Genomic DNA, 115,343 nt, shown 5'->3' with positions numbered 1-115,343 from the left:
GGCAGGAACGATTATCGTGTACCCGAATCTGGAAGCGGCGGTGCAAAATGCGATTGACGACGAGCGGAGAGCCGGCGTTTTTTCGATTTTGACGGTGATCATTTTGATCTTTGTATCGCCGGCCGGCATTGTCGGGGGCTGGACCTATTCGATCGATCCGAGATTGCCTTTTGCGCTGATCATTGCGGCTTTCATCTTAAGCGCGCTGCTGATGATCGTTTACATTCGGCAAAGTAAGGCGCTGCCGAAAGCGGACTAGGTAATGGAGGCAGGACAGCGGCAAGCACAAGGGTCTGGCGGCGAGGACGGTACAAGTTATTAAGGCAATTTGACGTGTTTAAGTCAGTGTTGGTCGGCTTCAAAAAGCTGGGTCGAAACGGCGAATTGGCTTTCCGTTGGGTGTCATTTTGAAATATAAAAGGAGTCGTTGTCCAGCTTGGTAGTTAAGCCTAGCTCTTCAACGGCATATTGCCAGGTCAGCGGGAAATAAGTAATATCATTTAAGACGAGTATGGGATACTCTTCTTGAGAATTGTCTACCCAAGCATCGTTTATAAACACATTGAAATCAGGTAATTTGGCATATAGCTGTGAAGCGGGGATTCCCGGGTCTGCATTAAGTTTGGCCGCTTTGTTGTCTGTTTTTCTTATAATGAGGCCGATCTCCGGATCCCATTTATTTTCGATGCCCAGAGCCTGCGTGTAGTTCCATGTCATAGGAATGTAAGTAATGTCTTTGTACTCAAAGATAGGGTATTTGGAAGACGCATTGAGGACCTGCTGCTTGTTTATAAATATTTTATAAGAAGGCAATTTTACTTTTACAGTCCCTTCGGGAATCTTTTCCTTAGGCGACAAATCTGTTTGAATCGATGAAGGCGAAGCTTTTGAGCCGCTTCCCGAAGTACTGCCGCTTGTTGAACCTCCGTTATGATAATGGTATTCGCCATATTTTAATCCCCATTTCTCGCAATTGGTGCGGCAGGTATGTCCCCCGTTGGCGTCGGTTCTCCCAGGATGCGCGTCGGCGATGGAACTTAGCGGAAGGCAGAGAAGCCCTACGACAAGTACAGCTTTTTTTAACATGAGTCAAAATCCTCCTATGAATCTATAATATATAGTAAATAATACCATATATAATTTCTGAGGAGGCAAATATTTTACACGGGAATACATACAACATCGGTAGACAATGAGCAAAAGCCACCGCCTAGGAAATTCGGGCGATGGTTTTTTGCCGTTAAAGAAGCCTAATCCGCGATCGGCCGCAGGTTGAGAGCTGAGTATTCCCGTGTCAGGAAAAATTTATATTTATCTCCGCGGTAATAGGCATTTTTATATTCAATTGGCAGAGCGTTGTCGTAAACGATGGAAGTCACCAGCAAAATCGGCGAACCGACGGCGATTTTCAGTATGCCGGACAACGTTTCGTCGGAGACGATCGATTCGAACGTTTGCTCGACATGCGTTGGCGTGACTTCCGTATCGACGTATAAATCAAGCGTTGAGAACGGCACTTTGTTCTCAGCCGCCTTCTGTGCGGAAGATAAAATGCTTTCCCCGATGTCCATACTGAAATAGCTGTCGTAATACACGACCGGCTCATTGTTGCCATAGCCAACCAGCTGGATATTCGTAATCTGTTCGAGCATGCTGACGTTCAGCAGACGTGAGTAAAACAAATTATTCGGGACCGTAGCTGTCTTATATAGCTCGGTAGAGGCCATAAAACCCTGCTTCACCAAGGTTTGCTGGAAATTGTTGATATTGCTGAGCTTCTGCTCGATCTTGGCGCCGGCCACATATGTGCCTTTACCTTGCGTGCGGTATAACAACCCTTCGTTTGCCGCGGCGGCAATCGCCTGACGCACCGTGATGCGGCTGACGCCGTATGCCTCGCACAGCTCGCGTTCGGAAGGAATTTGCTGGTCCGGTTCAAGCTTTCCTTCGTTGATTTGCTGTGCGATTGCGTTTTTGAGCTGCTCGTAGAGCGGAATCTGTGTATTGCGATCCAACAATTGGGTTCATCTCCTTGTACCGTTATGACAGGTTATATCAATGTCATCTAGTTATATATTAAGAAAAATAAGACCAGTTTGCAAATAAATTTGTATGTTGAGCAAAATTTATCGTTGGTCGACTATTATAATGTCAATTATTATAACATGTAATAATAAAACTTAAATTTGTAAGCGATGACAAAAATATTGAAATCGCTATCTTTCCTTGTTAAAAATTGGTTATTGGCATCTTTGGGATATAACATAACACAAAACGATTGACATTACATGATATTACCACTAATATAGTCACTAGCAGCATAATTCAAATTATCGATTAGGGGGATTTGGGTGAAAAAATTTACGCTTCTGCTCACTTCTACGATGCTCGCGTTGGGCATGGCTGTCGGATGTTCGAATACGACCGGCTCCAAAAGCGCGGAAAAGCCAAATGGCAGTTCAAGCTCCGCTTCAACAAATGCCAAAGACAATGCTTCGGTGCTGGTTGGCATTAAAGGGCCGCTGCTCAGTTTGGATCCGGCAAACTACCGCGACCGGTTGACAGAATCGGTATTGCGTAACGTATTTGACGGTCTGGTCACAACCGATGAAAAAGGAGTCATTAAGCCGGCCATCGCGGAATCATGGGAAAATACGACTCCAACCGAATGGGTGTTCAAGCTCAGAAAAGATGTGAAATTTCACGATGAAACGGCACTTAAGGCAGAAGATGTTAAATATACGTTCGACCGGATTCTTAAAGAAAACGGCATCGACGGCAAAACCTCACCCCGCAAGGGCTTGCTTGAAGGCGTTAAAGAAGTGCAGATCGTGGACGATTATACAATTAAATTCGTGTTAAACAATCCGTGGCCGATTCTGCTCACGATGCTGCCACTGCAGCAGATCATTCCGAAAGCGTATGCCGAGAAGGTAGGCGATAAGGGGCTTTCTGAGAAGCCGATTGGGGCCGGGCCGTTTAAACTGGTCAAAGCCAAGCTGGATGAAAGAGTCGAGATGGTACGATTTGATGATTATTATGGCGGCGCTCCGAAAATTAAAAATCTTGCCTTCGACGTCATTCCGGAATCCTCCTCCAGAATCGGCGCACTGAAAGCGGGCGAGGTTCAGCGAATCCACGATTTGTCGGCATCGCTTTCCAAGACGCTGATGAACGACCCTTCGCTCGACGTCAAAACGGTAGAAGGAACCCGCGTATACATGCTTCAAATGAACGTTCAGAAGCCGCCGTTCGACAATGTCAAGGTACGCCAAGCCATGAACCATGCCATTAATATGGACTCCATTATTGATAAAATATTAAACAACTACGCTACGCGCTTGGCTGGTCCGATGCTGAGCAACGCTTTTGCATTGGATACTTCGCTTAAGCCATACGAGTACAATCCCGCCAAAGCGAAGGAATTGCTTGCCGAAGCCGGATATCCGAAAGGATTCCAACTCGTGATCGATTCCGACGCCAACAACAAAGAGGTTGCCGAAGCGGCGGCGGCGCAGCTTCGCGACATCGGCGTTGAGGCCAGCACCCGCATATGGGATATCGGCGTACTGAAGCCGATGCTGCTCAAGGGCGAGCGGCAGATGTTCATGGGCGATTGGGGCAACTCGACGCTCGATCCGTTTGACTTCCTGAATCCGAATTTTATTTCGAAAGATAGAGCCAATTACAGTCAATACAGCAACGCCAGAGTGGATGAGCTGTTGAAGCTCGGGTCGACGGAAATCGATACGGAGAAACGCAAGACTATTTATAAGGAAGCGCAGCAAATTATTTATAAGGAAGCGCCTTGGGTATTCGGGTTCTCCAAGAAGGAGATCGAAGCCGGCGCCAAAACATTGCAGGGCTGGGCTCCTATGCCGGACGGCAGCTTGTATATGTCCAAAGCGAGCGTGACTAAATAACGGAAGGGGGGCTTTCCCCTTCCTCGCAGAAAGGAGTGGCACGGCAACTATGCGCTCTGTGAAAATACTGGAACGTATATTGGGCACGATCCCCATCATGATTGGCGTAGCATTGGTCGTGTTTATATTCATGCGGTTTACGCCGGGCGACCCGATCGATTTGATGATGGGCAACTCGGGCAACGTGAGCCAGCAGGAGGTCGATACGCTGCGCGCGCAGTTTAATCTCGATCAGCCGATTTATGTCCAGCTTACAGATTATTTATCCAATCTAGTGCACGGCGACTTGGGCGAATCGTTTAAGAAACGCCGGCCGGTGGCGGAATTGATTGGAGAAACGCTGCCCGCGACCATTGAGCTGGCTTTGGCGGCGTGTTTGTTTTCGATGATTGTCGGCATTCCGATTGGCATCTATTCAGCCTTGAAGCAGAATAGCTTCATCGACCGGGCCAGTATGGGCACAGCCTTTCTTGGTATTTCCATGCCGCCGTTTTGGCTCGGCATCGTGCTGATGTTTATTTTCTCGGTAACGCTCGGTTGGACTCCGGTTAAGGGCAGATTGGACTTTGGGGTGGAAATCGACCGGATTACCGGCTTGCATATGGTAGACAGCTTGCTCACGGGCAATATGGAAGGTTTCAAAAACGCCCTGATGCATCTGCTACTGCCGGCCATTACGCTTGGCGCGGCGATGTCCTCGATCATTTCGCGGATTACGCGTTCAAGCATGCTGGAGGTGCTGCAGATGGACTATGTGACGCTGGCGCGGGCCAAGGGCTTAAAGGAATCGAAGGTCATACTAAAGCATGCGCTGCGCAACGGGCTTATTCCCACGGTAACGGTCATCGGACTGGAAATCGGAGCGCTGCTCGGCGGCAATATGATTGTAGAGACGGTGTTTGGCTGGCCGGGTCTCGGCAGATTGGCGGTTGAAAGCATTTTTAACAGAGATTATCCGCTGGTGCAAGGTGTCGTCATGTTTTATGCCTTTACCTTCGTGTTCGCCAACTTGATTGTGGACGTCGTTTACACTTATTTGAATCCGAAGCTGCGTATGTAGCGATTACCAACGGAGGAGGTCAACCAATTTGAGCACTACCAGGTATGCCGAGACAAACGATGCGGGATTAAGCCTGACAGCCGGCAAATGGGCCAACGGTTTTGATAAAACCAAGGCGTTTATCAAAAAATTATCCAAGCATCCTTCGGCCATGGGCGGCGGCATCGTGATTGCGATCTATGTGCTGGTCGCGATCTTTGCTCCGCTGATTGCTCCGCACAGCCCGTATGTCGGCAATTTGGCTGACAGGCTGAAGCCCCCCGCCTGGATCGAAGGCGGCGAGTGGAGTTATTTATTCGGGGCCGACGAGCAAGGAATGGACCTGCTGTCCCGCATCATATACGGCGCCAGGCTTTCCATTCTGATCGGCTTGCTGTCCACGCTGATTTCGATTGCCGTAGGCACGGTGCTTGGGCTGATCAGCGGATATTACCGCGGTCCGTTCGACACGATTATTTCGCGGTTTGCGGACCTGCTGCTGGCGTTTCCGTTTCTTATTTTTGCCATTGGCATGATGGCGTTTCTAGGGCCGGGCTTTAACAATTTGATTTTGGCGTTGACGTTTAAAGGCTGGGTAGAGTTTTTCCGGATTATTCGTGGCGAGGTTATGGTCGAGAAAACAAAGGAATATGTCGAAGCCGCACACGCGCTGGGCAGATCGGGCTTCTCCATTATGGTTAAAGAAATTCTGCCGAATATAATTCATTCGGTAGTCGTGCTGGGAACGCTTCGTTTCGGTTACATGATGATAATGGAAGCCTCGCTGAGCTTTCTGGGCCTCGGCATTCAGCCGCCGACCCCGGCATGGGGCTCGATGATTGCGACCGGGCGTGAATATATGCTCAACGGCTGGTGGGTGTCGACGATACCGGGTATTTTTCTGGTCATTCTTGTGCTCAGCATCAACTTGTTCGGTGAAGGCTTGCGGGATATTACGGATCACCGGCTGAAAGCGAAATAATCGCGGGAAAGGGGACGCAGCATGCTGGAAATCAAAAACTTGACGATTGGCTACGCCACCTCCGCCGGGGTCGTCAAAGCGGTAAAGGAAGTCAATTTTACCGTCAAGCCGGGGCAAATCGTCGGCCTGGTGGGCGAGTCGGGGTGCGGTAAAAGCACCGCGTTGTTTTCGATCATGGGCCTTGTGAAAAGCCCGGGAAAAATTGTGGACGGCGAAATTAATTATAATGGCCAAAACCTCGCGGAAAATACGCCCGAAGAGTGGAGACGCATTCGCGGCAAGGAAATTGCGATGATTTTTCAAGACCCGATGACGACCTTGAATCCGGCGTATAAGGTGGGCAATCAAATCCGCGAGGTGCTAAAGACACACCAGGTGATCGAGCCGGGCAAAAAAGGCTGGCTGCAGCGGCTGCGGCTCAAGCGGCAGGAGAAAGAGCGTGTGCTCACGCTTATGCGCGAGGTGGGCATTTCCGCCCCCGAGCAGCGCTACGAGTCATATCCGCATGAATTCAGCGGGGGGATGCAGCAAAGAATTCTGATTGCCATGGGACTGGCCTGCAATCCGAGTCTGCTGCTGGCAGACGAGCCGACGACGGCGCTGGATGTGACGATTCAGGCGCAAATCCTCGATTTGCTCAAACGGATTAACTCGGAGCATGGCACAAGCATGATTATCGTGACTCACGATCTGGGCATGGCGGCGGAATTTTGCCATGAGATCGCCGTTATGTATGCCGGGCAAATTGTCGAGCGCGGACCGACCGATCTGATCGTCGAGCATCCGAAACATCCATATACGCAAGGGCTGTTGAAATCGATCCCGCATATATCCGATACGCGGCAAAAGATCGAGCCGATCCCCGGCACGGTAGTTGATTTGACGAAGCTGGGCAACGAATGCGCTTTTATGGAGCGCTGTCCGCATGCAAGCGCCAGCTGCCGCAAAGATATTCCGATGCTGGAATTAAGCCGTGAGCATCAGGTTCGCTGTGTATTGTACGAGAGAGGAAGTGGAGCCGGTGACAGCCAGCAAGCAGCCGTTAACCTCTGAAACGGGAAGCAAGGGTAAACAGGAACCGCTGATCCGTGTGCAAAACGTAAAAAAATATTACAAGCAGAAAGCTTCCTTTCTCGAGAAGACGCTGGCTCGCAGCAAGGACAAGATCGTATACGCCGTCGACGATGTCAGCTTTGACATTTATCCGGGGGAAACGCTGGGGCTGGTAGGAGAAAGCGGCTGCGGGAAATCGACGCTCGGACGTACCGTCATTCAGCTTCACGAAGCGACGGAAGGCAAGATTTTGTACCGTAACCAGGATATAACCAAGCTGGGCAAGGAAAATATGCGGCAGTACCGGCAAAAAAATCAGATCATTTTTCAAAATCCGTACGCTTCCCTGAATCCGAGGAAAACGGTGAGGGACATTCTTCAGGTTGCGCTGGTGAATAGAGGCATAACGCGGCGTTCCGAGCAGGAAGATGAGCTGCTGCGGCTGATCGGGCAAGTGGGCTTGTCGCGCCGTCATCTGGACAATTACCCGCACCAGTTCAGTGGAGGGCAGCGGCAGCGTATCGGGATCGCGCGAGCTTTGGCGATGAAGCCGGATTTTATCGTTGCCGATGAGCCGGTGTCGGCGTTGGACGTTTCCGTTCAGGCACAAATCGTCAATTTGCTGGAGGAGCTTCAGCAGGAGTACGATTTAACCTTTTTGTTCGTAGCGCATGATCTGAGCGTCGTTCATTATGTCAGCGACAGGGTAGCGGTGATGTATTTGGGCCAATTGATTGAGCTCGCGGAAACGACGGAGCTGTTCAACAATCCCCAGCATCCGTATACGCAGGCGCTGCTGTCTTCGATTCCCGTGGTGGACAAAAAAGAAAGAAGAGAGCGGATTATCCTGCAGGGCAGTGTGTCGACGCCGTTGGAGAAACCTCGAGGTTGTCTATTCCAGAACCGCTGTATGCACAGAATCGGTGAAATATGCAGCCAGGAGCGGCCGCAGTGGGTCGAACACAATGGTCATGGTGTAGCTTGCCATCTCATCCGCTGATTGCGGCGGATGAGAAATGATAAAAGCGAAATCATAGGTTGACAGCCAAGAAAGATTGAGCTAGGATAAATATAGATTAACTGGTCATAACATGTAATTACAACATGGTGAGGTGGATATTACGATGAATACGAAAAAACAATTGCGCATCATTAGTCCGAACGGTCATCTTGGTTTTGCTCCGACCAAAGAGGAAAGCTTTAAGCTGGGGGCTGCAACCAAGCCGGATTACTATTGCTGCGATTCGGGCAGCGACGATATCGGTCCCGCTCCACTGGGTGCAGATAAATCAGTTGGGATGTACGACTGGCAGGTGCACGATCTGGAGCTGATGCTGCTGGCTGCAAGAGAGCAAGGCGTGCCGATGATTATCGGTTCTTCAGGAGATACGGGCACCAACAGCCGGGTTGACATGTATGTGCAGATCATTAAGGATTTGGCTCAAAAGCACCAACTTCCGAACTTTAAGCTGGCTTACTTTTACTCGGAGGTAGACAAAGAACTTATTCGCGGCAAGCTGCAGTCCGGCGTGGAGGTAGAAGGTTTGGACGGAAGAAGCAGCTTGACCTTGGCAGAGCTTGATAAAACAGACAGAATCGTCGCTGTTGCAGGCATTCATCCTTTCATCAAAGCGCTTGACATGGGAGCCGACGTCATTATCGGCGGACGCTCAAGCGATGCGGCGATCTTTGCCGCACCCGCGATCCGCGAGGGCTTCCCCGAGCATCTATCCTATTACTTGGGGAAGGTACTGGAATGCGCGTCGTTTTGCGCCGAGCCTTATGCGGCTAAGGAATCCGTTATCGGCACGATTACGCACAACGAGGTGCTGGTCACGGCGATGCATCCGGATCAGCGCTGTACGGTAGCCTCGGTAGCCGGACATGCGATGTACGAAAGATCGAATCCGTTTTTTGAATATTTTGCCGGCGGCATGCTGGATATGACCAACTGCAATTATGAGCAATACGACGAAAAAACATGCCGTATTACCGGGCCGGTCTTTGCTCCGATCGAAGGCAAAGTTAAGGTTAAGCTGGAAGGCGCAGGCAAGGTCGGGGAGAAATACATCGGCATTGCGGGAATCCGCGATCCATATACGATCAAACATATCGATAAGGTAATTGAATGGTCGAAGAACCAGGTGGCTGAGATGGCTGCGGGCAAAGAATACTTTGTCGATTATAAAATTTTTGGCAAAAACGGCGTTATGGGCGAGCTGGAACCGATTAAGGATATTGGGTCGCATGAGTTGTGCGTTGTGGTGGAAGGCGTTGCGGAGACCAAGGAACTTGCCGAGCAGGTTACGCTGATGGCCACGCGGCAAATCTTCTACGCCAGACTGCCCGAAGTGAAGGGTACGGCCGGTACGGCCTCGTTTGTGGTCGATGAGATGCTGAGGTGCACGCCTGCATTCGAGTGGACGATGAACCATGTTATCCCGGTTGACGATCCGCTGGAACTGTTCGATGTGCACATGATCGAGGTTGCTCAATCTTAACAAACAACACGGGGAGGAAACGCCATGCAAACGAAAAAGCTGATCGATCTGGCAAAAACGATTCGCAGCAAAAATGCCGGCACAGATAAAATCACTTTTGACATTATATTCAGAGAACGGGAAAATTACGAGCTGGTCAAGTCCAGCGGATGCATTACGAAAGCAACGATGGCCGCGCTGTTTAATTTGGCCGAAGACCGGATTTGCGATTTCGTGGAGTATGATCCCGCTTATGCCATCAAATTTACGATCTACCGCCGACTGCCAAGCGGCAGCCCTGGAGAAAGAGACATTTTTGGCTGTCAGCAATATCCGCCGCTGCTTGATATTGAAATTCCTTGTTAATGTGCGGTTTCATATAGCGACAAAGACCTGTTTCCGCGGAGCTGAGAATGACGGTTATTCGATCGAGCCTTTGCAGCGCCGCGGAATTAGGGTAATTCCGGATTTCCGAATCTCCAAGTTTTCGAAGTTCATATCCGCTCACCGACTTTTAAATTTTTCAAACGTTTATCTTCAGTTATTCCGTAGGGATTGGTACGGATATCATTCTACCCAAACAATATGGAGGGATTGTTCATGTCATTTATTCAAAAACAGGCAGGTTATCAGGTCGTTGCGCATCCGGGACACAAACGCATGTACCACATTGAGCTTGACAATGACATCATTCGCACATTTTTCCGGGAATACGACAGCACGAGTGTCCAGCATCTTGTGTATACTCCGTATTTCCGCTACATTATGGCCGGCAAGCTGCGCGAGCTGCTCGGCGACAGCTTCCTCGAGACCGTGCGCGGCATTCTGAACGACCGTGAGAGCGGAGGTTTTACGGTCGGCGTTCAAGGGCAAACGACCAATTTGGACGACTATGTGAAATTCGGCAGTGCGGTGTCCCATCTTGCTGGACCGGCCAATTTTGATGCGATGTCGGGCACGTATTATGCAAGATTTACCGTTAAGGATACGGACAACAGCGATTCTTATTTGCGTCAAGCGTACCGCTTGTTTACGCTGCACACGGACGGCACCTTCGTCGACGAGCCCACTGACTGGCTGCTGATGATGAAGATGGAGGAACGCAATGCGGTTGGCGGCGAGTCGCGGCTGCTCCATCTCGACGATTGGGAAGAGCTTGACAAATATGCAAACCATCCGCTGGCAAGCTACAAGTTCACCTACAAGTCGCCGTCAAGCAAAAACGTGTCGCAAACGGTACATCGAGAAACTTTCTTTAAACTGAACAACAAGCCATGCATCTGCTTTATCGATCAATTTGTGTATCCGGAGAACATCGAGCAGTCCGAATATTTGATGAGCATGTCCGAGTCGCTTGAAGCAAGTCCTGCCACTAAAGCGCTTACGCTGCCGGAAGGCGATCTGGTGATGCTGAATAACTTGTTCTGGATGCACGGACGCGCCGCTTTCGAGAAAAATACCGAGTTGTACAGAGAATTGATGCGGATTCGCGGAGAGTTTGCCCGTTCGTAACATTAACGCATATTGGAGCTGATGGGCAATGTACGATTACATTATTGTCGGCGGGGGGATTGTCGGCCTATCGACCGGCGTGGCTTTAATGGAAAAAAATCCAGGCTTGAAGCTGTTGCTGCTAGAGAAAGACGATTCCTGGGCGAAGCAGCAGACCGGGCACAACAGCGGCGTGATCCATTCGGGCATTTACTACAAGCCGGGCAGCTTTAAAGCCAAATTCGCCCGCGAAGGAAATTTGTCGATGGTGGAATTTTGCAGGGAGCGGGGCATTGAACACGATATATGCGGCAAGGTGATTGTCGCTACCCGCGAAGAGGAGCTGCCGCTGCTGGACAATTTGTACAAACGCGGGCTCGACAACGGCCTGGCCATTACAAGAATCGGCGGCGAAGCGCTGAAGGAAATCGAGCCGCATGTCCGCGGGTTGGCGGCAATTCGCGTGCCTGCGGCGGGTATCGTCAATTACAAGCAGGTGGCTGAAGCGTTTGCCTTGATCATTGCCGAGCGGGGCGGCGAGCTGCTGCTGAATGCCGAGGCGCTGCGCATCGACGAAAGCGGCGGACAAGTCCGGGTGGAAACAAACCGGGGAGCCTTTACGGCAAAAAAGCTGATCAACTGTGCGGGTCTGCACAGCGACAGGATTGTCCGGAAGTCGGGCATGAGACCCGACATGAAAATCGTTCCGTTTCGCGGCGAGTACTACGAGCTCGTCCCAGAAAAGCGTTATTTGGTCAAGCACCTGATATATCCTGTACCGAATCCGTCATTTCCATTTCTTGGCGTCCATTACACACGGATGATCGGAGGGCATGTGGAAGCAGGTCCGAATGCAGTGCTGAGCTTTAAGCGGGAAGGCTATAGGAAGTCCGATTTTTCCTTGCAGGACATCGCCGAAACGATAGGATATCCGGGGTTCTGGATGCTGGCCGGCAAGTATTGGAAGGAGGGGGCCGCGGAGATGGTCCGTTCCTTCAGCAAAGCGGCTTTTGTGCGCAGCTTGCAGCAGCTGATTCCCGAGATCGAAGGAAAAGATTTGATACCGGCTCCGGCCGGAGTGAGAGCGCAGGCACTGAAACCCGATGGCGGGCTAGTCGACGATTTTCATATTGTATACGGCAAAAACAGCGTCCATGTGTGCAACGCCCCTTCGCCGGCGGCGACGGCTTCCATTCAGATCGGTAGATATATTGTCGATAAGCTGTACGGGTAAACGTGACTGCGGTTTTATGCAGGCTTACATGGGGGAATAACATAAAAGAAAGAAGGAGAAGCTTGAAAGTCAGGCTTCTCTTTCTTTTTTCCTAGTTTTACTCGGAAGTAATGAAAGCTATTAAGACGTTTTTAAGTTCCTTATTTCATCTTCAGTAAGACCCGATGCTTTGGCAATAGCGGCAATATCAATTCCTAGCGACAGCAGCTCGCGGGCCATTTCGATTTTTGCAGCGACTTTGCCTTCGATAAGCCCCTCGGCTCTGCCTTCAATTTTGCCTTCTTTAAGTCCCTCGGCTCTGCCTTCGATAAGTCCCCGATTCCTGCCTTCCGTCATAGCCCCGTCAATAAGCGAAGCCTCATCGTGCAAATATTTTTGCCTTGCTTCGTATAATCTGCGCGTTTCCGCATCTTGACTCAAAAATTCAAGCGTATTCATCGCTTTTTTCAAGACCGGTTCATTCATGGTAAGCACCTCCCAATGGGATTTATCGACACCTTTTAAAAACAGCAGCCAATTCACCAGTCCTCCGCCTTCAATGGGAACAGCCTGATCGCCCAGCTTGGGCAGCTCCAGAAAGTGAAGCTCCAGGTCGTCAATCAGCGGTATACCGGTCCGGTCCTCGCGGAGATGGAACACGTTATGATATTGCTCATTCGGTAAAATCGAGTAATTCAAAATGTTGATGGTTACGCATTTTTTTAGCGCTTTGTACGGCTGGCTCTCCTGAAGTTGTCCGCTGTACAGCTTGCTCCAATAAAACATCGTCCGTTTCTCGGTTTCGTATTTATTGAACAGCTGCATCTCCACATTAATCAGCTCGCCGTCTGCGGTTTTGCCACGAATATCCAGAATGGACTGTTTGTCGTGGGGAGCGTCTTTATCGGTATACGTATTCAGCAGAATGATTTCTGTCAGCGGTTGTGCACCCGTTTCCACAAATGTGGTGTTCAGAAATGCAAGCAGGACATCCTTGTTTTCTTCGCTGCCAAAAATGCGTTTGAATAAAAAATCATTGCGCGGATCAAGCAGCTCGCTCACTTGGAATCAACTCCGTTTATTGGCGGTTCCGTTTAATAACAGTATACCATGCCGCCGTTTACGAAGACAGATGAAACAAAGCCGATTACAGTGCCCGAACAGCTGTGTTCGGGTTTTTATGTTGTTGGCGGACCGCGTCTATCAGACTAGGACATTCTTCATTGGTATAAAAGAGCATTCATCATCATGTTGCCCAGCGGATAATGGATGTATGCGTCCCGCCGCGGCTGGGCTGGTCTGGTTTCCTCAGCAAACGTTAAGTTGATGCTCAGAGCCAATTCAGATCGTTTCTGTAGGATAAACACGAAACGAAAATTACTCGATTAAGAGTTCATATAGAGGGAAGTGAGTTATCGTGCAACATGTGCTAAAACGACAACCCGATTGGATGCTTATAATCATTGCGCTGCTTGCGCTTCTTCTGAACGGTTTCGGCATTTGGAAAGACCAGAACGCCAATGCGTATTATACCGCTGCGGTAACGAGCATGCTGCAAAGCTTCTCCAACTTTTTCTTCGCTTCGTTTGATCCGGGAGGTTACGTCACGGTGGATAAGCCGCCGGTGACATTTTGGATTCAATCGCTGAGCGCTTCGATATTCGGAGTTCACGGCTGGAGCGTGATTTTGCCCCAAGCGTTGGCCGGAGTCGGTTCAGTCTTGCTTATGTATTCGCTCGTGAAACCGGCCTTCGGACGTCCGGCGGGCCTGCTTGCCAGTTTAGTCATGGCTTGTACGCCGATTGCTGTTGCGGTGAGCCGCACGAACAACGTCGACAGCCTGCTGGTGTTTACTTTGCTTGTTGCCGTATGGATGCTGGTTCAAGCAGTGCGCGGCGGCAAGTGGGGATGGGTAATCGGCTCGTTTGCCGTTATCGGCGTCGCTTTTAATATAAAAATGCTGCAGGCCTACATGATCGTACCTGCTTTATATGTATTATATTTGCTGGCCTTTCGGGCGAATTTGAAAAAGAAGCTGGCCGTGCTGGCGGCTGCTTCGGCCATCATGCTCAGCGTATCCGTTTCGTGGGCTGTCGTGGCCGACAACATCGTCTCTAAGGAGGATCGGCCTTATATCGGTAGCAGCCAAACAAACTCCGTGCTGGAGCTTGCTTTCGGCTATAACGGGATCAACCGGCTGACCGGTAAGGGGATCATGGGCGGAGGAAACCGCGCCAAAGACGGCGGAGGGATGGATCAACGCGCGGATGAAGGAGGGTACGGTCAAACGGGTGACGGCCACATGGCCCGGGCGACCGACGGCAATGGCGAATCGGTGACCGTACCGGTTGTCGGACAAAACGCCGCAGCCGGCATTGCGCTAAGCGGGAAAGCCGATGCCAGCGGTGCAGGCGCAGCTGGCCCGGACGGCCCGCCGCAGGGCTTCGCTCCGGGCCGCGGCGGCGCTTTTGGCACCGGGCAAGCGGGTCCGCTGCGCTTGTTCCAATCGGAGCTGTCGGGCCAAATCAGCTGGCTGCTGCCATTTGCAGCATTCGCCAGTGTGGCCCTGCTCGCCGGGATTCGCCGCAGAAAACCGCTGACGACCAGGCAGCAGATGACGTTGTTTTGGCTGGCTTGGCTGCTTCCAGGGATGGCCTTCTTTAGCGTAGCGGGATTTTTCCACCAATATTATTTGATTATGCTGGCTCCTCCGATTGCTGCGCTTGTCGGTGCCGGATGGACTGTAATGTGGCACGATTACCGCAATAAAGCAGGCTGGATAGCCTGGCTGCTGCCAGCTTCGGTGCTTGCGACGACGGCATTTGAAATGTATGTGCTGCTGCCATATTCCGCTCAAATCGGTACAGGCTGGTACCTGGGCGTAGGTGCGGCGGGAGCGGTCTGTTCTTTCCTGCTGCTGCTCCCAAGACTGAGAGAGAAGCTGGTTCACGCGGTTTCAATCGCCGCGATGCTGGCCTTGCTGGCCGCCCCGCTGTATTGGGCGTCAACTCCGCTGCTGTACGGCGGAAACAGCGTACTGCCGGAAGCGGGACCGAATTTGCAGCAGACCTCGGGCCGCGGCGGCCAGGGAATGGGCAGCGGCACCGTCAATGCGAAGCTTCTTGAATATGTCACGAGCCATAATACCGGGGAAAAATATTTGTTTGGCGTATCCAACGCCACTTCGGCGGCGCCTTATATTATCCAAACCGGTAAAGCCGTGATGGCAATGGGCGGTTTTAGCGGCTCCGACCCGATCATGACCGTCGACAAGCTGAAGCAGCTTGTCGCCAATAAAGAAATCAAATACGTTCAAATCGGTGGCGGCGCTCCCGGCGGCGGCAGCTCAGAGCTGACGGAGTGGATTCGCAGCAACGCCGTAGAGGTGCCTAAAGATCAGTGGCAGGACAGCAGCGGCGCAGTCGCTTCCCCTTCGGGCAGAGCGCCGATAAATATGGACGGAGGGCAAACGCTGTACGAAATTCAATCGTAAACGGGAGGTTATGAGTATGAATACGCGAGTGAAATATTCAATCATTGTCCCGGTATATAACGAAGAACTGGTTATCCGAGAAACGTACCGGAGGCTGAAGGAAGTGATGGGCCGCACCGGAGAAAGCTATGAGCTGCTGTTCGTCAACGACGGCAGCACCGATCTTACGGCGGATATTATACAGCGCATTTGCGATTGGGATGAAACGGTAAAGCTGATTAATTTCTCGCGAAACTTCGGCCACCAGATCGCCATTACGGCGGGTATGGATTATTCCGTAGGAGATGCGGTTGTTGTCATCGACGCCGATCTTCAGGACCCTCCGGAGCTGATATTGGATATGATTCAGAAATGGAAAGACGGCTATGACGTTGTTTACGCCCGGCGGATCGAGCGGAAGGGAGAAACTTGGTTCAAAAAACAGATGGCACGTATATTTTACCGGGTGCTTCAATTGTTTACGGAAATCGACATTCCTTTGGATACCGGAGACTTCCGGCTGTTGGACCGTAAAGTGTGCAATGAAATGAAACGGTTGACGGAAAAGAACCGTTTTGTCCGCGGCATGGTCAGCTGGGTTGGCTTCCGCCAGACGGCGGTCGAATACGTCCGTGAGGAACGGGCGGCCGGAGAAACAAAATACCCGCTTAAAAAAATGATCAAGCTGAGCTTGGACGGCCTTACTTCTTTTTCGCTTAAGCCGCTCAAGCTTGCCGCTTATGGAGGAGGAATTCTGGCGGCTGCGGGCGCGATTGATTTGCTGGTCATTGCGCTGACCAATTTGGTAGTAGCCGGACCCGTTTCTGGCTGGCACATCATGGTGTCCACCCAGCTCTTGATCGGGGGATCGATCTTGGCGGCGCTGGGTATTATCGGCGAGTATATCGGACGTATTTACGACGAAACACGGGACCGCCCGCTATATATCGTCAAAGATTGTTACGGTACACGCAAAAAAGCTTCCGGACGGAAGGGCGTTGTCTAATATGAAAAACAACTGGCTTTCCTTTTTCAAATATTGCTCGATCGGAGCCATGAATACTTGCATTGATTTGGGTGTATTTACTTTACTGACCTACGCGGGCTGGTCGTATGTTGCGGCCCAATGCGTTTCATATATATTTGGCGTACTGAACAGCTACTTTATGAACCGCAGCTGGACGTTCAGGCACCGCGGCAAAATCGACCGTCAGCAGTTTCTCAAGTTTCTGCTGCTGAACGGCTTGACCTTCTGCATCACCACGGGGCTTCTCAGCTTGCTGGTGCAAGCCGGCTGGGGTACGATCATCAGTAAATTGTGCGGCATGTCCGCAGGGTTCATGTTTAACTATATGGGCAGCAAGCTTTGGGTTTTCGAACCTTCCAACCAAACGAGAAGGAGTGAATCTTTATGAAAATAAAAAAAGCCGTCATTCCCGCCGCAGGTCTTGGCACCAGACTTCTCCCGGCTACCAAAGCGCAGCCGAAAGAAATGCTGCCGATTACTCAAGCCGTCCATTTTTAGCGCTCTTGAAAAGATAGAAAAAGGTGCTGGCGACGAATACCAACTGACAGACGCGCTGCGCTGCATCTCCGCCAGCGAAGGGCTGTTTGCCCTGGATCTGAGAGGGAAACGGTATGACATCGCAGATAAAACGGGTTATGCCAAGGTGATTATTGAGATGAGTTTGCAGCGGGAGGATATGTGAGCTGTGCTTGCCCATATGCAAAGCTTGATGAAGCAAGTTCACCGCGGTGCGGAGCAGAGAAAAATTGTGCAGCAGCACGCGCGGTACATGCGATCCCCGCGCCTTTAATGTGGGAGGATTTTGTTAATTGCACATCATTCATATTTATTTTATAATGTGCTTATAACAGTTGCAATAAAACTGTTTTTTTAGGAGTGGTTGAAATGAGCACAGCAAACCGTGGCGTTAATATAGGTCCTCCTCGTTTTAAAATCGCTGTTCACTCCATTGTTTGGTTAGCTAAAAGCGGGAAAATGTTATCGAGTGCAATGATAGCGGATCAGGTGGATTCCCACGCAACATTTATGCGCAGGGTGATGCAGCAGTTAGCGGCGGCAGCTATCGTCGAATCAAAAGGCGGCCGAGAAGGAGGCTACTTATTGCGAGTACCTGCCGATCAAATTACGTTAGGGGACATCTACTCTGCTGTCAGCAATATGCCGTCTGAGGTCGAATTTAACGTTGACTGCGGCGAAGCTGGAGAGCAGTTGGATATTGAATTGGAAAAAATACTTCATGAAGTCGAGCTCCGTACCATTGACTACTTGCGGGAGTACACAATTGCGGACGTAATGAACCGTGTGGACTTCTTTGTTATTTAATTTTTTTCAACAAGAAGCTGGACAAATAAGTGCAGTCGGATTATTATGTGCTTATAAAAGTTGCAATTTAATGCTGCTTTTTTTTGATTTTAATGTGCTTTTATTAAGCACATTTTATTGTATAAGGAAAGGAGTGAAAAATAAAAATGAACCTTACATTATTTGGTGCGAGTGGAGCAATCGGACAGATTGTGATGGAGCATGCTCTCAAGAATGGGGACAATGTCACTGCATATGTTCGGAAATCGGGCTCTTTAAACCACTCGCACCCGAAGTTGCATATCGTTGTTGGCGAGTTGGATAATCAACCTTTAATCGAGAAAGCCATTGCAAATGCAGATATTGTAATCAGTACGCTTGGTCCTGCTCTGGATACTTCACGAAAATTAAACGGAACGCCGATAGCAAATGGTCATGAGGTTATCATGAGAACGATGGAGAAGCTGCAAAAACAACGTTTTATTACATTGGCTACACCCACAGTTCGTTCTGTAGAGGACAATAAAAATTTCAGTACGATAGTCCCAGGCATCATGGCTAAGCTCCTTTTCCCTAACGGTTATCGGGAAATGAAAAAAATCGAGCAGCTTTTCAAACAATCTGCCTTGGATTGGACGATTGTTCGGATCATTAATCCCAATGTCAAACATAACGGCATCGGATATCGTATTTCACTTGGCGATGAACCGGCCAAAATGGCGGTTTCACGAGAAAACGTCGGTGAATTTATGTATCGTACCGCAAGTGAACATTTATATATTAGAAAAATGCCCATTATTTATAACAAATAATCAAACCAATAACCTAACAAGGGAGCTAACTAACATGGCAAATGTACTGTTCGTAAAAGCAAATAATCGGCCTGCCGAGCAAGCGGTGAGCGTCAAGATGTATGAAACGTTTCTTCAGACTTATAAACAAGCTCATCCTTCCGATTTGATTACAGAACTTGATCTTTTCAAGGAAGAACTTCCTTATTATGGACAAGATGCCATAGTGGGAACATTTAAACTGAACCAAGGTTATGATCTATCGGCGGAAGAGAATAGCGCCGCAGCGATCGCTAACCGGTATTTGGATCAGTTTCTTGCTGCTGATAAAATCGTTATTGCGTTCCCGCTCTGGAACTTCACTTCCCCTGCTCCCTTAATCACTTATATTTCATATATCACTCAAGTAGGCAAGACGTTTAGATATACAGAAGAAGGTCCTGTAGGCCTTGCAGGGGATAAGAAAGTAATCCTGCTTAATGCTCGCGGAGGTATTTATTCCGTAGAACCTATGGCGTCCATTGAATCAGCGTTGAGACCATTAAAGGCCACTCTTGGTTTATTCGGCATACAGCCGTTGGAAGTCATCATTGAAGGACATAATCAATTCAAGGATCGTTCGGAGCAGATTATTTCCGAAGGATTGAAACAGACCGCAGAAGCAGCCAAAAGCTTCTGATCTTTCAACTGTTATCGCCATAAGAGTTATGAAAAAAATGATAAAATCCTTTGCAAGCGGCATTAGTGCCGTTGTTGCAAAGGATTTTTGCCGTTTATCTTGCTTCGAGGGCTTTTATTTTATTTCCGGTCTCTCGTTTTTGCGGTACGTGAGCAGCTCGGAGACAGTGATAAACCGGAACCCCTCTTCCTTCAGCTTGGGCAAAATAATTTTCAGCGCATCAAGCGTCTGCGTTTGTCTTTCGGCGTAATCATGAAACAGCACGATTTCTCCATTTTGCGTATTGCTCAGCACCTTACTGACGATTTTCGATACTCCCGGCAAACGCCAGTCTTTGCTGTCTTTGCTCCAAGACCACATAACGACCAAGTATCCGTGTTCCTTCGCAATGGAGATCAGGTTTTCATTATAGAAACCGCCCGGCGGGCGGAATAAGCGGCATCTTTGTCCAGTCGCTTTATATATCGCATCTTCGGCTTTCAGAATGTCGTTTTTCATTTTTGAAGCGGCCACTCGGTTGGAGAAATACATATGGCTGTATGTATGGTTCGCGAGTTCGTGTCCTTCATCGAGCTCCCGCTTCGTAATCTCCGGGCTGCGGTCGACTTTATTGCCGACGACAAAAAATGTGGCTTTCGCATCATATTGCTTAAGCAAATCAAGTATGGCCGGGGTATGGTCCGGGTCCGGTCCATCGTCGAAAGTAAGCGCGATGACCTTCTCCCGTGTAGGAACTTCCCATACGACCTCCCCTTGCGCTTCGTAATCGCTGCGGTTTTTTTTCGGCTTTGCCAAGGCACTGGAACAAGTCAAGGCCAAGCAAACCGCCATGATCAGCAACGTCTTAAAAGATAAGTTGCGAATGGCAATATTCCTCCTTTTCTGCAGCTTCCAAGGCAAAGTACCCGCCGGCGTTGCCCGCCGCGATGCTGCAAGAAGTTTTCTCCGTGACTTGGATTAGGTTAACCAGTTCGATGAAAACTATTTTTAAAAAGGACAAATTCCAATAAATGACCACTTTGAGCCGTCCGGTCAAGGACAAAGTCTCACATTCGCGCATATGATAATGATATATAATATTAAGGGAGGGAACGCCCTTGATCTGGCTGGATAAATTTTACGAGTGGCTGCTGCGGGCCATTTTGGCGGAATTTTTCGGCGGTTTTATTTGCTTTATTATCGATCCGCCCGCAGTCGTAGAAACGGTGCATAAGTTCAGAATCATGCTGATGTTTTTGTAAACGCTTTAACGATTGCCTCGATACGGGATGTCTGTTATATTGGATCATGGCGGAATAGGCCGGTCAGCGACCGGTTTATTGCCGTGGGCGGGAGAGGGTCAATAATAAAGAAGGTTTTATAGATGAATGCCAAAAAACGGCTGCAAGCCAGTCTGCTGGTGCTGATCGGCGCGGCGTCCTACGGGATGTTGTCCACGTTCGTCAAACTTGCTTATGCGCAAGGGTTTACGGCTTCGGAGGTAACGGCCAGCCAAGTGTTTTTTGGGGCTGTCGTGATGTGGCTGATCTGCTTGCCTTTCTGGAAACAGATCAGACGGATTCCGTTTCGTATTGCGCTTAAGCTGATGGGCAGCGGATTTTTCACCGGGATTTGCGGGGTGTTTTATTATTACTCCTTGCAGACGCTGGACGCTTCATTTGCCGTGTTGCTATTGTTTCAATTCACCTGGATGGGGCTGCTTGTCGATATGCTGCTGGGGGGAAAAATGCCCGGCAAATTTCAGCTGCTCTCCGTTCTGATCGTGCTTGCGGGCACGCTGCTTGCTTCAGGGGTGCTCCAGGGCGGCATCAGCCGCATCAGCCCTTCGGGAATCGGACTCGGGCTGCTTGCCGCCGCGAGTTATACGATGTTTATTTTTTTCAGCGGCAAGGTGGCGACGGAAGTGCCTGCCGTGATCCGCAGCGCATGGATGCTGACAGGCGCGCTTGCCATCGTGCTGGCGATGAATACGCCGCAGTTTTTGTGGAACGGCTCGCTGCCCGGAGGACTGTGGTTCTGGGCGATACTGCTCAGCCTGTTCGGCATGATTATTCCTCCGTATATGTTCGCCAAAGGCGCGCCGTATCTGGACACCGGCGTGTCGGCGTTAATCGGGGCGGTGGAGCTGCCGGTCGTCATTTTATGCTCCAATCTACTGCTAGGCGAACATACGGGGATCGTCAAATGGCTTGGAGTCGCCTTGATCTTCTGCGGTGTCGGCATCTCCGGGCTCAAAAGCAAAAGCAAGCCGGAACCTGCAAGTTAACTGCAAACGCATGTACAAAGCAAGTTATAGCAAATGGCCTGGCGGGAGCTTTTCCGCTAGGTTCTTTTTGTTTCCGTCTCTTGGGGATTGAGGGGGCAACCCGATCCTGCTAGAATAAAGCCTGAAGCGCATGCTTGCGTAATGAGCTTTTATTGTAAAGCTTTGAGGGAGGAAGCGCATGTCCGTATTCAGCAAATTTTTTATTAAAAAAAGCAGCGTGCAGCAAAAAATGCTGATCTCGTTTTTATGCCTGGCGGTTTTGCCGCTTGGCTTATTCGGTTATATTTCGCTGACGATTACGAAACGGACGATCGAACAGCAGGCCGGCGAAGCCAAGCTTACCTCGCTTGGACAAATATCGCAAAAGCTGGAGATTATGGCCTCCGACCTGACAGCGATTTCAAACATTTATTTTTCCAATGAGGATTTGCGTTCTTTGCTGCTCAGTCCCGTCGGCAATCAGGCGTATCAGGAACGGGCCAAAAGCCAATTTCTGACCAAGCTGATCGTCACTTACCGGTATGCGTATACGTGGCTGGAATATTACACGTCGATTTTTGGATTCAACGGATTTGAATTGCATACCTTTTATAACGCCAGCAAAATTGGCGTCGATGCGATCAAAAGCGAGCCGTGGTATCCAGAAGCGCTGCAGAAAAACGGGAGCATCCTCTGGGCATCGGATCCTTCCGCCAAGCTGCTGCCGACGATCAATGAAGATCATTATGTTTCGGTGATGCGGCTTTTGAAGGACTTCGAGAACGATAAGGCGTTGGGACTGCTGATGATCAACGTTGGCGAAAGTTTTTTGTACAAGCAATACGCCAGCGCGACACAGCAGGATGAACGCATGCTGCTGCTTGATGACAAGGGCATTATTATTTCGGCGGCGGACAAAAGTCAGCTTGGCATGAGCATGGAGGACCAGCCTTATTTTAAAGAGCTGGTCGGCGAGAACGCGGCGGGGCATTTCAGCGTGAAGGAAAACGGCAGGCCGATGCTGGTCACTTACCACAAGGTGGAAAGCACCGGCTGGACGATCGTTTGTTATACACCGCTGGATACGCTGCTCAAAAACATCGATCGTGCCGAGTGGTACACGCTGGCGGTTTTTGCTTTTCTGCTGCTGCTGTCGGTGGCCGTTTCCTATGTTATCGCCCGCCGGCTTTCCATTCCGATCCGCAAGCTGTTTAACAGCATGAAACGGGTGGAGATGGGTGATCTCACCGTGCGTTCGATGGTGAAAGGCAACGACGAAATCGGGGAGCTTGCGCAAAATTTCAACCGGATGGTCGGCCGGATCGAAGCGCTGCGGGACCAGGTCATCGAGGAACAGGAGTTGAAACGGAGAACGGAGCTGCAAAACTTGCAATCGCAGATCAACACGCATTTTCTGTACAATACGCTTGCTTCCATCCGCTCGATGCTGATCACCGAGCCTTGGGAGAAGGTCGATTCCGTTATCGTTTCTTTGGTCAAGCTGTTGAAAAAAACGCTGTCCGCGGAAAGCGAATATATCGCCATTGCCGAAGAAGTGGAAAATTTGCGCAATTACGTGCATATTCAAGAGGCCCGGCAATATGAGAAGCTGCATGTCGAATTCGATATCGACGAGCAGATTTATCCGTACAGCACGTTAAAGCTGCTGCTGCAGCCGCTTGTGGAAAATGCGATTTTTCACGGTATTGAACCTAAGCAGGGTCCGGGAACGATCGTGATCAAAGGCTGGATGCAGGAAGGCCGCATCCATTTTCTCATCGCGGACGATGGCATCGGCTTCCCGGCCGTTCCGCCTTCAGCACCGGAAGGCGGGCTGCAGCTGGCGGAATCGCCCGCAACCGCAGGGACGTTGTCACCGGCGGATGCTGCGCAGGGGCCGAAGGCTCCCGGCGTGCCGGTAACGGAGCAGTTCGTGCCGGAGGGGCACGATGCGATCTTGAAGGCGCAGTTGGAAGCACCCGCCGGGGGAATGGGTCTGCGCAATGTGCTGAACCGGATGCGGCTGCATTTTGGCGAAGCGGCGGCATTGGAACTTCGGCGCAGACCGGGCGGGGGCACGGAAGCCCACTTGGTCTGGCCCGTATTTATTCGAGCGGAGGAGCTGAAACACACATGAATGTGCTCATTGTCGATGATGAAACGCAAATCCGGCGCTGGCTTGATGTGCTGCTCCGCAAAACGGATTTGCCGCTCGATATTGTCGCTTCTTGCGGCAATGGCCGGGAAGCGCTTGAAATATGCCGGCAGCAGCCGGTGGATATTGTCATTACGGACATTAAAATGCCTTTAATGGATGGCATCGATTTGATCCGCGCGTTAAAAGACGAGGCCCCGCACATCCGGACGGTTATCTTGAGTTCATACAGCGAGTTTCATTACGCTTCGGAAGCGCTAAAGGCCGGGGCGAGAGATTATTTGCTGAAAGCGGAAATTACCGTGGACGGATTAAAAAACGTGATCGGGAAAGTAGCGGCCGAGCTGGAGCAGGAGCAGACGCGGGTGCAGGAAGTGCACGAGCTGAAAAGCACGCTGAATTCGCACCAATACGCGCTTCGTTCGCTGTATTTTAACGAGCTGCTGCGCGGCAAAACGTTGGATGAGCAGGAGTTTGGACAGAAGATGGAGACGTTTCGCTTGCGTCTGAAGCCCAAACATATCGTGCTGATGCTGATTAGGCTGGATTCCGCCTTGGAAGAAGAGACAAACGCCAAAATCCGCGATATCGGACTGCTGGATTCCGCGGTACTTAACATTGTCGATGAAACGCTGCAAAGCGAAGTCGGCTGCGGGGGCTGTTTTGTTTGCGAAAGCGGGTTTTATGCGGCGCTGTTCAACACGCGGCCGACCGGCGAGCGTTCGCTGCGGGAATCCGTTCAGCTCTACGCACATAGGATCGTATCGCATTTGCAGACGTATCTGGGCATTTCCGTTTCCGTTGGCATCAGCCTTCCGGCGATGGATGCGGCTTCGCTGCCTCGGCAGTTTGAGGAAGCCGGCGAAGCGCTGAACCGCAAGCAATTTTACGGGAACAAGGCGATTGCGTTGTACCAGGATGAGCAGGGCGCGGCCCGGACCGAGACGGTGCAGTGGCGGGATACGCTTGGCGAGCTGTCGCTGCTGCTCGACCGGGGGCAGTTTATTCCGGCGATGCAATGCGTGGATGCTTTTCTTCAAGAAGCGGAACGGAAGAAGTGGCTTTCCGGCAAAGAGATGCGGGCGTTTGCGCTGGAAGCCGTCTTTCTTGTGCAGAGAGCGCGCAGAACGCTGAAGGGGGCGTCCGATTCTCCTTCCGTTCAAGAGCGGGATACGCCGCATGACGAAATCGCCGAACAAACGTCTTTCCGGCAGATCAAGGAATGGCTGCTGGCCAAGGTGAAGGCGGGGTTAACCGAAGCGGAAGCGGCAAGGCACCCATACAGCGAGGCCATCCGCAAAGTATGCAGCTACGTGCAAAGCGAATATGCCAGCGACATCTCATTGCAAAATGCCGCCGATTCGGTACATCTGAACAAGACGTATTTAAGCGAATTGTTTAAAAAAGAAACGGGAGTCAGCTTCAACGATTATGTGACGCAAGTCCGTATCGACCGCGCACAAGCAATGATCCGCTCGGGCGAGACCAAGATGGGAATGCTGGCGGAGCAGGTCGGCTACCCGGACGGAAGTTATTTTACGAAAGTGTTCAAAAAAATGACCGGCATGACGCCGCTTGAGTATAAGCAAAGTCACGGTGTCAAAAACTAAGCTTATCTGACGGAAAATCCCTGTTCAATGACCGATTGAGCAGGGAATTTGTTTTTCATACGAAGATAAGACCAAATGACCCGAACATTTGACCAAAAAAAATGCGGCGGTCTTTTTATAATGAAATCAACGGCGGCAATTGGCCGACACAGTTTATAAAGCGGGGGGTAACACCATGAACAATTTGAAAAAAGTGACAATGGGCGCGGTAGCAGTCAGCTTGGCAGCTTCGATGGCCGCATGCGGCGACGCCGGCACCGGCGGGTCCGGAGGCAAAGAAGCGGCAGCGCCGGGAAATGCCGGGGCGGATGCGGCCAAAAGCGGCAAACAGGTAGAAATTACGTTTGCGAACTGGATTTCCGTTGAGGACGGCACCAAAGAAGCATACAACCAATTGATTGCCGACTTTGAGAAGAAAAATCCGAATATCAAGGTGAAATCGATCGGCATTCCGTTTGCTCAGTTTAAGGATCAGGTGCTGGTCAGCTCCGCCGGCGGCAACCCGCCCGATGTTTCGATGTCCAATCAGAATTTTACGCCGGCATTTGCCGGGGCAAAGGTTGCCGAACCGCTGGAAAGCCTGCTTGGTCAGGATATGATCGGCGATATCGTTGACGGCAGCAAAGCTGGTGTCACAATCAACGGCAAGGTGATGGCGATGCCGTGGGCTCCGCACCCCAGCGCGTTGTTCTGGAACAAAAATTTGTTCAAGAAAGCCGGTCTTGATCCGGAGCAGCCGCCTAAGACGTGGGACGACATGGTCGCCGCCGCGAAAAAAATCGCCGCTCTCGGCAAAGACGAGAAAGGCAACCCGATTTACGGCATCGGCGAAAACGGAGCCTCCGATTCGTATACGGGCAACATGCTGCTGAGGCTTGCTTACACCTACGGCGGCAAGTTTGTCGATGACAAAGGCGCGATCGTGTACGACCAAGGCACGGGGCTGAAAGATTCGCTCAACTATTTGAAAGATGCGATTAACAACAAAATTTCTCCAAAAGGCGCGATGATGAAGGATTTGCGCCCGATGTTCGCCAACAATGCGCTTGGCATGCTGATTGACGGGGATTTCGGCAGAACGAATTTCCGCTCGATGAGCGGCAAAGGCGAAGCTTTCGATAAGGAATGGGGCGTCACGATTGTGCCGGCAGGCAAATCGGGCCGCAGCGAAACGGTATTTACCGAACATCAGCTTGTGGTGACAAGCGGCAGCAAACATAAAGCAGAAGCCGCCGAGTTCGTTAAATACTTGGTGTCCAAAGATGCAATGGCCATCTACCATAAGCTGAACGGGGTTATGTCCTCCCGCAAATCGATTGCCGCTCTGCCGGAAATGAATGAAGACGCTTATGCCAAAGTGTTCAACGAACAGATGAAAACCGCTTCCCCGATGCCGTCGGCGAATCCGAAATTCGATAACGCCATGCAGGTGTCCACGGATATGATCGTAATGGTGACGGAAGGCGGCAAAAGTCCGGACGAAGCGATCTCCACCGTCATTCCGAAAATTAAAGAACTGTATAAATAGGCGCGTTGGGCGGGACCGCCGTTTTGTTCAAACATCTTTGTTGTTCTGAGGTGAAACTATGCATTTAAGATTATCACGTCAACATAAAAACGTGCTGTTTGCGGCGGTTCTCATGCTGCCGGCCGTGCTGCTTCTCGCCTTGACGATTATAAGCCCGCTTATCAAATCGGTCATGATGAGTTTTACCAATTATTCGCTGCTTAATCAGGACACCAGCTGGAACTCCTTCGCCAACTATACGGCGCTGCTGAAATCAGCGGATTTCTACCATTCGTTAAAAGTGACCGGGGTGTACGTGGTTATCACGGTTATTGCGGATTTGTTTATCGGCATGATTTTGGCGCTGCTGCTCAATCAGAATATCCGCTTTCGGGCTTTTTTTAGAAGTGTGGTTATGATTCCGTGGGCGATTCCGACGATTGTCACGGCACTTATCTTTTTGTGGATTTATCAAGCCGACTACGGCGTGCTTAACTATACGCTGCTGCATACGGGCATCATTTCCGGCAACATCAACTGGCTGCAAAGCGTTAACTTTGCTTTGCCGTCGATAATCGTCGTTGCCGTTTTCCGGCAGTGCCCGCTCGTAGCGGTTATGCTGCTGGCCGGTCTGCAAAATATTTCGGCAAGCTTGTACGAAGCCGCCAAAATCGACGGAGCAAGCGGCTGGAAGCTGTTTACGGGCGTTACCCTGCCGCTGGTCAAACCGGTTATCTCCAGTGTTACCTTAATTATGATTGTAAATAATTTCCAGATGTTTACATTATTCTTCACGCTGACGAACGGCGGGCCGGCCGGTTCAACGACTTCGCTGGCCATATTAACTTATCTAACCGCATTTTCCAAATATGAGATGGGCAAAGGCTCGGCGATCGGGGTTATCTGGCTTGTGCTGCTGTTCGCATTTTCCGTCATATTTACCCGGATTATGAACCGGGAAGACCATTAAGGGGGGGAGTCGCTTGAATACGGTAAATACGGCGCTGCCTGTCAAATCCCGATTGTCCGAGGCCAAAGCGCGCCGCAAAAAGGGCTGGGTTCCTTATCTGCTATTGGGCATCATTTTGTTTTTCCTGCTGTTCCCGGTCTACTGGATATTAGTCACCTCGCTGCACAACAACAGCGAGCTGATGCAGCTGCCGCCGAAATGGTTCCCGCTGCATGCGACCTTGGCCAGTTATGCGGATATTTTAAAATCGCCGGTATTTTTGACCTTTTATAAAAATACGCTGCTGGTCGCGGCGGGAGCGACGTTCTTATGCATCTTCGTTTCGATATTCGCCGGTTATGCGTTATCGCGTTTCCGCTTCAAAGGAAGCAACCTGCTGACGCTGCTGTTTTTGTCGGCGCAAATGTTTCCGACCGTGACTTTGGTTATCGGGTTGTACTCGCAATATCAAACGCTGCACTTGTTGAACACATTATACGTGCTGATATTGGCATCCACTTCGGCTTCGCTGCCGTTTAGCATTATGCTGATGCGCACATTTTTCAACGGGATTTCCCGGGAGCTGGAGGAAGCTGCGGAAATTGACGGCGCATCCCGCTTTAAGACGTTGTTTATGATTATCGTTCCATTGTCGAAGCCGGGTATTATGGCGATTGGCATCTATACGTTCCTGATTGCTTGGGACGACTTCTTATTTGGGATGACGCTGGTCAGCGACATCGGCAAACGGACATTAAGCCCCGGTTTATCGCTGACTTATCTGGGCGAATATTCCGCCAACTGGTCGGGTGCCACGGCTGCTGCGGCTGCCGCTACGATACCGCTGCTGATCGCCTTTATGTTCTTGCAGCGTTATATGGTGGAAGGACTGACGGCAGGCGGCGTGAAAGAATAATTTTTGCTATCGGAGGTTCCAATGAATACAACAGAAAATCGGCAGCCGAACGTTATCGTATTTTTTACCGATCAGCAGAGATGGGATACTTCCGGTCTGCACGGCAACCCGCTTGGCTTAATGCCAAACTTTGATCGCACGGCCTTGCGTGGCACGCACCTGACCCGTTCGTTCACCTGCCAGCCGGTATGCGGACCCGCCCGCTCTTGCTTGCAGACCGGCAAATACGCCACAACGACGGGCTGTTTTGTCAACGGCATTCCGCTGCCCGAAGGAACAAAGACGCTGGCCCATCATTTTAAGGAAGCGGGTTACCGCACGGGGTATATCGGCAAGTGGCACCTAGCTAAAGAGGAGCCGGTGTCGGAGCCGAAGCGCGGAGGTTATGAGCACTGGCTGGCGGCGGATGTGCTGGAGTTCAGTTCCGATTCTTACGATACGGTCGTCTATAACAATGATAATCAGGCAGTCAAGCTGCCGGGATACCGCGTTGATGCGATGACCGATGCGGCGATCCGTTACATTGACGAACATCAGCAAGATCCGTTTTATTTGTTCATATCGTTTCTGGAGCCGCATCATCAAAACCACCTTGACGATTATCCGGCGCCGGACGGCTATCGCGAGCGGTATACGGGAGGCTGGATTCCCCCGGATCTCGCAGCGCTCGGCGGTTCGACTTATCAGCATATCGCCGGTTATTACGGAATGGTCAAACGTTTGGACGAAGCGTTCGGACGTATGCTGGATGCGCTGAAGTCGCTGCATCTGGACGAAAATACGATTATTTTGTTCACATCCGATCACGGCTGCCATTTTAAAACAAGAAACGCCGAATACAAACGTTCCGCTCACGATGCTTCCATACGTGTCCCTACTTTACTGGCCGGCCCTGGATTTCAGGGAGGCCGCCAAGTGCAGGAGCTTGTCAGCCTGATTGATCTCCCTCCAACCTTGCTGGATGCGGCGGGAATTTCCGTACCCGAGGACATGCAAGGACGGTCGCTGATGCCTTTGCTGAGAGGGGAAGAGAAGCACTGGCCGGAGGAGACGTTCGTGCAGATCAGCGAATCCGATGTGTCGCGTGCGGTCCGCACCCAACGCTGGAAATACGTGGTGACCGCACCGGACAAGGATAGCTTTACAGATGCGGGATCATCACATTATGTGGAGTCCCACTTGTATGATCTGCAATCCGATCCGTATGAGCTGAACAATCTGATCGGTATTGAATCCCATCATGAAGTAGCGCAAGTGATGAGGGAAAGATTGCTGAGACGGATGGGTGAGGCCGGCGAAAGTCTGCCCGTCATCGAGCCGGCTGCCTCGCTGCCTGCGGGCCAGCGCAAAGTATCACGCGCTGAGGCGTTGAGCTGAGCCGCCTTTTGACAACAACCTGACGGATTTATTTCCGTCAGGTTTGTTTTTTCCCAGATTTAATTCCGGCCTATATGATACAAAACATGGCGAGACAGCGGACTGTCTTTCTCCACTCGCGGATGGTCGAACGTTTTCACAAAACTCATGCCGACTTTCATCATGACGCGCTCCGAAGGCCGGTTGACAACCGCCGTAAAGCTGTAAACCTCGTCAAACCCCAACGTATCCAATCCGTACCGCAAGCAAGCGGCCGCTCCTTCGGTTGCATATCCTTGACCCCAGGCTTCTTTTCTCAGACGCCAGCCTATTTCGGTACACGGTGTGAAGTCCGATTCAAAGGTGGCTCTATGAAAACCTATAAATCCTATGAATTGCTGTGTTTCCTTCACTTCCGCGGCATACAACCCAAAGCCGCATTCGTCAAACTCAGACAAAATCGAGCGATAAAACGTTTCGGTTTCTTCGGCGGTTAATCGTTTAGGGAAATATCTCATCACGTCTTCATCCTGGTTGAGCCGTATGAATGGCTCGACATCCGTTTCCATCCAATCGCGCAGCCGCAATCTCGGCGTTTCTACATAGATCATGATATACCTCCCCATATATTGTGCTGACCGGATGGTTCATCCTGTACCCATTCTTTTATTCGAGACCACGGGTTCGCTTTCCTTGTTTATTAGCATCTTCCGATAGCTTATCCCCATTCTACAGCTAATATCGCACAAAAACGGTTGTCCGTGCGGCCACCTTGTATGTCCAAAGTGAGCGTTATATTATGGGAGCCGCCATTGAGGTACAAACGCCTATAAAATGGGCGTTTGCATTAGTAACAAAAGCGGAGGTACGCCCATAAATTGAAATCATGCAGATAACCCAAATCACGGAGGTTAACCCAATGACAAATGATTTCAAAAATGAGCTTCAACAGCTTAATGTTTCAGATTTGCAAACAAGCCAACTGGCGGCTTGGAATCAAGCTGGCCAGTACGTAGCGGATCCGTATCAAGCGGCACAATATCCGTTTGATCCGACTCGGCAATGTGTCGGTTTTTGCGTAATCGGCCTTTGTATCGGTCCCTGCGTGGGCCCTTGTGTTGGCCCTTGCGCCGGTTTTTGCGGCGGCCCATGTGCCGGTCCTTGCGCCGGACGCTGCGGCGGCCCCTGCGCAGGTCCATGTGCAGGACGTTGCGCGGGTCCATGCGCAGGCCCTTGTGCGGGACGTTGTGCCGGTCCGTGCGCAGGCCACCGCTGCCGTTAAGCCGAAACGCTTCGGCGGGCTGAAGGCAACTTGTTTCACCCCTGTTCAGCAATGGGCTGACAGGGGTTTTTGCCATTCGAGCGGGTATGACATGAAGGACAAATCGTTGTACATATGATGATGATAGCGGCTTTGCAGCAAATGAATCATTTCAGGTAAGGAGGAGAGAGATGGCACCGCTCAGTTCGACTGCACGTCCTAAAATAAAGGGAGACACGTTTTATTTGCCGCTTCCGGGCGACGGCGTATATTTTCGCAATAATACGGGCACTTTCCGCATGGAAGGGGAGATGGTCAACCGCTGGATTGAAAAACTCATCCCCATGTTTAACGGGGAATATACGCTGGCCGATTTGACCGACGGGTTGCCTGATTTGTATCGGGATCGGGTGTATGAAATTGCGGAACAACTCCATCAAAAAGGGGTTGTCCGGGATGCCAGCCAAGATAGCACTCATCGGCTGCCGGAGGAAATTGTCCGGAAGTATGGGGGACAAATCGCCTTTTTGGACAGTTTTGGCGGCTCCGGTGCGTACCGGTTTCAGTCTTACCGGCAAATGAACGTATTGGCCGTCGGTTCGGGTTCTATATTCACGGCGCTTGTATCTGCGCTGCTGGAGTCCGGTTTGCCTCGAATCCGTACGCGGATTACGGACTCGGTGCCGACCAACCGGCGGCGGCTCGCCGAATTGGCGGAACAAGCGCGTGAGTCCGATCCCGAGGTCGCTCTCGAAGAGATTGCGGCCTCACAAGCAAGCGGCGATGATTGGCGCACGATGGTACAGCCGGTTCAAGCGGTTTTGTACGTCAGCGAAAATGGGGATTTGCAGGAACTTCGGCAGCTGCATGCCATTTGCAGACAGGAGAACAAGCTGCTTATCCCTGCCATATGTGTTCATCAGACAGGGCTGATCGGCCCCATACTGCAAGCGGAAACGGAAACCGATTGGGAGTCGGCTTGGCGGCGCATCCATCGTTCTGCGGTTGAAAAAGATCCCAAGAGCCACGTTTACTCGTCTACGGCGGGAGCCATGCTTGCCAACGTAGCTGTATTCGAGTTGTTTAAGACGGTGACGGATACCCGTGAACCGGCGCTGAACAACGCGGTTTTCTTGCTTGATTTGGAAACGTTGGAAGGAACGTGGCACTCCGTTCTTGCACATCCGCAGCTTGACCGTCGGGAGAGCGCAGCAGCGAAGACGGAGTGGACCGCCGATGTGGATTCGATCCTGGAGAGGGACTCGGCAATAGGAACCGCCAACGGGTTGTTTCCTTACTTTGGACGGATGACTTCACCGCTGACGGGGGTTTTTCATCTTTGGGAGGAGGGGAGCCTGCTGCAGCTTCCGCTCTCGCAGTGCCGCGTTCAAGCCGCAGACCCGTTATCGGGCGGGCCCGCAGAACTGCTGCCGGACATCGTTTGCAGCGGACTGACGCATGAGGAAGCGCGCCGGGAAGCGGGACTGGCCGGACTTGAAGCATATGTGTCGCGATGGGCTGATGTGGTCTTGAAGCTGGACCAACTGCAAGCCCGGGGTCATCCTATCGGTATCGGCGCGGGAGAAACGGCTGCGGAAGGAATTGCCAGAGCACTTCAGTCATGTCTTTATAAAAAGTTTGTTGAACGGCAAACCGTTCGCCGGCCGCTGATCGTCAGGGTTCAGCTCGGGCAAACGGATGATGAACGATGCCGCTATTATATGCAGGCGTTAACCGTGATGCGTGGCGCACCGGTTATCGGTCTCGGAGAGGACGTGTGCGGATTCCCGGTCATATGGGTTGGCGTGGGCGACCGCTGGTATGGAAGTGTCGGCCTGAACAGGACATTGGCGCTGCGCCGCTCGCTGCAAGGGGCATTGCTGAGGGCGCAAAACGCCGCCGATTGCCAAGGGACGAATGCGCTGGAGGTTTCGTCCATTTTGTTGGAGAAAACAGCCCCGTTGGGGCTTACCATTCCTTCAGTGGATGTGACGGATCAAAAAACGCTCGTAACGGCTTCGCGGGAAATTTTGCAAAGGAACGGCATGCAGGTTTACGCAGCGGATTTGGCGGTAGAGCCATTTTTGCAAGAGACGGTTAAAGGCGTGTTCGGTGTCCAACTGCGAGAGGGGGGATCCCGGTGAACGCGGCCGTAGCTGTGATTGGGGAAAGCGATCTTGCAGACCGGGTGTGCGCAGAACTGTCCGGTTTATGCCGGATCATCCGTTGCGCCGATTTCAAACAAGACATGCCGGAAGCGACGGATTTGGCTCTTGTGTTACACGATGCGTGGCATCCTTCCGTTCATCGCGAAGCAGAAGATGTGCTGCAATCGGCGGGTATTCCCTGGCTGCGCGGGTTCGTGGCGTTCGGCGAAGGGGTGCTTGGGCCGTTGGTTCGCCCCGGTATGCCGGGATGCTCCCGATGTGCCGACATGCGGCATTTGATCGCCGGGCGTGACCGCAGAGAGATATGGGGGCTGCAGCAGCAGCTCGCCGAAACCGGCGGAATCCGGCGTGACGTATGGGCTTCGCGCTCGGGGCTGGCGTATATGGCCCTTTTGCTGGCGGCAGAATCTCAGAAGCTGCTGCAGGGAGAACGTTCGCGCCTGGAAGAAAACATGATATTCATCGATATGAAGACATTAAGCGGCGCAAGCCACTGTTTCCTGCCCGATCCGCAATGTCCGGTTTGCGGCCGATTGCCGGCGGATTCTGCGGAAGGAGCCCGGATTGTTCTGCAGCCGAGCCCGAAGCTGGGCGGAGGCAGCTACCGCAGCCGTTCGCTGAAGGACTTGAGGGACCCTTTGCTCAAAGACTACTTGGACTACAAGACTGGTTTTTTGAACAGTAAAATGTTCGATCTTGTTTCGCCTTTTGCCGACGTCAACGTTAATCTTCCGATGTTTGCGCTGGACGAGGCGGCGGCCGGGCGCACGCATTCCTATGCGGAAAGCGAACTGACGGCGATGATGGAAGGGCTTGAAAGATACTGCGGCATGGCGCCCCGGGGCAAAAGGACGGTCGTCATGGACAGTTATCGCAATCTGCTGAACCGCAGCATAAATCCGGCCGACCGAAGTATGGACACCTTCGTTCTGAATCCAGCCTCCGTAGGGTTATATACAAAAGAGCAGTATGAGCGGCCCGGCTTCCCATATCCGCCGTTTGATCCGGACCTGCCCATGGAATGGGTCTGGGGTTATTCGTTTATGCGGGAAGCGCCCGTGTTGGTTCCGCAAATACTTGCCTACTACAACGCGGGCAGCACAAACGGATTTGTGTATGAGACGTCCAATGGATGCGCTTTGGGAGGCAGTTTGGAGGAAGCTATTTTTTACGGCATGATGGAGGTTGTGGAGCGGGATTCCTTCTTGCTTACTTGGTATGCGAAGCTTCCGCTCCCGCGTCTGGATTTGGCTTCCTCGGGTGATACGGAGCTTGAACTGATGGTAAACCGGCTGCAGACGGTGGCGGGATACGACACGTATGTCTACAACGCCACGATGGAAAACGGGATTCCTAGCGTATGGGTGATCGCGAAAAACAAAAAGCCAAGCGATCGTCTTCATCTCATTTGTGCCGCAGGAGCGCACCCCGACCCGGTTAAGGCGGTCAAAGGCGCGCTTCACGAATTATCCGGTATGATGCTGACGCTGGACGAGAAATTCGCTGCGGGACGTGAGCTTTACGAAAGAATGGTTCATGAGCCGTCGCTGGTGCGGGAGATGGAAGATCACTCCATGCTGTACGGTTTGCCGCAGATGGAGGAACGGCTGCAGTTTTTATTGGATGAAAACCGGCCTCTGCGGACGTTTGCCGAGCAATTTAAGCCTGCGCCGGGACATTCCGATTTGACCGACGATTTAAAAGAGATGCTGAAGACGTTTCGGCGGCTTCAACTTGACGTCATTGTGGTGGATCAAACAACGCCGGAGCTCAGACGAAACGGGCTGAGCTGCGTTAAGGTGCTGATTCCCGGGATGCTGCCGATGAGTTTTGGGTATGATCTCACTCGTTTGACCGGACTGAATCGAGTGCTTACGGTGCCGGCGCAGCTCGGATATGCCGAAAGGCCGCTGCGCAAGGAGCAGTTGAATCCGCATCCGCATCCATTTCCATAACCCAAGCCGGGAGGCGAATCGAACCGATGAATCCGCAAGATTTTATACGAAGTCTGCATTCGGATGCCTCCGAGTCGCGGGGTCCCCTAGAAGAAATCGACTGGGAAGATGCGCCGCTCAAATATAAGCTGTATCGAAACTTGCCTGTGATTCCGCTATCGCCGGAAGTGCCGCTGACGCTTAAAGATCGGAAACCGCCGAGCAAACCGAACTTGGCTGAAATCGGACATTTTCTCTGGTACGTATATGGGCTGGGCCGGGTAAGCCACTCGGTTCCTGGTGCCGGCTATCCCGGCGCGTTGAGTCCTATGCAAATGTATAGGAGGTTTGTTCCGTCCGGCGGCGGATTATATCCTAGTGAACTGTACATTTATTTGAAGCTGGACGAAGCTCCGTCCGGCGTATATCATTACGATGCGGCGCATCACCGTCTGATATTGCTGCGGGAAGGCAACTTTGATGATTATGTGGCCCGCGCGTTAGGTGACCGTTGTGACGTTTCGAGGTGCTACGGTGCGGTATTTGTAACGACAATGTTCTGGAAAAATTTTTTCAAATACAAAAACTTCGCTTACCGGCTGCAAGGGCTGGATGCCGGCGTGTTGATCGGCCAGCTGCTTGAAACGGCGAACCGGTTCGGATCGAGTCCGGGGGTATATTATCAATTTCTCGATCAAGCGATGAACCGGCTGTTGGGGGTATCCGAACACGAGGAGAGCGTTTATGCGGTGATTCCGCTGGCGGATAAACCGGATATCGAGTGGTTTGGCGGCAGTCGGGCCGAAACGCGGATGTTCTCCGCCGACCAGCTGTGCCGGGAGCTGCCGGATATACGGCATGAGCATTATATGAAGTCGCGAAAAGTCAAGGAATACCCGATGCTGCTCCGAATGAACGAAGCGTCCGCGCTGGAATCGCCGTCATCGTTCCGAACGTCCGTCGAAGCCGTGAATTGCCGCGACAGCGGTTTGCGGGCGGTTTATTTGCCTGCGGTGGGCCGATTGCCGTACGATCTGGCGGAGGTTTGCCGGCAGCGGTATTCGCCGGAAACGGAATACGTGCTGGGGCGTGTAACCGCAGAGCAATTGGCTGCACTGCTGCAGGAGGTTGCGGCTTCTTTTGCTTACCGCAACGATCTGGATGGAAGGGACGTACGCCCCGAACCACGCGTATCGATTCACGTTTGTTTGTACCATGTGGAGGGAATACCGGATGGCGCTTACCGCTATGACTTCACAACCCATGCTTTACGGCCTGAGCGTCCCGGCGATCACCGGCTGCAGCTGCAGCAAGCGATGCTGCTGCACAACGTTAATTTGTTCCAAGTGCCGATCAGCCTGCATATCGCCTGCGACAATCGCTATCTTACATCTGTTCTGGGTCCTCGGGGGTACCGCATCCAACAGATGGAAGCGGGGATCCTCGTACAGCGGATTTTGCTGGCGGCGTCCGCTTCCGGAATGGGGGGCCGGCCGCTGCTTGGCTTTCAAACGAGCCGCTGCGATGAAATTTACGGCCTGGGCGAGCTGGGCCAAACCGCGCTCATCCAAATTCCGATAGGCCCGCATGGGAAACGGACCTGCCTCGAAGGAGGACTTCACAGCTAAAGCATCTAGGAGTTTGTAGTAGGTAACCATACTTACACTTATTGCGGGAAAGGATCAGCTCCTTTCCCTTCATACACCTCATGTATCGGACAACCCCTTGAGTAACGGTAGTACCGGTAGCAAGGTATAAAAGAAACCCGCTCGGAGCGATAACGCTCCGGCAGTCTTTCAATGCATCTTCATCTTCAGGCGGGGGTGTTCCCGCTTTGTTTTGTTGTGTCGATTGTTTGTTTACTCTGTTTGTTTTGTTCTATTTTGAATGTTTTATTCCTTTACTCCGTAGCTACGCTGAGGGATGGGTACGGGGTGAAGAAGCGAAGCGTCCGCTTTTAATTTCTTGTCCCAGCCACTCTTTTTTATTTAAAGGGACAAGAAATTAATTGGCGGTCGGAATCCCGAACCCATCCCGCCCCCCAAGAAATTAATTGGCGGTCGGAATCCCGAACCCATCCCGCCCCCCAAGAAATTAATTGGCGGTCGGAATCCCGAACCCATCCCACCCCCTCATCCCGCCCCCTCATTCCGTCCCATAGTGCAACCCGTCAAAAAAGTGCAATCCCCCTTAATTACAGCGGTCGGACCGCTGAAAAAAAGTGTTATTGCCGGGAAATCATCGCCTCGATAAGATGGAGTCAATCTTACTCGAAAGGAACGACAAACGGATGAATCAAATACGAGCAAGCGGCGCCGACGGTACACCCGCAATCGGCAGCGGATCAGTCAGGAACGGGGCAACCGGAAAAGGGACTGCGCGGGGAAAATCGCAAACCGGCAGATGGGCCCGAACGATCAAACGCAACAAATATTTGTATCTGCTCGCGCTTCCCGGCATTTTGTTTTTTCTTATTTTTAAATACGTGCCGATGTGGGGCATCATCATTTCTTTTCAAAATTACTCGCCTTATCAAGGCATACTGCACAGCCCTTGGGTCGGCTTCGAGCATTTTGAACGGTTTTTCACGAATCCTGATTTTTTCATATTGTTTCGCAATACGCTGGGCATCAATGTGATGAGCCTTGTCTTATTTTTCCCGCTGCCGATCGTGCTTTCCATTCTGCTTAACGAGCTCCGCCACCAGTTGTTCAAAAAGATGGTGCAGACCATCGTGTATCTGCCGCACTTTTTTTCATGGGTCATTATTGTCGGCATCACGTTCCTGCTGTTGTCCCATTCCGAAGGCGTGATCAATAAAATGCTGCAGGCGTTTGGTTTTGCGCAGATCGACTTTTTAACGACGCCAAACTATTTCTGGCTGCTGCTGACGCTGCAAACGATATGGAAAGATGCGGGCTGGGGCACGATTATTTTCCTCGCGGCGATCGCCGGCATCGATCCGCAGCTGTACGAGGCGGCAAAAATGGATGGGGCCGGGCGGTTCCGTCAAATATGGCACATTACGCTTCCTTCGATCCGCAATGTGATCGTCATCCTGCTTATTCTGCGCATCGGGCATATGATGGACGTCGGTTTCGAGCAGGTGTTTCTGATGATGAACGGAGCCGTTTCCGATGTGGCCGACGTGTTCGACACCTACGTATACCGGGTGGGCATCAAGCAAGGGCAGTTCAGCTACAGCACGGCGATCGGGCTGTTTAAATCGGTGGTTGGGCTCATCCTGGTCATCGGAGCGAACAAATTTGCCAAACGGATGGGCGAGGAAGGGGTGTACTAACATGAAGCAGCATATGGCGGACCGTCTGTTTACAGCAGTGAACGTATCGATTTTGTCAATTATTGCGGCAGTCAGCTTGTTTCCGTTATATTATGTGTTTATCGTTTCATTTACGCATCCCGACGAGTACTTCAGCAAAGGGTTTGTGTTGTTTCCGGAGACGTGGAGTTTGCTTTCCTACCGGTACATCCTCTCGACGAAATCATTTATCAACGCCATCGGAGTCAGCGGCTTTCTGGCCACGGTCGGTACGGTGATTTCGCTGATCGTCACCTCCGCTTTTTCTTACACCCTGTCGCGAAAACGGCTGGAAGGACGAAAAGTGCTGATGCTGATGGTGCTGCTGACCACTTTGTTTCAGCCGGGCATCATTCCGAATTACCTGCTCGTCCGTGAACTCGGTTTGATCAACAGCATCTGGTCGCTGATTGTGCCCGTCCTGACCAGCGGCTGGTATGTGCTGCTGATGAAAGGTTTTTACGACAGCATCCCCGACAGTCTGGAGGAAGCCGCCACAATGGACGGCTGCAACGAGATCAGCGCTTGGCTGCGCGTTATTTTACCGCTGTCGCTGCCTGCGATGGCCGCATTTGGCCTGTTTTACGCGGTTGCTTACTGGAACACGTTTTTTAACGCCATTTTATATATCAATAACCACGAGAAATGGCCGCTGCAAGTATTGCTGCAAAATATCCTGATCGACGCTTCTACCGCATCCGGCGGTTCGGCGGCGATGGAGCTGATCAGCGAGCAGCAAATTCCGTCGGAGACGCTGAAGATGGCCGCCGTTGTTGTCGCGACGATTCCAATTTTGCTCGTTTACCCGTTCTTACAAAAACATTTCGCCAAAGGCGCGATGGTTGGCTCGGTCAAGGAATGATCGCGACCGTTAAATAAAAGGAGGTCAAATAAACATGAGCAAGCTGAAAACAAAACGTTTTGCGCTATCGGCGGTGGCCGGAGCTGCCTTGATATCCACGCTGCTGGCGGGCTGCGCGAAAAGCGGACCTCAAGGTCAAGGCGCGCCGGGCGCGGACAAGGGGCCGACAACCATTCAAATGATGACGGTCTTTTTTACGCCGGAACCGCCTGGAGACGATGACGTCACCAAAAAGGAAATCGAGAAACGGACCAATACGAAGCTGAACATATCATGGGTGTCCTCCAACAATTACGATGACAAGACAAATGTGACCTTGGCTTCGGGCGACATTCCCGAGCTGATGCTTGTGCTGGACCCGTTCCATCCGCAAGTGAAGACAATGGCGGCCCAGGGTGCTTTTTGGGACCTGACACCATACATTAAAGACTACAAAAATTTAAGCGCTTTCCCCGCTCTTTCGTGGCAAAACAGCGCGATCGGCGGCAAAAACTACGGTATCCCCCGCGTCAGGCCGCTGGAAGGGTCGGGCAATTTCCCGCTTGTCCGCAAAGACTGGTTGGATAAGCTTGGCTTAAAACCGCCGACGACCATGGACCAAATGTACGAAGTCATGAAAGCTTTTACGGAAGGCGACCCGGACGGCAACGGCAAAAAAGATACGATCGGTTTCACCGGTCTGGTCAATCCGGACGGCATGGGATCTTTCGCTTGGGTGGAAAATACGTTGAACGGCGCCAACGGGCGGTGGAAGGAAAAAGACGGCAAGCTTGTCGACACGATCTTTGAGCCCGGGACACGTGATACCCTCGTGTGGCTGAACAAAGCGTACAAAGACGGCATTATCGCTCCCGACTTCCCGACGCTGAAAAATTCGCAGGTGCGCGACATGATTACGACAAACAAAGCGGGTATTTTCGCCGATGCGATCAAACCATCCTGGCTGCTGACCGGGCAGATGCGGAAGACGAATCCGCAGGCCGACCTGCTGCCGCTCACGTATCTCGAAGGCCCGCAAGGCAAATATGTGCCTAAAGATTCAGGCGTATACGGCATGTACGTGATTCCGAAGACGGTGCCCGAGGCCAAAATGAAAAAACTGCTGGAGTTTATGGACTACGGGGCGACTGAGGACGGATGGATGCTGGCCAGCTTTGGCCTCAAGGACGTGCATTATACGGTCAAAGACGGCGTGATCGCCCCAACCGAGCAGGCGACCAAAGATAATGTAGGCGTGTTTCTCCATTTGTTCGCCAACCTGGACAAATACGAAAGAGCGTACCAAACCGGTATCCCTGCCGATTTCCTGAACCGCAACAAGCAAATTATCGACGAGCGGGCCAAATACAGCATCGCCGACCCGGCTTTTGGGCTGAACTCCGACACGTACACCAAGGTCGGCAAAGATTACGACAAAAAAGCGATGGACCTGAAGGTGAAAATCATTTTGGGCCGGGAACCGATCACCGCATGGGACGACTATGTCGGCAAGCTGAAAAGCGACGCCCAATACCAGAAAATCGCCGCCGAAATCAACGACGAATACAAGAAAAAGAAAGCGAAGTAAGCGAAAGGAGGCAGCGCACATGAACCACAAGCCGAACATACTGTTCCTGATGAGCGACGAACACCGGGCTGATGTAACCGGTTATGAAGGAAACAACGTGATACGCACGCCGAATCTCGACCGGCTGGCCGCTACCGGAACCGTGTTCCGCAACGCTTATACGCCTTCTCCGATCTGCATTCCGGGCAGGCAAAGCATGATGGCCGGACAGTTTCCGCGAACGACCGGCTGCGAAAGGTACGGGCAGGATTTGCCGCCGGGCCACATGACCTTTTCCCGAAGACTGGCGCAGTTTGGATATCAGACTGTTGTCAGCGGAAAACTTCACCATATGGGGAACGACCAGATGATGGGCTGGACCCGGCGTATCGGCGGGGATATGCATGTCGAACCGTCTTTTATTGAAAACAAGCAGGAGGATGAATATACTAAGTATAAAATAGCGCCGCAGAAATGGACGCAGGAGAAGGAAGTATGCCGTGCCGGCGTCGGACGGGGCCCATGCATAAGCCATGACGAATATGCGGTGCAAGGGGCTTTGCAATTTATCGAAGATTATTTCAACTCTTCTTATTATGACCGTGAGCAAATACAGCCTTTGCTGTTGAAAGTAAGCGTGCTGCAGCCGCATTACCCCTATTTGACAAGCGAAGACAAATTTACGTATTATTTAAACCGCGTCACGCCGTATTTGAACGAACCGCTGTTCGATCATCCATTTCTGTCGCGGTTTCCGGTTCAAGCCGGACAACAGGCGTCCGCACGGGAGATCCGCCGGGCGACGGCCGCTTATTACGGCATGGTGGAGACGATCGACGGTTATTTTGAGCAAATCATGGCAGCGCTTCAGCATGCCGGGCAAAATCTCGACGAATGGATCATCATCTATACGTCGGACCATGGCGAAATGTTGGGCCAGCATGGCGTGTGGGAGAAGCAGAAGTTTTTTGAAGCGAGCGCCAGGGTACCGCTGCTGATTCGTTATCCGCAGCGGTTTGCGGGAGGGCGTGTCGTTCGTGAGAACGTCAATTTATGCGATTTGTTCGCCACGTTATGTGACATATGCGATGTTCCGGCACCTGAAGGACTGGACAGCCGGAGCTTGGTACCGCTGCTTGAGGGGCGGGCGCCGGATTGGAACAATGAGACGATTTCCCAATTCGGCGGCACCAATCTGATGATCAAGCGGGATGATTTAAAATATCAATATTACAGCTCCGACGGTTCGGAGGTGTTGTTTGACCTGCAGCGGAATTCGGAAGAAACGCTCAACTTTATCGCTGACCCGGAATACACGGATCATGTGCAGCGTTTTCGGCGGCGGGCTCAAGAATTACAGTTTTAATTAAATGTTACTTTAAGCGAAAGGCGGCCTGCACTCATGCGAGGATGGAAGTCGTTAGCCAGGACACCGGTAATTTCATGGATGCAGCGCCGTTTTTATCGCAAAAGTTTGCTCATCGTGCTGTTGGTTACTTGCGTGCCGACCTTGCTGGTCGGCATCGGCGTGAACTGGATTGGCATCAGCCAATTGGAGAAAAACGTGTCAGCCGCCAGGGAAGCTCAGGTGAAGGTATCGATCGAACGAACCGACGAATTGTTCACCCATCTGGAGAAAAACGCCACACAATGGGCGTTTAATCCGGTATTGGGTCCCAAACTGCTGAACCTGGCGACGTATTACGATTATGAGCATATCCGGGAAATCATTAAGACGCTAATATTGCTGAAAGGCTCCAGCCCATTAGTGGAGGAGGCGTATTTGTATTTGGATACGCCGGGCAGCATTTTTTCTGAAGAAGGCGGTGTCACGCCGGTCGGCGATCCGCAGGAAAAGCGGCGGTTTCATGCCTTGCTTGAGGAACCGCAGACGACGTATTGGCTTTCGTCGTTTGGACTGATGCAGCCTGGAACGGGCGATGCTCCGCCTGCGCTGATTTACCGGCTGCCTGCCGGAAGCGTGCAATCGTCCGCTGCGCTTATCGTTTATTTAAACAAAAGCAAAATGGCGCAGATGCTCGGCGAACCTCCGTCCGGCGTCAAAAGCAGCTCATTTCTGATCACCTCCGAAGGCTCCTGGATCGTAACGGCGGAGGACCATAAGCCAACCGTCTGGGAAGAAGATTTACGCCAAGCCGTACTTGCAAAAGGCAAACGCGAAGGAACGTTTATTTACTCATGGAAAGGGCGGGGAGAGCAATATTCCGTGTCCTACAGCACGTCTAAACGGCTAGGCCAAAGCTGGACCTATGTATCGTACGTATCGTTGTCGGAGATGGCGGCTCCGGTTCTGCTCGTTTCCCGCTTTATTTATGCCATCAGTTTAGGGGGGCTGTTGACGGGGATCGTCATTTCCGTCCTTGCATCGCGCAAGTTGTATGAGCCCATCCGGTACTTAACCGGCTTATTTCGCATGAATCGAAGAATGAACGCGCTCGAAGACGTGGATAATGAAGTTGAATTTATCGAACGGGAATGGAAGCAGTTGACCGAAAAAAGCCGAAGCCTGCAGGAGCGTGTGCAGGAGCAGCTTCCGCGGCTGCGTGAAGGGTTTCTGATGCAGCTATTGCAGGGGCATTTTTATTCGTGGACGGAAGATGAAGTCAGGCAGCGGATGCGGCAGCTGGAATGGGTGCTGGAGGACGACCGGTTTGCCGTCGTCATCGTTCAGCTTCACGGCTTCTCCAAGTTAACCGGCAGGTTTTTGCAAAGCGATACGCAGCTTGTTTCTTACGCTACCGCCAACATTATCGAGGAGTCGGCCAAATCGAGATTCGCTAAAACGGAAGTTATTAATTTTCAGGATATGTCTGCGGGGCTGCTCATCTTGTTTCCCGAGGACCGGCCAACCGAACAGATCAAGCTGGAGCTTTACGAATACGCGGAACATCTGACTACGGTGCTGAATGACATTATTAAGATGGGTGTTACGGTATGTTTGGGCAGGCTTACTTCTTATGCAACTCAAATACCGGTAGCGCTGGAGGAGGCAAGACGTACGGTGAAAAACCGCAAGCTCGCCGAGTCGAATCAAATACTGGATGCTGACGATTATGCGGGCCAATACCAAGCGCCGGTTCAATATCCGTACGCGGCCGAATCGGATATGATTCAAGCCATCCGGACCGGGCAACTGGAAGATGCGCTTGCCGCGCTGCGTCAATTTTTCCGTGAGCTGAACGACCATATGGGCATCCAGCTGCTGTTTACGCAGGGCATGTTTCAACTGCTGGGCAACGTGCAGTTCGGGTTTCTGAAAGCCGGATACGATCCGTACAAATACAATGCGGCCGCTGATCTGCACGCCGAGCTGGCCCGTTTAAGCGAGCCGGAGGAAGCGGTCTCCTGGTTTGAACGCAAAGTCGTCCGTCCTTACGTAGAGGAAGTTCAGCAGATCATCGATTCGCAGGATCAGAAGTACAAAATCATCGTCGACAAAATGATCGCCACGCTACATGAGGACTATCACACCGACATTTCACTTGAAGCGTGCGCAAGCGAACACGGCGTTAATCCGTTTTCATTAAGCCGCATATTCAAACAGCTGACCGGCGTCAATTTTATCGAATATTTGACCCAGGTTCGTTTGGATCATTCCAAACGGCTGCTGGCGGAAACGGACGCCAAAATCAACGAAATCGCCGAACGTGTCGGTTACCAGCCGACGTACTTCAACCGTATTTTTAAAAAATACGAAGGTGTCACGCCGAGCCGCTACCGTGAGCTGCACATAAAGTGACAGCATTCGGAACTATTCGTTTCAACGCACCGAGCAGAAGAAGATGTGCCCTTTGAGCCTGCCATAGGCTGAGCGGGGCACATCTTTTTTGGCATAGACCAGTCCGAGTGCAATGCCCGGAAGCGCATCGTGACAAGGCGCTCAGGCTGGCTTAGCTACGGCTGACAACAGGCAGCTGCAACGGCTCAGGAGATCATCGTAATGGAGCCGATCTTCCACGGTGTCGAGGCCGACTCGCGCACCATATGAAACGTATACGTACAGCGCTGTTCACGCCGGCCTTCCCGGGTAATGCTTAAATCGACAGGAATGTCGACGGTGAGCATGTCTTTTGTTATTTTTGCCGGCCTGGGCAGCTTTTTATTTATGCCGGTAATTGCATCCTCTTTCAGAAAGTATTCAAGTTGGGTTTCATTTGCCTGTGAAAAACTCATCCGCATCAGCTGCTGCTCTCTCATCTTCAGCGCGATTAAGAACGTATCCGCCACTTCGTTGGGCGAAGCCTGGTTCAAAAATTCGCCGGCCTTCCCGGCTGCTTTGCGCAGCATCAGTTGATGATCGGGATCGAGATTCCCTTTGCCGTGCGTTGTGCTGCCGAGAAAGTGAATGCAAAAATGGCCGGAGAAATCGTTGTCCGGTATGCCGTCCCCGCCATGCGGCATGCCGTGCATCGAAGCGGCCAACTGCCGGTCTCCGGTCTGCACGAGAATCGCTTTCCTCTTCCAGCTCCATTTGCCGTTATAGATTTTCTTCATGATAGCGGTATCCTGCTTAGTCAGCGGCTGTACATCGGCATGGCTGCTGCCGGCTCTGCGCTGCACGTGAAAGGACAGCCCCGTTTCCATATCGGTTACTTTAAACTTCGCTTTTTTCGGAATCAGCTGTTTGGCGTCGTTCCAAGGGATCAGTTCGCCGTAATGGGCTGAACGGGCATATGCCGCGTAGTCCAACAGCTTTTTTCCGTCCTTCTTTTTTAGTTCGAATTTCTCCTTAGTTTCACTGTTATATAAATTGCCTTCTTGATCGACCCAATACGAAATGCCTCCTTCTTCGCTGCCGATTGTAACATAGGTATCCGTGACCGGAAGAAAAGGGACCGGACCGCGATGTGCGGCATGCGCCAAAGGATCGAATTTGCGGCTGCTGCGGAAGTGCAGCTTCGTTTCCGCTTCCGAAGCCGGGGACGTTTTGATCGATATCCATACATCTGGAACGGGGGCTGCTTGAACGGGCATAGCCGGCTGAGCGGGCTGTATAAGCAGACAACTCGCAACGGCGATCATAATGAACCATTTGCGGTAGCAAAGCAAGATGTTTTCCTCCATCGATCTGATTGCTATTAGTTTCATCCAGCTATTACAAAAAAATGCATCCCGTTTTAGAATAAAGGTTGGCCGATTGCTGCAGGTGTATAAATATTGAGTAAATCTGGAAATATAAGAAAAACTTAATCGAAGAACAATCAACGATGAGCGACCGCGAATAGCGGAAGTTTTTCTTGCGTGCAGAAAGTTTCGTATGCGCTGTCGCGCAAAAGATTCAGAAACTTTCTGACACTAAAAGAAAAACTTAATCGAAGAACAATCAACGATGAGCGACCGCGAATAGCGGAAGTTTTTCTTGCGTGCAGAAAGTTTCGTATGCGCTGTCGCACAAACAATTTGAAACTTTCTGACACTAGAAGAAAAACTTAATCGAAGAACAATCAACGATGAGCGACCGCGAATAGCGGAAGTTTTTCTTGCGTGCAGAAAGTTTTACTAAAACTAAAAATACCTGATGGGGTGTATGTATGCTCTTCCTCAGATGGCTGAAGGGACGCCGGACCCGCATAGAAGGAAAGCTGCCCTTGCCGGCGGCTCCGCAAAATCCGGAGCGCGATTTGACCGATTTAACCTCGCGGCTCGAATGGTTCCAGTCTCAGCTGTCTCAATGCTTTGACGCCAAATTTGAAGAGCTGCTTGTAGACGGCAATATCCGCTGCGCGCTGATATACATATCCGGCCTAATCAATGAAAACCAGCTGCAAGAGCACATTCTCATCCCGCTTCAAACGGAAGCTTCCGGTTTATCCGCAGCCGGATTGCTGAATGAAATTTCCGAGACGAAGCTCATCCCCGTTTCGCGGATCGAAACGACAGGCAATTGGCAGCAGGCGCTGCAATCCTTATTTGACGGCACGATTGTTATTCTGATCGGTAATGAACCGGAAGCTGTCATGATTCCGTTGAAATCGACGGACAAGAGATCAATCGAAGCGGCGCAAGATGAAAACGTCATCCGCGGCCCCAAGGAAGCTTTTATTGAAGATTTGGCGACGAATATTACGATGGTGCGAAGAAGGATCAAACACCCTGCATTAAAGTTGGAGCAGCAGCATATCGGCATGTATTCGAACACTTCCGTCGTTATTTGTTACATAGAAGGCATATGCGAGCAAAAGCTGGTCGACGAAGTGAAGACCCGGATGTCGCGAATTGACATCGACGCGATATTCGACGGCGGTTTTATCGAAGAATTCATTGAGGACCAGCCCTTTTCGCCGTTTCCTCAAGTGCAATATACGGAGCGGCCGGATACGTTCAGCGCTGCGCTGCTGGAGGGGCGGGTCGGCATTATGGTGGACGGTTCACCGATGCCGATTATCGTTCCCGTCACGTTGTTTATGCTACTGCAGTCGGCGGAGGATTATTACCAGCGGTTTATCGCGGCAACGTGGATCCGCTGGATCCGTTATCTATTTTTGCTGATCTCGTTTCTGATGCCTTCCGTCTATATCGCCGTAACGACCTTTCATCCGGAGATGCTGCCCCCCAATCTGCTGCTGACCGTGGCGGCTGCCCGGGAGGACGTTCCGTTTCCCGCAATCGTGGAAGCGGCGCTGATGGAAATCACTTTTGAGGCGTTAAGAGAAGCGGGACTTCGCATTCCGAAACCGATCGGCCAGACCGTTTCGATCATCGGAGCGCTTGTTATAGGGCAAGCGGCCGTACAGGCCGGGATCGTATCGGCCCCGATGGTTATCGTCGTATCGGTTACTGGGGTAGCATCTTTTATTATTCCGCATTTCGATTTGGGACTTGCTTTCCGGTTATTGCGGTTTCCGGTGATGATTCTTGCCGCAAGTTTCGGACTGTACGGCGTCATCGTCAGCGTGATTCTGATCTATATTCATCTGGCCGGGTTGCGCTCATTCGGAACGCCGTATTTGCTGCCCGTTGCGCCGATCAATTACAAAGGCTGGAAAGATACGCTGATCCGCGCGCCTCTTTGGATAATGAAACAAAGACCGCTGCTGTACGGAACAAGCAATGCCAACCGGATGATATACAGAAAACGGCCGCAAATTCCCGATGATGAAGGTGATTAAACATGATACTTTTGCTGAGGAGCGGTATGCTGCTGCTGTCTGCGGTTTGTTTGCTGCCGCTCATCGGCTGCTGGTCAAGAATCGAGGTGAATGATCGCGCATTTGTGACCGGCATATTTATCGACCGGACGGATAACGGCGAATACGAAGTGTCGTTGAAATTTCCTTTGACCACACGGATGAGCCAGAGCGGGTCGGTATCCTCCGGGGGGCATACCGGCAATGGCAACCCCTACACCATTGTTACGAAAAATGCAGAAAGCATTCCGATCGCCGTCCGGAAAATACGTTCCGATCTGTCCCGCGAATTGTCTTGGGGGCACTGCCGTGTCATTGTGTTCGGAAGAAAGGCGGCCGAAGCGGGTGTCGACCAGATGCTGGAGTTTGCCACCCGTCAGCCGGACCTGCATACCAAAACTTATGTTATGGTGTCCGCAACATCAGCAAAAGATATTTCCTATATGACCCCGGTTTTCGAACGGTTTCCTTCTGAGGTGCTGAGGGAATTTGCCAATAGACATGTGACATTGGATACAAGCGTTAGAGATTTTTTGGAAGCCAAAGAAACGGGCGGAGACTTGGTCGCTCCTCTGTTGGTCAGCGCGCAGGCGAACATGCTGAGCGAAAAAGGCATGCCCGGCGTTTGGGTCGGTACAGACGGAGCGGCCATTATGAAGGCCGGCAAAATGGTCGGAACCTTGGATGTCAAAGGGATGAGAGCGTCATTATGGATCAAGGGCAAGATGAAAGATTCGATGATATCCGTTAGTTCCCCGACAGACGGGAAAATCATTTCTTTTCATATCTTGTCCTCGAATTCGTCGGTAAAACCGGTGATCAACAACGGACAAATCGAATTTCATCTGGAGATTCACGCGATTGACGATGTGACTGCCTCCGATTCCAATATCAATTTGGCGGACCCCGATCAAATTAAAAATTTGCAGGTTAAGCTTTCAGAGCAATTGTATGGCAGAATCATGAAATCGATCGAAAAAACGCAAAGGCTTGGTGTCGATGCATTTGGTTTAGGGCAATATCTGGAGTGGCGTTACCCCAAAGTATGGCGGCAGCATCGCGATAATTGGCGTGAAACTTATAAAAATTGCAAAGTCCGCTTAACTGTCGACGTGTACATCAGACGGATCGGCGAAGAGAAAAATCCGATAAGCAGCCAAATTTCAACGTAGCAGGAGATGGAACATGGTCATCGCTACATTCGTATATCTGCTCATCGCCCTTTATGAATGGCGCTTTCTAGCCAGTCACCGGCGCAAAAAAAGAACCTATTGGATTACGGCATGTTTTATCGTATTTGCTTACATATATACTTTGGCCGTGATATTGGCCAAGCATTTTCCTGGTCCGAACAGGCTGTTGGAACTGGTGTTCGGTACATAAGCCCGAAAAGAATCGCGCAAAGGAGACGGATAGTTGATGCAGCGGATTAATCAGCTTCAAGTGATCATCTTTTTTGTGATGTTTCACTTCTCGACTTTCGCGGGATTTATGATATCGCCTCTGACCAAATCAAGCTCATATCAAGGCTGGCTTGTCATGATACTCGCTATGGCCGGAGGTTTGATCGTTACGTATATTTCTTATTCCTTGGCCAAGCTGAGGCCGGGTGAATTTTTGGCACATTACGGCAAGAAACTTGTGGGAAAATGGCCCCACTACGCGATCATGGTGTTGTATTGTTTTTTCTTTCTTCATTTATCAAGCATCATCGTAAGGCAAATATCCGACTTTCTGGTGCAAACCTTTTTGCCGACGACACCATTGTGGGTTGTTGCAGGCATGTTTTCATTTCTTGTGGCCATCGCGGTAAGATCGGGTTTTGAGGTGATCTTCCGCTGCGCGTCGGGTTTTTTTATCGTCATCATCAGCTCGGCCGCTCTAGTGCCTTTTATGGTTGGAAAAGAGCTGAACTACAATCGGGCCATTGCCTTTATCACCCATTTGGATGCCGGCTCTTTATGGAATCCGGTGATCACGTTTATTCCCTGGTTTGGGGAAATGTTTTTGATCCTTTTCATCTTTCCGTTTCTGGCCGAACCTGAGAAAACATACCGTTCTGTCATGTGGTCCATGCTCATAAGCTTAATATTTATCGAGATTGATTTTATATTATGCCTCCTGATGTTCGGAGCGGATGTAACGGGACATTTCTCATACCCCATGCTGGAGATGGTGCGTTTTATCCGGATCGGCGACTTTCTCGAAAATCTCGATCCGCTGCTGGTTACCATCTGGATCTCCAGCGTTTTTATTAAAGTAAGTTTGCTGCTTTATATGGTATTGCTGATCACCTCACAGCTGTTGGGCCTTAAGGATTCGAGGCCGCTGTCGTTTTCGTTCAGCGCCATCATGCTGGTGATGGCGATTCATAACACGCCCAATTCAACGATGCTTGAACATTTTATTATGAAAACTTGGCCTGTATTTGCTATGCTAGTAGAGTGCTCACCGCTGATTTATTGGGCTGTTCAACTATTTAAAAAAAGCCGAATGACTCGGCAGCAAGATTAACTTGTCTCATGAAAGGGTGAATGGAATGAACAGCGAAGAGGATAGAAAGGAAATTTTAATGGGCATTCTCCGTAAGCTGGATTACATGCATGCCAATTATGACGGAAAAGATCCTGACGTCGAAGCGCGGATGCGGGAATATGAGGAGCATCTGGATTCGGTCATTCAGGAGCTGCCTGAAAAAAATCCGATCCGGGACGTGTGGAAGTGTTACGCGGAATCGCACGGCAAGCTGAAAGAAATATTAGGTTTTACGAAAACGGATCAAGGGGACAAGTAACACGCAGCTTGTCCTCTCATTTTTTATCCGAAGCGAGAGAAAAAAAGAAAATGGCCAAAAAAATGAAAGAAAAGACAACCATCATTTCATGAACCGCCGGCTGGCTGAAATGGGTATGCTTATAGATGATCATATAGAGTTGAAACAGCAAAATATGAAGGGAATCGCGCCCAAATGACTTTAAAGTATTTTTATCCATATGCAGTGTCTCTCATATTCTTGTATTTTTGACGGCCTAATCTATGTATACGCGTAAGATTAGTTTTTATTCATAATGGCAACCGATAGATGACACAATGAAAGGAACATATTATAATAGAGTAGATACACTGAAGGGTGGAAGAAATATTGAAGTTCAGACCATGCATCGATATTCATAACGGCAAAGTCAAACAGATCGTCGGCGATACGCTGAATTCGGATAAACAGGACGTAGTGGAAAATTTCGTGTCAGAGTATGACTCTGCTTATTATGCGGAGATGTTTCAGAGAGATCGTCTGACCGGCGGGCATGTCATTATGCTCGGCGGCGGCAACGAGGAGGCTGCTGTGCAAGCGCTGCGCCAATATCCGGGCGGCTTGCAGCTCGGCGGCGGAATCACGGCAGAGAACGCCGCAGGGTACCTCGAACAAGGGGCCTCGCATGTGATTGTCACCTCGTACATATTTCATGATGGGGAACTCGACATGCAGAGACTGCGGAGGATCGTCTCCGAGATCGGCAAAGAGCGGCTGGTGATCGATCTGAGCTGTAAGGAGAAAGACGGCAGCTGGTACGTAGTGACGAATAAATGGAGGAACTTTACGAGTTTCGAAGTCAGCCGCGGCAACATCCGCGAGCTGGAGCAATATTGCGATGAATATCTGATCCATGCGGTTGACGTGGAGGGCAAACGAACGGGAATCAACGAACCTCTTGCGCGGCACATCGCCGAATCGGTAACCATTCCCGTCACTTATGCGGGCGGCGCGCGGTCGCTTTCCGATTTGCAGTTGTTTCATGAAGCGACTGGAGGCAAACTCGATATTACGGTCGGAAGCGCCTTGGACATTTTCGGCGGAGATTTATCGTATAAGGAAGTAGTGGGATTTTGCAAACGTACCGTCAGCTAGACCATACAGATAAAAACCTTGAACTCAAGGTTTTTTTTCATACACCCCAAAAAAACGGAGCCCATGCGAATACTATGTTTTTGAATACCTTAGAATTTATTATCGGCAGGAGGGAGCAGTCATGGAACCTGTGTTTGATAAGCGGTATGAGCTGTTAAAGCAATCCATACAGTTACCCGACGGCAGTGCGATGTGGAAGGGAAAAGATAACGCCCTTCATCGCGACGCCATTTTTATCATATCGGAAATAACAGACCGCAGCCGGGATTTGAATCCGATCGGACTTGCCGGGCAATTGCCGGACGGCGGTTTTTTGCATATATTGGACGCGGAAATACAACCCGGTTACCGTAAGATCGTTTTGAAAAACTTGGACGGCGGACCGCTGCTAAACCAGATTGAAAAACATTCCTTTTCATTTGATCAAGTCATCGCCATGGTGCTGAATCTGGGCGAGCATATGCGTGCGGCTGCGGCGGAGCATATTTCCGGTTATGCCGTGTCTGCAGGCAACTTATGGCTGAACGGCTTCGGCGAGCTGATGGTCATTAATTTCTGGACGGAAGGAGCCCTCGAAGAGCGGGAGGCTGCAGGCCTTTGCTCGCTGTTGTATCAGCTTGCTGCCCGCAGCCGGGAACTACCCGCGCTAGATGAAGCTGCGGATATGCAGCCAGCCGGCTTGCCTGCCGGATGGAGCGACCGACAGTGTCAGGCGTTGTTTGCTATGCTCCGTGAGGCCGTGAGGGGGCAAATCTCATTGGCATCGCTGCTTATGCAGCTGCAGGTGCTGAAACTCAGCTATTCCGAACCAACTGACATGACGGAAACGGTCATCATGCCCCCTGTTGTGGAAACGCCTAGATTAGCTCAGGAGAAACCAAAACAACAGAAACCGCAGCCGCGGAAAACGGTAAAACGGGAAGAACCCGACAGGGATGAGGCGCTGGAACGAAAAGGGGTTATTGTCATCCCGAAAAGTTGGGTGCTGCTTGGCATCCCGATTGCCGGCATTGTCGGCGTTGTTGTTGTCATTGTATTGTTATCCAACATGCCGATGCAATCGTTCCGCGATAAGGAAACGCAGCCCTCAGCTACCGCGGCGCCGGTGGAAAAACCAAAACCTGCTAGCGAGACGGCCATGAAGCCGCAGACGGAGCGGCCCAAAAAGGAAATCTCCGCGGTTGCTGCGGAGAAACCGGCTGATGCGGAACCGGCCGATGTGCCGCCGATCACCGGCTTGGCGCGCGAGGAAGCGGAGAAAGCGCTGCTGGCCGCGGGATTTCGCTACAACTACAAGATTGAATCAAACGCTCAGCTCGCCAACGGCACGGTATTCAAGCAAGAGCCGGAGGCGCATACCGCTTCGACGAAGGGCAGCAGCGTCACTTTTTGGGTAAGCAAACAAAATTAATTGGATTCGTCTTACGGCGGCATTCGCTGCATGGACGACTCGTATTTCGCTCGCGCTAATTGTCCCTGAAAATTGCTAGGGTTTACCTGGGTGTGGCGGGTGAAATTCGGGGGCAGAGGCGGTCTTTGGCGTTTCTTCAGCAACGATTTCGCTAACTCGCTAGGTTGTTTTTTTAGAGGCCCTCCTTAGTGCATGGATGTTTTTCATGCGCTCTCTTTGTTTTTTTATAAATGTAAACGTTATCAGGGGAGTTGGGCGTTAATGCAGCGCTATCACAGCTGACTTGGTGTATAAAACAAAAATAAACAAACATATAGAAAAATAAACGGAAATAAAATATACTGTGAAAGGGGAGTAAACCAAAATAAGCGAGGGGCTTAAGACAATGCCAAAATTACAAATCGACGAGCAAGCCATATTGGAAGCAATTGACCGCGTTGTGACACGCACGTTTCGTATGGACTTTACATGGGATTGGGCGGCCGGAGTCGCTTTTTACGGCGTATCGAGAGCGCACGAAGCAACCGGGAATCCGGCTTATCTGGAGGCGCTGGTCCGTTGGGTGGACGAGCAGTTGGAAGAAGGCGTTCCGGAGTTGACCGTTAACGCGGTTTCAATCGGCCATACGCTGATCCATTTATATAAAGTGACGCAGGACGAGAAATATGTGCAGGCAGCGGTTCATATGGCGGAATATTTGCGCACCGAAGCCCCCCGTTTTGCCGACGGCATCTTTCAGCATACGGTTTCGCAAAATTACAATTTTCCCGAGCAAGCTTGGGTCGACACGATGTTTATGGCCGGCTATTTTCTAGTGCGTCTAGGTACGCTGCTGGGCCATGCCGATTATTTGGAGGACGGCTTGCTGCAATATCACGGGCATGAGCGGTTCCTTCAGGATGAGAACACAAACCTGTATTATCACGGCTGGGATCATCTGGCGCAAAACAATATGTCATCCGTTTTCTGGGCGAGAGGCAACAGTTGGGCGGCTTATACGATGTCGATGGCATTAAAGGAAGTGGAGGTCACCCATCCTTCTTACATGAAAATCTACGATTCGCTGCGCGATCAAGCGAGCTCGCTTGTCAGACTTCAGGCGGAAGACGGCTTATGGCATACGGTGCTGACGGACAATTCGTCTTATACGGAAACGTCCGGATCGGCCGGTATTGCCGCCGGTCTGCTGAGGTTTAACGAAGCGATCGGCAGCCCGCTGTACAACAAATATATTCAAAAATCGCTGGACGGCGTATTCGGTCGTATAGCCGATAACGGGACTGTTACGCATGTCTCTGCAGGAACTGCGGTGATGAACGATAAGGAAGGGTACAAAGGCGTAGCCGATAAGCGGATTCAAGGCTGGGGGCAAGGCCTTGCCCTTGTGTTCTTATCCTCGTTGACAGGTTATCAGTGGAAATAAAAGCGGGGAACGACGCTGCACGGCGCCGCAACAACGGCTCGAAATTGGCAAGTTATTACTGTCGGGTTTCGAGCCATTGTTATCGGCTGGAGGAACCTGGAGAGCGGCACCCTTTTTCCCGGAATGGGTTCACAAGAAAGCCGCTTTTATCGAGACCGCAGTTTGGCGTAATAATCGGCCACAGCATGGAACGATGCTTTAGGTTCCCACGGCATGCCGTTGTAGGCGGTGCCGGTTTGGTCCGTGTACGTCTTGACCACGCTGTAGCTGGCCTTATCCAGATCGTACGATGTCTGTTCGTTGTAAGGATATGTCACACTAACAAAAGTAAACAAAAACGCCCCGTTGATCTTCTCGGCTTCAAATATATCAAGCAGCTCCGAAATTTGCCGCGCCTGCATGGCTTCATCCCTGACGAAATTCCCCTTCAGCTGCGGTGGCACTGCGCTTCTATCCACGATGTTCCAGCCGTAACCACCCTTATCTTCCGCCCCTTGATAGGTGCAGCATCCGAACTCCAGAACAATAACCGGCTTGCCGTGTTTGAAATAATCTCTCAGCTTGACCGCATAATTCGCTTTGTTATGCGCATCGCGGTAATAATCAATGCCGACGTAATCAAACGGAGTCCAGTCGACATTCTCCCATGTGCCCGACGCATATGTAACACTTCCGTGAAAATGCTCTCTGACCACAGCGGCGGCTTTGGACAAAAAACGGTTCAGCCGTTTTTGAAACGAACCTCGGACGATTGTGCTTTTCAACAGCTTCCAAGGTTTCATAAACGTGGCGATCCGGTCAAAGGAAGTAGCGCCGTCGACCAGCCCTTTCATAAAAAACGTCAATTCGCAGCCCGTGACAAAGACGAGATGATCGGATTGCTTGCGAAGCGATTCCGCCGCTTTGGCGCATTCGGCAAAATAATCGAGCGTTTCTTGTTCGTTTGCATCGATTTTGGCCGGTGAAAACCACACCTCAAGTCCTTGCGCGAGCGCATATTCGGCAGCGGCAACCAGTCTTGGCAGCGGCTCCCCGGATATTCTGACGGCGTTACAATGCAGATCACGTTTGATGATTTCCATTTCGCGGCGCACGATATCGGGATCGAAATGGTCGCGTGACGACGATGCTCTGCCGCGGGTAAACGTGCCGACATCGTAGTTGATGCCTCTGCGCCGCAAGATATGATCGTTTGTCATAACAAGGCCTCCTTTTTACCTAATATGACCCTGCGAGAGTTCTCCAAAGGGGAAGCGGGGAACCGGCCCTGCCATTAATCGTTATCGCCGACGTGCTGCGGGTAATACAACGTAACGGCGGTGCCCCAGCCTTTCTTGCTGAGCAGCTTGATACGGCAGGTTTGGCCGTATTGCAGCACAAGCCGTTTATTTGTATTGGAGATGCCCACATGTCCCGGAAGCTCTTGATCGGACATGAGAACCGCACGTACCTCGGAAAGGCGGCTCGGATCCATGCCGGGGCCATTATCGACAATCGTAACAGACAGAACGGAGTCCCGGAGCCTGATTTTAATTTTGATATGGAGATAAGCTTTGGCTTCCACCCCGTAATGAATACTGTTTTCAATAAAGGGCTGCACGCTCAGTTTCAGCACACGGCAATCCGCGAAGGGCTGAACATTGTCCCAAATTACTTCAAAGCGGTCCTTGTACCTCATTTGCTGAATCCCGATATAACTGTCGATATTGGTCATTTCTTCATTCAGTGTAACCATTTGTTTGGAAGTATTCAGCGCATACTGCAAAATTTCCGACAACAGCTCGATCATCTGGGTGGCCGCATTGGGCGCGCCGGTCAGCTGGACCGATTTCCAATACACCGAATTTAACGTGTTGTACAGAAAATGAGGGTTAATCTGCGACTGCAGCGCCTTGAATTCAAGCGCCTGCATTTTGTAAAGCCGTTCCGACAGCTGCACCTTCAAATATTTTTGCTCGATAAACGACTCGACGATGTTTTGGATAATCAGCGCGTAGATATCGTCAGCCTTCTGCGGAATCGCTTCGATCGGATTCGGCGAGTCGACGGATTCGAGAATATGGATGATCCCGTAAACCTGCTGATAATTTTTACGGGTTAGCCATAAGGCGACCCCGGCGCAAATTGCCAGCGATGCCAAGGACAGCAGGCCCGTTGCGGCAATCAAGGCGGCAGGCAGATTAAACAACGAGGTCCGCGGCACAACGGAGATGAGATTCCACTGAAGCCGGTTCGCTTTTTTGACGGTAATATGCTGCAACCCTTCATCGAAATGCGCGATATCGGTGTTGCCGGTCAGGCGTACTGAAGGAACATGGGCTGCCGCCCCCGAACCGCCGGAATGCATAATCACCCGGCCTTCGTTGTCGGTAATGAAGAACTGCCTGTCGGGCTGCTCGTTCATGGTTTGGTAGGCCTTCTCCAAATAAGCAGGCAGCATGTTGACAACGATGACCCCTTTGCTGCTGCGGACCCCTTTGACCGATAAAAATTTGTACAAGCTGATGACCTTGGTCGGCTCGCGTTCGAATGCATATTGGTGAATGCCGCGAACCTCTGTTTTGATTTCGTCAAAGTTGGTCTGATTCCGGTAAGTGGGGAACCAGCTCACATCATAGAAGCTGAGCTCATCTACGAGCCCTTCGCGTGAACTTAAAAAACGGCGTTTATCGTTCTCATAGTACACATACACGGAATGCACATACGGCTTGGAGTTGGCCGGAACGTCAATAATATTTTTCAAATAAAACAGCGCTTCGATATCGTCGTACGAATAATTCGTTTTGGACAAAATGCTGCTGAGCCGGGTGGTGATTTTCGGGTCCATGTCAAACGAAAGGCTGAGCGAATCAACTTCCGCGGCGATGATTTCAATCAGCTCGTTGTATTGGTTCAGCATCTGCTCTTGGGACCGCTGTGCGTCCAAGCGGATATAGCGGTCGGAAATATAAATCGCCAGCGAGCCCAATATAAGCAGCGGAATCAGACAAAGCAGCAGCATGTTGGCCAGATGTTTTCGAAAAAACTTCCGTTTGAGCGTTTTGTCGGCAAACGGGCTGTGGAGTTCATTTGTCATTTTTATATTGTCCCGGGGTTACTCCGAAATATTGTTTGAAGGACCGTATGAAATTTTTGGCATTGACATATCCGACCAGCTCGCTGACCTCGTACGCTTTGTGATGACTGCCGCGAAGCAGCTCTGCCGCTTTCTCCATCTTCACCTTCTGCACGTAATCGGAGAAATTAATGCCGGTTTTCTTTTTGAAAAAAGCGCTTACGTAACTGGCGTTCATATTGACCAGCTCGGAAACCTGCTGTAGTGTGGCCGTCGGGTAATTATGGTCGACAAAAGCCGTGATGGCGGCAACAATCGGGTCTTCGGGCATCACGTGCGTGTCGGCGTCCGCCGGCAGTCCAGGCTGCACCCCCGCGGCTTCGTCCAGTTCGCTCTTCAACTCGCTGAACACCTGCACGATATCGTTGTATTTGGCGGGCTTGACCATGTAATGTTTGACCCCGTATTGCATCGCCTGACGGGCATATTCAAACTCCCGGTATGCGCTCAGCAGAACGGTCCGAACGGCAATTTTGCGCTCGGAGAGCTGTTTGGTCAGCTCGATGCCCGACATTTCCGGCATTTTTATATCGCATAACATCACATCTACCGGGTTCTGTTCCATGTAGTGCAGCGCTTCGGCTCCGTTCCCCAGCTGGCCGACGATCGTAAATCCGACCGACTCCCAGGGGAAACAGTTGCACAGCGTGTCTCGCGTATCATGTTCGTCATCAATAACAAGGAGCTTATACATCGTTTATCCCTCCTATGGGCATTATAACATAACGGGAACAAACGTATACATTCAGACATAAACGGGTGTAAATACAGATAATTCTAAAGAAATGATACCTTTTTTAAAAATGTACAAAAAATTGTAACCGTTTTCTAAAATGGTATCCCTTTTTTCAGAATCGAACCGGGTGTTATGATGGTTGTGGCGCCAAATATAACGTTAGGGGGATTCAAGGTTGAAAAAAATAACTAAGCTTATCTCCAGTGCAGTTGTAGGTTCTATGATGATGGCGGCGCTTGCGGCTTGTGGAGGCAATGCGGCCAACGAGGCCAAACCGGCGCAACCGGCGGCAGGCTCGAACGGCGGCAAAGATGCCGCGGCGAGCGCGAAGCAAGTAACTTTGCGCTTCAGTTGGTGGGGCAACGACCCGCGTCATCAGGCGACGCTGAAAGCGATCGACTTGTATATGAAACAAAACCCAAATGTGAAAATTGAAGCCGAATATATGGGCTTTGACGGATTTTATAAAAAGCTGCTGACTCAATTTGCGGGCAATACCGCTCCCGATCTGCTGCAGTTTACGTATGAATGGGACAATGACATGTCCGACTTCCTGCTTGATCTGAAGGGCAACAAGTCTCTTGATGTCTCAGGCATCGATCCTGAGGTTATTAAAAATTTCGGCACTTACAAAGACCGGATGATTATGGTGCCGTCGGGTGCATTTGCGGCTACTACGTTTTATAACGAAGCGTTTTTTGACAAATACGGCATCGCCAAAGACACCGTATGGACCTGGGATAAGATCATGGAGGAAGGCAAAAAAATCCATGAAAAAGATGCAAAGGCTTACTTGCTGACAGCGGACGTCGACGTGCTGAACAAGCTCATCCTGCAGCCGTATATTGCGCAGTTGAGCGGCAAGACGTGGATCAACGACGATTTCACAACCGGCTTTAACCGCGAACAGCTGGTTAAAGGACTGACCTACATGTCCGATCTGTATAAAAACGGCGTCATTGAGCCGTTTGGCGACAGCTCCGCATTTGTCGGCAAAATGGAGCAAAATCCGAAATGGGTCAAAGGCGAAATCGGCATGTTGTTTGACTATGTGCAAAGCTACGACAAGTACAAACAAGCGCTTGGAACAAATGGCAAACTTGCTGTAAGCGCATTCCCGCAAATGGACGGCGCGGCCCAATCCGGCAACCCGGTCATCGCAGGCACCGGCTTTGCCGTTAACAAAAAATCGCCAAACGCCGATGAAGCCGTGAAGTTCATCAACTGGATGACCAACGACAAAGACGCGGCGCTGCTGCTTGAAACTCAGCGGGGCATTCCGGCTGCAAGCACCGCCAAAAAAGCGCTGCAGGATGCAAACAAGCTTGACCCGAACATTACCAAAGGCCTTGATTTGGCCGCCAAAGTGAAATCGGTGGCGCCTAACGTGATCAGCACCAACGCAGAGCTTGCGCAAATCGTCAAAGACGCCTTCCAGAAATTGATTTACGCCAAACAAACCGCCGATCAAACCGCCGACGAAATCTTAAAAGGCTACGGCGACAAACTGAAGGAACTGAAGAAGTAATATCCAGATTATTCTAGTAGGAGTGCCGCCCATGGCGGGCGCAACTCTCTGCAACGCGATACCAGGTTCGGTGAAAGTGTGAATATTTATTCATGCAATCATGGAGGGTAAGAGAACGGTAAGGAAAGTTTACGTCCGCCTTGAAAACCATGTTTTTACCGCAAGGTAAATTATTTAAAACATGGTTTTCACGAGCGGTGGATTACCGTCTCTTTCCCGGAATGATGGAGTTTATGTATAAATATTCATAATAACTCCGCCAAACCTGCATCCAAGACTACACAAAGAAAGGGGCGACGGCCATGAAGCGCTTCACGCTCCGTCATTCCGTATGGGGCCTGCTGTTCATTTCTCCGTGGATCATCGGGTTTGCCTGGTTCCAGCTGTACCCGCTGATCTTATCCTTTTATTACTCGTTTACCGACTATTCGGTAGTGAAAGCGACTCACTTTGTCGGCTTGAAAAACTACATCACCATGTTTACGAACGATAAAGACTTTTTCCCGTCGCTGAAGGCTACCTTCTTATATACGCTGATTGCGGTTCCGGCCAAGCTGGCTTTTGCGCTGCTGGTGGCGATCATTCTGAACTCCAAGGGCAGATTCATCAACCTGTACCGGACGATGTATTACCTTCCGTCCATTCTCGGCGGCAGCGTGGCCATCTCCTTGCTGTGGCGGTTTCTTTTTATGAGAGAAGGGATCGTCAATCAAGTGCTTTCCTTTTTTCACATTCCATCCGTTGACTGGCTTGGAAGTCCGTCGATTGCGCTGTGGACGATCAGTTTTCTCGTCGTATGGCAGTTTGGTTCGTCCATGGTGTTATTCCTTGCCGGTTTAAAGCAAATACCGATGGACTTGTACGAAGCCGCTATGGTGGACGGAGCAAGCCGCCTGCGGATGTTTATGTTCATCACCGTGCCGATGCTGACACCGATCATTTTGTTTAATCTTGTCATGCAAACGATCGGAGCGCTGCAGGAGTTTACCGCGGCTTTTGTTGTAACCAACGGGGGACCCGTGAAATCGACGTATTTGATCGGCTTAAAAATATACGACGATGCCTTCCAGACGTTAAAGATGGGTTACGCTTCCGCATTGTCGTGGGTGCTGTTTGCGATCATTTTAATACTGACCTTGATTATCTTCCGTTCGTCAAGATCATGGGTGCATTATGAAGACGGGGGGAGAAGCTGATGATGCTGCAGTATGGCAAAGAACCGACTCTGACGGGGCGGATCGTTAAAAACGTGCTGTTATGCGCTTTTGGTCTGCTGATGATTTACCCGCTGATCTGGCTGTTTTTCGGCTCGTTTAAAACCAACTCCGATCTGTTTGGTTCGCTTGGCCTGATTCCCGAGCATTTTGTGTGGGACTCTTACGGCAAGGGCTGGACCGGAACGGGACAATACACGTACGCGACTTTTTTTGCCAATACGCTGCTGCTTGTTGCACCGACCGTCGTATTTACGGTGTTATCCAGCGCAATTGTCGCTTACGGATTCGCAAGATTTAGCTTTCCGCTGAAAAATCAGCTGTTCGCGTTAATGATCTCGACATTGATGCTGCCGCAAGCGGTCATTATTATTCCGCGGTATTTGATTTTCCGCGATTTGGATTGGCTGGACAGCTATTTGCCGTTTGTCGTGCCGGCGATTTTCGCCTGTTATCCGTTTTTTATTTTTATGCTGGTGCAGTTTTTCCGCGGTCTGCCGCGCGAGCTGGATGAATCCGCCGTGGTCGACGGCTGCAATCCGTTTACGATTCTGGTGCGCATTTTGCTGCCGCTGTGCAAACCGGCTTTGTTTTCCGCCGCCATTTTTCAATTCATATGGACCTGGAACGATTTCTTTAACTCGCTTATTTTCATTAATAGTGTCAAAAAGTATACCGTATCTTTGGCGCTGCGCATGACCATCGATTCAACCGGCGGCACGGTTGCCTGGAATCAGATTATGGCGATGTCGGTGCTGGCGATTTTGCCTCCGGTGCTGATTTTCTTTATGTTCCAGCGTTATTTTGTAGAGGGCATTGCGACGACCGGGATTAAAGGATAAGCTGGATAAGCAGCACTGAAGCAGGGAGGGATGAGATGGAAACGTCAATGCGGCGCAAGCCAAATGTGATTGTGTTTTTTACGGACCAGCAGCGATGGGATACGGCCGGATTGCACGGCAATCCGCTGCAGCTGACGCCCAATCTGGACCATTGGGCGCATGAAGGCACTCATTTGTACAATACGTTCACGTGCCAGCCGGTTTGTGGTCCTGCCCGCTCTTGTTTGCAGACGGGGCTGTATGCGACAACGACAGGCTGCTACAAAAATTCGATCCCGCTGCCGGCGGGCAGCCGCACGATAGCTGACGAATTTAACGAGCACGGCTACGAGACGGGGTATATCGGCAAATGGCACTTGGCCAGCACCCGCACGGAACCGGTGCCTGAGCCGCTGCGCGGCGGGTACAAATATTGGCTGGCCGCCGATTCGCTTGAGCATACGTCGGACGCATACGACACCGTGCTGTACGATAACGATAACCGACGGGTGAAACTTCCCGGATATCGGGTGGATGCGCTGACGGATGCCGCCGTGCGTTATATCGACAACCATAAGGAGCAGCCGTTTTTTTTGTTCCTTTCTTATTTGGAGCCGCATCATCAGAACCGGCGTGACGATTATCCGGCACCCCGCGCTCAAGAGCAGCGTTATGCCTCATCATGGACGCCGCCTGATCTGGCCGCGCTTGGCGGTACGGCGCAGCGGCATTTGCCCGGTTATTACGCCATGGTCAAACGCCTCGACGACGCCCTGGGACGGCTGATGGATTCGCTAATCAGCTTGGGCCTTGCCGAAGACACGATCGTATTGTTTACATCCGATCACGGCTGCCATTTTAAGACAAGAAACGGCGAATACAAACGTTCCTGCCACGAAAGCTCAATCCGCATTCCGGGCGCCATTTGGGGGCCGGGTTTTAACGGGGGCGGCCGGGTGAACGAGCTGGTCAGCTTGATCGATCTGCCGCCTACCTTGTTGGATGCTGCGGGCATTGAGGTGCCGGAAACGATGCAAGGCCGCTCGGTGCTGCCGCTTGTCCGGAAAACGGCAGTGAATTGGCCGCAAGACGTCTTCGTGCAGATCAGCGAATCGCAGGTCGGACGCGCAATTCGCACCCGCCGCTGGAAATATGCCGTCAGCGCTCCGCAGCTTGACGGAATCAAAGAAGCAGCCAGCAGCGCTTACACGGAGGAATTTCTGTATGATCTGCAGGCCGATCCGTGGGAGCTGAACAATCTGATCGGCAAAAAGTCTCATCGCGAAGTCAAACAGATACTGCGGACCAAGCTGATTGAGCGTATGGTCGAAGCCGGTGAAGCGGCACCCGTCATCCATCCGGCTGAAGAGACCGACGCGGGCCAATTGCTCGTGCTGGAAACGGAATATTATGAATAACGCAAAAGCAGATCCGGCGATCTGCTTTTTTTGTCGTTTTTTCACTGCTCCATTCTCCTCTTGCAGATCGCGCAAGGGGAAGGTAAAATGCTGAAATGCCGCTTATCCATTTTATGGTATAATCAGTGGACAAAGATGAATGGATAATTTAAAAAAAGGAGGCGGCATCATATGCGGGGTGAAATTTTAAGCCGGCTGCTGGCTGAAGAAATCGAGTATTCCGAGATTCAATACATGACAGACCGCATGAACGCCATCAAGGAACGGCCGGGCAATCCGATGGGCGTCGATATGCGGATGTTTGGCGGCGCCGCGGCTTTTCGCAGCACCAGCATGCCGTGGCCGCAGTTTAACACGGTCAAAGGAATCAGCGAAAACGAGCTGCCATTGCTGGATGAGATGATCGCATTTTACAAGGACAACGGATGTAGGCCGCAATTCGAAGTTACTCCGGCGAAAGCTTCAGCGGCGCTGTTCCGATCTCTTGCCGAGCGGGGTTTAATGCAAACCGGCTTTCATGCTTCGCTGTATGGCAGGCCGGAACATGCTGTTGAGATGGGTGAAGCCGGGGGTAAACGGGGGGATGCATCGACAGCGGCCGTGCGGCACAGCGCTGCGGAATCGCTGTGCGGCGCATCAGCCGCCGTGACCGGGCCGCTTGACGATTCCCCGGTTGCTGCTGGCATAGCCGTTCGCGGGCTCTCCGCGGACGAGCTCGAACTTTATGCAGAAATTCACTGCCTTGGAACAGGGCTGCCGATTTCCGGCAAAGGGCATGTGGCTGACAACAATGTGGTATTATATGGACGGCCCGGATGGAAGTTTTATCTGGCTGCGGTTGATGGTGAGCCCGCCGGTGTCGGAGTGATGTATAGGAGCGGGGGACTGGCCTCCTTTACTTTTGCCGCGGTGCTTCCGCAGTTCCGGAACCGGGGCGTACATGCGGCGCTGCTGCACGCCAGAGCGCTGGAAGCCGCACGGCACAACTGTTTTTGGATCGTCTCGCAGGCTGCTTACGTGTCGGCCAGCTTCCGCAACATGCAGCGGGTTGGTATGCTGCTGGGTTATACAAGAGCAACCTGGACCAGCGGGTCAGAACGTTCGTGAATAAGCGGTTGCAAACGGAAAATGAAGGGAGGCGCCGGCATTGCTTGAGAAGCTGCTGATCGTCTGCGCGTTAACGCTGTTGATTCACGCTTCGGAGACGTTGTCTTTTGCTCTAAGATATGCCGGGGTCCGGACGGGCAAGCTGGCGGTCTCGCTGTCGCTGGCCGGCATGATATTGCTCATATCGCGTACGTCCAACCTGCTGCAAGCGCCGATGATGGGGAAAATGATCGACTTCGCCAAAAACAACAGCGGCTTCGATCTGGAGCTGGCGCTGCGCTACATATTGGGTGCGTCCACGGTGGGCACGCTGGTCGCGATGGTGCTTTTTCCGTCCATGGTGTTTTTGTGCGCAAGGGTGATCGTCCAATTGGAGACGTACGGCTCCATACCAAATCTGATTACAAGTGTGACCTTCGATAAGCTGAAGAAGGCGAAAAACTACTTGAAGAAGCCTACTTTCGGCATGATCAAGTCGCTTCGCCTATACGGGGTTCCGAAACGTCTGCTGCTGCTCAACTGCGTAGTTACCGCGATTTACACGGTTGGGGTTCTGGCTTCGTTGTACGCGGCATATTTGGAGCCCGGCTTAAGTACGGCCGCGTCCCAATCGTCAGGTCTCATCAACGGGGTTGCCACAATTATTATGACGATTTTTATCGATCCGGAGCTGGCGATGCTTACGGATAAAGCGATGACCGACCAGCAGGAGCAGGCGCGGCTGGGCAAAGTGTTTGCGCTGCTGATGGTCTCGCGTTTGGCCGGTACGCTGCTTGCTCAGCTCATCTTGGTTCCCGCCAGCCAGTGGATCTTGTTTGTGATCGGCTTGCTTTAAGCTTTTTTGTTAATGGGGGGTCTTTTTGATCCGAGCATCAAGTACAAACGGCCCAAACGGAAGCAGGGATGCGAAGATAGCGCCGATGATGCGGATAATTTTCCAGCGAAACAAGACGGCCATCATCACCATAGCGACAAGATATAAGACGAATAGCACTCCATGAATCATTCCCGTGACGGATACCGGACCGGGCATGTCCGCGAAATATTTCAGCGGCATGGCGATAAATAAAAGCAAAAGAAACGAGATGCCTTCCATAAAACTGATGATGCGAAAGCTAAGAGCGGCTGTTTTTTTCACGAATGGTTGCTCTCCTTTTCTCCTAAACGGCTGGGGTTCTGTTTCGAAAGCTTCTCTTATTCTAGCATGACGGCTAAACTGAAAACATAGATTCGGCTTACATTTCCTTGTCGATTCAGCGAACTATGCTTAAGGTTTTATTATTGTTTTGTATTCGCTTGGGTTAATACCGGTATGCCGTTTGAATACTTTTGTAAAATAAGCCGGGTCGGTATATCCAACGGCAGCGGAAATATCCACGATTCGTTTGTTTGTGTTTAGAATCATTTCTTTGGCTTTCTCGATCCGCACCCACATCATGTATTCATTAATCGTGACGCCTGTTTCTTGTTTGAATATGGTGCTTAAATAATTGGGAGCCATATACATCTCTTTCGCCAAGTCTTCAATGGTCAGCTTGCCGTCGAATTTTGCATCCATGATTCGTTTGAGCTGGGACACCGTTTTGTGATGCTTATTGCAATGCCCTGTCAAAATAGATGAATACAGCTCAGACAAGTAAATGCACACAGTGTCCTTCATATCGTCGAGAATGTCTAATTTTGATATTTTATCCCAGAAGCTTTTCTCCCAGCGCTGAATAAATTCCGTATGAGTTAGCTTATAGGGCGCCGATATGTCCAGAACAAGGCGTAAGCAAATGCGCCGGCAATCCTCCAGCGACAGCTCCATGCCGGAACGAAGCCGTTGGAACAACTGATCGATGTTTGGATTTAATTGTTCGGACATTAAGCCTTCTTTTTTGATGGCGGACAGCAGCTTTTCTACGTTCGGCTCGCTTGGGAGAACAGTGTTTTCCTCCGATTTTTCAACATGTTTGGCATAAATGGTACTGCTTTTTCCATGATACAATTTTTGCTTTAATGCTTGCGAAATCATGCTGTAATATTGTTTTAATAAATCAAACCGGCGAAAAGGTTCTCCGATTCCGATTGATGCCGGCACATTCACAGCCGCGTAAATAGTTTGCTTGAGCGCTTCCGACTGCTTCAACAGCGGCTCCATCCGCTCCGCGTCCTGAACATGCATCACGCAGGTATATTCACCAAAGCCGCTTTCAAAGCAATAATAAGCGGCGGCATGCGGACGAATCATATTTTCGCATTCCTGCAAGATCCGAGCGGCAGCTTGCTCCTGAGCATTCCTGGCTAATGCGCCAAGTGTATCGGCTCGATTATCGATGCTGACGACAACCATCAGGAACAACCCTTCGACCGGAAACTGCAATTCCAGCAGATGGAGCCGTTCTTGCCAGTCGCCGAATTCCGGCTCGCCGTTTTTAACGAAATCCTGCATATGTTTTGCTTGCAGCAAAGGCAAGCTTTGACTTAGTTTGCGTTCCATCAGCTGCTTGTTTTTCTTCTGCTCATTTGTTTCATGTAACCGCCTTATAATTTCCCTCAGAACGGCCTCCAAATCGGCATGTTTTAATGGCTTCAAGATGTAATCTACAGCTTGTACCTGCAGGGCATTGCGCAAATATTCCAATTCGTCAAATCCGCTAATAAATACAATTTGAATTTCGGAAGAAAACGCTCTGATTTTCCGGCTTAACTCAACGCCGTTCATGCGAGGCATCTGCACATCCGTAAGCACGATATGCGGATCGAGCCGCTGCAGTTGTTCCAGAGCTTCAATGCCGTCCCAGTACACCCCCGCAACCTGAATGTTGTATTTCGGCCAATCAACAAGTTCCGCCAGCCCGTTCCGCAGTACGGGTTCATCGTCTACGATCATTAAACGATACATGCCTGCAGCTCCTTTCACCGTTTGCTATAACTTCACGGCAAGACGAAGTGTAACTACGGTTCCTTTATCCGCTTCCGATTTGATGTCGATGCCGTATTGCTCTCCAAAAAACAGGCGGATACGCTCATTGACATTGTATAAACCGTAATTCCCTTCTTTCGTCAAACCACTCGTAATTTGCTTGATCTTTGAGTCGGACATACCGACGCCATTGTCGGTTACCGAAACGGTCAACTGGCCATTTGTACTGCTTACCTGCAAATAAATAGAACCCGACCTGTCTTCTCTATGCCAAATTCCGTGCTGCAGCGCATTCTCGATAACAGGCTGAATGATCAGCTTGGGAATCAGACAATCGTTCAAAGATTCATGTATGCTCAGCTCGTAATGGAAAGGCTGATCGGTTCGCAGCTGCTGTATGTCCAGATAAACTTGAACAAGCTTCAGCTCGTAGGCGAGCGTGACGATTTCTTCTCCTTTGTTCAGGCTTCTTCGGTAATATTCCGCGAGCGAATCCACCAAGCTGCCGAGTTGATCCGTTTGTTTCCGAAGCGCCATCCATTTGATGGTGTCCAGCGTGTTGTATAAAAAGTGAGGATTGATTTGCGCCTGCAGTACCTTTAACTGAGCTTCTTTGACACGAAGTTTTGCCTCGTAAGATTGCTCCGTTAAATTTCGGATAGTGTCGATCATTTGATGAATCGACAACTCAAGTTTGCCGATGCCGTTGTTTGCATGTGCTTGCGAGCCCATATATTCGGGAGTGTGGGATTTCATCGCCCGGTTGATTCTGCGGATGCTCAACGTAATTTTTCCGGAAATAATCGCGTAGATCGAAGAGATCGAAAGCAGTAAAACAATGATGACAAAGACGACAGTAATAAAATTCAGCGCGATACGGTACCGGGAGATACTCTGTTGAAGCATATTTTCCGGTATGGCGTCAACAATATGCCAGCCCGTAACCGGGATTTGCTTATGAACGACAACCATGCTTGTTTCATCAATGGCAATGGTTGCGAACCCTTCCGGTTCCGAGCCGATCTCTTTCCATCTGCCGCTCTCTACAAGCGGCTTGCCGATTTGGCTTTTATCGGCGGCGGAAATGATATATCCGTCTTGATCGACGATGTAAGCCCTGCCATTTGTACGCTGAGTTAAAGAACTAATCATGCTGTACAGACGGTTTTCAGTCACATCGATAAACAATACGCCAACGATATCTTCGAGATTTTCCATAGGGTGGACTAAACGGACGGCGGAAAATATGTGCTCGTTGGTGGTGGCGACGGAAGGAAGCCGCTCCATATATGTGCTTTTCCATAACATCTGCTTATTTTCGGAGATCCATTGCCGGTACCATGGCTCAGCGGCCAGTTGATCGATTTGGAAAAACCGTACTTTTTCCCGGGAAAACATGTAGCGATTGTCCACAAACAGCCGGATGTTGTCGATATCGCTGTTTTTTTTCAAATTCAGTTCGATTAAGTTTTCCAGCGAGTGGTAGTCGGAAATCTGCTGTCCAATGTTTTCTTCGATTTCTCCAGCATCGTTTTTGCTTAAATATTGGCGCAGCTCGGGGACAGCGACAACATTGGACATATCGCGAATTGCATTTAATTTATAGGAGATGTTCATTTCCAATTGTGTTAATGTTTCAAGTAAGAAAGCGTTTACTTCTTTGTGCAGCTCAGCAACCGTACGCTGGTAGAAAAAGAAAGAAACGATATAGAACGGGACGAGGATCAACATAGACAAGACCGCCAGCCGCCATGTCTGGTTTTGCCGGTTTGGAAGCATTTTGCCGAATTTCAAGCCGTTCACGTCCCACCCTCCTGCAGTCATTTTGTATGTGCTCTTATTTTACCACATGAATACAAACGAAAACTTCACCGGGCGCGAGATTGTTTGGATATTACCAGGAATCGGAGTATTGCCTTATACACAGCGGATGGATTCGGTTATAAGATCAATGTGCGGACTTGATAAGGAAGCCCTTGCAAAACAAAGTGACCGGGAGGGGGATCGTTTATTAGCGGCATTGAAGTTGGGGCCAGGGAACCCGCATGTTAACGAAAGGATGGAGGTAATGAGCGCAGACAAAACCGCTTTAGCCGTCAAAGCGCCAAAAAGCAAGTTTGCCGGAACGCAAATAATAGGCAGTTATTTTTATAAACATATCGACTTGTATGTCATGCTGATTCCGGGTTTGTTGTGGGTAGTTATTTTCAAATTTATTCCGCTTTACGGTCTAACCATCGCCTTTAAAAACTTCCAGCTGTTTCTGGGAGACGGCATCGCCGATGCCATCTACAAAAGCCAATGGGTTGGCCTAGCGCACTTTGAAAGCCTGTTCATAAGCCCTGATTTCGGAAGAGCGCTGCGGAACACGGTGCTGATCAGCGTGTACAAAATTATTTTTTTATTTCCGCTTCCCGTGCTGCTGGCATTGCTGCTTAATGAACTTCGTTCGGCTATTTTTAAGAAAAGCATTCAAACCTTTATTTATTTGCCGCACTTTTTGTCGTGGATTGTCGTATTTGGCGTTTTTTACGTATTTATGGGCAATGAAGGCATGATTAATCAGCTATTGGGCGCGCTTGGTTTGCCTCCGGTAATGTTTTTTACCGATAATGCGGTATTTCGCTCCGTTCTTGTTATTTCCGACGGCTGGAAAGAGGTTGGGTGGGGCACGATTATTTATTTGGCGACGATCGCTTCTATTGATACGGAACAATACGAAGCTGCGGAGATGGATGGAGCAGGGAGATTTATCAAGATGTTTTATATTACATTGCCGGCCATGATCCCGATTATTTCCTTGATGCTGATTCTCAGACTGGGCAATATGCTGGAAGCCGGTTTTGGACAGGTGCTGGCGATGTACAATCCGGCGGTTTACGAATCGGCGGATATTATTCAAACTTATGTGTATCGAATCGGCTTAGGCCAAATGAATTTCAGCCAGGCCACGGCGCTGGGACTGTTTGAGTCCGTCATCGGACTGTTTCTGGTTGTGAGCGGCAACTATTTGTGCCGGGCACTGGTCGGCCGAAGCATATGGTAAAGGGAGGAACATTCAACATGTCGGGCAAAAGCTCTCTTCCGGATCGCTTGTTTCTAGTCGCCAATTCGCTGTTTTTTATTGCTGTCGGCCTGGTTTGCCTCATACCTTGGATTCACTTGATCGCCAAATCCGTAAGCGACGAATCGGCCGTCATTGCCGGCAAAGTATTTCTATGGCCGGTTGAAATCCACTGGGATTCGTATGAATTTGTGTTATTTAAATCCGGTTTTGTTAACGCACTGTCGATATCGCTTTTTGTAACGGTTGTCGGTACATCGCTGAGCCTTGTGTTTACCACGCTGACGGCTTATCCTCTATCCAAGCCCAGGTTGAAGGGCAGAAACTTGTTTATCATGATTTATGTATTCGCCATGCTGTTTTATGGCGGGATTGTTCCGAACTACATGCTCGTCAAAGGGCTTGGCCTGATGAATACCGTTTGGTCCATGATGATCCCGTATTTGATCATTCCCTTCAATGTATTTATTATGAAGACGTTTTTCGAACAAATCCCCGAGCAATTAGAGGAATCGGCCAAAATCGACGGTGCCAGCAATTTGACCATTTTATTCAGACTGATCCTTCCCATCTCGCTCCCATCGCTGGCAACGATCGGATTGTTTTATGCAGTCGCATTTTGGAACGATTATTTGCACCCGCTCTTTTACATTAACAAAACCAATTTGAAACCGCTTCAACTGTTTCTGTACGAGATGATTAAAGGAATTGAAAATTTGCGGCTGGAGGGCGATCCGGAAAGGGCGATGAATATAACGACGGCGACGATCGAATCGGCGACCATTGTGCTGAGCGCTCTGCCCATCATGATCCTATATCCCTTTCTGCAAAAGTATTTCGTCAAAGGCCTGACCATCGGTTCGGTGAAGGGCTAACGCCAGCTCGCAATTGAAAGGGAGATGGGGGAAAACTTAAGATTTTACATTTTTTGCGGCAAGAAACGATGACGACAGCAATCCAAGGAGGGTGCTTATGAAAAATAAAAAAAGCAAAATTGCAATGAACGGCGCGCTTGTTTCCACGCTGATGTTGACCGGCGTTCTCAGCGCCTGCAGCAATCCGGTTCAACCCGGTTCTTCGGCTAACGGGACGGCCGAAAAACCAAAGCCCGTGCTGAAAGTCATGGCGGAATATGACGCCTTGGCCAAACCGGGGACCGATGAAACGTCCAAAGCGACTGAAGAAAGAACCGGATACAAAGTGGAGTATTCGATGCTTCCCGCAGACGATCCGGTGCAAAAACTGAGTATCGAGGTAGCGGCCGGAGCCGATTACGACATTATCCGTATGCAGCCGGAGGCGTTCCGTCTGCTGGCGAGTCAGAATGCATTGATGCCCTTAAATGATTTGCTTGACAAATACGGGCAAAACGTTCTGGACGGCATTCCTAAAGAGGCTTGGGAGCTGACGACCATCAACGGGAAAATATACGGAATTCCCAAAAGATCAGAAAGACTGAATATTTCCCAAGGCATCGGCATCCGATCCGATTTACTGGATTCGCTTGGCATGAAAATGCCAACAACGATGGATGAATTTTATCAAACCTTAAAAGCGATTAAAGAAAATAACAAAGACATGATCCCGTTGACCAGCACTTCCGTACAAATCCCTACCATTAAAAGTGCATTTGGGCTGTATAACCCGTGGATGGAGGTGAACGGCGAAATTGTTCCGGCACTTAAGCTTCCAGCGATGAAGGATTACATGTCTTTTATGATCAAGCTGTATAATGAAGGGCTTCTTGACCGTGATCTGCCTGTCAATAAAAAAGTTGTGGTTGACGAGAAATTTGCCGGCGGCAAGGCTGCGGCCATCCCAACCGATTGGAAGGCTTCGCAAGCCCAGTTCTCAGCGTTATACAAAAATAATGCCAAAGCCAAGACGGACATTATACAGCCTTTAATAGGTAAAAACGGAGAGCAAGGGATATCCGTTAACGCCAATATGGTATACGCCACCGTTATTTTGAAATCGGCCAAGCACCCCGAAGATGCCATGAAATTTATGAATGCACGGATGGACCCGAAAAACTTCGAGTATCTTGCTTTGGGTAAAGAAGGAGAAACGTTTACGAAGCAAAATGGCAAATATATTCCGATTATGCCTGCTTTAAGCGAGAAGCGGGGGGAAGCTTATTGGTATTTATTTGGCATACGCGAGAAGGAATATTCAGAAATGTGGCTCGCACGTCTTCGAAGGGATGCCATTTTATTCGAAACCTATGAGAAGGTAAACAAGGATTACAGCAAGCTGGCGCATTTTAATATTACCGGCATGATGCCTCCGCTCGAGAGCTACACCAAATACAATGCGGCGCTCAGCAAGCTGGAAGACGACTATTATACGCAACTGCTGGTCGGCAGCGAAAAGCTGGACAATTACGACCGTTTTATAAAGAAATGGGAGGATGCCGGAGGTGCGGCCGTGACCAAGGACATCAACAATTGGTATAAAAACGGAGGCAAGCAGTTTACGGAAAATTTGTTGAAAACATATCCGGCAGGTTACTAATACGATTGGGAGGTTCACGACATGAAACAGCTCATTACCGATGTACTGGTTGTAGGAGGAGGCACCGCGGGCGCAGTAGCCGCCATCGGAGCGGCAGAGGAAGGCGCCAAAGTGATACTGGTCGAACGGGACGGCGTTCTGGGCGGAGTTGGCGTCCGCGGGGGGATTCATTACTACTATTATGGCAGTATGGGCGGAACGCAGACGAATATTGATTACTCCACCCGCAGCGTTGCCAAACATATGGGGGGAAAAAGCCGGGGGTTTCATCCCGAGGCCAAAGGGCTTGTTCTCTCCGAACGGGTGCGGGAGCTGGGAATAGAAGTTGTTTATGATGCCGTTGTTGCGGATGTTGTCATGCATGGAAAACAGGTTGCCGGCGTAATCGTGGAAACCGATCGGGAGAAGGTGGAAATCCTAGCGAAGGTGACCATCGATTCCACGGGAGACGGCGATGTCGCTTATTTGGCGGGAGCGGAATTTACACAAGGCCGCGAATGGGACGGGGCAACACATACGTACTCCTTGGCGCCCCGCTACATTGACCCAAGAGGCGTGCTGCAATATAAAAATTTCGATATCGGGTGGGTGATCAGCACAGATCCCCGCGATGTTTCCCGGGCTTATCGTGCAGGGCGCCAGTACGCCTGGCGGGGACAGGAAGATCCGAGCAATACCCATTATACAGTGATCGGCCCCCAGCTTGGCATCAGGGAAGGACGGATCATTCTCGGGGAATATGTATTGCATCAGGATGATATGCTGCATGATAAAAGGTTTGACGATGTCGTGATGCGTTGTTTCTCCCATCATGACACCCACACGTACGATTACGCCAACGAAAGTGACTTTACGCAAATTTATATTCCCATTCTTGGTTTTCGTAAAATTCCATTCGGCGGAGATGTGCCTTACCGCTGTTTTGTCCCACGGCAAATCGACGGTTTGCTGATCGGATGCCGCGCGCTTTCGCAGGACCATGACTGCTCCATGACATTGCGGATGCAAAGGGATATGCAGAAGGTCGGGGAAGTAGTCGGCGTGGCGGCGGCGTTAAGCGTCCAGCAGCAAACTCTTCCTAGAAATGTAAGTATTCCCGACTTGCAGCATAAGTTGATCGCCAGGGGCGTATTGCAGGAATCGGATTTGCAGCGCGAAAGCGAACCTTGGATGGTCTTCGAAGCGGAAACAAAGGAGCATCGGCGTGATCTGCTTCTGGAAGAGGATCAAACTCGTCATGTGGAGTTCTTGATCGATTATTTGGGCGGCGGGGAAGAAGACATCGCTTTATGGTGGATTTGGCAGCTTGGAGACATATGTGCGCCTTCGTTGCTGGAGGCACTGCCGTATGCGCAAGGCAAAAAGCTGCGGGGGATCGCTTTGGGGCTTGGTTTAATCCGGCATCCGTCCAGCGTTCCGTTATTGGCGAATGTATTCAGAAGCAGGGATGCCGAGAAGAAACCGGATCCGCTTACCTGCTCGGAGGAGAGATGGCTCGCCGCATTAATCTTGCTGAAGCAGCAGGGAAATCCGATCGTTGCATCGGACGTCATCGAAGCGCTGTTCAAGGAACGAAAAAGCACAACCGTTTTATATATGTTGCATTATTTGGTTGCGGTAGCCGAGCAGCTGACGGACCAGCAGAAAGCGCGGCTTGAACAAGCAATCGGGCAATTGCTGCAGGATCCGGAATTGGGTGACGATTATTTTGTCAAAGGCTCGCATGGGATCACGCCTACCAAAGGAGAGTGCAGTTCGATGAGATGGGGCATCGAAATCACGGCAGGTTATTTGCTTGGACGAATCGGGGGAGACGGCTTACAAGTTTTGCGTACCTATATGCAGGACCGCCGAGGGTATGCCAGAACGGCTGCAGCTATGATGACAGCCCGGTTAAGTGAAGCGAAGGGAGCTGTTCAAGCATGAATGCAAATACTCAAAACGTTATCGGGACGTATGATGTTATCGTTGTCGGCGGAGGAGCAGCCGGTGTCGCCGCCGCCAAAACTGCCGCCGAAGGAGGCGCAAGCGTAGTTCTCATCGAACCTACCGGTTCGCTGGGGAGAGAGATTGTAAGAGCCAGGAATTTGTTTGTCGATCTGTCGCGGTTCCCGGATGTTCCTGCTGCCGTATCGCTGCTTGCGCATCTGGAGAAACGCAAGGGATGGTTTGACGGCAAGCTGGATACCAATTGTGCGGCGGCTGCCTTCGACGATATGCTGGATGAGGCTCATGCGGACGTTTTGTTTCAAGTATGGGCATCCGGCATCGCGCTGGAAGGCGGAAAAATTCGCGGTTTGGAAGTCGCCTCTAAATCGGGATACGGCTTCATTCGCGCACCCCATGTGATCGACGCTTCTATGTACGGAAAAATAAGCCGGTCCGTATTCAAAGCGGTGGAAAATACGAGCGGCCGCTCTATGATTCGGTTATTGTACAATAACGTGCCGGAAATGAGCCGGCGGGAGTTCAGTTATATTCACGATGAATACGGCAGCGTCAACGTGACGTGCGAGCCTACCTTTTGGCCGGGTGAGTGGAGGGTGTCGCTTGAAATCGCGCGCTTATTGCGTCGTGATGAATGGTCCGGCCTGGTGGACGCATCCTTGTCCATTTTGCGTAATCATGCACCGGAGCTGGCGGACGGGGTGCTTACTTATATCGCCGATGACGTCTGGAGCACGCCGGAATGCACGTTGGCAGCGGAGGGAGAAGATAACGGCTGTGCCGCCGTATTGCTGGATCGGAATCCGGATGATCCTCACGGAACGCCGGTAGAGCTGGGCCGCGGCATGCTGACGAATCCAAAGCTGGCCGACGGACTTGTGTTATCCGGATCGTGGATCGAAGGGTTTCCGGCAGCAATTGAGCAGGAACAACTGGCGATCATAAATTTGTTCAAGCTTGGAGAAACTTCCGGCAAGCTGACGCTTGAGTCTTTGCGCAACAAAGCAGCCGAAATAATGTAATAAGATGAGGTAACATACCTATGTTCCGACTTTTAACCCCCGCTATTGGGGGTTTTTGTGCTGATATATTTTGGGATTTGCTGTATCCAGTTCATGGTATAATCGGAAGTACCATAAAAGGAGGAGCGCACGAGATGAAAACACTGTATGTTTCCGATTTGGATGGAACGCTGCTGAACGACGACAAGAAGCTGGAGCCCGAAGCGGCCCGCATATTAAACGGCCTGATTGATCAAGGCATGCCGTTTACAATTGCGACGGCCCGGTCGATCGATTCCGTCAAAGACATTGTTCAAGGACTGCGCTTGGAGCTGCCGGTTGTTTTGATGAACGGCGTATTTATTTACGATATGCAGCGGCAGCTCCGCATTCAAAGCAATTATTTACCGAATGGGCTTGCGGCCCAGATACTTGCCACTTATTTGCAGCAGCAGCTCAACCCGCTGGTGTATACGATCGACTTGTCGGGCCAGCCGAAAATATATTACCGCGGGATCCATAACGAAAGCGAAGCGGATTATATCGGCAATCGGCTCGGAAACGGGGACCAGCGGTTCCGGCTTACCGAAGATTACAGCGAAAGCTTGCATGAGCGCATCATCAGCATGAACGTCATTGATACTCCCGAAAGGCTGCAAGCCGCCTATGAAACGTACAAAGACGAATCCGCATGTGTCTGCCATTACGGTCCGGATATTTATGCGCCGGGGTATCATTGGCTGGAAATCTCCAGCTCCCATGCGACGAAGAAAAACGGCGTCTTGTTTGTCAAAGAGACATGCGGCTTCGATAAGATCGTTTGTTTCGGCGACAATCTGAACGATATTCCGATGTTTGAAGCGGCGGACGAGAAATATGCGGTCAGCAATGCTAATCCCGAGCTGCTCCGGCTGGCCGACGGGGTTATCGGCAGCAATAAGGAGAATGGCGTGGCCCGGTATTTGCAGTCCATTTTCGCAAGGGGGGAATAAGATGAAAATCGACAGATTGGACCATTTTGTGCTTACTGTCGGAAATATCGACAAAACGGTCGAGTTCTACACGACCGTACTTGGCATGGAGGCGGTTGTGTTCGGACAGAACCGGAAAGCGCTTGTATTCGGGCGGCAAAAAATCAATCTGCATGAAGCCGGGCATGAATTTAAGCCGCATGCGGAGAAGCCGACGCCGGGCTCCGGCGATTTTTGTCTGATCAGCGAAACGCCGCTGCATGAAGTTATTCAGCACTTGAACTCGCTGGGCGTACCTATCGAAGAAGGCCCGGTGAAACGCACCGGCGCTGTCGGGGAGATCGGGTCGGTGTACGTCAGGGATCCGGACGGCAACTTGGTGGAGATTTCGAATTATATTTGATGGGAGATGTTCCCGTTCCCATTGGCTTGGGTCACCGGAGATTCATTTTATCTACGGGGTCGCCAAGCCTTTTTATCATATACGTTAAATTTCATTATAATATACGATTTTATTGATGGTTTCTGTTTTATGAAGTGATTAGTAAGGTTTTTAGGTCTTTTTTGGATATAAACCCAATTTTTCGTTGACATATCGTATATTATATTTTAAGATTTTGTTTGTAATCATATTTGATTTTAAGCTTTAGTTATGCGTGTACGGGAGGAAGTTACGTGCAGAAAGATACGGACATGGACAAAGTCATACGAACCGAGTATATCTACAACTACTTGAAGGAGAAGATTTTTGGGTGGGAACTATCCCCCGAGAAGAAAATTAACATCGACCAGCTGTCCAGAGAATTAAATGTCAGTCCGATTCCGCTAAGAGAAGTTTTATCCCGGCTGCATTCGGAGAAGCTGGTTATTTTTGAACCGAATAAGGGTTATCGGGTCAGCGGAGTTTTGGATGATAAACGTATGACGGATATGCTGGAGACGCGTATATTAATCGAAACGCAAGCGGTCCGAAGTGTGATCCGATCCGGGCGATTGCAAGTACTGGATGAAATGGTACCGCTTACGGAGCGAATTTCAGCCATCCGCATGGGCGGCAGCTATAAGGAAGTTCTGGAGTTTAATCAGTTGGACCAGCAGTTTCATTATTTGATGGTGAATGCGGCCGGTAATTCTTTTCTAACCGATGCTTATGTAGGCATGCATTGCCATCTGCATATCGCGCGTTTTTATCATATGAGGGGTGAAGTGGATCAGCAGGAAGCCTCCGCCGAACATCAGGATATTATCGAGGCGATACGTCTGCGAGACATATACCGCGCTGAAGAAGCCGTGATCAACCATATTAAAGACGCAAAAAGCCGGCTGTTTGAAAAACGGATTCACTGATTGTGTTTTTGAAACAATTTTGTAAGCGTTATCAGTTATCGTTTGGCAAGTATACGACGGTCAGGAGGTGATGAATTTAACTTAAACCAATATGAAGGGCGGTTCTTTAGTTGCGAAAGCCAATCAAAATCATATTAATCAGGAGGTAAACATGAAGGCGAAATCAGTTTCCCTGTTGTTGATCACTTGTTTAACGACAACTATGATTGGATGTTCAAGCAGCAACACCTCACAAGCACCCTCTACCACCACAGCAAACACCACGAATAACCCCGCTGGGAATCCAGCTCCAACCAGTCCGGCACCGGCCAGTCCAGCCAAAACCGAAGTCAAGGAGGTCAGAGTCAGCTGGTATGGAGATGCGCAGCGCAACAAAATTTATCAATCCACCTTTGACGAAATTCAAAAAAAATTACCCGATCTGAAAATTACAAGGGAGTTCGCCTCATCCAACGATTATTATACGAAATTAAATACCCAAACGGCCGGGGGCAACGCCCCGGATTTAATGATTTTCACATTATATACGCTGTATGACTACGCCAAGCGGGGCCAGCTTCTGGATTTGAAGCCATATGTAGATAAAGGTGTCATTGACCTGAAGGACTTCGATCCGGCGATTGTAGAAAGCGGTAAAGTCGACGGCAAGCTGCTGACGGTATCGCAAGGGAACTCGATTCTGGCTTCATTCTACAACAAGGATATGTTCAAAAAAACCGGAGTCAAGGAGCCGAGTTTTGATTGGACATGGGATGAGTTCTCCCAGACGATGATTGAACTTGCCGGCAAGCTGGATAAAGGCACATGGGGAAGCGTTGATTTGGGCGGATCGATCAACCAGTTTCAGGCTTTCTTGAAGCAGCGGGGAAAAGATTTGTATAGCGAAAATGGCGGGCTTGGCTTTGAAAAAGCAGATATGGCCGACTGGTATACGGTATGGGATAACCTGCGGCAGAAGGGCGGTATTCCCCCTGCTGACATCTCGGCGGAATACGACGGCAAACCTGAAGCGGAAGGATTGTTTGGCCTCGGCAAGGTAGCCGTAAGAATGGGCGCGTCCAACCAGTTTGCGCTTGCGCAGGAGATTATGAAGAACAACCAGCTAGGCATTGTCAGAATGCCGCAGACAAAAGGCGGCACTTCCTACGATCAGCTTGCCGGCGTATATATGGGCATTTATACAAAATCCAAAGTGCCGGAGGAAACGGCCCGTATTATCAATCTGTTCGCTAATGATGCGAGCGCAGCCAAAGAGTTCGGCTTGCTTTATGGCCCGGTCGGACAAACGAAAGTCATGAAGGAGTTGGAACCGACGTTAAGTCCGGCGATGAAAGCGGTCAGCGATTATCAGAAAGCGGTCAGCAAAAATGCAACCTCCACCGTTCCGTTCCCGGTCGCCAGCAACGCCGTCAATAAATTAATTGCCGATCAAAATCAGCAAATCGCCTACAAGAAAAAAACAATCACACAAGCGGTCGATGCTTTCTTTACCGAAGCGGAGAAGCTGTTGAAACGCTAAATGGATGACGCGGACAAACAAGCGATGGGGCAGCGGCCAAGCTTGCCGCTGCTCCAATTAGGAGAGAGTCGCATGAAATTCAAAGATTACGGGATCGCCTATTTATTTCTGACGCCGTGGTTTCTCGGGCTGCTGATATTTAGTTTATTTCCGCTTGTCGCTTCATTGTATTTGTCGTTTACTTCTTACGATATGTTTAATACGCCCGTCTGGACGGGGCTGCAAAATTACTACCATATATTTACCGACGATACGTTTTACACATCGCTTAAAGTGACTTTCAAGTATGTGTTTCTGAGCGTCCCGCTGGAACTGATTGCCGCCTTGGCGCTTGCCCTTCTGCTTAGCAACAGCATGAGCCGTGCCGTAAATCTGTATCGGGGTTTGTATTATATCCCGTCACTGATCGGAGCAAGCGTATCGATCGCCTTATTGTGGAGGCAAATTTTTGGCGCGGAGGGGCTGCTTAATCAATTGTTATGGCTGTTTGATATACAAACATCAAGCTGGATCGCCAGTCCCGAAACCGCGCTGTTTACCATCGTATTGTTGAAAGTATGGCAGTTTGGTTCGCCGATGATTATTTTTCTGGCGGGTTTAAAGCAAATTCCTAAGGAATTGTACGAAGCCTGCGCGATGGACGGAAGCGGCAGGATAGGCCGGTTTCTCCACATTACGTTGCCTTTGATTACTCCTTTTGTATTGTTTAATCTGATTATGCAAATTATCGCTACCTTCCAAGCATTTACACCTGCGTATATTGTGAGCGGAGGCTCCGGGGGGCCCGTGAAATCGACCTTGTTTTACACGTTATATTTATACCAGCAAGGGTTCCAGAACTATCAGATGGGATTTGCTTCCGCTATGGCATGGCTCTTGATGGTGATTATCGGATTGTTTTCGCTTGTCACTTTCTGGACATCGAAACGATGGGTACATTATATGGAATAAGAAAGGAAACCAAACATGACTGCTTCAAAGGGATTCAACGCATTTATGTTCCATGCTGTGGTCATTCTCTTCGCATTTGTCATGTTTTATCCGGTGCTTTGGATGCTGGTCAGCTCGTTTCGCGCGGATTTGAACATCCTTGCCGATATGAGCTTATGGCCGGGAAAAATGACGCTGGATAACTACATCAAGGGCTGGTCCGGTTTTTCGGGAGCTTCCTTCGCGATTTTTTTCAAAAACTCCTTTTTTATCGTGGCGATATCGATTATCGGCAATGTGATGAGCTGCTCGCTTACGGCGTATCCGTTTGCCAGAATGGATTTTCCGTTAAAAAAGCTGTTTTTCGGCATTATGTTAATGACGATTATGATTCCCGAGCATGTGCTGCTCATTCCGCAGTACATTATGTTTAATAAATTCGAGTGGATCAACACGTATTTGCCGCTGCTGGTTCCCCGGTTTTTTGCCGTAAATGCGTTTTTCATTTATTTGATGATTCAATTTATACGCAGCTTGCCTAAAGAGCTGGATCATGCGGCGACCGTTGACGGTTGTAACCGATTCCAGATTTATACCAGGCTGATCCTGCCGATGTCCATGCCGGTATTGGTGACGGCGATGATTTTTACGACGATATCCACTTGGAACGATTTTTTGCACCCGTTGATTTATATTAGCGAAGTGAAGAAATTTACAGTATCGCTGGGTTTAAGTTTATTTATTACGTCGGGAGAAGGCAAGTCGGAATACAGCCAGCTGTTCGCCATGTCCATGCTGTCGTTGATCCCTTTGTTTACGGTATTTGTTTTTTTTCAGAGGTATTTAGTCGACGGCGTAGCTTCGTCGGGGATTAAATAAAGCAATACACATTCCAGCAACCTATTGAGGAGGAATTTGTAATGAAAATTGCCAAACTCGAAGCGATTATTTTGGAAGTTGAAGTGAAAAATCCGGCCAGCGACGCTTTGCACACGTATGATGCGGGAAGAACCGTTGTAACGAGAATATTTACGGACGAAGGTATTGTTGGATACGCTACAACCCATATTGGCAGAGGGAAACCGACGGCCGATATTTTAAAAATGCTGCTGGAGAAGGAACTGGCTCCCATCATCATTGGCGAGGATCCGTTCTTCACCCGCCAAATCCGCAAAAAGCTGTGGGGTGTCGCCGACTATCACGGTGTTGAAGGTTTGGCTCACTTTGGCGTGTCGGCGATTGATATAGCTTTGTGGGATATCGTAGGCAAAGCGATGAACCTGCCGACGGCCAAAGTGCTGGGAGCTTGCAGAGACCGCATACCGGCGTATTCGATGGCCGGCTGGTACTACGGAGGGGAGAAAGATTTTATCGTGCGGTGTCTTGCCGTGGCCGAAGAAGGGTTTAAAGCGATCAAGCTGAAGGTGGGGCGTTATTCCCTGGAAGACGACATTCAGCGGATCAAGGCCGTACAAAAGGAATTAGGGACGGCGTTCCCGATTATGGTTGACGCCAACCAAGGCTTCGATGAACGGGAAGCGATAAAACGGGGAAGGGCATATCAGGAGCTGGGCATCCGCTGGCTGGAGGAACCGTTGATTCCGCAGCATAAAGAAAACAGCGCCCGTCTGGTGCAGGCATTGGATATCCCGATTGCGATCGGTGAAAATTTTTATTCCAAACATCAATTTTACGATGCGGTAAAAGCGGGCGCCGCTTCCGTGTATCAGCCGGATAACCGGCGGGCCGGCGGGCCGACGGAATGGCTGGAAATCGGGGCCATTACGGATGCGGCAGGATTGCATATTGCCAGCCACGGCGGGGGTCCGGCTAATGTGAATATGCTTTGCGCGATCCCTAACGCGATCTACTTGGAAAGCGGCAGCTTAAAACATGAAAACGACATGATGGCCACTCAGCTCCAAATGGTCGATGGCGAGGTGCTGCTGCCGGATACTCCGGGCATGGGCACGGAAGTCAGAAGCGACTTCATCAAAGCGCACCGGGTCGACTGACACAAGCATCGGCATTTGTGCGAATTTACAGCGATAAGGAGAGGCAAGCATGACCGGAAAAATATATGGGAATTTTATCGGTGGAAAATGGTGGGAAGCAAACGAGACATTCCCGGTGTACCATAAGTTTACGAATGAAGTGATTGCTAGGGTTGCGAAAGCTTCCAGGGAGGAGGTTGGCGCTGCGGTTGAACATGCGGTGAGCGCTGTCCGAACGAAAGCGCTGGCTCCTTATGAACGTTATGAAATTTTAATGAAATCCGCCGAATGGTTCCGCAGGCAAAAAGAAGAGATCGCTTCAACCATAGTTCAGGAATGCGGCAAAGTGTTAAAAGACGCCAGGCAGGAGGTCGACCGCTGTATTCAGACGTTTATCGCTTCTGCGGAGGAAGCCAAACGAATAGGCGGCAGCGAAATTCCGATCCAGGGACAGCCGGGCAATAACTCCAAGCTGGCCTTTACGATCAGAGTGCCGGTAGGGGTAATATGTGCGATTACGCCGTTTAACTTTCCGTTAAATTTAGTGGCTCACAAGGTTGCGCCGGCGATTGCGGCCGGAAATGCCGTGGTGTTGAAACCGGCCGGGTATACCCCTCTGAGTTCGTTCAGAATGGCCGAAATATTGGCAGAAGCCGGACTGCCTGACGGGTATCTCAATATCGTTAACGGTTCCGGTCAAGAAATAGGCAAATATTTGTTAGAGGACAAGCGAATTAACATGTATACGTTCACCGGAAGCCCAAGCGTCGGCAAGCAGATTAAAAATTCGACGGGCATTCGCAAGGTGACTTTAGAGCTCGGCAACAATTCTCCCAACATCGTGCACAAAGACGCGCCGGATTTGGAAAAGGCGGTTAGGCTTTGTGTCAGCCGGGGTTTTACCAATAATGGGCAAGCCTGTATTTCCGTCCAGCGCATCTACGTTCATCGAGATATTTACGATGAATTTGTAGCTAAAGCCGTAACTTTCGCCGGCGGCCTGGCGGTTGGGGATCCGGAGCAGGAGGAAACCGACGTAGGCCCGATGATTGCCGAAAAAGAAGCGGCGCGTGTCGAAGAATGGATTACGGAAGCGGTGAGTCAAGGAGCGCGTGTTGTTTTCGGAGGAAAACGGACGGGAGCGCTGCTGCAGCCGACGATTTTGACAGACGTAACTCCCGAGATGAAAGTCGTCTGCCAGGAAGTGTTTGCCCCGCTTGTCAGTATCGTTCCGTATGACAGCATCGACGAGGCGATTGAAGCTGCCAATGATTCGGACTTCGGTTTACAGGCCGGTTTATTTACATCCAATTTGCAATTGGCTCTGTCTGCGGCCAAAAGGCTGGAATTCGGCGGTGTCATTATTAATGATTCATCTTCGTTCCGGGCGGACATTATGCCTTATGGCGGAGTCAAAGACAGCGGAATTGGAAGAGAAGGTCCTTCTTATGCGGTACAAGAGATGACCGAAGAACGAATCGTGGTCATTGAACTCTAATGTTAACGGAGGGCTCCTGCCGTGAGAAATTATTGGGATTTTTTTTCGACGGAACGGATTATTTTTGGGAACGGCTCGATTCAGCGATTGGATGCCGCTCTGAAAAGTTTGAAAGCCAAACATGTGTTGTTGATCACAGACCCGGGTATTGTCAAAAGCGGCATTTTGTCCCGGGTTGAACAACTTCTGAAATCTTGGGAATATGAGCTGATTGTGTACGATGGAGCGATTCCGGAACCGCCTATCGAGAAAGCTGTCGAATGTTTCGAGTTTGCCAAATCACAGATGAATATCGATGCGATCATCGGTTTGGGCGGCGGGAGCAGTATCGATCTGGCCAAAATCGTAGCTTTGCTGCTGGAGCATGGGGGGCATCCGAGGCAGTATTTCGGGGAAAACGCCATCCCCCATGCCATAGCGCCGCTTATTGCGATTCCCACGACGGCAGGGACCGGTTCGGAAGTCACCTCCGTTGCCGTTGTTACCGATACGCAGCACAATATCAAAGTAGGCATCTCCAATAACTTTCTTCGTCCCAAAATCGCCTTGCTTGACCCGGAGCTGACCGTCGAGCTGCCGCCGTATGTGACGGCTTGTTCCGGCATTGATGCTTTGGCTCATGCTGTTGAAGCTTATATGGCTACCGATTTCAAATATATCCGGGCGGAAGGCGAAATATTGTTCCAAGGCTCGAACCCTATAAGCGACACGTTGGCGCTGCAGGCCATACAATTGATCTGCCGCAATCTGGTTGTAGCCGTTCAGCAAGGCGCAAATATCGAAGCGAGGTCCAACATGCTGCAGGGCAGCCTGCTTGCGGGAATGGCTTTCTCCAATGCGGGTACGGCGGCTGCGCATGCGCTCGCTTACCCGTTGGGCGGATTGACCAAATCGCCTCATGGCGAGCTGACAGGACTTCTTCTTCCTTATGTTATGAGTTTTAACGCTGAAGCTCAGCCGAAAAAAATGCGCAGCATCGCTCATGCGTTGGCTCTGCCTTGCGATCATTTGACGAATAAAGAAGTGGCGGCGCTTGTCGTTCGCAAAGTGATGGAGCTGCTGGAATCGATAGGGCTGCCTACCAAACTTTCATCCATCGGGCTGAAGCGCGAAACGATTCCGGAAGTTGCGGATTCAGCGCTCAAAATTGACAGGCTGATTCGAAACAATCCGCGGACACCTAACCGGGACGGGATGATCTCTCTTTTGGAGGCGGCATTTTAGAAGCTTCAGCTTGCTCTTCAAGAGTCATGGGAGGATAAAAGCAATGAAAGTTGTGATTACGCGAAAAATGCCGGACTCCACCGTCGCGTTGCTTGCGGAGCATTGCGATGTTTACATGTGGCCGGATGAACATGAACCGATATCCCGCCATAAGTTGATGGAGCAAATAACGGACGCCGACGCTTTGTTCACCAATGTAACCGACCGGATCGACCGGGAGCTTCTGGACGCGGCCCCGCGCTTAAAGGTGATCAGTACAATGGCCGTAGGTTTCAACAATATCGATGTAGCGGAAGCTACCCGCAGGGGAATTCCGGTTGGCCATACTCCTGAAGTGTTGACGGAAGCGGTGGCGGATCTAACCTTTGCATTGCTGCTGGCAACCGCAAGAAGAGTTGTTGCGGGAATGGCTTTTATCAGGGAAGATAGATGGAAGGCTTGGGGGCCGATGCTGCTTACCGGTCAAAACGTATATGGCGCTACGATAGGGATTATCGGCATGGGAAGAATCGGCGAAGGAGTAGCTCGGAGAGCCCGCGGATTCGGAATGAACATTCTCTACTGCAACCGCAGCCGAAAGGAAACGGCCGAACAAGCGTTGGGAGCAGCTTATTGTTCTCTTGATGAGCTGCTTAAGCGGTCCGATTATGTCGTGATGCTGGCTCCTTCCACTAAAGAGACATTCAGAATGATCGGCGCCAGAGAGTTTGCCTTAATGAAACCAAATGCCATCTTTATCAATACGTCAAGAGGCACCAATGTCGATGAGGCAGCCATGATAGAAGCATTAAGAACAGGGCAAATATGGGGAGCGGGGCTGGACGTTTTCGAGACAGAGCCGATTCGGCCGGATCATCCTTTGTTTGCTCTTGACAATGTCGTCATGCTGCCGCATATTGGCAGCGCCACAGTGGAAACCCGATTGAAAATGGCCGAAATCGCCGCCCTAAACATATTGGCCGGATTAAAAGGCGAACCGCTGCCATACAGGGTGAATCCGGAGGTACATGTCGCAGAGGGAGCGCAGAACAAGATAAAGTCTGTGGGCAATTAAGCGTTCATTTTCATAAAACAATCAGCTTCGGTTCGATTTGAATCGGAGCTATTTGTTGTCAGAATGTCTGGAAAATGGAATCACCTTGTTCCAGAGCATTGCGGCCCGTTGATGAAAACATGAACTTCCTTTACAATAGGATCACAAGGGGCTCACATTCAGGGCATTTATTTGTTGAAGCGAAATGAAAGCGCTTAAATAATAATGAAGACAGGAGACATGTGATTTGTTCAAATATTTTCGAGAGTTATCTATAAAGAAAAGACAATACCTCTTTTTTGCCGGCTTTTTTTGCATGCCTTTATTTATTTTAGGTTTGATCTGGTACGCTTTTTCGACAAAGGAAATGGAAAATAATGTTATTTATTATAATGGGAAGCTGCTTTCCCAACTGAACAATCAATTGGATCAATACTTTGCCGAAATTAAAGCCGATACTCAAACCATCCCGGGAAATCCGCTCATTCAGGAGTTTGTAAAGCTGGAACCGGGAAACGACTATGAGATGTTTCAGTTGAAAGAGCGGATTCACCGGGAATTGTATCTCAATATTATGTACAGACGTAAGGATATCGTTGGGTTTGGTTTATATTCGCACAAAGACAATACATTCGGAAACTTGTTTGTAGGTGATATAAGCCCGAGTTTTCGCGACTTGCAAGGAATGGAGAGCAATTATAACATCGTGGGCGTCCGCCAGTCGAATGCTTACAATGCCATTCTAATTTATCGAACTATTATCGATAATACGACTTATCGTCCGGTAGGAGCGCTATTGGTGGCGTTTTCCATCGATTCCATAGTGAAGATGACGGATGATATTGCTTTTGGCAAAGAGGGTTACATCGCTATTGTAGATTCAAGCAACCGGTTTATGTACCATCGGGACCCGAATAAATGGGGCACAGAGATTCCCCAGTCCTTGGTGCAGGAAATAAACTCCGGGGTTGGGCAGTCTATTATTCAAGGAGAGACCGGAAAACGAATCGTCATGTATAAGACTTCAAATTCGACCGGACTAACGATTGTTTCCGAGATTCCGATCAAAGAGGTCATCGGTAATTTGTCTCACCTGCATGTCATTACTTTAATGATCGGCGGGATGATTCTTATATTCGCTTTTATTATCTTCAACAAAATGCTTGTGGATATTAAACGTTTAGTCGGAATTATTCATTTGTCCCGTATGAAAGAAAAAGAAATGGAGCTGAGGCATAAGGAATCCACTTTCCAGGCGCTGCAGTCGCAAATTAACCCTCATTTCCTTTACAACAGCTTGGAAATTATTAATTCATACGCTACGCTGGCCAAGATCAAGCCAATATGTCAAATGACGCAATATTTAGCAAGCATTTTTCGATATAGCGTAAGCAATCCGCACCAGCTTGTGCTGCTGGAAGATGAAATCAACCATATAACGAATTACTTGAATATTCAGCAGGAACGATATGCTAACATGAGGGTAACGATTGATCTTGAAAAGAAACATCTAAGTATGGTTTGTTTGTTTCGTCTCATTGTCCAGCCTATTGTTGAGAATGCGATCATTCACGGTTATGAAAGGCATGGCCTCCATCCCGCGGACATTGTCATATCCGGGTGCATGAGTGATCCATATTTTTCCTTGAGGGTGACGGACCGGGGAAAAGGAATGGGGGCGGGGGTCGCGGCGCGTTACAATGCCGCTTTTCATTCAGAAAAAAATAACGTAATGGATGTATCCCTTCATTCCTCGCAGAAAATTGGTTTATGGAATGTGCACAACCGGCTGCGTCTGGCTTTCGGTGCTCCTTACGGGCTTCATATTTTGCGTTCCGACGAGATGGGAACAGAAATGGAAATCAAAATTCCATATACCACTTCTGATTGTATATTATTTTATAAAAGGGGCGGAGAGCATTGATCAAAGTTTTAATTGTCGATGACGAGCGGATGATCAAAATGAGTATGCGGAGTGTCATTGAAACGGAAGCGGAAGGATTTGTCGTAGTAGCGGAAGCTGATGACGGGCGGGAAGCGCTTGCTTTGGCGGAATATCACCAACCGGACATTATTATTACAGACATTCGTATGTCTGTAATGGATGGGCTTGCCTTGATTCATGAATTACGCGCAAGGCATAGTCCGGCGGAGTTCGTGATTGTTTCCGGCTACGCGGATTTCGAATATGCGAGATCGGCTTTGCGTTATCACGTAACCGATTATTTGCTTAAACCGATCCATTATGAGAACCTTCTGTCGATCCTGAATAAAATTAAAACTCGTCTGTCGCAAGAAGGTTTGCACAATGCGAATTGGAACAAATGGGTATTGGACAGTAAAGCTTACGCAGAACAAGCTGCGCGGGCGATATGGAATATCCGGGAAGAGGAGCTTAACGCAGAATTAGAACGAATGAAGGCAGATCTTCAAGCGGAAGCAAGCGAAGACACAAGTTTTATGGCGAAGAAATACCGTCATTATTTTTCGCTTTTTTGCGAGCGGATGGAGTTGGTTAGCCACAATGCCATAACGCTTCCGTCCGCCGTCGATTGGAATCATACAAGCGATTGGCTGGCGATTTACGAACATATTCGCGCCATTATGACCGATCTGATGGAGTCCGTTCGGGCAAACCGCATGATTTTGAGCCAACGTCATATGATGAGAGATGTTTTGGCCTACATCGAGCAGCACCTCGATAATCCGCGCTTATCGCTAAAGGATGCGGCGGATTATTGCGGATTGTCCGCAAATTATTTTGGGAGTTTATTCAAGAAGACGACCGGGGAATCATTCCTCCAATATTTGACGAAAATAAGAATCAATCGTGCCAAGTCGCTGCTGCTGCAGCCATTCGCCAAAGTATATGAAATCGGACTGATCGTCGGTTTTGAGGACTACTCCCATTTTTCAAAAATATTTAAAAAGCAAACCGGTTTTTCACCGACAGCTTATCGAAAAAGTGCGGATTTTTTGGTTCATGATGAGAATTGACATAATTTCGTTAGTATATGCATGTGAATTCGCACTTTGTCCCGTTACAATAATAATGAGCAGAGGGCCCTGTTCATTTTTACATAAGTTGGGGGAGGTTATTGGTAAATGAAACAACGAATCGTCGCAACTTTGGTGTTAATTCCCGCTTTGTGTTTGACGGCTTGCAATAATCATTCAGGGGAGTCGTCAGCGGGAGGCGCTAAAAATACCGAAATGAAAAAGAGAGATATTACCGTCCTGCTTACCCATGCCGATGCAGTGTTCGCCACACAAAGACCGGTGAGCGACCATCAAATCTATTATAACGAGATCAATCGCTTGGCTGGCCGCAACGTTAAATACGACTTTCTTACATGGGGAGGCGGAAACGACTTTAAGCAGCAGTTGGCGCTCCGCTTCGCTTCCGGAGATTTGGCCGACCTGGTTCGTACGGATAGTATCGATTCGTCTGTCCACCGGGGCGCTGTAGATCAAGGCGTGTTTCTGCAATTGGACGAGCTGATCGATAAGTATGGGCCTCATCTCAAAGCCAAAATCCCGAAGGTTTCTTGGGATAGTCCAAGGGTGAAGAAAAATGGCAAAACGTACGGGATTCCGGTTTTATCAGGATGGCCTGCAACCCGCATGATGTTTTATCGTCAAGATTGGCTGGATGAATTGGGAATGGAGCCTCCGAAAACGTTGGATGAATTTCTGAAATACGCGGAAGGCGTCAAGCAGAAAGATATGAATAAGGATGGCGATCCGAACAATGAATATGTATTGCCTTTAAACGACAATCTTGAATATAGCGATATTTTAAGCGGAGCGTTTGGGGTGAGACCGGGTGCTTGGCAATTACGCAACGGACGTATGGAGCCGGATGTGATTCAACCCCAGATGAAGGAAGCTGTAGCTTTTTACAAAAAGCTTTATGACAACGGTTACATTATGAAAGATTTTGCGACGAAAAAGCAAGCGGAGCGCACAGCTGAAATTTATAAGGGGCAATATGGGGCTTTCACGGCCCTGGTGGATCATTATGTGAGATTTGACGGCGCATCCAAATATTTGAACCAACCAAATGCGAAAATTACGATGGCTGCACCACTAAAAGGCGCGAAAGGCGAGTCTTATGTTGATCTGGAAAATGAACAAGTCGACTTCGTATGGGTCATACCGGCTAACACGAAAAATCCGGAAGAAGTGATTCAATTTTTGGATTGGGCATGGAGCAGCCCTGAGGCGGATCAATTTTTTGCTTTCGGTGTGAAAGGCCATAATTATACCGAAGAAAACGGGCAAGTGAAATACGATCCAAACGCTCCTGCCAACAGTCAAAACAATGCGTATGAGTTTTTTCAAAAAAATCTGAACTTTAGGGAAATCGGCATAACAAACCCTAAAGTAATCAGTACACTTCCCGACAGCAAAAAAATATTAAAGGCATATGCCGATGCGGAATCAGCGGTATATAAACATGCTTCCTTAGGAATGCCGGTTCTGAAAGCGCTGGACGGACATCCTGAGCTGACTCCGAATTTAACAGCCGGAAGCTTGTTTAGCGACGGTTTCGTACGATGGGTTGTCGGCAGAGAAGATCTGGATACCGGCTTCGAGAAATTCGTAAACGATTGGAAGCAGCGCGGAGGCGAACAGGCGATCAAAGAAGCTACAGAATGGTACCAGAAGAAAAAATAGCTCTGCGACAGGCGCGAGGGGCTCCCTGTTCCCGGAATTTTGGGCGGGAGTCCCCTTTTTATACCGTTAACGGAAAGGGGCATTAAATTGCTGCAAAAGATCAGGTTCACAGACTCTCTTGTTTTGCTGCTTATCGCGCTGCCGGGAGTGCTCCATTTTATTATATTCAAGTACATTCCCATCGCCGGAAACATCATTGCTTTTCAAAACTTTACTTTGTTTACCGGGTTTTTCAACAGCAAGTGGGTCGGCCTGGATCATTTTATATACATGTTTCAGTATCCGGAGTTTTTAATCATCTTGCGCAATTCATTGAAATTCGGGCTGTATTCGATCTTTTTCGGATTTCCGGCCCCTCTGATCCTTGCTTTGTTTTTAAACGAAATCAGATTGGTCGCATTCAAACGTTGGGTGCAAACACTGCTTTACTTGCCGCATTTTTTATCCTGGATTATCGTGGGCGGCATTTTTCTGGAGATTTTGTCCTTGGACGGTGTATTTAATGCCATATTAAAAGGCATGGGGATCGGTCCGGTATCGTTTTTAACGGAACCCCGGTATTTTTTCGGCGTTGTTATCACCGGCGGGATTTGGAAAGAAGTGGGCTGGTCGATGATCATTTATTTGGCAGCGCTGACAGGGATCAATCCAAGCTTGTATGAAGCGGCTAATATAGACGGGGCCGGACGTTGGAGGAAAATGTTCAGCATTACGATTCCTTGTTTGATGCCCGCCATCGTTGTGTTGCTGTTGCTGCGCATCGGTCATCTGCTTGATGCCAATGTGGAGCAGGTATTGTTTTTCGTCAACCCGCTGAATAAAGAAGTCGGTGAAGTCTTCGATACCTACATTTACCGGGCCGGTTTATTGAGCGGACTGTACAGCTATACGACAGCCATAGGCATATTTAAGGCGGCGATCAGTGTGATTATGGTTGTTTCGCTGAATCAACTCAGCAAAAAAACAACGGGAGAAAGCATTTACTAAACGGAAGGGAGGGTTGGTCGTATGATCAGGGAACGCTCGGATACGTTATTTCAATGGATAAATGGAATCGTCATGATCCTCGTCAGCTTGACGATGATCGCGCCGATGATCCATCTGCTTGCGATTTCGTTAAGCAGCTCGGTGCATGCGGAAGCAAGGGCCGTTTATTTATGGCCCAAAGGATTTAATGTGGATGTATACAAGTCCTTATTCACAATGGGTGACATGTGGCGGGCGATGGGAGTCAGTGTCTGGATCACCTTTGCCGGGACGCTTCTTTGCCTGGCGTTGACCTCATCCATATCCTTTTGCCTGGCCAGACCGCAAATGCCGGGTCGCACACTGCTGACACGACTCATTTTGTTTTCTTTTATTTTCCCTGCGCCGCTTATTCCGACCTTTCTGGTCGTCAAAAATTTGGGATTGGTCAACACGTTGTGGGCGTTGATCATTCCAAGCGCTTTGGGAGCTTATTATGTGTTTATTATGCGAACCTTTTTCCGCAGCATCTCTAACGAACTCATTGAGGCATCAAAAATCGATGGATGCGGAGAACTTGGCGTTTTTATACGTATGGTTCTGCCTATGTCGAAACCGGTATTGGCAACGATTGCTTTGTTTCATGCGGTAAGCCAGTGGAACTCTTATTTCGCCGCCCTGATTTATATCCGTTCGCGTCCTTTGCATCCGCTGCAGCTGAAATTAAGAAGCTTAATTGTAGAAGGGGATGCCAATTCGGGAATGGATGCCCAAAATTTTGATGCGGGCTCTTTGCAAACGCCGGAAGTGATCAAAGCCGCCGCCATTTTGTTCTCGACCCTGCCGATCTTAATCGTGTATCCGATGTTGCAAAAATATTTCGTAAAAGGTGCCATGTTGGGTTCCCTGAAGGAGTAACCGTCCTGTAGGTGGGGATAAATACCAAAATAGAAGGGGATGTTCACATGAAATTTGATTTTCACACTCATCATGAACGATGCGGACACGCGTCCGATTCCATTCGCGACTACGTGGAGGCGGCAATTGAGCGCGGGCTCGATTTGATCGGAATTTCAGATCATTCGCCTTTTTTCGCCAGTGAAACGGATCAGCTGTTTCCCGGTATTGCGATGGCTAAAAGTGAATTTAAGCATTATGTGGCCGAGGTTCTAAGACTGAAGGAAGAATACCGCAACAAGATCGAAGTGCTGCTTGGCGTGGAATCGGACTTTTTTCCGGAGCATGCCGATGTTTATCGGAGCATCTACGAGCAATATCCGTTCGATTACATCATAGGGTCTGTACATTGGTGCGAAGGAAAGAGCATTTTTGACAAAACGAGATGGATCGGAGCGGATGAGACCACGCTGATCTGGTCCAAACAAAATTATTATGAGCTGATCCGGCAATCCGCTCGCAGCGGGATGTTCCAAATCCTCGGGCACATCGATGCCATGAGGGCTTATTGTCCGGAATTTTCGGGTATTTCCACTCCCGATGTCGACGAGACCTTGAGGGTCATAGGTGAATGCGATGTCGCGATCGAAGTTAATACCTCCGCCAAACTGAAAAACTGCGGCAACTGGTATCCGGCTGACGAGCTTTTGGAACGGGCGCTTTATTATGGAGTTTCTTTGACGCTTGGCTCAGACGCTCATGTACCGGATCGGGTTGGCGATGACTTCGATACGGTGCGGCAGCGCCTAAAGGAGATTGGCTTTAAAGAGTGGGCTTTATTTCGCCAAAAAGAACGGTTTATGGTACCGCTCTGATCGGCGGAAAAGCTGCGCAAGCAGATCAGTTATGCAGAAAGGGCGGTGCTGCAAGTGCATGTAATCGATGCGTTTCGTTTAAATGGTCAGGTATCGATCGTTACGGGAGCGGCGATGGGATTAGGCAAGGCGATCGCGAGGGCTTTAGCTCAAGCGGGCTCCACGGTGGTTATCGCAGACGTCCAATTAGACGTTGCCCAGCAAACGGCTGATGAGCTGGAGAAGGAAGGGATCAAAGCGATCGCCGTTGAAGTCGATGTCACGAATCCGGAGCAAATCGATCGTATGGTGGAAACGGTATTGAACAAATTCGGAAAAATCGATGTTCTTTTCAATAATGCGGGCATCAGTATGCATGTCAAGGCGGAAGATATGAGCAACGATGACTGGATGAAAATCATGAACGTTAACGTCAACAGTGTGTTCCTGGTTTCGAAAGCAGTCGGTAAAGTGATGATTCGGCAGCACAAAGGTTCGATCATCAACATTTCCTCCATGTCGGGAATCATCGCGAATACTCCGCAGCACCAGGCTGCCTATAATACATCCAAAGCAGCCGTCATCATGCTGACGAAAAGCTTGGCCGCCGAGTGGGCTCAGCACGGAATCAGAGTGAACACGATCGCGCCTGGATATATGAAAACCGAACTTACCCGGCCTTACTTTGAAGAAAATGGCGGTATGGTCAAACAATGGATTGATCTCACTCCCATGAAGCGGCCTGGTCAACCGGAGGAGTTGGCGGGCATCGCCGTTTATTTGGCATCTGAAGCTTCTTCTTTTGCTACGGGAGGAGTATTTATAATCGATGGCGGCTACACGGTATTATAGAGGAAGGCGGGCCTGCAGCAAGCTTGTTGCAATCGGGAGAGGGATAATTTTACAATTAACAAATTAAGGTTTTATTAATCACGTTAAAGCGTTAAATCGATAAAGTTAACCCGGAAAGACAGAGGAGATGAAAAAAATATGGTGCTAAGCGAGCTTTTTCAAAGCAGGGGACTCATTGTATCGTGCCAGGCGCTGGAGGATGAGCCGCTGCACGGCGGCGATGCCATGGCCAAGATGGCGAAAGCCGCCGTCATGGCGGGAGCGATCGGCATCCGTACGAACGGTGTGCACGATATCCGTTCGATCAAGCAGGCGGTGTCCGTTCCGGTGATTGGCCTGATAAAGCGGGTCATCCCGGACTCGGACGTTTTTATAACGCCAACGCTGGATGAGGTCAAGGAGATCGTCGAAGCCGGAGCGGACATCGTTGCGCTTGACGTGACCGACCGCGAAGGGCGGCTGGAGCACGCCGCGGAGTTGATAGCCTATGCGCATCGTGCCGGCCGGCCGGTGATGGCCGACGTATCCACTTATGAAGAGGGACTCGCCGCTGAGCGTTTTGGCGCCGACTTCATCGGCACGACCTTGTCCGGGTATACAGCTTACAGTCCACGGCTGGAGTCGCCGGATTTCGAATTGGTACGGCAGCTGAGTGCCCGGGTGAACGTGCCTGTCATCGCCGAAGGACGGATTTGGACCCCGGAGGCGGCGGCACAGGCGCTGGAAGCAGGCGCCGCTTATGTTGTCGTCGGCAGCGCCATTACAAGGCCGCAGCTGATTACGGCGCGGTACGTGCAGGCGCTGCGCAGGGTGACGGAATGATGACGGAATGAGGGGAAGCCGGGTGACAACCGTTCATGCGATGTATGATGCTGAAGCCGAATATGCTGTTGGCGTAGATATCGGCGGCACCAAAATCAATGCGGGACTGATTCACCGCAGCGGCGAAGTCGCTTATACGGCAAGCGCCGAAACGCAGGCACGGCAATTCGGCGTGATCGGCCGCGCGCAGGCCGTGATCGAAACGGTTCTCGCCGAGGCTACCCAGGCCGAACCGGGACTGCGGCTGGCGGGCATCGGTGTCGGCACGGCCGGGCAGGTCGATGTCCATGCAGGCCGCATCCGCTTCGCCAACGGCTTGATGCCGGGTTACGGGGGAACCGAGGTAAAGCGCCATCTGCAGGAGGCGTTTGGTCTCCCGGTTGCGGTCGACAACGACGCCAACGTGCTGGCGCTGACCGAACGGGCACTGGGAGCGGGAAAAGGCGCCAAACATCTGCTGTGCCTGACGCTTGGTACCGGTGTGGGCGGAGCCATTATGGTCGACGGCCGACTCGTCCACGGCGCTTGGGGCGGAGCTGGCGAGCTTGGCCATATCTCCGTCGACTGGCGGGGCCCACGCTGCGTCTGCGGCAGCATCGGCTGCCTGGAGGTTTTTGCCTCAGGCACCGGCATTGCTCGCAGGATGCGCGAGCTGCTCGGTGAATCGGTGGACGACCAATTGGATGCAAAAGCCGTGATCGCCCGCTGGCAGGCCGGCGACGCAACGGCGTCGCAGATCATGGAGGAGACGATGACTGCGCTTGGTTCGGCTATCGCTTCTTTGCTTCACATGTTTAATCCCGAGGTGATCGTCATCGGCGGTGGGGTGGCGGAAGCCGGAGACGTGCTGCTGGATGGCATTCGCACCCGCGTGCGGGAACGAGCTATGCCTTCGCTGCTTGAAGGAGTGCGGATTGTGCCGGCTTACAAGGGCAATTGGAGCGGCATGATCGGCGCGGGACTGCTCGTATGGGAACGCAGCACAAAAGGATATTATTTATAATGCATATAAAACACCCCTCAATCCCTTGTATCGTAAAACGGCTGACGTTTTACGGAATTCAAGGCGGATAAGGGGTGTTTTTTACATATTTATGGGCGTATTATAATTCGTAACTTTCACCAGGCTGTAAAATAATGCCTTCGATGTTCACCGCGGCGAGCGCTTGAGCGAATGTCGCTCCGTCTTGGGCGAGCAGCGGGAACGTATTGTAATGGACGGGAATGACCTTTTTGGCCCCGAGCCATTGGGCGGCAAGCAGCGCATCTTCCGGACCCATCGTAAAGTTGTCGCCGATCGGCAGGAAGGCGAGGTCGATTTTGTTCAGCTCCCCGATCAGCTTCATGTCGCTGAACAGCGCCGTATCTCCGGCATGGTAAATCGTCAGGCCGTCAACGGAAAGCAGAATACCTGAAGGCATGCCCATGTAAATGATTTGCTTTGATTCCGGGACCGCATAACCGGAACCGTGAAGGGCGGGGGTAAGTTTTACCTTGCCGAAATCAAAAGTATACGAGCCGCCGATATGCATCGGGTGTACCCGGCAGCCTTGCCAGCCCATATAATCGGCAAGTTCGTTTGGAGCAACGATAAGTGCGTCGTTTTGCTTGGCGATCGCTTCGGCGTCGCCGACATGGTCGTTATGCCCGTGTGTCAGCAGCACGACGTCAACTTTGACGTCGGCGGCGGCTTGCTTGGCAACAGGGTTTCCCGTCAGGAACGGATCGTAAATGAACGAATGCTTGGACGTTTGCAGCTGCACGCAGCTGTGGCCGTGGAAGGTGATTTTCATCGTAAATGGCTCCTTTTTATAGTAGAGATAAATGGCTGCTGTATTGACACGCAGCTCCGAAGACGGTTCAGCTCTCGTTTTTAATTTGAGCCGTTCTTTCAGATCGCGTTATTGCTTCGAATCCTGCTTTTGAGTCGGCGTGTTTTGCGCAGGCTTCTGCTCCTGCTGCGGTTCGTTCCAATGAAACGGCGTCGTCCCGAAAAACAGATTCGGATTGACCGGCACGTTATGCGCCCAATAGGTGAAGTGCAGATGCGGCCCGGTGGAAAATCCGGTTGTGCCGACCAGGCCGATAATGTCTCCTTGCTTCACTTCGTCGCCGGTTTTGACCATCAGCTTTGACAGGTGGGCATATTGCGAAAAAAGCCCCATGCCATGATCGATATATATGGTATTCCCTGTCAAATACAAGCTGTCCGCCAGCGCCACAATGCCGTCGTTGGTCGCTTTGATTGGTGTGCCTTCCTTGGCGGCAAGATCAAGCGCGCGGTGCGAGCTGTCGAATTTACCGTTGACATAACGTGTATATCCATACGGCGTCGTTAATATACCTTCGATCGGCTGAATGAAATTCGCCTTCGAGAATAAGAATTCAGGCTTCGACTGGCTGCGCGCCAAGTCGATTTTTTTCTGATCGGCGGCGATGCGTGCGGAATCCTGCTTCATGCTTTCAAGCTGCTTGGTGACCTGAAGGTACTGTGTTTCGAATTTTTTCGAAACGATTGTGAGCGATTCGGAGCCGATCGGATATTTGCCGGGTTTGATCGCCATCGAAAGCGGTATGTACGTAAAGTAACCGGCGCCAAAAGGCTGCAGCGCATACTTTTTCCCTTCCCAATCGATTTCGCCGGGCTCATTGCTGCGCACAAGCACAACGTCGCCGGGAGCGGCTTTGTCCGGCAGCAGCGTCCAAGCCGAGCCCACTGTCTTGGCGGCGGCATCTTGGCTCACGTACAGCACGGCTTCCTGTTCAGTCCGCTTCATGCGCTTACGCTCCGCTTCGACGGCCGCCGCGATATCGGAGGTGACTTCCGCGTGCCAGCTTTGGCCGCCGTCCGCGGAAACCGCGAGCAGGTCGTCGACATCAGCCGGACCGGAGAGCAGCGCCCAGCCGATTTTGGCGGTCAGAAACTGCGCTTTTTTCACGGCAAAAGTTTGCGTTCCGACCGTTACCGTCACGGGCTGAGGCGGCATGCCACCCTTGATCCACTCCGGCGTCTCGTCCGCTTTGACGGCGTTCAGCTCGGCGACCCGCTCAGGCGCGGCATCGGCCCAATGAGCGCCGCTGTCCTCGGTCATCCGCGCCCCGTCTTTAGTCTGGATCCATCCACGATCGAGATCGGCCATATGAAAATCGGCGATTTCCTTTTTGACTTTGGCTGGAGGGGGCGGAGCGGCCGGCTCCGCTGCGGATGGGTTCAGCGGCGTGGAGATGTATCCGTAACGCTCCGCGGCGATGACTCCGGCGCAGGCAAGCAGCGCCACGCCTATACATGTAAGCACAAGTTTGCGCCCGACGCCGGGCGATTTCTTAGTTTGGGGCGTTGACCTGCGTGGACTCATAGGAGCCTCCTTAAGTTTACTGCAAGAGCTCGAGCAGCTCTTCTTTGGTAACGGCGCCGAAATAATACGTTAAATCGATGCTGTCCAGCACCTCGGAAATCGCCTGCGTATCAAACCGGACACCGATCAGCTTGTCCGCGAATTCCGCAACTTCGCCCCTGCCGAAAAAGTCTCCGAACACGGCGGCTTCGCGAATGACTCCGGCTTCGACAAACAACCGCACATCGACCATACCGGCAGGAAGCTTTTTGGCCCTTTTCATATTAAAGCTAGGGGACTTTCCATAGTTCCAGTCCCAGCTGCGATAACGCTGGTCGGCCAGCTCGCGGACGGCTTCCCAGTCGGCGGCGCTCAGCTCGTAACGCGAGGCTTCGGAGCCGCCGAATATCGAATGAAGCAGGTGCTGCTTGAACTGCTCGATCGACAGCGGCTCAGCCAGAAATTCCGTAATGTTGGCCACGCGGCTGCGTACGGACTTGACGCTTTTGGATTGGAATTTCTCTGGATTGACATTCAGTGCCGAAGCGACGCTGTCGATTTGCGAATCGAACAACAGCGTGCCGTGCGTAAACATCCGGCCCTTAGTGGAAAACTGGGCGTTGCCGGATATTTTGCGTTCGCCGACTTGAATGTCGTTGCGCCCGGTCAGCTCCGCTTGCACGCCAAGCTGATGCAGCGCCTTTACGACAGGTTCGGTGAACTTGCGGTAGTTGTGAAACGATTTGCCGTCGTCTTTAGTAATAAAGCTGAAATTCAAATTGCCTAAATCATGGTAAACCGCACCGCCGCCGGACAATCTGCGTACGACATGGATGCCGTTACGTTCCACGTAATCGCGGTTGATTTCTTCGACCGTGTTTTGATTTTTGCCGATAATAATGGAAGGTTCGTTAATATAGAACAAAAAATAATCGTTGTCGGGAAGCTGCTTTAAGGCATACTCTTCCAATGCCAAGTTCAGCGCAGGGTCGGTTATATTGCGGTTGTCGATGTAGAGCACATGCAATTCCTCCTAGAGTGGACGGCTTCAGCTCGAAGCAGGCAGCGAAAAAGCGCCGCCGCGCCCCTCGCTAAGGCATCTATACGAGGCGGCGGAGGCGGTAAGGTGTACCTTCGCTGCTGCTTTTGTCTGCTATTCCTATCTCTATTGTGCATGTATTGGGAACATTTTTCAACAGCCGGATAAGGCGGGGGAGTCTGTCTGAGGGGAAAAGTACCGCCTTTACAGACTCTTAACATGGAGGGTCAGTGCGTGGGTCCAACGTAAACAAGCCTGCAAAGCGGCCCCTTCTTCAATCGCCGCTTTCGCCCGGTAAATACCTTCTTCGATGGAGTCGGCTCTGCTGCCGATCCATAAGCGAACGGCGCTGTTCAGCAGCACGGCGTTCATGTGATGCATGTCGGCATTGCCGTGCAGCACGCCAAGAGCGGCTGCCGCTTGCCGGGAAGCGGTCCAATCCTCTTCAGGCGCTTCCGCCTGCAGCTCATAATACTCCGGATCGATGATATACAAGCTGCTCGATCCGTTCCGGATAAGGTAAGTTCGTGTGCTTTTATCGACAGGAATGTCCTCCGAACCTTCCATACCTTGGATAATGAGGCCCCGCTGGATACCCAGCTCTATCACAAGCTTAGCCAGCTTCTCAAAGACGGTGCCATGGAAAACGCCTGCAACCATGCAGGTGGAGTCGGAATAACGGATCAGCTTCTCGGCTGTGTTAAAAATGGTGCGCAGCCCCAGTTCTTCCCGGATGCAGCGCAGCGAGGCGAGCGGAGGGCACCAGTCTTCGGATGAAACATAAAGAAAGCCGCTTGCCTGTGCGGCGCCGATCAACGCATCGGGGGAAAACCGGAATTCCTCCGAATCATTGACGACCGGGGTCATGGGCAAGTCACCCGTCTTCGCTTGACGGATCTGTTGAATAAGCTCATGTAATACGGTTTGCGTTGTGATGCCCCATTTGGGCGGCAGCGGCGCGCTGCCGTGAAGTGTTGCGGGCAGGCCGCAGGAAGCGAGCACAAATGCGGTAGGAATTGTCGCCATAAAGGTTTTTGTGCGGCCGTCATACGGACCGGCGCAGTCCAGGCTGCCGGGGACCGGATGCAGCATGGAACGGCTGCGCAGCACATCGACGAATGCGCGGATTTCATCGGCAGATTCCATTTTTATTCGTTCGGCGGCGAGAAATGCGCCTATCTGTCCTTGTGTGGCTTCGCCGGTAACGATCAGCTCTGCGGCGCGGCGCGCTTCCTCATAGGTCAAATCTCTGGCGCCGCGTTTGCCCCGGCCCACTTCTTTTAACAACGAAATCATGCTTAACGTCCCCCTTGCTTCTGATCTCTCAGCAGTTGGTATACTTTGACAATGGAGGTGGCTACGTCAACGATGCGTTTGCGCTCATTCATGGCTTGTTTGCGTAAAAAATCGTATGCTTCGGCTTCGCTGATCTGTTTTACTTCGCATAACACCGTTTTGGCCTGATCGATCCATTTCCGTTCTTCGAGTTTGGAAAGCAGCTGCTCCCGTTCCTGCTGCCATCCGCGCCGTTCTATAAACTGATTAAAGCCGAGCAGCAGCGAGCAGTGCAGCTCCGAGGGCGACATCGTGGCGGTGAGCATGCCGTCAAGCTCCGTGTCCAGTTTGCATCCGCTGCTCGGAAAGGTAAGATGATCGCACCACAGCAGAACCGGAACGGGCCGCAGGGCGGTAACCTGTTTCCTCCATTCAAGCATTCGCTCGGGTTGAACCGATAAGATGACGGCGTCAACGAGATCCAACATGGAGGCCATTTCTTTTGCTGTCAAAGCGACATATACCCGCAAACCCATGTTTCGCAGCTTGGCTTCCGGTACAGTTTCCGGAGGCTCGCCTCCAGGCGCCGGTTCTTCATCGAAAGACGCTGTATGCATCCGCTGCCGCTTGCGTATCGTTTGAAATTCATCGATCAGCAAAAAGGAATGAAGCATGTCAACCCTCCCTCATCGCATCATAACTTTTATAACAAAATATGTTATGTTTTATCTGATTAAAATATAACATGCGAACTGGATTTTTGTCGATATCGAGAAAAACGCGATTTTCTCATTGTTTTCTGAAAATTAATGTTAATATAGTTGACATATAATACTTCCGTGATTATAATCATGCTTAATAAGACCTACAAGGTCGTAGGTCAAAGACTTTCGTTCATATGCGGCACACCGTCGTGCCGCTTCGGCAAAGATGCCTATCCTTCTGTTTGTCCCGCCCTGCCGCGGCCGCAAATAAGGGGATAGGCATGTTTTATTTTAGGACATATTTTAAATAGAAAAAGGAGAATCGGAGATGGAGAAAAAGACGTTTTTGCAAAGCGGTCACAAAGGTTCGCTGTTTAGTTCGTTTTTGTATTTTGACATCAGCTTTATGATTTGGGTCATGTTGGGCCCGCTAGCCGTCATTATTGCCGGCGATTTTCAGCTTGATGCGGCGCAGAAGGCCAGTTTGGTCGCTTTGCCTGCGCTCGGCGGATCGATCTTGAGGGTTGTGTTAGGTTTTCTGACGGACACGATTGGCCCTAAAAAAACCGGCATATTGGGCATGCTTCTGACAGTGGTGCCGCTTGTTTACGGCTGGAAGTTCGCCGATTCGCTGCAGGATATGTATTTCGTGGCTTTGATGCTGGGTATTGCCGGGGCTAGCTTCGCCGTTGCACTGCCGCTCGTAAGCCGCTGGTATCCTCCCGAATATCAGGGACTGGCGATGGGTATCGCCGGAGCGGGCAACAGCGGAACGATCTTCAGCACCTTGTTCGCTAACCGGCTTGCACAGCACTTCGGCAGCTGGCATGTTGTGTTTGGCTTGGCACTCATTCCGATCGCACTTTCGTTTATTGTATTTATCCTGCTGGCCAAAGACAGCCCGAATCAGCCCGCTCCCAGGAAGTTGGCCGACTATGGCCGTGTGCTGAAGCAAAAGGATACTTGGCTGTTCTGCATATTTTATATGGTGACATTTGGCGGTTTTTCCGGCATGGCCAATTATTTGACGATTTTCTTCAACACCCAATACGGTCTCAAGGCGGTGACTGCCGCCGATTTTGCAACGATATGCATTATTGCCGGCAGCTTCTTCCGTCCGGTGGGCGGCTGGCTGTCCGATAAGATAGGCGGCATCCGCATGCTGATCGTGTTGTACGCAGTAGTTGGGCTTGCCCTCGCAGGCATCTCGACACTGCCGTCGCTGGCGGTGACGACGGTCATTTTATTCATCTGTATGATGTCGCTGGGTATGGGCAATGGGGCGGTATTCCAGCTTGTTCCCCAGCGGTTTCGCGATGAAGTCGGCATCATAACCGGCATTGTCGGCGCAGCCGGAGGGCTGGGCGGCTACTTTCTGCCGACGATTCTTGGGAACTTGAAGCTCTCCACGGGTTCGTTTACTCCCGGGTTCCTTATTCTCAGCGTGATCGCTTTGAGCTGCATCCTGATCATTTCCATCGCGCAGCGTGAATGGAAGCGCAGTTGGATCGGCGAAGGCGGTAAAGTAGGAACGGCTCTCCACAGCGTCCAACTCGCTGGAGATTCGCTGTCAAAAGGCACAAATGCTTAGCATTTCAGACCGGTAACCGGATATAGGCCGACGCCGCGGATACCGCATATATCATAGGCAGTGCAATTACACGACGGGGGGTTCATTTTATGGGTAAACCGCAATTGGTGCTTATCGGGAACGGAATGGCCGGCGTACATGCGATCGAACATTTGTTGAAGCTGGCGCCCAGCAAATATGACATAACGGTTTTTGGCGCAGAGCCGCATCCCAATTACAACCGGATTCTGCTTTCTTATGTGTTGTCCGGCGACTCCAAAGTGGCGGACATCGAACTTAACACTTACGGGTGGTACGAGGAAAACGGGATCAAGCTGTATGCCGGCCATACGGTGACAAGTGTCGATACCACGAGCAAAACGGTTACAAGCGATAAAGGCGTAACGGTGCCGTACGATAAGCTGATCATAGCAACCGGCTCCAATCCGTTTATGCTGCCTTTGCCGGGTGCGGACAAAGATGGGGTTATGGCTTACCGCACGATCCAAGATTGCGAGAAGATGATCGAAGCTTCGAAAAAGTACAAAAAAGCGGTCGTGATCGGCGGCGGTCTGCTTGGGCTCGAAGCGGCCCGCGGTTTTTTGAATCTTGGCATGAAGGTCGACGTCGTGCATATCACCGATACGATCATGGAACGGCAGCTTGACCGGACGGCTTCCAAAATGCTGCAGGAAGCGCTCGAAGCGCAAGGCATGAACTTTTTGCTGGAAAAGCATTCGGCGGAAATATTGGGCGGCAAACGGGTGACCGGGCTGAAATTCAAAGACGGCGCCGTGGCGGAAGCGGATCTGCTGGTCATGGCGGTAGGCATTCGCCCCAATGTGGCTGTTGCCAAGCAGATCGGCTGCGAGACGAATCCCGGTATCGTTGTTAACGATTATTTGGAAACCAGCATTCCGGGCGTCTACGCCGTCGGCGAGTGCGCGATGCATCGCGGGGTTGCATATGGGCTTGTCGCGCCGCTTTACGAGCAGGCGGCGGTGCTGGCCAAACGCCTCGCCGGCGCAGCGACTGGACCGTACGAAGGTTCCGTCGTTTATACGAAGCTGAAGGTATCCGGCGTAGACGTATTTTCCGGAGGCAACTTTAGCGAAGGCGAAGGTACCAAAACGATTCGCATCCATGACGAATGGTCCGGTATATATAAGAAGGTTGTGATCAAGGAGGGCAAAATCGTCGGGGCGGTGCTGTACGGCGACACGTCGGACGGCACGCGGCTCATGCAGATGATCCGCAGCGGCACCGACATCAGCGGCCTGGAGAAAACCGCCATATTGCGGGATTCCGCAGCAGCCGGAACATCCGCCGGAGCGGGTGTCGCCGAGCTGCCCGACGAGGCCATCATCTGCGGCTGCAATGGGGTCAGCAAAGGCGCCATTTGCAGCGCGATCAAGGAACAAGGCCTCGCCAGCGTGGAGGAAGTGAAGAACTGCACGAACGCTTCGCGTTCCTGCGGCGGCTGCAAACCGCTCGTCGGCGAGCTGCTTGCCTTTACGCTGGGCGATTCGTTCCAGGGCGGGGCGGTCAAGGAAACGGTATGCGGCTGCACGGATTTGTCGCGCGACGAAGTGGTTGCGGCGATTCGCGAGAAGGGCTTGTCGCATGTGCGCGAAGTGATGCATGTGCTGGGTTGGAAAAGCGAGGAAGGTTGCTCGAAATGCCGTCCGGCGATCAACTATTACCTTGGGATGTTAAACCCCGGTACCTACAAGGATGACCGCGCCTCCCGGTTTGTCAACGAACGGCTGCACGCAAATATTCAGAAGGACGGTACCTATTCGGTGGTGCCGCGGATGTACGGAGGGGTGACGACACCCGAAGATTTGAAGAAAATCGCCGACGTGGCGGTCAAATATAACGTGCCGACCGTCAAGCTGACTGGCGGCCAAAGAATTGATTTGCTTGGGGTGAAGAAGGAAGACCTTGTGCCGATGTGGGCCGATCTCGACATGCCTTCGGGTTATGCCTACGGCAAGGCGCTCCGCACTGTCAAGACGTGTGTCGGAGAAACGTACTGCCGGTTCGGTACCGGCGACGCCATGGGGATGGGCATTGCCATGGAGAAGCGCTTCGAACGGCTGAACACGCCGGCTAAGGTGAAGATGGCGGTATCGGGTTGTCCCCGCAACTGCGCCGAATCGGGAATTAAAGACCTTGGCGTGGTTTCCGTCGACGGCGGCTGGGAGCTGTATGCCGGAGGAAACGGCGGCGTCAAGGTGCGGGTGGGCGATCTGCTGGCTACGGTAGCCACGGAAGCCGAGGTGATTGAATATACAGAGGCGTATTTGCAATATTACCGCGAGACCGGCAAGTACGGCGAGCGTACCTCGGAGTGGGTGAACCGGCTGGGCTTGGCGCACATTCAAGATGTCGTCAAGGATCCCGGCAGACGGGCTGCATTGTGCTCACGGATGGACGAGGCGCTTGCAGTCACCAAGGACCCGTGGAAGGAAGCGATTGCCGATGCTTCGATTCGCCGCAATTTATACGATGTGGTGGAAGTGAAATCATGATCTTTTAGAGGAGGAACCTGCCAATGAACCCAAGAGATACAAATTGGTTATGGGTTGACGTGATGGCTGATGACGAGCTGCCTGTTCATATCGGCAGAACGGTGCGCTGCGGCGGCTTGGAGATTGCGTTGTTCCGTCTGGCCAGCGGCAAACTGCATGCCGTGCAGAACCGCTGTCCCCACAAAGCCGGCGTGCTTGCCGAAGGTATCGTCAGCGGGGAATATGTATTTTGTCCGATGCACGACCGGAAAATCGATCTGGCGAGCGGCGAAGTGCAGAAGCCGGATACCGGCTGCGTACGTGTGTATGCAACGAAAATTGAGAACGGCCGCATTTATATACAAGTTCAGGAATCCGCCGCCAAGGCCGGATGAGATAAATCAAGAGGAATCACCGGCGGATTCATCCGATGACGATCGATTAGTTTGGGGGGAGCGCGATGAATGACACGATGCCGCAAGGAGCTGCAGCGGAAACTTCCTCTCATTGCTGCTTCTGCAGCATGCAATGCGCAATGAAACTGATACCGGGCGATAAGGGGCCGGGTTTGACGATCAAGCCCAGCCCGGATTTTCCGGTGGCGACGGGACGTCTTTGCCAGAAAGGGCTTAACGCTCTGGAGCATGTGCGCCATACGGACCGCCTGCTGTATCCGCAGCGCCGGCAGTCAAGGGAAGCCCCTTGGAACCGTGTGGGCTGGGAGGAAACGACCGGCGCTATTGCCGGCCAAATCAGGCGCATTCAAGAGCGCTATGGGAATGATGCGGTTGCGGTATACGGAGGCGGTTCGCTGACCAACGAGGTGTGTTATCTGCTCGGCAAATTCGCCCGCGTTGCGCTGCGGACGAAATATATCGACTACAACGGCCGTTATTGCATGTCCAGCGCCGCTGCAGCCGGCAATCAAGCGTTTGGACTGGACAGGGGGATGACAATGCCGCTTTCGGCGATACCCGAGACCGACTATTTAATTTTGGCCGGAACCAATATCGCGGAATGCCAGCCGACCATGATGCCTTATATTTTGGAAGCCAAAAAGAAAGGAGCAACAATCGTCACGATCGATCCGCGCAATACGATGACGTCCAAAAGCGCCGACATTCATATCCGGCTGCAGCCGGGCTTTGATTCGGTGTTTGTAAGCGGCTTGCTGCATGTTATCGTAAACGAGAAATTGTACGATGAGCGTTTTGTGTTTGAACGCACAAGCGGTTTTGAGCAGTTGGCAGATGCTGTGCGGGATTTTACGCCGGCGCGGGTGGAGGAACTGACGGGTGTGCTGGAAAGCGTCGTTCGTACCGTGGCCCGCGGATTCGCCAAAGCCCAACGCGGCATCGTGCTGACCGCCCGCGGATTGGAGCAGCAGGTGAACGGCGTGGAAAACACGCTGCAGTACATCAACTTGGCGCTGCTTACGGGCAAGGTGGGCAAGCCGGGCTGCGGTTACGGCGCCGTCACGGGGCAGGCCAACGGGCAGGGCGGCCGCGAGCACGGCCAGAAGGCCGACCAGCTGCCGGGTTACCGCTCGATCGAAGATCCGGCGGCCCGCGCCCATGTAGCTACGGTCTGGGGCATCGACCCGGACGAACTTCCCGGCAAAGGCGTGTCCGCCTACGAGATGCTGATGAAAGCGGATGAAGGCGAGATCAAAGCGATGATTGTGCTTGGCTCCAATCCGCTTGTCTCGAGCCCGAACAACTCGCGGGTCGAACGCGCTTTGAACAAGCTGGAATTGCTGGTTGTCGTCGATTTGTTCGAAACGGAGACAGCCCGGCTTGCGCATTGGCTGCTGCCGGGTTCATCTTTTCTGGAAGGGGAGGGGACGCTCACCAACTTGGAGGGACGAGTGTTTCACCGCGCGCAGGCGCTGGAGCTTCCCGGGGAGTGCAAGCTCGATTACCGGCTGATCTGCGAATGGGCGGCAGCGCTGGGGAAAGGCGATTATTTTCAATATGACGGCATTGAGGACGTATTTCTCGAGATGTGCCGCGCCTCCTCCGGAGGCAAAGCGGACTATGGCGGGCTCAATTACGGCAGGCTCAAACGGGAGAAAGGGGTGTTCTGGCCTTGTCCGGCCCCGGATCATCCGGGCAGCCCGCTATTGTTTCAGGAACGGTTCGCGCATCCGGACGGCAAAGCGAGATTGTTTGGCATTCTGCCCAAAATGCCGGCTGAGCCTATTGACGAGCAGTATCCGTATATTTTGACAACCGGCCGTTTATCCAACCATTATTTGAGCGGCGCCCAGACGCGGCGCACGGAAGCGCTGGCGAAGAAAACCCCTGTACCCGTGGCGGAAATCCATCCTTGGCTGGCGGGTAAGATTGGGTTGCGCGTGGGCGAGCGGATTCGTATTACAAGCCGCCGGGGTTCGATTGTGCTGCAGGTGAAAGTGACGGAGGGAATCCAACCGCGCACGGTATTTGTGCCGTTTCATTGGGGCGAGGAGCTCAGCATTAATAGGCTGACCGTCGACGCTTTGGATCCGACAAGCCGGATGCCTGAGTTTAAGCTCTGCGCAGTGAGAATCGAAGCCGTCATGTAAACGGTTGATGGATGCACAGAGCTGCGGCGGCGGAAGACGGCCCCAAGATTTAAGCTTATGTCCGTACCGCCGAATCAGAGGAGTTTGAATTGGCTTTCGTGCAGTGGTTATAATGGGGGTATGCGAATATTCCCATTTTTGCTGACCGTCGTTATTTTTGTGTTGTTTTATGTCATTGCCAGACCGTACCAATATTCGATGAGTCCATTCGAGTTTTACGGCATTTCTTATGGGTTTGTGCTGCTTTGTTTGATTCGCTTCATTATGGCGCTTCTAAAAAGACCGTTCAGGAAAGCGAGATTCCTGCTGCTGTTTGTTGTTCTTAGCTTGATGAGTTATTACACGTATATCGAATATAAGGACCAAACGGTAAATTTCAGAATCCAGAACAAAATCTCGGCTTACTTGCCTGACGTTCCGCTTAACATCGCGTATTATCAAAGATTGGATCCGCAGACGGTGCAAGCTTATTATTTGGACGAAGAGCCACCAAGCAATAATTTAAGCCAGGAGAAGGGCACCAAAGCGGTGTACGTGAAAAAGCCGATTCCCGCCGGTCAAAGCGTCGATCAATACACGCTGTTGTTCAAAGCTCCCTACGCCATAAACGATGCCGACATTTCGGCCAAACAGTGCTTTAATTTCATCATGTGCAACTATTATTATTCGGGCGAAGTTCTGCTTGATCCGGATTCAGGCGAACTGCTGGGGTTGTCGTTGTACAACAAGGGGATTGAGAAATAAACCGGTGTGGGGTTCGACCGCCGTCATGCGGCGCCAGGACGCACGCTTGGGATTCGCGACATTGGAAAATGTACCGAATACGTGCGCTAACCCGCGCATCTGCAGCCGCTTCCAGCGAAGCGGCTTTTTGGCGTGCCGTCTGAGGGAGAGATCCAGAAACAGTTCGACAAAAACGTACAAATGCAGATATAATCGATCTAAAGCGGTTACCTGTTGAATAGAGGTGAATCGATGGATTGGCTGCAGCGAATTCCGCTCAAAACATCGCTTGTTTTTCTTGTTGTGCTGATGGCGCTAAATATGGCTTATTATAAACATTCCAAATATATGATGTTCGAAAACGAAAAGATGAAAATCCAGATGCTGTACAACAGCGTCATTACCCATATCGAACAATCCGCCAAAGCCGAGAAAATCGTGGAGGATCTGATCGGACAAAATCTTCGGACAGCCGCCATTGCCGCACGGTACAAGCTGGATCCCGATATCGACAAGATCAGCAACGCCGAACTGGTCGAGTTAAGCAAGCAGCTTGGCGTGGACAACATCACGTTGTTCAAGAAGACGGAGGACGATATCGTAGGGATGAAGTCTTCGGATGAGCACGATCTGAACGTCAGTTCGAAAGGATGGGACACGATCCATACCGCCCTGCAGCAGTTGTTTCATCTGCAAGAGGTTAAGGTGGGCATGGGACAGACGTTGCCTTATTTCTGGAGCGAGCCATTTGATACTTCGTCTTCCAATCCCCAGATCATTAATAAATGGGGATTTTATTATGACGGTTCGACCAATTACATCATCGACCCGTTTGTAAGCAACAAAAGTTTTTTTGGCTATCAAAATTTGATCGGCCTAAACGATATGATCCGCCGGCTCGTCGAACAAAATAAGCAGGCGGGATTGGAAATCGCCGTGCTGAATACAAATAAATTGCTGGAGCGCAAGATGCCCTCTGCGCACCCAATTCCCGACAACTGGTTTTCGGAAAGGCTGGTTTTATTCGGACAATACGAATACCGAGATCAGGACGAGAAACGATACGCCCAGTTGGCCTTAAATTCGGGAAAAACCGTGTATTACCAAACCGTGTCCGGGACAAGGCCGATTTTCAAAAGCTTCTCCCCCGTTCAAACGAGTTATGTCAAATACAATCCCGCAGGCGAAGTGCCGCTAATCGAGATTTCTTCCGACTACTCGCAAATGAATCAAATGCTGAACCAGCGCTTGAATGAGACCTTATGGTTTATGGCGTTTTGTTCGTGTTTGTGCTTAATCGTTTTAGGTCTGATATTTATCGGCTACAGCCGTAACAAGAAAAATGCCGTCCGTACTGTGCAGGACTCGTACACGGAAAGCATGGAGATGTTGTTTCAGTCGATTCGCGAGCAGCGCCACGATTTTATTAATCATATTCAAACGATTCATGGTTTTCTTGCCATCAAACAGTATGGAGAACTCGAGGCATATACCAAATCGCTGGTCGGCGAGATCCGCTTGATTAGCGGGCTTGTCGATATTAACAATCCGCCGCTTATCGCTTTGCTGCAGGCGAAGCTGAGTCAGGCGGAACAACTGGACATCCGTTTTGAGCACCGCTTTAGTCATATGGACAAATTAAAGCTGCAAGCGATCAAAGCGACCGATGTCGTCAAAATATTAAGCAATCTGATTGACAATGCATTTGACGCTGCAATGGAGTTTGAGCCTGAGCGGCGATTCGTACGTGTGGAAGGTGAAGTTGCCGGCGACGGCCTGGTGAAGCTGACCGTTTCCAACAGCGGCAAGCCGATTTCGGATGAAATCCGCCAGCAGCTGTTTCAATCGGGATTTACGACCAAAAACAACGGTGTGAACTCGGGCCTTGGCCTGCATATTGTGCATCAGCTGGTGAAGCGGTACAAGGGGGACATCCAGCTGCATAGCGAAGACGGCGTTACGGCGTTTATCGTCAGCATTCCGTTAAGTTAATAACGGCGGATTACGCCGGTTTTTTGGCTGTTTGGGGATTTTTCCAAACGGCTTTTATTTTTGCGATTGACAAATTGAATAGTCTGGCTTACAATTCTGGTAACGTTACCGAAAGCGTTACCAAAGGAGATCGAGCAGCATGCCCACCATAAAGGACATAGCAAAGAAATTAGGAGTTTCCGTTTCCACTGTTTCCAGGGCGCTGAACAATCATCCGGATATTCGTGAAGAAACGAAAGAGGAAGTGCTTGAGGCGATTAAGAAGCTGAATTATACGCCCAACGCGCTGGCAAGAAGCTTGATACATAAGCGTTCCTACACGATTGGCCTGATGATTCCCGATATTACGGACCAGTTTTTTTCGGCGATGGCGCAAGGGGTCGAGGAAGTATTGTCGGACAGCGGATACTTGGTTGTCTATGGCAATATGTCCAGAAGCCCGAAGAAAGAAAGAATTTTTTTGCAAAATGCATCCGAACGCAAAATGGACGGTTTGATCGTCACTCCGGATACGATGGACGACGAGATGATCGCATTGCTGCAAAGGCTGGAAATTCCGGTTGTGTTTTTGCGGCGCCGGCCTCCCGCCTCGCTCCAAATGCCTTTTGTCGATGTCGATCATTACAAAGGGACCTGCAAAGCGATTGAATATTTGCTCTCGCTTGGTCATAAAGACATCGGTTTTATCGGGCTGCCGGATTATTCTTTTACCGGCCGGGAACGTTACCGGGGATTTGTCGACACAATGAACCGCCATGGCATTGAGCTGCACCCGAACGGCTGCGTATTTGACGAAAGATCGATTGCGCTCGGATATCAGGGCATGGCCCAATTGCATGTGAATTATCCCGGCATGACCGCCGTATTTGCGGCGAACGATTTATTAGGCGTCGGCGCGCTGGAATGGCTGGCTGAGAATCGCATATCCGTGCCGGAACAAATGAGTGTCGTCGGTTTCGACAATCTGGAGATGACGAATCTGCATTGGATCAAGCTGACGACCGTCGCCCAGCCTCGTACGGAAATGGGCAAGAAGGCGGCAGAGCTGCTCATGGAGATGATTTCGGAAAAACGGCTTGCCTCCGAATCGATATTGTTCGATACGGAGCTGGTGATCCGCAACACGTGCGCTTCGCCGAACGTCCTGAAAACAACCATATAATCAATGATGCGGTGAGCGATCGATTAGGCGTTGACCGCATCTTGAAAATAAATAGTAAGAAAGGGCTGGTTCTAACGTGTCGCAAGAAGCAAGAGAATTACTGGAGTCCCCGAAGCCGCCTCTCATCGTTGATGTTGACAACACGAGCAAGCTGCCGAAAAAATTTCGCATGACGACAGACGTGGTGCCGCAAGACACAAACCCGTTGCCTGATTTGAAAGGGCTTGCAGAGCTGCGTATTTCCGGCAGCGGGCAGTTTTCGCACGGGGGACTCAGGAGCATGATGCAGTCGATCGGCGATGAGCCGATTACTATCGTCGACTTAAGGCAAGAGTGCCACGGGTTTGTCAATGGAATGGCGGTCAGCTGGTACGGACAGCATAACAACGCAAATAAGGGGTTGTCCGACTCCGAGGTTAAACATATGGAGCAAACTTATTTTCAAGAGTTGGAAGAAGCGGAATCCATTTCTTTTGATCAGCTGGCCAGAAAATCGGTCGACATCGGAGGTCCGGTGACGAGCCCCAAGCTCATCCAGAACGAAGAGCAACTGGTCAGATCCGAAGGGCTTGAATACAAGCGGTTTTTCGTGTCAGACCATCATCGGCCGCTGAATCAAGTGGTGGACGCCTATATTGAGTGGGTGCTGGGGCTTCCGGCAAATAGCTGGCTGCACTTCCATTGTCGCGGAGGCGTAGGCCGAACCAGCTCGTTTATGACGATGTTTGATATGATGCGCCATGCAGGCGAGGTTAGCTTTGAGGATATTATGCGAAGGCACATTTTGATCGGCGGCAAAGACTTTGATCTTATGGATCCGGATGAACCTTACAAGTACGCTTTGGCCTTGGAACGAATCGAATTTATCCGCACCTTTTATGAATATTGTCTGGATCAACGCGCTAGCAAATTTACAAAATCCTGGTCGCGCTGGCTTGAAAACAGAAGCTCCTGATGAAGCAATTAGGAGATTATTATAAAACATATGAGTAAGCGCTTAACCACAAACATAATACACGTATGATAAAAGGGGCGGTGTTTTCATTGAAACGTAAGAAACGGGCATCTGCGGTTGGAATGGTTGCATTATTGGCGATGGTAAGTCTTACTGCTTGCGGATATGCGAACGGTCCGGGAGGTTCGGCCCCCAGCTCGGGCAAGACGGCTGCGGCGGAACCGCCGAAATCGGCATGGGCGGAGAAGGTGGGGCTGAACAAAACCGAAACCGTCGATGAGCTGTATGCCAAAGCAAAGGAAGAAGGCAAGGTGGCGATTTATTCGATGTCGGGACGCACGGCCGACGTCAAAAAATCGTTCGAGGCCAAATACCCCGGCATCAAGGTGGAGGATTACAAGCTTAGTTCCGTCGATATTACGGAGAAAATCAGCAGAGAACATTCGGCGGGAGTGAACAATGCGGACGTCATCTTTACCAAAGATACATCGGGTTCGTTCTCCATGGAGCTGGCTCAGAAAGGCGTCGTGCATACGTACATTCCTGAGGATATCCGTTCCAAAATGATCGAACCGTTCAAAAGCCAGAAGTTCGGCTTTGTGCCTTACGTGGAGGCCAGAGGTATTTTCTACAACTCGGAAACGTATAAAACGCCGCCGATCGCCAACTGGTGGGACTTGACGACGCCGGAATGGAAAGGCCGGGTGATGATGAGCGATCCGCTGAAAAACTCGGATACGATGGACTTGTTCCTGGCGTTTGTGCAAAATGCCGAAGATATGAAGACGTCGTACAAAGAGAAATTCGGCAAGGACATCGAACTGAACGGTTCTCCGAACGCAGGGTATGAATTTTTGCGCAGGCTGATTAAAAACGACCTGATCTTGCAAAACTCCGGCGGCGAAATCGTCGGCGCCATCGGCAAGCCGAACCAAGCGAAGCCGCCTGTAGGCATCGCGGTTACGAGCAAGCTGCGGGAAGGTCAGGAGCAGGGGCTCAAGCTCGGCGCTTCCTACGATATGAAACCGAGAGTATCGCATGCCGAACCGGCGCTGCTGTTTATCGCTGACCAAGCGCCTCATCCGAACGCGGCGAAGCTGCTGATCCGCTGGATGGCCGGAGAAGCTGACGGCAAAGCCGACGGTTTCAAGCCGTTTAACGTATCCGGATCTTGGCCGGCAAGAACCGACATTAAGCCAAAAGACGACATCACGCTGGAGAAGCTGAATTTGTGGAAATATGATGCGGAATTTGACTACGACAACTTGATGAAAGTCCGGGAGTTCTGGCTGAAGCAGCAGTAAGCCGGGGAAGCGGGCATTTCGTAGCGGCATGGAATTAAACGGCATTTTAAATAATGGGGGAGCGCATTTGCAAATG

Annotated in this window: 99 protein-coding genes and 1 pseudogene (2 of these 100 cut by a window edge); 81 read left to right on the top strand and 19 right to left on the bottom strand. The window is 50.7% G+C overall.

All coding sequences use genetic code 11. The features are described from left to right. A protein-coding gene (locus EYB31_RS22385) for an MFS transporter (protein ID WP_240762730.1) crosses the window boundary here: on the top strand, positions 1-259 show its end. The gene continues 968 nt to the left of window position 1, outside the view; only the last 259 of its 1,227 coding nucleotides appear in the window; the start codon falls outside the window, past its left edge; the stop codon is at positions 257-259. A 143-nt stretch (positions 260-402) separates the two neighbouring features. Here the strand turns inward: EYB31_RS22385 and EYB31_RS22380 are convergent, their stop codons facing one another. Together EYB31_RS22380 and EYB31_RS22375 are read right to left on the bottom strand one after the other, a co-directional pair. After that, on the bottom strand, positions 403-1,086 hold the full coding sequence (locus EYB31_RS22380) for a YHYH domain-containing protein (protein WP_131015643.1): 684 nt from the start codon (positions 1,084-1,086) through the stop codon (positions 403-405). Positions 1,087-1,250: 164 nt separating this feature from the next. Next, positions 1,251-2,018, bottom strand: coding sequence for a GntR family transcriptional regulator (locus EYB31_RS22375; RefSeq protein WP_131015642.1), 768 nt, complete (start codon positions 2,016-2,018; stop codon positions 1,251-1,253). 333 nt (positions 2,019-2,351) lie between these two features. On the opposite strand from EYB31_RS22375, the gene EYB31_RS22370 reads away from it, so the two are divergent. The 9 genes from EYB31_RS22370 (at position 2,352) to lhgO (ending at position 12,202) form a co-directional block, all read left to right on the top strand. Next, a complete protein-coding gene (locus tag EYB31_RS22370) occupies positions 2,352-3,923 on the top strand; it encodes an ABC transporter substrate-binding protein (protein WP_206105482.1) in 1,572 nt (523 codons plus the stop codon). A gap of 49 nt (positions 3,924-3,972) precedes the next feature. Continuing rightward, entirely contained in the window at positions 3,973-4,983 is a 1,011-nt protein-coding gene (locus EYB31_RS22365) for an ABC transporter permease (RefSeq protein ID WP_131015641.1), read from the top strand. 28 nt (positions 4,984-5,011) lie between these two features. Further along, positions 5,012-5,944 carry an ABC transporter permease gene (locus tag EYB31_RS22360; RefSeq protein ID WP_240762728.1) on the top strand — a complete coding sequence of 311 codons (933 nt, stop codon included), beginning with the start codon at positions 5,012-5,014 and terminating at the stop codon, positions 5,942-5,944. A 21-nt stretch (positions 5,945-5,965) separates the two neighbouring features. Further along, positions 5,966-6,997 carry an ABC transporter ATP-binding protein gene (locus EYB31_RS22355; RefSeq protein WP_131015640.1) on the top strand — a complete coding sequence of 344 codons (1,032 nt, stop codon included), beginning with the start codon at positions 5,966-5,968 and terminating at the stop codon, positions 6,995-6,997. Further along, the gene (locus EYB31_RS22350) at positions 6,918-7,997 is read left to right on the top strand and encodes an ABC transporter ATP-binding protein (RefSeq protein WP_276322078.1); all 1,080 of its coding nucleotides are present in this window, start codon (positions 6,918-6,920) and stop codon (positions 7,995-7,997) included. The genes EYB31_RS22355 and EYB31_RS22350 overlap by 80 nt, the downstream gene beginning before the upstream one ends. Before the next feature lie 124 nt (positions 7,998-8,121). Then, positions 8,122-9,498, top strand: coding sequence for an acyclic terpene utilization AtuA family protein (locus tag EYB31_RS22345; RefSeq protein WP_131015638.1), 1,377 nt, complete (start codon positions 8,122-8,124; stop codon positions 9,496-9,498). A 24-nt stretch (positions 9,499-9,522) separates the two neighbouring features. After that, positions 9,523-9,843, top strand: a complete 321-nt coding sequence (locus tag EYB31_RS22340) for a DUF4387 domain-containing protein (protein WP_131015637.1) — start codon at positions 9,523-9,525, stop codon at positions 9,841-9,843. 234 nt (positions 9,844-10,077) lie between these two features. Next, entirely contained in the window at positions 10,078-10,989 is a 912-nt protein-coding gene (gene glaH, locus EYB31_RS22335; RefSeq protein ID WP_131015636.1) for a glutarate dioxygenase GlaH, read from the top strand. Positions 10,990-11,017: 28 nt separating this feature from the next. Then, positions 11,018-12,202 carry an L-2-hydroxyglutarate oxidase gene (lhgO, locus tag EYB31_RS22330; RefSeq protein ID WP_131015635.1) on the top strand — a complete coding sequence of 395 codons (1,185 nt, stop codon included), beginning with the start codon at positions 11,018-11,020 and terminating at the stop codon, positions 12,200-12,202. 120 nt (positions 12,203-12,322) lie between these two features. Here the strand turns inward: lhgO and EYB31_RS22325 are convergent, their stop codons facing one another. Beyond that, positions 12,323-13,243 carry an Rpn family recombination-promoting nuclease/putative transposase gene (locus EYB31_RS22325; RefSeq protein ID WP_131015634.1) on the bottom strand — a complete coding sequence of 307 codons (921 nt, stop codon included), beginning with the start codon at positions 13,241-13,243 and terminating at the stop codon, positions 12,323-12,325. A 388-nt stretch (positions 13,244-13,631) separates the two neighbouring features. On the opposite strand from EYB31_RS22325, the gene EYB31_RS22320 reads away from it, so the two are divergent. The 4 genes and pseudogenes from EYB31_RS22320 to EYB31_RS41570 form a co-directional block, all read left to right on the top strand. Next, entirely contained in the window at positions 13,632-15,674 is a 2,043-nt protein-coding gene (locus EYB31_RS22320; protein ID WP_131015633.1) for an ArnT family glycosyltransferase, read from the top strand. A gap of 16 nt (positions 15,675-15,690) precedes the next feature. After that, positions 15,691-16,659 carry a glycosyltransferase family 2 protein gene (locus EYB31_RS22315; RefSeq protein ID WP_131015632.1) on the top strand — a complete coding sequence of 323 codons (969 nt, stop codon included), beginning with the start codon at positions 15,691-15,693 and terminating at the stop codon, positions 16,657-16,659. Position 16,660: 1 nt separating this feature from the next. Continuing rightward, a complete protein-coding gene (locus EYB31_RS22310; RefSeq protein ID WP_131015631.1) occupies positions 16,661-17,068 on the top strand; it encodes a GtrA family protein in 408 nt (135 codons plus the stop codon). Next, positions 17,065-17,157 (top strand): annotated as a pseudogene (locus EYB31_RS41570) (UTP--glucose-1-phosphate uridylyltransferase); the annotation flags it as partial. The gene EYB31_RS22310 and the pseudogene EYB31_RS41570, both read left to right, overlap by 4 nt. Here EYB31_RS41570 and EYB31_RS41280 read toward each other — a convergent pair. Beyond that, on the bottom strand, positions 17,156-17,440 hold the full coding sequence (locus EYB31_RS41280; RefSeq protein ID WP_165452537.1) for a hypothetical protein: 285 nt from the start codon (positions 17,438-17,440) through the stop codon (positions 17,156-17,158). The pseudogene EYB31_RS41570 and the gene EYB31_RS41280 sit on opposite strands and share 2 nt — an antisense overlap. Positions 17,441-17,565: 125 nt before the next feature. On the opposite strand from EYB31_RS41280, the gene EYB31_RS22300 reads away from it, so the two are divergent. From EYB31_RS22300 to EYB31_RS22290, 3 genes are all read left to right on the top strand, one after another. Beyond that, the gene (locus EYB31_RS22300; RefSeq protein WP_131015630.1) at positions 17,566-18,003 is read left to right on the top strand and encodes an RrF2 family transcriptional regulator; all 438 of its coding nucleotides are present in this window, start codon (positions 17,566-17,568) and stop codon (positions 18,001-18,003) included. A gap of 146 nt (positions 18,004-18,149) precedes the next feature. Then, positions 18,150-18,794 (top strand): NAD(P)-dependent oxidoreductase, encoded by a 645-nt coding sequence (locus tag EYB31_RS22295; RefSeq protein ID WP_131015629.1) that lies wholly within the window; start codon positions 18,150-18,152, stop codon positions 18,792-18,794. 34 nt (positions 18,795-18,828) lie between these two features. Further along, a complete protein-coding gene (locus EYB31_RS22290) occupies positions 18,829-19,452 on the top strand; it encodes an FMN-dependent NADH-azoreductase (RefSeq protein WP_131015628.1) in 624 nt (207 codons plus the stop codon). 114 nt (positions 19,453-19,566) lie between these two features. Here the strand turns inward: EYB31_RS22290 and EYB31_RS22285 are convergent, their stop codons facing one another. Next, positions 19,567-20,283 (bottom strand): polysaccharide deacetylase family protein, encoded by a 717-nt coding sequence (locus EYB31_RS22285; RefSeq protein WP_131015710.1) that lies wholly within the window; start codon positions 20,281-20,283, stop codon positions 19,567-19,569. A 266-nt stretch (positions 20,284-20,549) separates the two neighbouring features. Between EYB31_RS22285 and EYB31_RS40320 the strand changes: the two genes are divergently transcribed. The 8 genes from EYB31_RS40320 to EYB31_RS22250 all read left to right on the top strand — a co-directional run bounded on the left by EYB31_RS40320 (position 20,550) and on the right by EYB31_RS22250 (position 30,211). After that, positions 20,550-20,693 carry a hypothetical protein gene (locus EYB31_RS40320; protein WP_165452551.1) on the top strand — a complete coding sequence of 48 codons (144 nt, stop codon included), beginning with the start codon at positions 20,550-20,552 and terminating at the stop codon, positions 20,691-20,693. Positions 20,694-20,815: 122 nt separating this feature from the next. Next, positions 20,816-21,718 (top strand): EamA family transporter, encoded by a 903-nt coding sequence (locus EYB31_RS22280; RefSeq protein ID WP_131015627.1) that lies wholly within the window; start codon positions 20,816-20,818, stop codon positions 21,716-21,718. A gap of 178 nt (positions 21,719-21,896) precedes the next feature. Further along, positions 21,897-23,834: a sensor histidine kinase gene (locus tag EYB31_RS22275; RefSeq protein WP_131015626.1), complete on the top strand. Its 1,938-nt coding sequence runs from the start codon at positions 21,897-21,899 to the stop codon at positions 23,832-23,834. Beyond that, the gene (locus tag EYB31_RS22270) at positions 23,831-25,462 is read left to right on the top strand and encodes a response regulator (RefSeq protein ID WP_131015625.1); all 1,632 of its coding nucleotides are present in this window, start codon (positions 23,831-23,833) and stop codon (positions 25,460-25,462) included. The genes EYB31_RS22275 and EYB31_RS22270 overlap by 4 nt, the downstream gene beginning before the upstream one ends. A 175-nt stretch (positions 25,463-25,637) precedes the next feature. Next, on the top strand, positions 25,638-26,990 hold the full coding sequence (locus tag EYB31_RS22265; protein ID WP_131015624.1) for an ABC transporter substrate-binding protein: 1,353 nt from the start codon (positions 25,638-25,640) through the stop codon (positions 26,988-26,990). Between the two features lie 58 nt (positions 26,991-27,048). Beyond that, positions 27,049-27,939, top strand: a complete 891-nt coding sequence (locus EYB31_RS22260; protein ID WP_131015623.1) for a carbohydrate ABC transporter permease — start codon at positions 27,049-27,051, stop codon at positions 27,937-27,939. Positions 27,940-27,952: 13 nt separating this feature from the next. Beyond that, the gene (locus EYB31_RS22255; protein WP_206105481.1) at positions 27,953-28,834 is read left to right on the top strand and encodes a carbohydrate ABC transporter permease; all 882 of its coding nucleotides are present in this window, start codon (positions 27,953-27,955) and stop codon (positions 28,832-28,834) included. Positions 28,835-28,855: 21 nt separating this feature from the next. Then, on the top strand, positions 28,856-30,211 hold the full coding sequence (locus tag EYB31_RS22250; protein ID WP_131015622.1) for a sulfatase family protein: 1,356 nt from the start codon (positions 28,856-28,858) through the stop codon (positions 30,209-30,211). Between the two features lie 59 nt (positions 30,212-30,270). On the opposite strand, the gene EYB31_RS22245 is transcribed toward EYB31_RS22250, so the two are convergent. After that, positions 30,271-30,801 (bottom strand): GNAT family N-acetyltransferase, encoded by a 531-nt coding sequence (locus EYB31_RS22245; RefSeq protein WP_131015621.1) that lies wholly within the window; start codon positions 30,799-30,801, stop codon positions 30,271-30,273. Between the two features lie 342 nt (positions 30,802-31,143). Then, on the bottom strand, positions 31,144-31,548 hold the full coding sequence (locus tag EYB31_RS40585) for a hypothetical protein (protein ID WP_170318258.1): 405 nt from the start codon (positions 31,546-31,548) through the stop codon (positions 31,144-31,146). A 94-nt stretch (positions 31,549-31,642) separates the two neighbouring features. Between EYB31_RS40585 and EYB31_RS22235 the strand changes: the two genes are divergently transcribed. The 8 genes from EYB31_RS22235 to EYB31_RS22200 all read left to right on the top strand — a co-directional run bounded on the left by EYB31_RS22235 (position 31,643) and on the right by EYB31_RS22200 (position 45,040). Then, positions 31,643-33,595 carry a putative thiazole-containing bacteriocin maturation protein gene (locus EYB31_RS22235; RefSeq protein ID WP_131015619.1) on the top strand — a complete coding sequence of 651 codons (1,953 nt, stop codon included), beginning with the start codon at positions 31,643-31,645 and terminating at the stop codon, positions 33,593-33,595. Then, the gene (locus EYB31_RS22230) at positions 33,592-35,574 is read left to right on the top strand and encodes a TOMM precursor leader peptide-binding protein (protein ID WP_131015618.1); all 1,983 of its coding nucleotides are present in this window, start codon (positions 33,592-33,594) and stop codon (positions 35,572-35,574) included. The genes EYB31_RS22235 and EYB31_RS22230 overlap by 4 nt, the downstream gene beginning before the upstream one ends. Positions 35,575-35,600: 26 nt before the next feature. Next, a complete protein-coding gene (locus EYB31_RS22225; protein ID WP_131015617.1) occupies positions 35,601-37,181 on the top strand; it encodes a SagB family peptide dehydrogenase in 1,581 nt (526 codons plus the stop codon). Between the two features lie 662 nt (positions 37,182-37,843). Beyond that, on the top strand, positions 37,844-38,854 hold the full coding sequence (locus EYB31_RS22220) for an ABC transporter permease (protein WP_131015616.1): 1,011 nt from the start codon (positions 37,844-37,846) through the stop codon (positions 38,852-38,854). A 1-nt stretch (position 38,855) separates the two neighbouring features. Continuing rightward, positions 38,856-39,734 (top strand): carbohydrate ABC transporter permease, encoded by an 879-nt coding sequence (locus EYB31_RS22215; protein ID WP_131015615.1) that lies wholly within the window; start codon positions 38,856-38,858, stop codon positions 39,732-39,734. 34 nt (positions 39,735-39,768) lie between these two features. Next, positions 39,769-41,301 (top strand): extracellular solute-binding protein, encoded by a 1,533-nt coding sequence (locus EYB31_RS22210; protein ID WP_240762724.1) that lies wholly within the window; start codon positions 39,769-39,771, stop codon positions 41,299-41,301. 19 nt (positions 41,302-41,320) lie between these two features. Further along, on the top strand, positions 41,321-42,646 hold the full coding sequence (locus EYB31_RS22205; RefSeq protein WP_131015614.1) for a sulfatase-like hydrolase/transferase: 1,326 nt from the start codon (positions 41,321-41,323) through the stop codon (positions 42,644-42,646). A 36-nt stretch (positions 42,647-42,682) separates the two neighbouring features. Continuing rightward, positions 42,683-45,040, top strand: a complete 2,358-nt coding sequence (locus EYB31_RS22200; protein WP_131015613.1) for a helix-turn-helix domain-containing protein — start codon at positions 42,683-42,685, stop codon at positions 45,038-45,040. Between the two features lie 185 nt (positions 45,041-45,225). Here the strand turns inward: EYB31_RS22200 and EYB31_RS22195 are convergent, their stop codons facing one another. After that, entirely contained in the window at positions 45,226-46,389 is a 1,164-nt protein-coding gene (locus EYB31_RS22195) for a hypothetical protein (protein WP_131015612.1), read from the bottom strand. A gap of 443 nt (positions 46,390-46,832) precedes the next feature. Here EYB31_RS22195 and EYB31_RS22190 point away from each other — a divergent pair, with 443 nt between their 5' ends. The 8 genes from EYB31_RS22190 (at position 46,833) to EYB31_RS22155 (ending at position 55,169) form a co-directional block, all read left to right on the top strand. Further along, positions 46,833-48,410, top strand: coding sequence for a spore germination protein (locus EYB31_RS22190; RefSeq protein WP_131015611.1), 1,578 nt, complete (start codon positions 46,833-46,835; stop codon positions 48,408-48,410). Between the two features lie 2 nt (positions 48,411-48,412). After that, complete coding sequence (locus EYB31_RS22185) at positions 48,413-49,600, top strand: Ger(x)C family spore germination protein (RefSeq protein ID WP_131015610.1); 1,188 nt, start codon at positions 48,413-48,415, stop codon at positions 49,598-49,600. Positions 49,601-49,613: 13 nt separating this feature from the next. Then, positions 49,614-49,811, top strand: a complete 198-nt coding sequence (locus EYB31_RS22180) for a hypothetical protein (RefSeq protein ID WP_131015609.1) — start codon at positions 49,614-49,616, stop codon at positions 49,809-49,811. Between the two features lie 36 nt (positions 49,812-49,847). Next, complete coding sequence (locus tag EYB31_RS22175) at positions 49,848-50,942, top strand: GerAB/ArcD/ProY family transporter (protein WP_131015608.1); 1,095 nt, start codon at positions 49,848-49,850, stop codon at positions 50,940-50,942. Between the two features lies 1 nt (position 50,943). Next, a complete protein-coding gene (locus EYB31_RS22170; protein ID WP_131015607.1) occupies positions 50,944-51,222 on the top strand; it encodes a hypothetical protein in 279 nt (92 codons plus the stop codon). Between the two features lie 348 nt (positions 51,223-51,570). After that, positions 51,571-52,335 (top strand): phosphoribosylformimino-5-aminoimidazole carboxamide ribotide isomerase, encoded by a 765-nt coding sequence (gene hisA / locus EYB31_RS22165; RefSeq protein WP_131015606.1) that lies wholly within the window; start codon positions 51,571-51,573, stop codon positions 52,333-52,335. 121 nt (positions 52,336-52,456) lie between these two features. After that, entirely contained in the window at positions 52,457-53,746 is a 1,290-nt protein-coding gene (locus EYB31_RS22160) for a Stk1 family PASTA domain-containing Ser/Thr kinase (protein ID WP_131015605.1), read from the top strand. A 385-nt stretch (positions 53,747-54,131) separates the two neighbouring features. Continuing rightward, positions 54,132-55,169 (top strand): glycoside hydrolase family 88/105 protein, encoded by a 1,038-nt coding sequence (locus EYB31_RS22155; protein WP_131015604.1) that lies wholly within the window; start codon positions 54,132-54,134, stop codon positions 55,167-55,169. A gap of 146 nt (positions 55,170-55,315) precedes the next feature. Here EYB31_RS22155 and EYB31_RS22150 read toward each other — a convergent pair whose 3' ends face one another. The 3 genes from EYB31_RS22150 to EYB31_RS22140 form a co-directional block, all read right to left on the bottom strand. Then, entirely contained in the window at positions 55,316-56,368 is a 1,053-nt protein-coding gene (locus EYB31_RS22150; RefSeq protein WP_131015603.1) for an abortive infection protein, read from the bottom strand. Positions 56,369-56,442: 74 nt separating this feature from the next. Further along, positions 56,443-58,245: a sensor histidine kinase gene (locus EYB31_RS22145; RefSeq protein ID WP_131015602.1), complete on the bottom strand. Its 1,803-nt coding sequence runs from the start codon at positions 58,243-58,245 to the stop codon at positions 56,443-56,445. After that, positions 58,235-58,978, bottom strand: coding sequence for a response regulator transcription factor (locus EYB31_RS22140; RefSeq protein WP_131015601.1), 744 nt, complete (start codon positions 58,976-58,978; stop codon positions 58,235-58,237). Before EYB31_RS22140 ends, EYB31_RS22145 begins: the two co-directional genes overlap by 11 nt. Before the next feature lie 217 nt (positions 58,979-59,195). On the opposite strand from EYB31_RS22140, the gene EYB31_RS22135 reads away from it, so the two are divergent. From EYB31_RS22135 to EYB31_RS22110, 6 genes are all read left to right on the top strand, one after another. Then, a complete protein-coding gene (locus EYB31_RS22135) occupies positions 59,196-60,548 on the top strand; it encodes an ABC transporter substrate-binding protein (RefSeq protein ID WP_131015600.1) in 1,353 nt (450 codons plus the stop codon). Between the two features lie 302 nt (positions 60,549-60,850). Further along, complete coding sequence (locus EYB31_RS22130) at positions 60,851-61,744, top strand: carbohydrate ABC transporter permease (protein ID WP_131015599.1); 894 nt, start codon at positions 60,851-60,853, stop codon at positions 61,742-61,744. After that, positions 61,744-62,604 (top strand): carbohydrate ABC transporter permease, encoded by an 861-nt coding sequence (locus EYB31_RS22125; protein WP_240762723.1) that lies wholly within the window; start codon positions 61,744-61,746, stop codon positions 62,602-62,604. The genes EYB31_RS22130 and EYB31_RS22125 overlap by 1 nt, the downstream gene beginning before the upstream one ends. Before the next feature lie 35 nt (positions 62,605-62,639). Continuing rightward, the gene (locus EYB31_RS22120) at positions 62,640-64,001 is read left to right on the top strand and encodes a sulfatase family protein (RefSeq protein WP_240762721.1); all 1,362 of its coding nucleotides are present in this window, start codon (positions 62,640-62,642) and stop codon (positions 63,999-64,001) included. A 171-nt stretch (positions 64,002-64,172) separates the two neighbouring features. Next, a complete protein-coding gene (locus tag EYB31_RS22115) occupies positions 64,173-65,108 on the top strand; it encodes a GNAT family N-acetyltransferase (protein ID WP_131015598.1) in 936 nt (311 codons plus the stop codon). Positions 65,109-65,148: 40 nt separating this feature from the next. Next, a complete protein-coding gene (locus EYB31_RS22110) occupies positions 65,149-65,943 on the top strand; it encodes a lipid II flippase Amj family protein (protein WP_131015597.1) in 795 nt (264 codons plus the stop codon). Positions 65,944-65,952: 9 nt separating this feature from the next. Here EYB31_RS22110 and EYB31_RS22105 read toward each other — a convergent pair whose 3' ends face one another. The 3 genes from EYB31_RS22105 to EYB31_RS22095 form a co-directional block, all read right to left on the bottom strand. Further along, complete coding sequence (locus EYB31_RS22105; protein ID WP_131015596.1) at positions 65,953-66,246, bottom strand: DUF3817 domain-containing protein; 294 nt, start codon at positions 66,244-66,246, stop codon at positions 65,953-65,955. Positions 66,247-66,375: 129 nt separating this feature from the next. Next, a complete protein-coding gene (locus EYB31_RS22100) occupies positions 66,376-67,995 on the bottom strand; it encodes a response regulator transcription factor (protein ID WP_131015595.1) in 1,620 nt (539 codons plus the stop codon). Between the two features lie 24 nt (positions 67,996-68,019). Beyond that, positions 68,020-69,819: a sensor histidine kinase gene (locus EYB31_RS22095; protein ID WP_165452549.1), complete on the bottom strand. Its 1,800-nt coding sequence runs from the start codon at positions 69,817-69,819 to the stop codon at positions 68,020-68,022. Between the two features lie 265 nt (positions 69,820-70,084). Here EYB31_RS22095 and EYB31_RS22090 point away from each other — a divergent pair, with 265 nt between their 5' ends. The 24 genes from EYB31_RS22090 (at position 70,085) to EYB31_RS21975 (ending at position 97,132) form a co-directional block, all read left to right on the top strand. Then, complete coding sequence (locus EYB31_RS22090; RefSeq protein ID WP_240762719.1) at positions 70,085-71,062, top strand: ABC transporter permease; 978 nt, start codon at positions 70,085-70,087, stop codon at positions 71,060-71,062. Between the two features lie 17 nt (positions 71,063-71,079). Beyond that, a complete protein-coding gene (locus tag EYB31_RS22085) occupies positions 71,080-71,955 on the top strand; it encodes a carbohydrate ABC transporter permease (RefSeq protein ID WP_131015592.1) in 876 nt (291 codons plus the stop codon). A gap of 97 nt (positions 71,956-72,052) precedes the next feature. Further along, positions 72,053-73,594 carry an extracellular solute-binding protein gene (locus EYB31_RS22080; protein WP_131015591.1) on the top strand — a complete coding sequence of 514 codons (1,542 nt, stop codon included), beginning with the start codon at positions 72,053-72,055 and terminating at the stop codon, positions 73,592-73,594. A 21-nt stretch (positions 73,595-73,615) separates the two neighbouring features. After that, positions 73,616-75,520 (top strand): FAD-dependent oxidoreductase, encoded by a 1,905-nt coding sequence (locus tag EYB31_RS22075; protein WP_131015590.1) that lies wholly within the window; start codon positions 73,616-73,618, stop codon positions 75,518-75,520. Continuing rightward, positions 75,517-76,563 (top strand): FAD-dependent oxidoreductase, encoded by a 1,047-nt coding sequence (locus EYB31_RS22070; RefSeq protein ID WP_131015589.1) that lies wholly within the window; start codon positions 75,517-75,519, stop codon positions 76,561-76,563. Before EYB31_RS22075 ends, EYB31_RS22070 begins: the two co-directional genes overlap by 4 nt. A 134-nt stretch (positions 76,564-76,697) precedes the next feature. Next, a complete protein-coding gene (locus EYB31_RS22065) occupies positions 76,698-77,534 on the top strand; it encodes an HAD family hydrolase (RefSeq protein WP_131015588.1) in 837 nt (278 codons plus the stop codon). Position 77,535: 1 nt separating this feature from the next. Then, entirely contained in the window at positions 77,536-77,916 is a 381-nt protein-coding gene (locus EYB31_RS22060) for a VOC family protein (protein WP_131015587.1), read from the top strand. A 272-nt stretch (positions 77,917-78,188) separates the two neighbouring features. Then, on the top strand, positions 78,189-78,860 hold the full coding sequence (locus EYB31_RS22055) for a GntR family transcriptional regulator (protein WP_131015586.1): 672 nt from the start codon (positions 78,189-78,191) through the stop codon (positions 78,858-78,860). Positions 78,861-79,011: 151 nt separating this feature from the next. Further along, the gene (locus tag EYB31_RS22050; RefSeq protein ID WP_165452548.1) at positions 79,012-80,379 is read left to right on the top strand and encodes an ABC transporter substrate-binding protein; all 1,368 of its coding nucleotides are present in this window, start codon (positions 79,012-79,014) and stop codon (positions 80,377-80,379) included. A gap of 72 nt (positions 80,380-80,451) precedes the next feature. Continuing rightward, positions 80,452-81,330: a carbohydrate ABC transporter permease gene (locus tag EYB31_RS22045; RefSeq protein WP_131015584.1), complete on the top strand. Its 879-nt coding sequence runs from the start codon at positions 80,452-80,454 to the stop codon at positions 81,328-81,330. Positions 81,331-81,345: 15 nt separating this feature from the next. After that, the gene (locus EYB31_RS22040; RefSeq protein WP_131015583.1) at positions 81,346-82,188 is read left to right on the top strand and encodes a carbohydrate ABC transporter permease; all 843 of its coding nucleotides are present in this window, start codon (positions 81,346-81,348) and stop codon (positions 82,186-82,188) included. Positions 82,189-82,229: 41 nt separating this feature from the next. Further along, entirely contained in the window at positions 82,230-83,324 is a 1,095-nt protein-coding gene (locus EYB31_RS22035; RefSeq protein ID WP_131015582.1) for a mandelate racemase/muconate lactonizing enzyme family protein, read from the top strand. A gap of 49 nt (positions 83,325-83,373) precedes the next feature. Further along, positions 83,374-84,801: an aldehyde dehydrogenase family protein gene (locus EYB31_RS22030; protein ID WP_131015581.1), complete on the top strand. Its 1,428-nt coding sequence runs from the start codon at positions 83,374-83,376 to the stop codon at positions 84,799-84,801. Positions 84,802-84,822: 21 nt separating this feature from the next. After that, on the top strand, positions 84,823-86,025 hold the full coding sequence (locus EYB31_RS22025) for an iron-containing alcohol dehydrogenase (RefSeq protein WP_131015580.1): 1,203 nt from the start codon (positions 84,823-84,825) through the stop codon (positions 86,023-86,025). Between the two features lie 43 nt (positions 86,026-86,068). Continuing rightward, positions 86,069-87,079: a 2-hydroxyacid dehydrogenase gene (locus EYB31_RS22020; protein WP_131015579.1), complete on the top strand. Its 1,011-nt coding sequence runs from the start codon at positions 86,069-86,071 to the stop codon at positions 87,077-87,079. A gap of 295 nt (positions 87,080-87,374) precedes the next feature. Beyond that, the gene (locus tag EYB31_RS22015) at positions 87,375-88,982 is read left to right on the top strand and encodes a sensor histidine kinase (protein ID WP_131015578.1); all 1,608 of its coding nucleotides are present in this window, start codon (positions 87,375-87,377) and stop codon (positions 88,980-88,982) included. Continuing rightward, on the top strand, positions 88,979-90,055 hold the full coding sequence (locus tag EYB31_RS22010) for a response regulator transcription factor (protein WP_131015577.1): 1,077 nt from the start codon (positions 88,979-88,981) through the stop codon (positions 90,053-90,055). The genes EYB31_RS22015 and EYB31_RS22010 overlap by 4 nt, the downstream gene beginning before the upstream one ends. 108 nt (positions 90,056-90,163) lie before the next feature. Beyond that, on the top strand, positions 90,164-91,738 hold the full coding sequence (locus EYB31_RS22005; protein ID WP_131015576.1) for an extracellular solute-binding protein: 1,575 nt from the start codon (positions 90,164-90,166) through the stop codon (positions 91,736-91,738). A gap of 123 nt (positions 91,739-91,861) precedes the next feature. Then, entirely contained in the window at positions 91,862-92,725 is an 864-nt protein-coding gene (locus tag EYB31_RS22000; protein ID WP_240762717.1) for an ABC transporter permease, read from the top strand. Between the two features lie 21 nt (positions 92,726-92,746). Continuing rightward, a complete protein-coding gene (locus EYB31_RS21995) occupies positions 92,747-93,622 on the top strand; it encodes a carbohydrate ABC transporter permease (protein ID WP_131015574.1) in 876 nt (291 codons plus the stop codon). A 47-nt stretch (positions 93,623-93,669) separates the two neighbouring features. Next, positions 93,670-94,476 (top strand): histidinol-phosphatase, encoded by an 807-nt coding sequence (locus EYB31_RS21990; RefSeq protein WP_131015573.1) that lies wholly within the window; start codon positions 93,670-93,672, stop codon positions 94,474-94,476. A gap of 54 nt (positions 94,477-94,530) precedes the next feature. Then, entirely contained in the window at positions 94,531-95,307 is a 777-nt protein-coding gene (locus tag EYB31_RS21985) for an SDR family NAD(P)-dependent oxidoreductase (protein ID WP_131015572.1), read from the top strand. Positions 95,308-95,445: 138 nt separating this feature from the next. Continuing rightward, positions 95,446-96,129 carry an N-acetylmannosamine-6-phosphate 2-epimerase gene (locus EYB31_RS21980; protein ID WP_131015571.1) on the top strand — a complete coding sequence of 228 codons (684 nt, stop codon included), beginning with the start codon at positions 95,446-95,448 and terminating at the stop codon, positions 96,127-96,129. Between the two features lie 22 nt (positions 96,130-96,151). Then, positions 96,152-97,132: an ROK family protein gene (locus EYB31_RS21975; protein WP_165452546.1), complete on the top strand. Its 981-nt coding sequence runs from the start codon at positions 96,152-96,154 to the stop codon at positions 97,130-97,132. Between the two features lie 100 nt (positions 97,133-97,232). On the opposite strand, the gene EYB31_RS21970 is transcribed toward EYB31_RS21975, so the two are convergent. The 5 genes from EYB31_RS21970 to EYB31_RS21950 form a co-directional block, all read right to left on the bottom strand. Next, entirely contained in the window at positions 97,233-97,922 is a 690-nt protein-coding gene (locus tag EYB31_RS21970) for a metal-dependent hydrolase (RefSeq protein WP_131015569.1), read from the bottom strand. A 108-nt stretch (positions 97,923-98,030) separates the two neighbouring features. Then, positions 98,031-99,485 (bottom strand): M23 family metallopeptidase, encoded by a 1,455-nt coding sequence (locus EYB31_RS21965; RefSeq protein ID WP_240762715.1) that lies wholly within the window; start codon positions 99,483-99,485, stop codon positions 98,031-98,033. Positions 99,486-99,501: 16 nt separating this feature from the next. Beyond that, positions 99,502-100,485 carry a lipoate--protein ligase gene (locus tag EYB31_RS21960; RefSeq protein ID WP_131015568.1) on the bottom strand — a complete coding sequence of 328 codons (984 nt, stop codon included), beginning with the start codon at positions 100,483-100,485 and terminating at the stop codon, positions 99,502-99,504. A 222-nt stretch (positions 100,486-100,707) separates the two neighbouring features. Further along, entirely contained in the window at positions 100,708-101,799 is a 1,092-nt protein-coding gene (locus tag EYB31_RS21955; protein WP_131015567.1) for an anthranilate phosphoribosyltransferase, read from the bottom strand. 2 nt (positions 101,800-101,801) lie between these two features. After that, complete coding sequence (locus EYB31_RS21950) at positions 101,802-102,452, bottom strand: ANTAR domain-containing response regulator (protein WP_240762713.1); 651 nt, start codon at positions 102,450-102,452, stop codon at positions 101,802-101,804. Between the two features lie 358 nt (positions 102,453-102,810). Here EYB31_RS21950 and EYB31_RS21945 point away from each other — a divergent pair, with 358 nt between their 5' ends. The 10 genes from EYB31_RS21945 to EYB31_RS21900 form a co-directional block, all read left to right on the top strand. Then, positions 102,811-104,073 (top strand): nitrate/nitrite transporter, encoded by a 1,263-nt coding sequence (locus EYB31_RS21945; protein WP_131015566.1) that lies wholly within the window; start codon positions 102,811-102,813, stop codon positions 104,071-104,073. Positions 104,074-104,162: 89 nt separating this feature from the next. Next, on the top strand, positions 104,163-106,586 hold the full coding sequence (gene nirB, locus EYB31_RS21940; RefSeq protein ID WP_131015565.1) for a nitrite reductase large subunit NirB: 2,424 nt from the start codon (positions 104,163-104,165) through the stop codon (positions 106,584-106,586). Positions 106,587-106,609: 23 nt separating this feature from the next. Further along, the gene (gene nirD, locus EYB31_RS21935; protein ID WP_131015564.1) at positions 106,610-106,960 is read left to right on the top strand and encodes a nitrite reductase small subunit NirD; all 351 of its coding nucleotides are present in this window, start codon (positions 106,610-106,612) and stop codon (positions 106,958-106,960) included. A 65-nt stretch (positions 106,961-107,025) separates the two neighbouring features. Continuing rightward, complete coding sequence (locus tag EYB31_RS21930; protein WP_131015563.1) at positions 107,026-109,131, top strand: molybdopterin oxidoreductase family protein; 2,106 nt, start codon at positions 107,026-107,028, stop codon at positions 109,129-109,131. Positions 109,132-109,251: 120 nt separating this feature from the next. Then, complete coding sequence (locus EYB31_RS21925; protein WP_165452545.1) at positions 109,252-109,875, top strand: hypothetical protein; 624 nt, start codon at positions 109,252-109,254, stop codon at positions 109,873-109,875. A 213-nt stretch (positions 109,876-110,088) separates the two neighbouring features. Next, positions 110,089-111,846, top strand: a complete 1,758-nt coding sequence (locus EYB31_RS21920; protein ID WP_131015561.1) for a sensor histidine kinase — start codon at positions 110,089-110,091, stop codon at positions 111,844-111,846. Between the two features lie 139 nt (positions 111,847-111,985). Beyond that, positions 111,986-113,008: a LacI family DNA-binding transcriptional regulator gene (locus EYB31_RS21915; protein ID WP_131015560.1), complete on the top strand. Its 1,023-nt coding sequence runs from the start codon at positions 111,986-111,988 to the stop codon at positions 113,006-113,008. A 76-nt stretch (positions 113,009-113,084) separates the two neighbouring features. Continuing rightward, on the top strand, positions 113,085-113,963 hold the full coding sequence (locus tag EYB31_RS21910) for a protein-tyrosine phosphatase family protein (RefSeq protein WP_131015559.1): 879 nt from the start codon (positions 113,085-113,087) through the stop codon (positions 113,961-113,963). Between the two features lie 89 nt (positions 113,964-114,052). After that, positions 114,053-115,267, top strand: coding sequence for an ABC transporter substrate-binding protein (locus EYB31_RS21905; RefSeq protein WP_165452544.1), 1,215 nt, complete (start codon positions 114,053-114,055; stop codon positions 115,265-115,267). A 73-nt stretch (positions 115,268-115,340) separates the two neighbouring features. Then, positions 115,341-115,343, top strand: partial view of an ABC transporter substrate-binding protein gene (locus tag EYB31_RS21900; RefSeq protein ID WP_165452543.1) — the start only. Its footprint extends 1,221 nt past the window's final position; the window shows 3 of its 1,224 coding nt (coding positions 1-3); the start codon lies at positions 115,341-115,343; the stop codon falls past the right edge of the window.

The sequence above is a fragment of the Paenibacillus thalictri genome, assembly GCF_004307995.1.
GTDB classification, from domain to species: Bacteria; Bacillota; Bacilli; order Paenibacillales; family NBRC-103111; genus Paenibacillus_AF; species Paenibacillus_AF thalictri.
The sequence above is the reverse complement of the archived record's forward strand: the minus strand, read 5'-3'. Positions and strand labels throughout refer to the sequence as shown.

Coding starts and splice junctions, on each gene's coding strand:
- EYB31_RS21990 (WP_131015573.1), top strand. CDS start 93,670: ATGAAATTTGATTTTCACACTCATCATGAACGATGCGGACACGCGTCC.
- EYB31_RS22175 (WP_131015608.1), top strand. CDS start 49,848: ATGCAGCGGATTAATCAGCTTCAAGTGATCATCTTTTTTGTGATGTTT.
- EYB31_RS22250 (WP_131015622.1), top strand. CDS start 28,856: ATGAATACAACAGAAAATCGGCAGCCGAACGTTATCGTATTTTTTACC.
- EYB31_RS22180 (WP_131015609.1), top strand. CDS start 49,614: ATGGTCATCGCTACATTCGTATATCTGCTCATCGCCCTTTATGAATGG.
- EYB31_RS22260 (WP_131015623.1), top strand. CDS start 27,049: ATGCATTTAAGATTATCACGTCAACATAAAAACGTGCTGTTTGCGGCG.
- nirB (WP_131015565.1), top strand. CDS start 104,163: ATGGGTAAACCGCAATTGGTGCTTATCGGGAACGGAATGGCCGGCGTA.
- EYB31_RS22275 (WP_131015626.1), top strand. CDS start 21,897: ATGTCCGTATTCAGCAAATTTTTTATTAAAAAAAGCAGCGTGCAGCAA.
- EYB31_RS22020 (WP_131015579.1), top strand. CDS start 86,069: ATGAAAGTTGTGATTACGCGAAAAATGCCGGACTCCACCGTCGCGTTG.
- EYB31_RS22040 (WP_131015583.1), top strand. CDS start 81,346: ATGACTGCTTCAAAGGGATTCAACGCATTTATGTTCCATGCTGTGGTC.
- EYB31_RS22015 (WP_131015578.1), top strand. CDS start 87,375: ATGCCTTTATTTATTTTAGGTTTGATCTGGTACGCTTTTTCGACAAAG.
- EYB31_RS22355 (WP_131015640.1), top strand. CDS start 5,966: ATGCTGGAAATCAAAAACTTGACGATTGGCTACGCCACCTCCGCCGGG.
- EYB31_RS22340 (WP_131015637.1), top strand. CDS start 9,523: ATGCAAACGAAAAAGCTGATCGATCTGGCAAAAACGATTCGCAGCAAA.
- EYB31_RS22100 (WP_131015595.1), bottom strand. CDS start 67,995: ATGTATCGTTTAATGATCGTAGACGATGAACCCGTACTGCGGAACGGG.
- lhgO (WP_131015635.1), top strand. CDS start 11,018: ATGTACGATTACATTATTGTCGGCGGGGGGATTGTCGGCCTATCGACC.
- EYB31_RS22200 (WP_131015613.1), top strand. CDS start 42,683: ATGCGAGGATGGAAGTCGTTAGCCAGGACACCGGTAATTTCATGGATG.
- EYB31_RS22125 (WP_240762723.1), top strand. CDS start 61,744: ATGATGCTGCAGTATGGCAAAGAACCGACTCTGACGGGGCGGATCGTT.
- EYB31_RS21950 (WP_240762713.1), bottom strand. CDS start 102,452: ATGCTTCATTCCTTTTTGCTGATCGATGAATTTCAAACGATACGCAAG.
- EYB31_RS22280 (WP_131015627.1), top strand. CDS start 20,816: ATGAATGCCAAAAAACGGCTGCAAGCCAGTCTGCTGGTGCTGATCGGC.
- EYB31_RS22365 (WP_131015641.1), top strand. CDS start 3,973: ATGCGCTCTGTGAAAATACTGGAACGTATATTGGGCACGATCCCCATC.
- EYB31_RS22070 (WP_131015589.1), top strand. CDS start 75,517: ATGAATGCAAATACTCAAAACGTTATCGGGACGTATGATGTTATCGTT.
- EYB31_RS21925 (WP_165452545.1), top strand. CDS start 109,252: ATGCGAATATTCCCATTTTTGCTGACCGTCGTTATTTTTGTGTTGTTT.
- EYB31_RS22090 (WP_240762719.1), top strand. CDS start 70,085: ATGAGCGCAGACAAAACCGCTTTAGCCGTCAAAGCGCCAAAAAGCAAG.
- EYB31_RS22235 (WP_131015619.1), top strand. CDS start 31,643: ATGGCACCGCTCAGTTCGACTGCACGTCCTAAAATAAAGGGAGACACG.
- EYB31_RS22295 (WP_131015629.1), top strand. CDS start 18,150: ATGAACCTTACATTATTTGGTGCGAGTGGAGCAATCGGACAGATTGTG.
- EYB31_RS22080 (WP_131015591.1), top strand. CDS start 72,053: ATGAAAAATAAAAAAAGCAAAATTGCAATGAACGGCGCGCTTGTTTCC.
- EYB31_RS22190 (WP_131015611.1), top strand. CDS start 46,833: ATGCTCTTCCTCAGATGGCTGAAGGGACGCCGGACCCGCATAGAAGGA.
- glaH (WP_131015636.1), top strand. CDS start 10,078: ATGTCATTTATTCAAAAACAGGCAGGTTATCAGGTCGTTGCGCATCCG.
- EYB31_RS22245 (WP_131015621.1), bottom strand. CDS start 30,801: ATGATCTATGTAGAAACGCCGAGATTGCGGCTGCGCGATTGGATGGAA.
- EYB31_RS40585 (WP_170318258.1), bottom strand. CDS start 31,548: ATGGCAAAAACCCCTGTCAGCCCATTGCTGAACAGGGGTGAAACAAGT.
- EYB31_RS22160 (WP_131015605.1), top strand. CDS start 52,457: ATGGAACCTGTGTTTGATAAGCGGTATGAGCTGTTAAAGCAATCCATA.
- EYB31_RS21980 (WP_131015571.1), top strand. CDS start 95,446: ATGGTGCTAAGCGAGCTTTTTCAAAGCAGGGGACTCATTGTATCGTGC.
- EYB31_RS22030 (WP_131015581.1), top strand. CDS start 83,374: ATGACCGGAAAAATATATGGGAATTTTATCGGTGGAAAATGGTGGGAA.
- EYB31_RS22320 (WP_131015633.1), top strand. CDS start 13,632: ATGCTTATAATCATTGCGCTGCTTGCGCTTCTTCTGAACGGTTTCGGC.
- EYB31_RS21970 (WP_131015569.1), bottom strand. CDS start 97,922: ATGAAAATCACCTTCCACGGCCACAGCTGCGTGCAGCTGCAAACGTCC.
- nirD (WP_131015564.1), top strand. CDS start 106,610: ATGAACCCAAGAGATACAAATTGGTTATGGGTTGACGTGATGGCTGAT.
- EYB31_RS22300 (WP_131015630.1), top strand. CDS start 17,566: ATGAGCACAGCAAACCGTGGCGTTAATATAGGTCCTCCTCGTTTTAAA.
- EYB31_RS22075 (WP_131015590.1), top strand. CDS start 73,616: ATGAAACAGCTCATTACCGATGTACTGGTTGTAGGAGGAGGCACCGCG.
- EYB31_RS22145 (WP_131015602.1), bottom strand. CDS start 58,245: ATGACAAATGAACTCCACAGCCCGTTTGCCGACAAAACGCTCAAACGG.
- EYB31_RS22120 (WP_240762721.1), top strand. CDS start 62,640: ATGGAAACGTCAATGCGGCGCAAGCCAAATGTGATTGTGTTTTTTACG.
- EYB31_RS21995 (WP_131015574.1), top strand. CDS start 92,747: ATGATCAGGGAACGCTCGGATACGTTATTTCAATGGATAAATGGAATC.
- EYB31_RS21955 (WP_131015567.1), bottom strand. CDS start 101,799: ATGATTTCGTTGTTAAAAGAAGTGGGCCGGGGCAAACGCGGCGCCAGA.
- EYB31_RS22035 (WP_131015582.1), top strand. CDS start 82,230: ATGAAAATTGCCAAACTCGAAGCGATTATTTTGGAAGTTGAAGTGAAA.
- EYB31_RS22085 (WP_131015592.1), top strand. CDS start 71,080: ATGTCGGGCAAAAGCTCTCTTCCGGATCGCTTGTTTCTAGTCGCCAAT.
- EYB31_RS22195 (WP_131015612.1), bottom strand. CDS start 46,389: ATGAAACTAATAGCAATCAGATCGATGGAGGAAAACATCTTGCTTTGC.
- EYB31_RS22220 (WP_131015616.1), top strand. CDS start 37,844: ATGAATCAAATACGAGCAAGCGGCGCCGACGGTACACCCGCAATCGGC.
- EYB31_RS22225 (WP_131015617.1), top strand. CDS start 35,601: ATGAATCCGCAAGATTTTATACGAAGTCTGCATTCGGATGCCTCCGAG.
- EYB31_RS22205 (WP_131015614.1), top strand. CDS start 41,321: ATGAACCACAAGCCGAACATACTGTTCCTGATGAGCGACGAACACCGG.
- EYB31_RS22290 (WP_131015628.1), top strand. CDS start 18,829: ATGGCAAATGTACTGTTCGTAAAAGCAAATAATCGGCCTGCCGAGCAA.
- EYB31_RS22345 (WP_131015638.1), top strand. CDS start 8,122: ATGAATACGAAAAAACAATTGCGCATCATTAGTCCGAACGGTCATCTT.
- EYB31_RS21945 (WP_131015566.1), top strand. CDS start 102,811: ATGGAGAAAAAGACGTTTTTGCAAAGCGGTCACAAAGGTTCGCTGTTT.
- EYB31_RS22150 (WP_131015603.1), bottom strand. CDS start 56,368: ATGACAAACGATCATATCTTGCGGCGCAGAGGCATCAACTACGATGTC.
- EYB31_RS22140 (WP_131015601.1), bottom strand. CDS start 58,978: ATGTATAAGCTCCTTGTTATTGATGACGAACATGATACGCGAGACACG.
- EYB31_RS21965 (WP_240762715.1), bottom strand. CDS start 99,485: ATGAGTCCACGCAGGTCAACGCCCCAAACTAAGAAATCGCCCGGCGTC.
- EYB31_RS22270 (WP_131015625.1), top strand. CDS start 23,831: ATGAATGTGCTCATTGTCGATGATGAAACGCAAATCCGGCGCTGGCTT.
- EYB31_RS22380 (WP_131015643.1), bottom strand. CDS start 1,086: ATGTTAAAAAAAGCTGTACTTGTCGTAGGGCTTCTCTGCCTTCCGCTA.
- EYB31_RS22115 (WP_131015598.1), top strand. CDS start 64,173: ATGCGGGGTGAAATTTTAAGCCGGCTGCTGGCTGAAGAAATCGAGTAT.
- EYB31_RS22215 (WP_131015615.1), top strand. CDS start 38,856: ATGAAGCAGCATATGGCGGACCGTCTGTTTACAGCAGTGAACGTATCG.
- EYB31_RS22060 (WP_131015587.1), top strand. CDS start 77,536: ATGAAAATCGACAGATTGGACCATTTTGTGCTTACTGTCGGAAATATC.
- EYB31_RS22005 (WP_131015576.1), top strand. CDS start 90,164: ATGAAACAACGAATCGTCGCAACTTTGGTGTTAATTCCCGCTTTGTGT.
- EYB31_RS22045 (WP_131015584.1), top strand. CDS start 80,452: ATGAAATTCAAAGATTACGGGATCGCCTATTTATTTCTGACGCCGTGG.
- EYB31_RS22210 (WP_240762724.1), top strand. CDS start 39,769: ATGAGCAAGCTGAAAACAAAACGTTTTGCGCTATCGGCGGTGGCCGGA.
- EYB31_RS21930 (WP_131015563.1), top strand. CDS start 107,026: ATGAATGACACGATGCCGCAAGGAGCTGCAGCGGAAACTTCCTCTCAT.
- EYB31_RS22185 (WP_131015610.1), top strand. CDS start 48,413: ATGATACTTTTGCTGAGGAGCGGTATGCTGCTGCTGTCTGCGGTTTGT.
- EYB31_RS22065 (WP_131015588.1), top strand. CDS start 76,698: ATGAAAACACTGTATGTTTCCGATTTGGATGGAACGCTGCTGAACGAC.
- EYB31_RS22265 (WP_131015624.1), top strand. CDS start 25,638: ATGAACAATTTGAAAAAAGTGACAATGGGCGCGGTAGCAGTCAGCTTG.
- EYB31_RS22310 (WP_131015631.1), top strand. CDS start 16,661: ATGAAAAACAACTGGCTTTCCTTTTTCAAATATTGCTCGATCGGAGCC.
- EYB31_RS22050 (WP_165452548.1), top strand. CDS start 79,012: ATGAAGGCGAAATCAGTTTCCCTGTTGTTGATCACTTGTTTAACGACA.
- EYB31_RS22285 (WP_131015710.1), bottom strand. CDS start 20,283: ATGGCGGTTTGCTTGGCCTTGACTTGTTCCAGTGCCTTGGCAAAGCCG.
- EYB31_RS22130 (WP_131015599.1), top strand. CDS start 60,851: ATGAAGCGCTTCACGCTCCGTCATTCCGTATGGGGCCTGCTGTTCATT.
- EYB31_RS22155 (WP_131015604.1), top strand. CDS start 54,132: ATGCCAAAATTACAAATCGACGAGCAAGCCATATTGGAAGCAATTGAC.
- EYB31_RS22315 (WP_131015632.1), top strand. CDS start 15,691: ATGAATACGCGAGTGAAATATTCAATCATTGTCCCGGTATATAACGAA.
- EYB31_RS21915 (WP_131015560.1), top strand. CDS start 111,986: ATGCCCACCATAAAGGACATAGCAAAGAAATTAGGAGTTTCCGTTTCC.